Origin of the sequence: Aeromonas sp. FDAARGOS 1406 (genome assembly GCF_019048565.1) — a bacterium.
Lineage (GTDB): Bacteria > Pseudomonadota > Gammaproteobacteria > Enterobacterales > Aeromonadaceae > Aeromonas > Aeromonas caviae.
The window spans coordinates 1764787-1878143 of sequence record NZ_CP077378.1 but is presented as its reverse complement, the minus strand read 5'-3'; the positions used below and the strand labels follow the sequence as shown (position 1 = coordinate 1878143).

94 protein-coding genes, 14 tRNA genes, 3 pseudogenes and 1 riboswitch (1 of these 112 running past the window's edge) are annotated in these 113357 nt (G+C 62.5%); of the genes and pseudogenes, 67 read left to right on the top strand and 44 right to left on the bottom strand.

The annotated features are described in order from the left end of the window. Nucleotides 1–86: 86 nt before the first annotated feature. The 3 genes from I6L36_RS08795 to I6L36_RS08785 all read right to left on the bottom strand — a co-directional run bounded on the left by I6L36_RS08795 (nucleotide 87) and on the right by I6L36_RS08785 (nucleotide 1968). A complete protein-coding gene (locus I6L36_RS08795) occupies nucleotides 87–515 on the bottom strand; it encodes a VOC family protein (RefSeq protein ID WP_109113172.1) in 429 nt (142 codons plus the stop codon). A gap of 380 nt (nucleotides 516–895) precedes the next feature. Beyond that, nucleotides 896–1489 carry an MliC family protein gene (locus I6L36_RS08790; protein WP_109113173.1) on the bottom strand — a complete coding sequence of 198 codons (594 nt, stop codon included), beginning with the start codon at nucleotides 1487–1489 and terminating at the stop codon, nucleotides 896–898. Between the two features lie 110 nt (nucleotides 1490–1599). Continuing rightward, nucleotides 1600–1968, bottom strand: a complete 369-nt coding sequence (locus tag I6L36_RS08785; RefSeq protein WP_048206987.1) for a DUF2061 domain-containing protein — start codon at nucleotides 1966–1968, stop codon at nucleotides 1600–1602. Nucleotides 1969–2148: 180 nt separating this feature from the next. Between I6L36_RS08785 and I6L36_RS08780 the strand changes: the two genes are divergently transcribed. Then, a complete protein-coding gene (locus I6L36_RS08780) occupies nucleotides 2149–2370 on the top strand; it encodes a hypothetical protein (protein ID WP_109113174.1) in 222 nt (73 codons plus the stop codon). Nucleotides 2371–2483: 113 nt separating this feature from the next. On the opposite strand, the gene I6L36_RS08775 is transcribed toward I6L36_RS08780, so the two are convergent. Next, nucleotides 2484–3083 carry an FMN-dependent NADH-azoreductase gene (locus I6L36_RS08775; RefSeq protein ID WP_109113175.1) on the bottom strand — a complete coding sequence of 200 codons (600 nt, stop codon included), beginning with the start codon at nucleotides 3081–3083 and terminating at the stop codon, nucleotides 2484–2486. 109 nt (nucleotides 3084–3192) lie between these two features. On the opposite strand from I6L36_RS08775, the gene I6L36_RS08770 reads away from it, so the two are divergent. Further along, on the top strand, nucleotides 3193–4122 hold the full coding sequence (locus I6L36_RS08770) for a LysR family transcriptional regulator (RefSeq protein WP_109113176.1): 930 nt from the start codon (nucleotides 3193–3195) through the stop codon (nucleotides 4120–4122). Nucleotides 4123–4390: 268 nt separating this feature from the next. Here I6L36_RS08770 and I6L36_RS08765 read toward each other — a convergent pair whose 3' ends face one another. The 3 genes from I6L36_RS08765 to I6L36_RS08755 are packed head-to-tail and all read right to left on the bottom strand — an operon-like array spanning nucleotide 4391 to nucleotide 7603. Continuing rightward, on the bottom strand, nucleotides 4391–5245 hold the full coding sequence (locus tag I6L36_RS08765; RefSeq protein ID WP_109113305.1) for a 23S rRNA (adenine(2030)-N(6))-methyltransferase RlmJ: 855 nt from the start codon (nucleotides 5243–5245) through the stop codon (nucleotides 4391–4393). Beyond that, nucleotides 5239–5700 (bottom strand): DUF2390 domain-containing protein, encoded by a 462-nt coding sequence (locus I6L36_RS08760; RefSeq protein ID WP_039040190.1) that lies wholly within the window; start codon nucleotides 5698–5700, stop codon nucleotides 5239–5241. Before I6L36_RS08760 ends, I6L36_RS08765 begins: the two co-directional genes overlap by 7 nt. Continuing rightward, complete coding sequence (locus tag I6L36_RS08755; protein WP_109113227.1) at nucleotides 5693–7603, bottom strand: ABC transporter ATP-binding protein; 1911 nt, start codon at nucleotides 7601–7603, stop codon at nucleotides 5693–5695. The genes I6L36_RS08760 and I6L36_RS08755 overlap by 8 nt, the downstream gene beginning before the upstream one ends. A 147-nt stretch (nucleotides 7604–7750) precedes the next feature. Here I6L36_RS08755 and I6L36_RS08750 point away from each other — a divergent pair, with 147 nt between their 5' ends. Continuing rightward, on the top strand, nucleotides 7751–8161 hold the full coding sequence (locus I6L36_RS08750; RefSeq protein WP_010675511.1) for a CBS domain-containing protein: 411 nt from the start codon (nucleotides 7751–7753) through the stop codon (nucleotides 8159–8161). A gap of 288 nt (nucleotides 8162–8449) precedes the next feature. Here I6L36_RS08750 and tnpA read toward each other — a convergent pair whose 3' ends face one another. Beyond that, nucleotides 8450–8854, bottom strand: a complete 405-nt coding sequence (gene tnpA / locus I6L36_RS08745) for an IS200/IS605-like element ISAs26 family transposase (RefSeq protein WP_216987103.1) — start codon at nucleotides 8852–8854, stop codon at nucleotides 8450–8452. A 57-nt stretch (nucleotides 8855–8911) separates the two neighbouring features. On the opposite strand from tnpA, the gene I6L36_RS08740 reads away from it, so the two are divergent. The 3 genes from I6L36_RS08740 (at nucleotide 8912) to I6L36_RS08730 (ending at nucleotide 12668) form a co-directional block, all read left to right on the top strand. Continuing rightward, nucleotides 8912–10138 carry an RNA-guided endonuclease TnpB family protein gene (locus I6L36_RS08740; RefSeq protein ID WP_119196962.1) on the top strand — a complete coding sequence of 409 codons (1227 nt, stop codon included), beginning with the start codon at nucleotides 8912–8914 and terminating at the stop codon, nucleotides 10136–10138. Nucleotides 10139–10287: 149 nt separating this feature from the next. Next, on the top strand, nucleotides 10288–11388 hold the full coding sequence (locus I6L36_RS08735) for a porin (RefSeq protein WP_039040188.1): 1101 nt from the start codon (nucleotides 10288–10290) through the stop codon (nucleotides 11386–11388). 335 nt (nucleotides 11389–11723) lie between these two features. Then, the gene (locus I6L36_RS08730) at nucleotides 11724–12668 is read left to right on the top strand and encodes a chemotaxis protein CheV (protein WP_103858195.1); all 945 of its coding nucleotides are present in this window, start codon (nucleotides 11724–11726) and stop codon (nucleotides 12666–12668) included. Nucleotides 12669–13628: 960 nt separating this feature from the next. Here the strand turns inward: I6L36_RS08730 and I6L36_RS08725 are convergent. Continuing rightward, the gene (locus I6L36_RS08725) at nucleotides 13629–14237 is read right to left on the bottom strand and encodes an arylesterase (protein ID WP_103858194.1); all 609 of its coding nucleotides are present in this window, start codon (nucleotides 14235–14237) and stop codon (nucleotides 13629–13631) included. Between the two features lie 57 nt (nucleotides 14238–14294). On the opposite strand from I6L36_RS08725, the gene I6L36_RS08720 reads away from it, so the two are divergent. Continuing rightward, nucleotides 14295–15005, top strand: a complete 711-nt coding sequence (locus I6L36_RS08720) for an ABC transporter ATP-binding protein (RefSeq protein WP_042016058.1) — start codon at nucleotides 14295–14297, stop codon at nucleotides 15003–15005. A 64-nt stretch (nucleotides 15006–15069) separates the two neighbouring features. Next, on the top strand, nucleotides 15070–17511 hold the full coding sequence (locus tag I6L36_RS08715) for an ABC transporter permease (RefSeq protein WP_103858202.1): 2442 nt from the start codon (nucleotides 15070–15072) through the stop codon (nucleotides 17509–17511). Nucleotides 17512–17553: 42 nt separating this feature from the next. Here I6L36_RS08715 and I6L36_RS08710 read toward each other — a convergent pair whose 3' ends face one another. After that, on the bottom strand, nucleotides 17554–18459 hold the full coding sequence (locus tag I6L36_RS08710) for a TIGR01777 family oxidoreductase (RefSeq protein WP_052815202.1): 906 nt from the start codon (nucleotides 18457–18459) through the stop codon (nucleotides 17554–17556). 246 nt (nucleotides 18460–18705) lie between these two features. Here I6L36_RS08710 and I6L36_RS08705 point away from each other — a divergent pair, with 246 nt between their 5' ends. Beyond that, complete coding sequence (locus I6L36_RS08705) at nucleotides 18706–20247, top strand: cyclic diguanylate phosphodiesterase (RefSeq protein WP_052815203.1); 1542 nt, start codon at nucleotides 18706–18708, stop codon at nucleotides 20245–20247. A 63-nt stretch (nucleotides 20248–20310) separates the two neighbouring features. Here I6L36_RS08705 and I6L36_RS08700 read toward each other — a convergent pair whose 3' ends face one another. Together I6L36_RS08700 and I6L36_RS08695 are read right to left on the bottom strand one after the other, a co-directional pair. Beyond that, a complete protein-coding gene (locus tag I6L36_RS08700; RefSeq protein ID WP_052815204.1) occupies nucleotides 20311–21492 on the bottom strand; it encodes a PLP-dependent aminotransferase family protein in 1182 nt (393 codons plus the stop codon). 199 nt (nucleotides 21493–21691) lie between these two features. Then, a complete protein-coding gene (locus I6L36_RS08695; protein WP_010675502.1) occupies nucleotides 21692–22759 on the bottom strand; it encodes a M28 family metallopeptidase in 1068 nt (355 codons plus the stop codon). 260 nt (nucleotides 22760–23019) lie between these two features. Between I6L36_RS08695 and trmB the strand changes: the two genes are divergently transcribed. From trmB to I6L36_RS22170, 5 genes and pseudogenes are all read left to right on the top strand, one after another. Beyond that, complete coding sequence (gene trmB, locus I6L36_RS08690; RefSeq protein WP_010675501.1) at nucleotides 23020–23733, top strand: tRNA (guanosine(46)-N7)-methyltransferase TrmB; 714 nt, start codon at nucleotides 23020–23022, stop codon at nucleotides 23731–23733. A gap of 26 nt (nucleotides 23734–23759) precedes the next feature. Continuing rightward, nucleotides 23760–24092: a YggL family protein gene (locus tag I6L36_RS08685; protein WP_010675500.1), complete on the top strand. Its 333-nt coding sequence runs from the start codon at nucleotides 23760–23762 to the stop codon at nucleotides 24090–24092. A gap of 96 nt (nucleotides 24093–24188) precedes the next feature. Beyond that, a complete protein-coding gene (gene glsB, locus I6L36_RS08680) occupies nucleotides 24189–25109 on the top strand; it encodes a glutaminase B (RefSeq protein ID WP_109112767.1) in 921 nt (306 codons plus the stop codon). A gap of 29 nt (nucleotides 25110–25138) precedes the next feature. Next, complete coding sequence (locus I6L36_RS08675) at nucleotides 25139–26431, top strand: sulfurtransferase (RefSeq protein WP_042879867.1); 1293 nt, start codon at nucleotides 25139–25141, stop codon at nucleotides 26429–26431. Between the two features lie 183 nt (nucleotides 26432–26614). Then, a pseudogene (locus I6L36_RS22170) lies at nucleotides 26615–26722 on the top strand (YgdI/YgdR family lipoprotein); the annotation flags it as partial. A 153-nt stretch (nucleotides 26723–26875) separates the two neighbouring features. Here I6L36_RS22170 and I6L36_RS08665 read toward each other — a convergent pair. Continuing rightward, the gene (locus I6L36_RS08665) at nucleotides 26876–30436 is read right to left on the bottom strand and encodes an ATP-binding cassette domain-containing protein (protein ID WP_052815206.1); all 3561 of its coding nucleotides are present in this window, start codon (nucleotides 30434–30436) and stop codon (nucleotides 26876–26878) included. A gap of 97 nt (nucleotides 30437–30533) precedes the next feature. Then, the gene (locus tag I6L36_RS08660; protein ID WP_052815207.1) at nucleotides 30534–31811 is read right to left on the bottom strand and encodes an alpha/beta hydrolase; all 1278 of its coding nucleotides are present in this window, start codon (nucleotides 31809–31811) and stop codon (nucleotides 30534–30536) included. Nucleotides 31812–32047: 236 nt separating this feature from the next. Between I6L36_RS08660 and I6L36_RS22165 the strand changes: the two genes are divergently transcribed. Then, on the top strand, nucleotides 32048–32182 hold the full coding sequence (locus I6L36_RS22165; RefSeq protein WP_080989908.1) for a hypothetical protein: 135 nt from the start codon (nucleotides 32048–32050) through the stop codon (nucleotides 32180–32182). Nucleotides 32183–32337: 155 nt separating this feature from the next. Continuing rightward, nucleotides 32338–32559, top strand: a complete 222-nt coding sequence (locus tag I6L36_RS08655; RefSeq protein ID WP_010675494.1) for a hypothetical protein — start codon at nucleotides 32338–32340, stop codon at nucleotides 32557–32559. A 284-nt stretch (nucleotides 32560–32843) separates the two neighbouring features. Here the strand turns inward: I6L36_RS08655 and I6L36_RS08650 are convergent. Next, a tRNA-Asn gene (locus I6L36_RS08650) sits at nucleotides 32844–32919 on the bottom strand. A 5-nt stretch (nucleotides 32920–32924) separates the two neighbouring features. Beyond that, nucleotides 32925–33000, bottom strand: a tRNA-Phe gene (locus I6L36_RS08645). Between the two features lie 381 nt (nucleotides 33001–33381). On the opposite strand from I6L36_RS08645, the gene rraB reads away from it, so the two are divergent. Next, nucleotides 33382–33717: a ribonuclease E inhibitor RraB gene (gene rraB, locus I6L36_RS08640; protein ID WP_010675493.1), complete on the top strand. Its 336-nt coding sequence runs from the start codon at nucleotides 33382–33384 to the stop codon at nucleotides 33715–33717. Between the two features lie 68 nt (nucleotides 33718–33785). Here rraB and I6L36_RS08635 read toward each other — a convergent pair whose 3' ends face one another. After that, entirely contained in the window at nucleotides 33786–35759 is a 1974-nt protein-coding gene (locus tag I6L36_RS08635) for an EAL domain-containing protein (RefSeq protein ID WP_010675492.1), read from the bottom strand. A 166-nt stretch (nucleotides 35760–35925) separates the two neighbouring features. Between I6L36_RS08635 and I6L36_RS08630 the strand changes: the two genes are divergently transcribed. Then, nucleotides 35926–36420, top strand: a complete 495-nt coding sequence (locus tag I6L36_RS08630; protein WP_029314787.1) for a hypothetical protein — start codon at nucleotides 35926–35928, stop codon at nucleotides 36418–36420. Between the two features lie 96 nt (nucleotides 36421–36516). On the opposite strand, the gene I6L36_RS08625 is transcribed toward I6L36_RS08630, so the two are convergent. The 5 genes from I6L36_RS08625 to rsgA are packed head-to-tail and all read right to left on the bottom strand — an operon-like array spanning nucleotide 36517 to nucleotide 39358. Continuing rightward, nucleotides 36517–36918 carry a hypothetical protein gene (locus I6L36_RS08625; protein WP_042014295.1) on the bottom strand — a complete coding sequence of 134 codons (402 nt, stop codon included), beginning with the start codon at nucleotides 36916–36918 and terminating at the stop codon, nucleotides 36517–36519. A 2-nt stretch (nucleotides 36919–36920) separates the two neighbouring features. Beyond that, nucleotides 36921–37172 (bottom strand): DUF2960 domain-containing protein, encoded by a 252-nt coding sequence (locus I6L36_RS08620; protein WP_010675489.1) that lies wholly within the window; start codon nucleotides 37170–37172, stop codon nucleotides 36921–36923. A 4-nt stretch (nucleotides 37173–37176) separates the two neighbouring features. Next, the gene (locus I6L36_RS08615; RefSeq protein ID WP_010675488.1) at nucleotides 37177–37425 is read right to left on the bottom strand and encodes a VF530 family DNA-binding protein; all 249 of its coding nucleotides are present in this window, start codon (nucleotides 37423–37425) and stop codon (nucleotides 37177–37179) included. Then, nucleotides 37422–38294, bottom strand: a complete 873-nt coding sequence (gene asd / locus I6L36_RS08610) for an archaetidylserine decarboxylase (RefSeq protein ID WP_052816309.1) — start codon at nucleotides 38292–38294, stop codon at nucleotides 37422–37424. Before asd ends, I6L36_RS08615 begins: the two co-directional genes overlap by 4 nt. A gap of 29 nt (nucleotides 38295–38323) precedes the next feature. Then, nucleotides 38324–39358, bottom strand: coding sequence for a small ribosomal subunit biogenesis GTPase RsgA (gene rsgA, locus I6L36_RS08605; protein ID WP_039040203.1), 1035 nt, complete (start codon nucleotides 39356–39358; stop codon nucleotides 38324–38326). A 91-nt stretch (nucleotides 39359–39449) separates the two neighbouring features. On the opposite strand from rsgA, the gene orn reads away from it, so the two are divergent. The 8 genes from orn to I6L36_RS08565 all read left to right on the top strand — a co-directional run bounded on the left by orn (nucleotide 39450) and on the right by I6L36_RS08565 (nucleotide 40961). After that, nucleotides 39450–39995: an oligoribonuclease gene (gene orn / locus I6L36_RS08600; protein WP_042014296.1), complete on the top strand. Its 546-nt coding sequence runs from the start codon at nucleotides 39450–39452 to the stop codon at nucleotides 39993–39995. A 177-nt stretch (nucleotides 39996–40172) separates the two neighbouring features. Beyond that, nucleotides 40173–40248 (top strand) — tRNA-Gly (locus I6L36_RS08595). A gap of 25 nt (nucleotides 40249–40273) precedes the next feature. Beyond that, nucleotides 40274–40349: transfer RNA gene (locus I6L36_RS08590), tRNA-Gly, on the top strand. A 32-nt stretch (nucleotides 40350–40381) separates the two neighbouring features. Then, a tRNA-Gly gene (locus I6L36_RS08585) sits at nucleotides 40382–40457 on the top strand. Nucleotides 40458–40571: 114 nt separating this feature from the next. Beyond that, a tRNA-Gly gene (locus I6L36_RS08580) sits at nucleotides 40572–40647 on the top strand. 24 nt (nucleotides 40648–40671) lie between these two features. After that, a tRNA-Gly gene (locus I6L36_RS08575) sits at nucleotides 40672–40747 on the top strand. A 38-nt stretch (nucleotides 40748–40785) separates the two neighbouring features. Next, nucleotides 40786–40861, top strand: a tRNA-Gly gene (locus tag I6L36_RS08570). Between the two features lie 24 nt (nucleotides 40862–40885). Further along, nucleotides 40886–40961: transfer RNA gene (locus I6L36_RS08565), tRNA-Gly, on the top strand. 702 nt (nucleotides 40962–41663) lie between these two features. Here I6L36_RS08565 and I6L36_RS08560 read toward each other — a convergent pair. The 3 genes from I6L36_RS08560 to I6L36_RS08550 form a co-directional block, all read right to left on the bottom strand. After that, nucleotides 41664–41873, bottom strand: a complete 210-nt coding sequence (locus I6L36_RS08560) for a cold-shock protein (protein ID WP_005297820.1) — start codon at nucleotides 41871–41873, stop codon at nucleotides 41664–41666. 293 nt (nucleotides 41874–42166) lie between these two features. After that, entirely contained in the window at nucleotides 42167–42826 is a 660-nt protein-coding gene (locus I6L36_RS08555; protein WP_010675484.1) for a LysM-like peptidoglycan-binding domain-containing protein, read from the bottom strand. Nucleotides 42827–42922: 96 nt separating this feature from the next. Next, entirely contained in the window at nucleotides 42923–45028 is a 2106-nt protein-coding gene (locus tag I6L36_RS08550; protein WP_109112528.1) for a methyl-accepting chemotaxis protein, read from the bottom strand. Between the two features lie 263 nt (nucleotides 45029–45291). On the opposite strand from I6L36_RS08550, the gene gltX reads away from it, so the two are divergent. The 6 genes from gltX (at nucleotide 45292) to I6L36_RS08520 (ending at nucleotide 47860) form a co-directional block, all read left to right on the top strand. Then, nucleotides 45292–46707 (top strand): glutamate--tRNA ligase, encoded by a 1416-nt coding sequence (gene gltX, locus I6L36_RS08545; protein ID WP_109112527.1) that lies wholly within the window; start codon nucleotides 45292–45294, stop codon nucleotides 46705–46707. Nucleotides 46708–47307: 600 nt separating this feature from the next. Then, nucleotides 47308–47383, top strand: a tRNA-Ala gene (locus tag I6L36_RS08540). A gap of 28 nt (nucleotides 47384–47411) precedes the next feature. Further along, nucleotides 47412–47487, top strand: a tRNA-Ala gene (locus I6L36_RS08535). 63 nt (nucleotides 47488–47550) lie between these two features. Then, nucleotides 47551–47626: transfer RNA gene (locus tag I6L36_RS08530), tRNA-Ala, on the top strand. Between the two features lie 48 nt (nucleotides 47627–47674). Then, nucleotides 47675–47750: transfer RNA gene (locus I6L36_RS08525), tRNA-Ala, on the top strand. 34 nt (nucleotides 47751–47784) lie between these two features. Continuing rightward, nucleotides 47785–47860 (top strand) — tRNA-Ala (locus I6L36_RS08520). Nucleotides 47861–48694: 834 nt separating this feature from the next. Here I6L36_RS08520 and I6L36_RS08515 read toward each other — a convergent pair. Then, entirely contained in the window at nucleotides 48695–50836 is a 2142-nt protein-coding gene (locus tag I6L36_RS08515; RefSeq protein WP_109112971.1) for an ExeM/NucH family extracellular endonuclease, read from the bottom strand. Nucleotides 50837–51129: 293 nt separating this feature from the next. After that, a riboswitch (cyclic di-GMP riboswitch) is annotated at nucleotides 51130–51213 on the top strand. Between the two features lie 145 nt (nucleotides 51214–51358). Between I6L36_RS08515 and I6L36_RS08510 the strand changes: the two genes are divergently transcribed. Beyond that, nucleotides 51359–54364: a glycosyl hydrolase family 18 protein gene (locus I6L36_RS08510; RefSeq protein WP_216987136.1), complete on the top strand. Its 3006-nt coding sequence runs from the start codon at nucleotides 51359–51361 to the stop codon at nucleotides 54362–54364. Nucleotides 54365–54758: 394 nt separating this feature from the next. Here the strand turns inward: I6L36_RS08510 and I6L36_RS08505 are convergent, their stop codons facing one another. From I6L36_RS08505 to I6L36_RS08475, 7 genes are all read right to left on the bottom strand, one after another. After that, nucleotides 54759–55994, bottom strand: a complete 1236-nt coding sequence (locus tag I6L36_RS08505; protein ID WP_042014300.1) for a lipopolysaccharide assembly protein LapB — start codon at nucleotides 55992–55994, stop codon at nucleotides 54759–54761. Between the two features lie 11 nt (nucleotides 55995–56005). Then, entirely contained in the window at nucleotides 56006–56641 is a 636-nt protein-coding gene (locus tag I6L36_RS08500; RefSeq protein ID WP_010675477.1) for an energy transducer TonB, read from the bottom strand. A gap of 16 nt (nucleotides 56642–56657) precedes the next feature. After that, nucleotides 56658–57065: a biopolymer transporter ExbD gene (locus tag I6L36_RS08495; protein ID WP_010675476.1), complete on the bottom strand. Its 408-nt coding sequence runs from the start codon at nucleotides 57063–57065 to the stop codon at nucleotides 56658–56660. A 67-nt stretch (nucleotides 57066–57132) separates the two neighbouring features. Next, complete coding sequence (locus I6L36_RS08490) at nucleotides 57133–57660, bottom strand: MotA/TolQ/ExbB proton channel family protein (RefSeq protein ID WP_010675475.1); 528 nt, start codon at nucleotides 57658–57660, stop codon at nucleotides 57133–57135. 10 nt (nucleotides 57661–57670) lie between these two features. Then, nucleotides 57671–59044, bottom strand: coding sequence for a MotA/TolQ/ExbB proton channel family protein (locus I6L36_RS08485; RefSeq protein WP_010675474.1), 1374 nt, complete (start codon nucleotides 59042–59044; stop codon nucleotides 57671–57673). Next, nucleotides 59041–59805: a DUF3450 domain-containing protein gene (locus I6L36_RS08480; RefSeq protein ID WP_010675473.1), complete on the bottom strand. Its 765-nt coding sequence runs from the start codon at nucleotides 59803–59805 to the stop codon at nucleotides 59041–59043. Before I6L36_RS08480 ends, I6L36_RS08485 begins: the two co-directional genes overlap by 4 nt. 102 nt (nucleotides 59806–59907) lie before the next feature. After that, entirely contained in the window at nucleotides 59908–62514 is a 2607-nt protein-coding gene (locus I6L36_RS08475) for a TonB-dependent siderophore receptor (RefSeq protein ID WP_119196947.1), read from the bottom strand. Nucleotides 62515–63253: 739 nt separating this feature from the next. Between I6L36_RS08475 and I6L36_RS08470 the strand changes: the two genes are divergently transcribed. The 5 genes from I6L36_RS08470 (at nucleotide 63254) to I6L36_RS08450 (ending at nucleotide 69384) form a co-directional block, all read left to right on the top strand. Then, complete coding sequence (locus I6L36_RS08470) at nucleotides 63254–64279, top strand: ABC transporter permease subunit (RefSeq protein WP_109112249.1); 1026 nt, start codon at nucleotides 63254–63256, stop codon at nucleotides 64277–64279. Between the two features lie 2 nt (nucleotides 64280–64281). Continuing rightward, nucleotides 64282–65325 (top strand): ABC transporter permease, encoded by a 1044-nt coding sequence (locus I6L36_RS08465; protein ID WP_041212459.1) that lies wholly within the window; start codon nucleotides 64282–64284, stop codon nucleotides 65323–65325. Between the two features lie 82 nt (nucleotides 65326–65407). Further along, a complete protein-coding gene (locus I6L36_RS08460) occupies nucleotides 65408–67225 on the top strand; it encodes an extracellular solute-binding protein (RefSeq protein WP_109112248.1) in 1818 nt (605 codons plus the stop codon). A 25-nt stretch (nucleotides 67226–67250) separates the two neighbouring features. Further along, nucleotides 67251–68288, top strand: coding sequence for an ABC transporter ATP-binding protein (locus I6L36_RS08455; protein WP_109112247.1), 1038 nt, complete (start codon nucleotides 67251–67253; stop codon nucleotides 68286–68288). A 94-nt stretch (nucleotides 68289–68382) separates the two neighbouring features. After that, nucleotides 68383–69384 (top strand): ABC transporter ATP-binding protein, encoded by a 1002-nt coding sequence (locus tag I6L36_RS08450; protein WP_039040364.1) that lies wholly within the window; start codon nucleotides 68383–68385, stop codon nucleotides 69382–69384. 629 nt (nucleotides 69385–70013) lie between these two features. Here I6L36_RS08450 and I6L36_RS08445 read toward each other — a convergent pair. Further along, nucleotides 70014–71465: an aminoacyl-histidine dipeptidase gene (locus I6L36_RS08445; RefSeq protein WP_039040348.1), complete on the bottom strand. Its 1452-nt coding sequence runs from the start codon at nucleotides 71463–71465 to the stop codon at nucleotides 70014–70016. Nucleotides 71466–72391: 926 nt separating this feature from the next. On the opposite strand from I6L36_RS08445, the gene gpt reads away from it, so the two are divergent. The 6 genes from gpt to I6L36_RS08415 all read left to right on the top strand — a co-directional run bounded on the left by gpt (nucleotide 72392) and on the right by I6L36_RS08415 (nucleotide 78087). Further along, nucleotides 72392–72859 carry a xanthine phosphoribosyltransferase gene (gene gpt, locus I6L36_RS08440; RefSeq protein WP_039040347.1) on the top strand — a complete coding sequence of 156 codons (468 nt, stop codon included), beginning with the start codon at nucleotides 72392–72394 and terminating at the stop codon, nucleotides 72857–72859. 174 nt (nucleotides 72860–73033) lie between these two features. Continuing rightward, nucleotides 73034–74302, top strand: coding sequence for an esterase FrsA (gene frsA, locus I6L36_RS08435; RefSeq protein WP_010675462.1), 1269 nt, complete (start codon nucleotides 73034–73036; stop codon nucleotides 74300–74302). 62 nt (nucleotides 74303–74364) lie between these two features. Then, nucleotides 74365–74757: a sigma factor-binding protein Crl gene (gene crl, locus I6L36_RS08430; RefSeq protein WP_109112246.1), complete on the top strand. Its 393-nt coding sequence runs from the start codon at nucleotides 74365–74367 to the stop codon at nucleotides 74755–74757. 145 nt (nucleotides 74758–74902) lie between these two features. Continuing rightward, nucleotides 74903–76006 (top strand): glutamate 5-kinase, encoded by a 1104-nt coding sequence (gene proB, locus I6L36_RS08425; RefSeq protein WP_010675460.1) that lies wholly within the window; start codon nucleotides 74903–74905, stop codon nucleotides 76004–76006. Between the two features lie 35 nt (nucleotides 76007–76041). After that, nucleotides 76042–77295, top strand: a complete 1254-nt coding sequence (locus I6L36_RS08420) for a glutamate-5-semialdehyde dehydrogenase (RefSeq protein WP_109112245.1) — start codon at nucleotides 76042–76044, stop codon at nucleotides 77293–77295. A 156-nt stretch (nucleotides 77296–77451) separates the two neighbouring features. Further along, nucleotides 77452–78087 (top strand): murein L,D-transpeptidase catalytic domain family protein, encoded by a 636-nt coding sequence (locus tag I6L36_RS08415; RefSeq protein WP_109112244.1) that lies wholly within the window; start codon nucleotides 77452–77454, stop codon nucleotides 78085–78087. 92 nt (nucleotides 78088–78179) lie between these two features. Here I6L36_RS08415 and I6L36_RS08410 read toward each other — a convergent pair whose 3' ends face one another. After that, on the bottom strand, nucleotides 78180–78611 hold the full coding sequence (locus I6L36_RS08410) for a universal stress protein (RefSeq protein WP_041212463.1): 432 nt from the start codon (nucleotides 78609–78611) through the stop codon (nucleotides 78180–78182). A gap of 194 nt (nucleotides 78612–78805) precedes the next feature. Here I6L36_RS08410 and I6L36_RS08405 point away from each other — a divergent pair, with 194 nt between their 5' ends. Next, on the top strand, nucleotides 78806–79549 hold the full coding sequence (locus tag I6L36_RS08405; protein ID WP_109112243.1) for an ABC transporter substrate-binding protein: 744 nt from the start codon (nucleotides 78806–78808) through the stop codon (nucleotides 79547–79549). 136 nt (nucleotides 79550–79685) lie between these two features. Here the strand turns inward: I6L36_RS08405 and I6L36_RS08400 are convergent, their stop codons facing one another. Then, complete coding sequence (locus I6L36_RS08400; protein ID WP_232098103.1) at nucleotides 79686–80072, bottom strand: TrmH family RNA methyltransferase; 387 nt, start codon at nucleotides 80070–80072, stop codon at nucleotides 79686–79688. A 401-nt stretch (nucleotides 80073–80473) separates the two neighbouring features. Between I6L36_RS08400 and I6L36_RS08395 the strand changes: the two genes are divergently transcribed. From I6L36_RS08395 to I6L36_RS08350, 10 genes are all read left to right on the top strand, one after another. Next, nucleotides 80474–83098 carry a nitrate reductase gene (locus I6L36_RS08395; protein ID WP_119196946.1) on the top strand — a complete coding sequence of 875 codons (2625 nt, stop codon included), beginning with the start codon at nucleotides 80474–80476 and terminating at the stop codon, nucleotides 83096–83098. Between the two features lie 28 nt (nucleotides 83099–83126). Beyond that, on the top strand, nucleotides 83127–83885 hold the full coding sequence (gene cobA, locus I6L36_RS08390) for a uroporphyrinogen-III C-methyltransferase (protein ID WP_010675453.1): 759 nt from the start codon (nucleotides 83127–83129) through the stop codon (nucleotides 83883–83885). Between the two features lie 125 nt (nucleotides 83886–84010). Next, nucleotides 84011–84595, top strand: coding sequence for an ANTAR domain-containing response regulator (locus I6L36_RS08385; RefSeq protein WP_010675452.1), 585 nt, complete (start codon nucleotides 84011–84013; stop codon nucleotides 84593–84595). Nucleotides 84596–84939: 344 nt separating this feature from the next. Beyond that, nucleotides 84940–86295, top strand: coding sequence for a CmpA/NrtA family ABC transporter substrate-binding protein (locus I6L36_RS08380; protein WP_162540650.1), 1356 nt, complete (start codon nucleotides 84940–84942; stop codon nucleotides 86293–86295). A gap of 14 nt (nucleotides 86296–86309) precedes the next feature. Next, nucleotides 86310–87269 (top strand): ABC transporter permease, encoded by a 960-nt coding sequence (locus I6L36_RS08375; protein WP_052815472.1) that lies wholly within the window; start codon nucleotides 86310–86312, stop codon nucleotides 87267–87269. A gap of 31 nt (nucleotides 87270–87300) precedes the next feature. Then, on the top strand, nucleotides 87301–88122 hold the full coding sequence (locus tag I6L36_RS08370; protein ID WP_010675449.1) for an ABC transporter ATP-binding protein: 822 nt from the start codon (nucleotides 87301–87303) through the stop codon (nucleotides 88120–88122). A 26-nt stretch (nucleotides 88123–88148) separates the two neighbouring features. After that, nucleotides 88149–90731, top strand: coding sequence for a nitrite reductase large subunit NirB (nirB, locus tag I6L36_RS08365; RefSeq protein WP_109113009.1), 2583 nt, complete (start codon nucleotides 88149–88151; stop codon nucleotides 90729–90731). Then, nucleotides 90728–91087, top strand: a complete 360-nt coding sequence (gene nirD / locus I6L36_RS08360) for a nitrite reductase small subunit NirD (RefSeq protein ID WP_103259643.1) — start codon at nucleotides 90728–90730, stop codon at nucleotides 91085–91087. The genes nirB and nirD overlap by 4 nt, the downstream gene beginning before the upstream one ends. Before the next feature lie 145 nt (nucleotides 91088–91232). Next, complete coding sequence (locus I6L36_RS08355; RefSeq protein WP_109113274.1) at nucleotides 91233–92324, top strand: PfkB family carbohydrate kinase; 1092 nt, start codon at nucleotides 91233–91235, stop codon at nucleotides 92322–92324. Further along, entirely contained in the window at nucleotides 92318–93226 is a 909-nt protein-coding gene (locus I6L36_RS08350; RefSeq protein ID WP_043154288.1) for a pseudouridine-5'-phosphate glycosidase, read from the top strand. Before I6L36_RS08355 ends, I6L36_RS08350 begins: the two co-directional genes overlap by 7 nt. A gap of 72 nt (nucleotides 93227–93298) precedes the next feature. Here the strand turns inward: I6L36_RS08350 and I6L36_RS08345 are convergent, their stop codons facing one another. After that, nucleotides 93299–94024, bottom strand: coding sequence for a carbonic anhydrase (locus I6L36_RS08345; RefSeq protein WP_109113145.1), 726 nt, complete (start codon nucleotides 94022–94024; stop codon nucleotides 93299–93301). Between the two features lie 645 nt (nucleotides 94025–94669). Here I6L36_RS08345 and I6L36_RS08340 point away from each other — a divergent pair. Then, nucleotides 94670–95425 carry a DNA/RNA non-specific endonuclease gene (locus I6L36_RS08340; protein WP_109113144.1) on the top strand — a complete coding sequence of 252 codons (756 nt, stop codon included), beginning with the start codon at nucleotides 94670–94672 and terminating at the stop codon, nucleotides 95423–95425. Nucleotides 95426–95632: 207 nt separating this feature from the next. Next, nucleotides 95633–95980, top strand: coding sequence for a DUF2541 family protein (locus I6L36_RS08335; protein ID WP_029314779.1), 348 nt, complete (start codon nucleotides 95633–95635; stop codon nucleotides 95978–95980). Between the two features lie 31 nt (nucleotides 95981–96011). Here the strand turns inward: I6L36_RS08335 and mog are convergent, their stop codons facing one another. Beyond that, entirely contained in the window at nucleotides 96012–96542 is a 531-nt protein-coding gene (gene mog / locus I6L36_RS08330) for a molybdopterin adenylyltransferase (RefSeq protein WP_039040332.1), read from the bottom strand. A 407-nt stretch (nucleotides 96543–96949) separates the two neighbouring features. Between mog and I6L36_RS08325 the strand changes: the two are divergent. Further along, nucleotides 96950–97054, top strand: a pseudogene (locus tag I6L36_RS08325) (DUF3135 domain-containing protein); the annotation flags it as partial. Between the two features lie 17 nt (nucleotides 97055–97071). On the opposite strand, the gene I6L36_RS08320 reads toward I6L36_RS08325, so the two are convergent. Further along, nucleotides 97072–98208, bottom strand: coding sequence for an ISAs1 family transposase (locus tag I6L36_RS08320; protein ID WP_114523334.1), 1137 nt, complete (start codon nucleotides 98206–98208; stop codon nucleotides 97072–97074). A 95-nt stretch (nucleotides 98209–98303) separates the two neighbouring features. Here I6L36_RS08320 and I6L36_RS08315 point away from each other — a divergent pair. The 7 genes and pseudogenes from I6L36_RS08315 to proX all read left to right on the top strand — a co-directional run. Next, a pseudogene (locus I6L36_RS08315) lies at nucleotides 98304–98552 on the top strand (DUF3135 domain-containing protein); the annotation flags it as partial. Between the two features lie 232 nt (nucleotides 98553–98784). Further along, on the top strand, nucleotides 98785–99582 hold the full coding sequence (locus tag I6L36_RS08310) for a threonine/serine exporter ThrE family protein (RefSeq protein ID WP_109112294.1): 798 nt from the start codon (nucleotides 98785–98787) through the stop codon (nucleotides 99580–99582). After that, nucleotides 99579–100046: a threonine/serine exporter family protein gene (locus tag I6L36_RS08305; RefSeq protein ID WP_010675437.1), complete on the top strand. Its 468-nt coding sequence runs from the start codon at nucleotides 99579–99581 to the stop codon at nucleotides 100044–100046. The genes I6L36_RS08310 and I6L36_RS08305 overlap by 4 nt, the downstream gene beginning before the upstream one ends. A gap of 23 nt (nucleotides 100047–100069) precedes the next feature. Continuing rightward, nucleotides 100070–100561, top strand: coding sequence for a type 3 dihydrofolate reductase (gene folA, locus I6L36_RS08300; RefSeq protein WP_048207033.1), 492 nt, complete (start codon nucleotides 100070–100072; stop codon nucleotides 100559–100561). 470 nt (nucleotides 100562–101031) lie between these two features. Then, nucleotides 101032–102228, top strand: a complete 1197-nt coding sequence (proV, locus tag I6L36_RS08295) for a glycine betaine/L-proline ABC transporter ATP-binding protein ProV (RefSeq protein WP_010675435.1) — start codon at nucleotides 101032–101034, stop codon at nucleotides 102226–102228. Beyond that, a complete protein-coding gene (gene proW / locus I6L36_RS08290; RefSeq protein ID WP_119196945.1) occupies nucleotides 102225–103373 on the top strand; it encodes a glycine betaine/L-proline ABC transporter permease ProW in 1149 nt (382 codons plus the stop codon). Before proV ends, proW begins: the two co-directional genes overlap by 4 nt. Next, nucleotides 103370–104371: a glycine betaine/L-proline ABC transporter substrate-binding protein ProX gene (proX, locus tag I6L36_RS08285; RefSeq protein ID WP_041212478.1), complete on the top strand. Its 1002-nt coding sequence runs from the start codon at nucleotides 103370–103372 to the stop codon at nucleotides 104369–104371. Before proW ends, proX begins: the two co-directional genes overlap by 4 nt. A gap of 93 nt (nucleotides 104372–104464) precedes the next feature. Here proX and I6L36_RS08280 read toward each other — a convergent pair whose 3' ends face one another. From I6L36_RS08280 to I6L36_RS08270, 3 genes are read right to left on the bottom strand one after another with little or no spacing between them, the layout of a single operon-like run. Further along, nucleotides 104465–105271: a phosphoadenylyl-sulfate reductase gene (locus I6L36_RS08280; protein WP_010675432.1), complete on the bottom strand. Its 807-nt coding sequence runs from the start codon at nucleotides 105269–105271 to the stop codon at nucleotides 104465–104467. After that, complete coding sequence (cysI, locus tag I6L36_RS08275; protein WP_109112296.1) at nucleotides 105261–106973, bottom strand: assimilatory sulfite reductase (NADPH) hemoprotein subunit; 1713 nt, start codon at nucleotides 106971–106973, stop codon at nucleotides 105261–105263. The genes I6L36_RS08280 and cysI overlap by 11 nt, the downstream gene beginning before the upstream one ends. Then, on the bottom strand, nucleotides 106973–108760 hold the full coding sequence (locus I6L36_RS08270) for an assimilatory sulfite reductase (NADPH) flavoprotein subunit (protein WP_109112297.1): 1788 nt from the start codon (nucleotides 108758–108760) through the stop codon (nucleotides 106973–106975). The genes cysI and I6L36_RS08270 overlap by 1 nt, the downstream gene beginning before the upstream one ends. A 198-nt stretch (nucleotides 108761–108958) precedes the next feature. On the opposite strand from I6L36_RS08270, the gene I6L36_RS08265 reads away from it, so the two are divergent. After that, complete coding sequence (locus I6L36_RS08265) at nucleotides 108959–109771, top strand: PhzF family phenazine biosynthesis protein (protein ID WP_109112298.1); 813 nt, start codon at nucleotides 108959–108961, stop codon at nucleotides 109769–109771. A gap of 106 nt (nucleotides 109772–109877) precedes the next feature. On the opposite strand, the gene lysS is transcribed toward I6L36_RS08265, so the two are convergent. Together lysS and prfB are read right to left on the bottom strand one after the other, a co-directional pair. Then, nucleotides 109878–111356: a lysine--tRNA ligase gene (gene lysS, locus I6L36_RS08260; protein ID WP_223302609.1), complete on the bottom strand. Its 1479-nt coding sequence runs from the start codon at nucleotides 111354–111356 to the stop codon at nucleotides 109878–109880. 77 nt (nucleotides 111357–111433) lie between these two features. Further along, a protein-coding gene (prfB, locus tag I6L36_RS08255) for a peptide chain release factor 2 (protein ID WP_102948437.1) occupies nucleotides 111434–112532 on the bottom strand; the annotation gives its coding sequence in 2 pieces (ribosomal slippage) (nucleotides 111434–112456 and nucleotides 112458–112532; 1098 coding nt in all). A gap of 252 nt (nucleotides 112533–112784) precedes the next feature. Between prfB and I6L36_RS08250 the strand changes: the two genes are divergently transcribed. Continuing rightward, nucleotides 112785–113357, top strand: the start of a protein-coding gene (locus I6L36_RS08250) for a methyl-accepting chemotaxis protein (protein ID WP_041215693.1). The gene runs 1299 nt beyond the window's last position; only the first 573 of its 1872 coding nucleotides appear in the window; it begins with the start codon at nucleotides 112785–112787; its stop codon lies off the right edge, out of view.

The following is a 113357-nucleotide window of genomic DNA, read 5'->3' as shown; positions in this document are numbered from 1 at the left end:
TTTAATCATATTTAAAATCATCCTTTGATTGAATAATTATTTAATTCATGACTTGTTGTCCTTGCCAATGATGAATTGTCATCTTTTTAGTAAGTAATGATCACCGACCCCGCACTGCGCCTTGCCTCGCCGTGATAAACCGCTTCGATATTATTGCCGTCCGGATCGAGGACAAAGGCGGCGTAATAGCCGGGGTGATAAACCCGCTCGCCGGGGGCGCCGTTATCCTGGCCGCCATGGGCCAGGGCTGCCTGATAGAAGCGATCGACTGTGGTCCGGTCCTGCGCCTGGAAGGCGAGGTGATGGCGACCGGTCAGTGCGCCGAGCGCTGCCGGGCTGTCGATGGATGTGACAAACAGCTCGTCAGCCCAGAAGTAACCCTCACCCGCGCCGCCGATTGGCACATCAAGGGTGGCCAGTATGGCCTTGTAAAAGCGCTCGCTGGCGGTCAGGTCTTTCACCACCAGTTGGAGATGGTCGATCAGCCGACCCCGATGCAGTGTGTGCGTTTCCATACATTCACTCCACTCGACATGGTTGAATCAGTTACTTACCTCTTGCCGGTTGTGCCCTTTGGCGACGCTACCGCCCTGAATGTCAGCTTCCAGCTTGCTGCGATTGACCAAAGGGGCGTGGTTGGCATGGCTCATGGGAGACTCCGACGAGGCGTGTGTTGCCAATTGGCTATATTAACGGCCCGCGAGCGAAGGGGAAGGAGGAAATGGCGAATTGCCGGGCAAGATCAACAAATGGAGGCCAGCCCGAAAGCCTGGCGTCCGGGCTGGATTGGCGAGAGGGGGCTGGGGATAGGTAAAAGGGGGCGAGTGGTCACCTGTCGGTGACCCTCTTGCTGCCTGTACGGGAGTGGTTGCCCGGCCCCTGGCCGGGCGGGGGATCAGTTGCCCGGGATCTCGCTGCAGTTGAGGGTGGGCTGACCGTAGCGCTCCAGCATGGCGTCGCTCCCCTTGGTCCAGAGGGTGAGGTTTTGCCCCTCGTACCGGGCGCCGCTGGCGCTGGGGGTCTCATAGGCGAGCACCTGCTGCTGGTCGTTCCCCTCGCTCAAATTGATCATGGCGGCGGGCCGCTTGGCCTCGTTGTAGAAGTAGGTGGAGAGGGTGACGCTCTTGCCGCAGTGGTAATCGACCGGCGTCGGCACCCTCAGCTGGCCGCCTTTTATCTGTAACTCGGTGATCCGCAACTGGTAGCTCTCTTCCACGCACTGGCGCAGGTTGCCCGCCTTCCAGCAGTCGTTGCGCCCCTTGATCCAGCCGCGCTGGATGGCGCGCTCGCTCTTCTGCTGCTCGGGGGAGAACCCGGCAATCGCCTTGGGATAGAGGGCTGACAGCTCGTTATCCAGCGCAGCCAGTCCGGCATCCTTGCAGATGAGGGTTTCGGCGGCGCCTTTCGCCTTGGCGCACTCGAAGGACGGGGTGGCCGCCGCGGCCAGCAGAGGGGAAAACAGCAGGGTTCCAAGCAAGATCTTGTTCATCGACAGGGCTCCAACAGGGGGCATGATGCCCCGTGACCAGAGCACACTTTACACCCGAAGGAGGCAGGAGCACCCCGTGTTTTTGGGTGGCGGGCGGCCCTGCATGGCAATCAGACGCCGGCCAGCGCCAAGGTCTGGCGGCTGCGCCACAGCCGCTCGTGGAAGAAGAAGACGACGGTATTGATGGCAGGCTCGATCAGTGCCATCACGCCGCCGGTGAGCAGCTCGCCACTCAGCAGGTAGGCGACACCGAAGGCCACCGAGAAGTGGACCAGGGCGAAGCTGCTGGTCTTGGCCTGCAGGCTGTGTTCAGGCTTGAGCTTGTGCCAGCCAAGGTCGTGGAAGTAGAAGGCGACCGTGTTCACGGCGGGCTCGATGAGGGCGATCAGGCTGGCGGTGAGCAGTTCGCCGGTCAGCAGGTAAGCCACGGTGAAGGCGACACTGAAGTGCAGGATGGCGAAGCTGATGGTCTTTTTCATGGTGGTGTCTCCTCTGGCGATGAAGGCAGTATCACCCAGAACCCCATCAAGTGAAAATCATTCTCATCTATCGGCGAAATAGAAAATGCCTATCGACCGGGGGAGGCCCCACCAGATTGGGAGTTGCCTGGGACCGCAACGGCGCTAGAGTGTGCCTTTTGCCATGAAAAAGGAGCTTTCATGACCATCAACTCCAACCTGTTTGTTCTCTTCATGCTGCTGCTGATGATCGTCGTCGGCGTGGTGGCCTGGCGACTGGCCCGGCGCAAGAGCCGCCACCCGGGGCTTGTCACCTTCCTGTGCGTGTTGCTCTGCCTGGTGCCGCCCCTTGCCCTGCTGGCGCTGCTCATTCTGGCGCTCTGGCGGGACATGCCCGCAGGCGCCGATGCCAGGCAAGCCTAGTCTCTTCAGCCGCCACTGCCGCAGTCATAGAAAAGCCCCTTGGGGGGCTTTTTTACTTGGAATGTCCCGCGCAGCAGGCGGCCGGTTGGAAGGGGCAAGATCGGGTGATGGCCCTACCTGCCGAGGCCAGCGATCCGAGCATGGGCTTCGCGCATTCCCTGTTCCGCCCCGTGGGGGCGCAGATCCATTCCCTCTGCGTAGACGAATTCCACCTCCGTGATGCCCATCAGGCCGAGCACGGATTGGAGGTAGGGGGTGACCGCATCTGTCGTCTGTCTCTGATGCACGCCGCCGCGGCTGCTGAACACCAGGGCGTTGACCCCTTCCACCAGCCCCATGGGGTAGGTGTCGGTGTAACGGAAAGTCACCCCGGCCCGTGCCACCAGATCGAACCAGTTCTTGAGGGGGGTCGGTACATTGAGGTTGTACATGGGGGCGCCGATCAGCAGCAGGTCGGCGGCCTTGAGTTCGGCAATCAGCCGATCCGACAGCGCCACCGCCTGCCGGATGGCCTCATTGGCCGGTTCAGCCCCCCGCAGGGCGTGAAACAACGGGCTGTCGAGGGCGGGCAAGTCGAGGGCGGTCAGATCACGCACCACCACCTGGTCCTGATGGCCCTGCTCCCGGCGTGTTTGCAGGAAGCGCTCCATCAACTGGTTGGTGCGGGATGCGGGGCCGTTGAGGCTGGATTGCAGCAGCAGGATCTGGCTCATGAGGGAAACTCCATCTGAAACGTGTGAAGAATGAAGGGAGCTTACCAGTCATTTTTTTCCGCAGTGCTGATAGAATTTCGCCATATTGGTTCCAAAAGGTATGCAATAGATGGCAAACACGCTCAACGGCATCGATCTCTTCGCCACCGTGGTGGAGGCGGGGAGTTTCGCCCAGGCGGCGGAGCGGCTTCACCTCACCCGCTCGGCGGTGGGCAAGGGGGTGGCGCGGCTGGAGCTGCGTCTCGGCGTGCAACTGTTTCATCGCACTACCCGCAGCCAGAGCCTGACCGAGGAGGGTGCGCTCTTCTATCGCCACTGCCTGCGGGCGCTGGAGGAGGTGCGTCTTGGGGAAACGGCGCTGGCCAGCAACAAGCTCATCCTCAACGGCAGATTGAAGGTCTCCATGCCGGTGCTGTTCGGCCAGCAGTGCGTGGCCCCCATTTTGCTGGCGCTGGCGAAGGCGCATCCCGGGCTGGCCCTGGAGCTGTCGTTCAGCGATCGCAAGGTGGATCTGGTGGAGGAGGGGATGGATCTGGTGATCCGCAACGCAGAGCCGCCGGACAGCCTGGATCTGGCGGCGCGCAGGCTCGGGGAGCACGGCATGACGCTTTGCGCCTCGCCCGCCTATCTGGCCGAGCGGGGGGAACCTGTGACCCTGGCCGAGTTACCGGAGCACGAGTGCATTGCCTATCTGCGCCAGGGGCGGGTGCTGTCGTGGTGGTGGCAGGAGGCCGAGGCATGGCGCGAGGTCCAGCCCAGAGGGCGGTTGCAGATGGACGATCTCAACGCCATCACCCAGGCAGCCATCGCGGGCTTTGGTCTCGCCTGGCTGCCGACCTGGCTGGCACGCCCGCACCTTGAACGGGGCGAGCTGCGCGAAGTGCTGGGTGCGCTCAAGGGCAGGAGCTATCCCATCAACGCCCTCTGGCCCCACAGCCCGCACTTGCCGCTCAAGACCAGAATGGCCATCGACTGGTTGGCGAGCCGCCTGCCCGAGCAGCTGGCCAGCGTGAACGTGCCGGGTCATCAGCCCCAATGAAAAAGGGCCTGCTGTGACAGCAATGCTGTTCACTTAAGAGAATTTGAGTTCCAGTCCACGTAGTATCAGGGCTAAAAAATGAGGGAGGCATGATGCCTCCCTCTTTCTATTGCAAGCCACGCTGGATAAAGGCTGAAGGAACATCGACTGGAAACAGCCTTGCTCCCCCAACTCAAGTCGCATTTATGAATAATTAGTCAAAAATGTGCTTATCTGAACAGCATTGCTGCTGTGACAGGCCCTTTTTCATTTTCTGTGGTTCCGAGGGTCAGGCCTCGGCCTTGTTCAGCCACTCCACCCTGTACTGGGCGCCGGCGCCCTGGGCCAGCTTGGCGCACAAGGGTTTCAAGAAGGCCTCGATCTGCTCGTCCAGCATCCAGGGGGGGCTGACGATGAGCATGCCGGAGCCGTTCATGCCCCAATCGCTGGTCTGGCCGGCCACTTCCAGCTCGGCCACCAGGACGTTGCCGAAGTTCTCCCGCTTGATCGCTTTGAGCATGTCGCGGGACTTGTCCGCCTCTTGCCCGAGGATGGGATACCAGAGGGCGTAGATGCCGGTGGCCCAGCGCTTTTGCGCTTTTTTAAGGGTATCGACCACGGCGAAGTAATCTTCCTTCAGCTCATAGGGGGGGTCGATGAGCACCAGGCCGCGGCGCGGGGTGGGGGGCAGCAGGGCCACCAGCCCCTCGAAGCCGTCGCGATGGTGGACGGCGACGCGGGGGTCGTACCCCATGTTGGCGCGAAGATCCTCCACCTCGTTGTTGTGCAGCTCCATCAGCGCCAGCTTGTCCTGATCGCGGATAAGGCGGCGGGACAGCTCCGGCGAGCCGGGGTAGTAGTGCAGCTGGCCATCGCTGTTCATTTCCTCGATGACACCCAGATAGGGGGCCATGGCAGACCACTGGGCCCGCTCATCCCACAGGCGTTTGATCCCGTCGGCGTATTCCGCTTTCTTCTGGGACCAGTCGCCGCGCAGGTCGTAGAGACCGCCACCGGCATGGGTGTCCAGCACGATGAAGGGTTTCTCCTTCTTCTTGAGGGACTCGATGATCAGGGCCTGGACGGCGTGTTTGAGCACATCGGCGTGGTTGCCGGCGTGAAAGGCGTGGCGGTAGCTCAGCATATGAGATCTCTGAGGGGGCCCTGCTGGGCACCCAGTAACGATAGATAGTGAAACAGGTTGCGGCTGTCGCCGCGAAACAGGGCGAGGGTGCGCAGGGTCTGCAACAAGACCCCCTGTTGCAGCCGCTCCAGCTCCAGTTCGTGGGCCAGCATGGTCTGGTACTCCTCGGCCCCCACCCGTGACTTGGCCTGCTGGCGCAGGGTGCGCCAGGGGAGTAGCACCGCCTCGGTCTGTACCAGGGCCGGTTGCAAGTCAGTGAGGTCGACCGGGATCCGGAGCAGGTCGAGGTGGTGCAGCAGGAGCGCCAGGTTGACGTTGCCCCCCATGCTTTGCACGTGGAGCCAGTCCTGGCTGCGCTGGCCATAGGCGCCTGTGCTCCATGTCCAGAACTCGGAAGGGGTGGGCAGGGCGTCGGGGCTGACCCGCTCGCTGGCCATCAAGGCTTCATCACGCAAAGAAGGCCTGCTCCATGGTTTCCAGCTCTTCAGAGAGGCTCATCCACTCCAGCTCGACGTGCTCCAGCTCCTCCTTGAGGGGGACCTGGGACTTGAGCAGCTCGGAGAGCTTGCCCTTGGCGCTCTCTTCATAGATGGCGGGATCGGCGAGCTGCTCTTCCACCGCGGCCAGCTTGGCCTGCAGCTTCTCCATGCTGGTTTCGAGCTTCTCCAGCTTCTGGCGCAGCGGCCGGGTCGCTTGCCGGAACTGGGCTTCGAGGCGCTTCTGATCCTTGCGCGCCACCGCCGAGTTGGCGGAGACAGTGCCATCTGCCGGCTTGGCATTGGCCTCTTTCTCCTGCTCGCCGAGCCACTTGTGGTAGTCGTCGAGATCCCCATCGAAGGGCTCGACCCGGCCGCCGTGGACCAGATAGAAGTCATCCGTGGTGGTGCGCAGCAGGTGACGGTCGTGAGAAACCACCACCATGGCCCCCTCGAACCCTTGCAGGGCCATGGTCAGGGCGTGGCGCATCTCCAGATCCAGGTGGTTGGTCGGTTCATCCAGGAGCAGCAGGTTGGGCTTTTGCCAGGTGATGAGAGCCAGCACCAGACGCGCTTTCTCACCGCCGGAGAAGGGGGCCACCTTGTCGAGTACCTTGTCGCCGTGAAAACCGAAGCTGCCGAGGTAGTTGCGAAGCTCCTGCTCGGTCTTGTCCGGGGCCAGGCGCACCAGGTGATCGAGTGGGCTGTCATCAAGGCGCAGAGTCTCGAGCTGATGCTGGGCGAAGTAGCCGATGCTCACCCCGGCGCTCACCTCCAGCTTGCCGGAGAGGGGCGGGTTGGAGCCCGACAGCATCTTGATGAAGGTGGACTTGCCCGCGCCGTTGCGACCGAGCAGGCCGATGCGCGACCCCGGCACCAGGTTGAGCTTGATCTTCTCCAGGATCACCTTGTCGCCGTAACCGGCGCTGAGGTTCTCCATGGCGATGAGCGGGGTCGGCAGAGCGGAGGGCTCGCGAAACTCGAAGCTGAACTCGGAGTCGGCGTGGGCGGGCAGGATCTTCTCCATCCGCTCCATGGCTTTGAGCCGGCTTTGGGCCTGACGGGCCTTGGAGGCCTTGTAGCGGAAGCGGTCCACATAGGATTGCATGTGGGCCATCTCCCGTTGCTGCTTCTCGTACATGGACTGCTGCTGGGCCAGGTGCTCGGCCCGTTGCAGTTCGAAGTCGGAGTAGCCGCCGCTGTATTCGTTGAGCTTGCCGTTCTCGATATGGATGATGCGATTCACCACGGAATCGAGGAAGTCGCGGTCGTGAGAAATGAGCACCAGCGTGCCCTGATAGCCCTTGAGCCACTTCTCCAGCCAGATGACGGCGTCGAGATCCAGGTGGTTGGTCGGTTCATCCAGCAGCAGCAGATCGGAGCGGCAGAGCAGCGCCTGGGCCAGGTTCAGGCGCATACGCCAGCCACCGGAGAAGCTTCTGACCGGCGAGTCGAGCTGATCGCCGCCAAAACCCAGACCGTGCAGCAGCTCGGCGGCACGGGCGCGAATGCTGTAGGCACCTATGGTATCGAGCTTGCCGTGCAGCTCGGCCACCAGCAGACCGTTGTCATCCGCCTCGGCCCGGGCGAGCTCGCCCTCCAGGGCGCGGAACTCCTTGTCGCCGTCGATCACGTACTCCAGGGCGGAGCAGTCCAGCGCCGGGGTCTCCTGGGCCACGCCGGCAATCTGCCAGCCGGCGGGCAGGCTGAAGCTGCCGTTGTCGATGGCCAGCTCGCCCCGCACCAGCGCAAAGAAGGTGGACTTGCCACAGCCGTTCTTGCCCACCAGGCCCACCTTGTGGCCGGGGTGTATGGTGGCGGACGCGTTGTCCAGCAGCGTGCGGCCGCCGCGGATCAGTTCGATTTGACTGGCAACTATCATGGATGGGTCTGCTTGGCTCGATTGAAGGAGAGAAACTGGCGCGGATCTTACGTGAAATGACACAAATTTGCACTTGAGGGCGGGGGGGATGGCTGCCGCCGGAAAAACGTGTCATAACAGAGACATCTGGGGGGCAGGAGGCTGACCATGTTGATTAAAGAGATCATGACGACCCGGGTCGCGACCGTTTCCATGGATGACAGGCTGAGCGTCATCAAGGAGATCTTCGAGCAGGCCCATTTCCGCCACCTTCTGGTGGTGGAAGAAGAGGAGCTGGTGGGGGTCATCTCGGACCGGGATCTGCTGCGTGCCATCAGCCCCTATCTGGACACGGATGCCGAGATGAACCGGGACACCGAGACCCTCAACCGGCGCGCCCACCAGATCATGAGCCGTGAACCCATCACCGTCTCCCCCGAACGCTCCCTGAAAGAGGCCGCCGGCCTCATGCTGGAGCACCAGATCTCCTGCCTGCCTGTGCTGGAAAACGGCGCCCTGGTGGGCATAGTGAGCTGGAAGGACCTGCTGAGGGTCATGCGCGGCTGGCAGCCGGTCTGACGGGGCGGGGAAGGTGTGCGGGGAGCCCGTGTCGCCCGGCAGGGCTTCCCTGCTTCTCGCCTTGTCGAAGTATTAAACTGCATTAATCAAATATTTCAGTTCACTTATGTTGTAAAAGTGATTTTTGTGGTCATAAATTCTATCGATGTCATTTCATGTGACACTATATGTCGCGGCGTCAGCTCGAATTGACGCTTTTATAATTAATCGTTCGCCGCTTCAGTTCCCATCTTAAATACGAAAGGGGACTCCCTCCGACGTAGGTGGGAGGGGAATTTCGCCGGGGCGTCAGCCCCGCTGGTTTTGAATGTATTGCTTGATCACCTCCAACGGTGCTCCGCCGCAAGAGCCCGCAAAGTAAGAGCGTGACCAGAGTACGGGTTTGCTGTAAGCACCTCTCAAGTCCAGAAATTCATTACGCAGTCGCCTTGATGTGACCGCCTTTAACGAGTTCACCAGTACCGATAGCTGTACCGTTGGCGCGTACTCTATCAGCATGTGAACATGATCAGCCTCTCCGTCACACTCTTTCAGTTCCGCACCAAAATCTCTGCAAACCTCTGCCGCACACTGACCGAAGGAAGCGTGATGCAGATCCCCCAATATCGGCTTTCGATACTTGGTGATAAACTCCAAATGTACGTGCAAAGCGTAGGCCGCATGGCGTGATTTATTAATTTTAGTGAATTGCATTCTGTCACTCAATCGGGCTTAATAGATATGGCAATAATGCTACACACTGAGCGCTAAATGCAAATTCTGAAAGCCTACAAATTCCGACTCGAACCGACCGAACAACAAGCGCAACGCCTGCGCCAGTTGGGCGGTTGTGCTCGTTATGTCTGGAATCACGGGCTGGCAGAAACCAAACGCATTCTGGATGCTGGCGAAAAACTGCCTTCTGCCTTTGAGCTGAACAGGATGCTCACCAGTTGGAAGAAAGACCCAGAAATGGCCTTTCTGGCCGAGGCATATACCGACAACCTCCAGCAGAAGCTCAAGGATTTGCATGGCGCGTGGATGCGCTGCTTTGATAAGAAACTCGCCGCCAAGGCACCCGTATTCAAGAAAAAAAGCGACAACCGCGACGCTATCCGGTTCGTCAACTTCGACAAGTATTGCCGCCTTGAAAAGGGTCGAGTGAAGCTGCCTGCCGGGCTGGCGTGGGTCAAGTTCCGTCAGTCCCAGCCAGTTGAAGGGAAAATTAAAAACGCGACCGTCAGCCAAACAGCCGGGCACTGGTATATCTCCTTTCAGGTCGAGCAGGAGACGCTTGAGCCAATTCACCCCTCCGGCTCAATGGTCGGGCTAGATGCGGGGATCGCCAAGCTCGCAACCCTGTCAGATGGCACGGTGTTTGAGCCCGTCAACAGCTTCAAAACCAATCAGACCAAGCTGGCAAGGCTCCAACGCCAGTTGAGCAAAAAGGTAAAGTTCAGCAGCAACTGGAAGAAACAAAAAGCCAAGATCCAGCGGCTGCATTCACATATCGCCAATACCCGCCGCGATTACCTTCACAAGGTCACAACGACTATCAGCAAAAACCACGCGATGATCGTCATTGAGGATTTGAAGGTTGCCAGCATGTCAAAATCAGCAGCGGGCACGACCAGCCAGCCGGGGCGCAACGTCCGGGCAAAATCAGGGCTGAATCGTTCGATATTAGATCAGGGCTGGTTTGAGCTGCGCCGCCAGCTCGAATATAAGCAGGCATGGCGAGGCGGTCAGGTGTTGGCGATAAACCCGGCCTACACGAGCCAGCAGTGCGCCTGTTGTGGGCATACTGCGAAGGATAACCGCCAGACGCAAAGCCAGTTTAAATGCGCTGCGTGTGGTTATGAGGCGAACGCCGATGTGAACGGCGCTCGCAATATTTTAGCGGCGGGACACGCCGTTTTAGCCTGTGGAGGCGTGGTGCAATCAGGCCGCCCGATGAAGCAGGAACCCGGTACTGCGCGAGCAGCTATCACCCAGTAATGGGAATCCCCCTCCTGTGACGCGAAGCGCTAAGGTGGGGGAGGATGTCAACAAGGTTTCCGGATCTACCTTAGGCCATCGGCACATCAACCGATCATCACGACCGAACTCTGGTCTGACAGAGAGTGCTTACACCTGAGGAAAGAACAATGAAAAAGACAGCATTGACGATGGCCATCTCCAGCCTGCTGCTGGCCGGTGGTGCACAGGCCGCCAACGTTTACGATCAGAATGGTACCAAACTGGACATCGGCGGCCGCGTCAACGGCATGTACTACGGCACCGATGACAACGCCACCGAAGGCGATGCCAGCTACCTGCGTCTGCACATCGCAGGTGAAACCAAGGTTGACGAGGATCTGACCGCGTTCGGCTTCGCCGAGTACAACCTGCCGGTCTCCGGTTCTGACAACGACGAGCTGCGTTACGCCTATGCGGGCATCAAGCACGATCGCTTCGGTGCCTTCAGCTACGGCCGCCAGGACGGTCTGTTCACCAAGGCGGTGAACAACTACACCGACGTGCTGCCGGAGTGGGGTGGTGATGGTCTGGGCAAGGACACCGAGGTGTTCGGCACCGGTCGTACCAACGGCCTGGCCCAGTACATGTACAACTGGCAGGGGCTGACCCTGGGTGCCCAGTTCACCGGCAACAACGACCCGCAGAACGCGAGCCGCAGCGAGCGCGTCGGCCCGAACAGCACCTGGAGCCCGAAAGGTTCTTCCGAGGGGTATGCCCTCTCTGCCAACTATGACTTCAACATGGGCCTGAGCCTGGGTGCCGCCTACAACCAGGCTGGCAAGACCGACGAGCAGGCCGAGAACGTGAGCTTCGGCGGCGACAACGACGCCAAGCTGTTCGGGGTGGGCGCCAAGTATGCCGTCGGCAACCTCTACATGGCCGCCACCTACTCCCACGGTGAAGATCACCTCTTCGTGGACACCGGCTCCATGCGCGGTTACGCCGAGAAGATGGATGGCTACGAAGCGGTCGTGCAGTACAACATCACGCCGAAGTTCAAGCCCTCTCTGGCCTACCTGCGTACCGACGTGAAGGACAGCGCTCACGGCATCGATGACACCGCGACCGAATACGTCTCCGTGGGTGCCTGGTACAACTTCACCGACAACTTCAATGCCTACGTGGACTACAAGATCAACCTGCTGGACGAAGTGGGTTCCACCGGCAAGAACAGCCTGAACAAGTCCACCGACGACATCGTCGCCGTGGCCCTGCAGTACAACTTCTAAGTCGTCCCAGACGCACTGCACATCCCAGGACCGGCCCATGTGGCCGGTCTTTTCGTTGCTGGCGGACCGCGCTGGATGACAAGAGCGGCACGCCGGGGTTCAGCAATGGCCCCGTGTGGTCGATACCCTTGTTGTCGGGGCCGGTGCGTGGCTGTGCTTGCCATGAGGCAGTGATGGGGCGATGATCACGCCCCGTGGTCAAGATCCTATCTTTCCTCGACGCTTTTCATTATTTCTATATAGGCTTGCGGTGTCCCGACAGGGAAAGCGGGGCTGGTTGGCATGTCGCAGCTCCGGTGCGGGGCAATTTCGGGAAATGGACGTAAGGGCGTTATATGGCGAGCATATTGGATTCAGTGGATCAACGTACCCAGCTTGTAGGGGAGAATCGCCTGGAACTGCTGATGTTCCGTTTGGGTGCCCAGCAACTGTTTGCGATCAACGTCTTCAAGGTGCGGGAAGTGGTCAAGCTGCCCCATCTGAACAAGATGCCGGGGTCCCACCACAACATCAGCGGCGTCGCCAACATTCGCGGCGTCTCCATCCCCGTCATCAACCTGCGCGGTGCCATCGGGATGCGTCCCATGGTCATCGATCAGGAGTCCAACCTCATCATCACCGAGTACAACCGCACCATTCAGGGATTCCTGGTGGGGCAGGTGGCCCACATCGTCAACATGACCTGGAAGGACATACTGCCGCCGCCCCGTTCGGCGGGTCGTGCCAACTACCTCACCGCCATTACCCGCATCCCGGAAGGGGGGGTCGACCAGATTGTCGAGATCATCGACGTGGAGAAGGTGCTGGCGGAGATCATCACCTATGACGTGCGCATCTCGTCCGAGGTGCTGGACGAGGAGATCCTGCCCCAGATGCAGGGACGCCGGGTGCTCATCGTCGATGACTCCAGCACGGCCCGCAACCAGGTGCGCGAGACCCTCGCCCAGCTCGGGCTCGAGGTCATCGAGTGCCAGGACGGCTTGCAGGCCCTCAAGTTGCTCAAGGGGTGGTGCGATGCGGGCAAGAAGGTGACCGACGAGATCATGCTGATGATCACGGACGCCGAGATGCCGGAGATGGATGGTTATCGCCTGACTCACGAGGTGCGCAGCGATCCGCGCATGTCCGATCTCTTCATCACCCTCAATACCTCCCTGAGCGGCAACTTCAACGAGGCCATGGTCAAGAAGGTGGGGTGTGATCGCTTCATCTCCAAATTCCAGCCCGACTTGCTGGTGGACGTGGCACAGCAGCGGATGCGGCAGATCCTGGGCCGTTGAACCCGGCACGCCGAACCATGAAAAAGCCCCCGCCATGCGCAATGCTGTTCACTTAAGAGAATTTGAGTTCCAGTCCACGTAGTATCAGGGCTAAAAAAATGAGGGAGGCATGATGCCTCCCTCTTTCTATTGCAAGCCACGCTGGATAAAGGCTGAAGGAACATCGACTGGAAACAGCCTTGCTCCCCCAACTCAAGTCGCATTTATGAATAATTAGTCAAAAATGTGCTTATCTGAACAGCATTGCCCGCCATGCGGGCAATGCTGTTCACTTAAGAGAATTTGAGTTCCAGTCCACGTAGTATCAGGACAAAAAAGCGAGGGAGGCATGATGCCTCCCTCTTTCTATTGCAAGCCCCGCTGGATAAAGGCTGAAGGAACATCGACTGGAAACAGCCTTGCTCCCCCAACTCAAGTCGCATTTATGAATAATTAGTCAAAAATGTGCTTATCTGAACAGCATTGCCCGCCATGCGGGCAATGCTGTTCACTTAAGAGAATTTGAGTTCCAGTCCACGTAGTATCAGGACAAAAAAGCGAGGGAGGCATGATGCCTCCCTCTTTCTATTGCAAGCCCCGCTGGATAAAGGCTGGAGGAAGATCGACTGGACACAGCCTTGCCCCCTCAACTCAAATCCAATTTATGAATAATCAGTCAAAAAAGTGCTTATCTGAACAGCATTGCCCGCCATGCGGGCAATGCTGTTCACTTAAGAGAATTTGAGTTCCAGTCCACGTAGTATCAGGACAAAAAAGCGAGGGAGGCATGATGCCTCCCTCTTTCTATTGCAAGCCCCGCTGGATAAAGGCTGGAGGAAGATCGACTGGACACAGCCTTGCCCCCTCAACTCAAATCCAATTTATGAATAATCAGTCAAAAAAGTGCTTATCTGAACAGCATTGCGCCATGCGGGGGCTTTTTGCTGGGCAAGGGGAAGGGCCAGGGGCCCGGCCACCGGGCTACTGAGTCAGCAGAGGCTCGACAAAGCGGGCGACCTTGTCGCGGATCCGGGGCTGGGCGGTGGCCGTCGGGTGCAGTCCATCGTTCATCATGAGTTCAGGGCGCAGCACAATATCATCCAGAAAGAAGGGCATCAGCGGTAGGTCGTTGGCCTTCGCAAGATCCGGGAAGATCTGCTCGAACTGTTGCAGATAGCGCGCCCCATAGTTGCGGGGCAGCAGGATCTGGGTCAGCACCGTCTTCGCCTGGTGCGCCCGGGCGAGCTCGATCATCTTGGTCAGGTTGGCCCGGGTGATGGCGGGAGCAAAGCCCCGCAGCCCGTCGTTGGCGCCGAGTTCGATCAACACCCAGTCCGGTTTGTGGGTTTCGAGCAGAGCGGGCAGGCGGGCCAGGCCGCCCTGGGTCGTTTCACCGCTGATGCTGGCATTGATGAGGGTGTGTTCTCCCCCCTGCTGCTGCCACTTTTCATTGAGCAGGGCAGGCCAGCTCTGTTCGGCCTGCATCTGGTAGCCGGCACTCAGGCTGTCGCCCAGTACCAGCAGGGTCTGGGCCTGGACGGACGCTGCCCAGCAGCACAGGCAACTCACGGCAAACAAGAGACGCATCATGCAGTCAACTCCCACGTTCTATTGTCATTACAGGTTCAGGCAAACAGGATACCCAAGATGAGTTCAACGCCCATTATCGCCGTCAGGGGGCTCGGTAAAACCGTTCGCCTCGGTCAGGAAAGCCTCACCATCCTTGAAGGGATCGATCTGCAAGTCAATACCGGCGAGACGCTGGCGCTGGTCGGTGCGTCCGGTTCCGGCAAGTCCACCCTGCTCGGTTTGCTGGCCGGTCTCGATCTGCCGAGCAGCGGCGAGATAGAGATCCTCGGCCACTCCCTCACCCGGCTGGACGAGGAGGGACGCGCCAGGCTGCGGGCCGAGCAGGTGGGGTTCGTGTTCCAGTCGTTCCTGCTGCTGCCCACCCTGAGCGCCCTGGAAAACGTCATGTTGCCGGCCGAGCTGCGGGGGGAGACCGACAGCGAGCCCCGTGCCCGGGAGCTGCTGGCCCAGGTCGGTCTGGGAGAGCGGTTGCACCACCTACCGCCGCGCCTCTCCGGCGGCGAGCAGCAGCGGGTCGCCATTGCCCGTGCCTTCATGACCCGCCCCAGCCTGCTGCTGGCGGACGAGCCCACCGGCAACCTCGACAGCAAGACAGGGGAGACGGTGATCGAACTGCTGTTTCGTCTCAACCGCGAGCACAACACCACCCTGGTGGTGGTGACCCATGACCATGAGCTGGCCCAGCGCTGCCAGCGGCAGCTGGTGATGTCAGCCGGGCGGCTGGAGGCACAGGCTGTCATGGCGGCCAGGGTGGGAGAGCTGTCATGAGTCAGTGGAGACAGAGCTGCACCAGGGGATCGTTGGCAGCAGCATGGACGGTGAGGGAGGCGTCATGAGTCAGTGGCGACTGGGATTGAAGCTGCTGCGCCGGGAAGGGTTCAGCGGCGAGCTGCGCTGGTTTGTGCTGGCGCTGGCGCTGAGCGTCGCCTGCGTGCTCAGCGTGGCTCTGGTGGCGGATCGGCTGGACGTGGGGCTCAAGGCCTCCGGGCGGGATTTCATCGGAGGGGACAGGGTGCTGCGCTCCGCGACGCCGGCACCGGCAGAGTGGCTGGCGCAGGCGCATCAGGAGGGGCTGGCCGTGCAGACCACGGTCAGCTTCAACAGCATGCTGTTTCACGGTGATACCCTGCAACTGGCCTCCATCCGCGCCGTGCCCGGGGATTTTCCCTTCTACGGCAAGCTGGAGCTCACTCCCCAGCGCGCCCCGGCGCCCGGCGAGATCTGGCTCTCCGCCAGGGTGATGCAACTGCTCGGCGCCAAGGTGGGGGAGGCACTCGAGGTCGGCAACACCCGGCTGACGGTGGCAGGGGAGCTGGGCCAGGAGCCGGATCAGGGGTTCAGCCCCTTCCAGATGGCGCCAAGGGCCTTGATCCACAGCGCCGATATCGAGGCGACCGGGGCCCTGCTGCCGGGCAGTCGCCAGCAGTGGCGCTATCTCGTCAAGGGGCCCCGTGACGCCATCGCCCGCTATGAGGCCTGGCTCAACACCAGGCTGAGCGCCGGGCAGAAGCTCGTCAAACCCGACGATCAGGGTACCCAGGTGGGGAAATCCCTGGGCAATGCCGAGCGCTTCTTCCGTCTGGCATCCCTTGCCGGCGTGCTGCTCGGCGCCCTGGCCATGGGGATAGCGGTGCGCCATTTCGCCGAGCGCCAGACCAACATGGTGGCCCTGCTCAAGACCCTGGGGGCCTCGCGGCGCACCCTGTGGCAACTGATGGGCACCCTGCTGTTCTCCCTGACCCTGGTGGGGGCCCTGATGGGGCTGGTGGCGGGCAGCGCCATGCAGTGGCTGACCCTGAACCTGCTGGGGGATCTGCTGCCTGCGGATCTGCCGCCCCCCTCCTGGCGACCCTTCGCCCTGGGCCTTGCGGTCGCCTTCTTCATCACCCTGATGCTGGCGTTCGTCCCCTTCCTGAGGCTGCTCAAGGTACCGCCGCTGCGGGTGCTGCGCCGGGAGCTGGAGGCGGGGATCCCTCCCTGGCTGACGGTGCCCGTGGGGCTCATCGGGCTGTTTGCCCTGGTGTGGGGCTTTACCGCCGACATCAGGCTGGCCTGCGGGCTCATCGGCGGCATGGGGGTGTTGATGGCGCTGCTGGCCCTGCTCGCCTCCGTGCTGCTGCGTCTTGGCAGTCGGCTCAAGGGGCCCCATGCCCTGCGCCTGGCCATCAATCACCTCTCCCGTGAGCGGGGCAGTGGTCTGTTCCAGCTGGCGGGTTTCGCCCTGGCCCTGATGCTGTTCGGGCTGCTGTGGGCGGCGCGGGTCGATCTGCTGGAGGATTTTTCCACCCGGTTGCCTGCCGACGCCCCGAACCGCTTCCTGGTCAATGTGGCGGACAGCGAGCGGGAAGGGATCCTGGCCGATCTGCACCGGGCCGGGGCCATCACCTCGGACTTCTACCCCATGGTGCGCGGGCGCCTGACCCGTATCGCTGGTGAGGCGGTGGGGGAGGATGCGGCGCGGGAGGGGGTGGACAGAGAGCTCAACTTCACCACCACATCGGCCCTGCCCGCCGACAACAAGGTCACTGCCGGTCAATGGCTGGCCGGCAAGGGGGAGGTCTCCGTCGATGAGGCGCTGGCGGGACGGCTCGGCATCGCGCTCGGAGACGTGCTCGGCTTCACCATAGAGGGGCGGGCGTTCGAGGCCAGGGTGACCAGCCTGAGGTCCATCAAGTGGGACAACATGAGGCCGAACTTCTACATGATCTTCTCGCCGGACGTGCTGGCCCCCTTCTCCCAGACCTGGCTCGGCAGCTATCGTCTGCCGCCTGAGGGGCGAGGGGCAGAGGTGGAACTCATCCGCCGCCACCCCACGGTGAGCCTCATCGATGTGGAGGATCTGATAGGCCGCCTCACCCTGGTCTCCGATCAGGTGAGCCGCGCCCTGGGGTTGATGCTCGGGCTGGTGACGGTAGCCGCCCTGCTGGTGCTGCTGACCCAGACCCAGGCCGGCATGGCCCATCGGCGCCGGGAGCTGCTGCTGATGCGCACCTTGGGGGCGGGCAGCGCCCTGCTCGAGAAGATGCTGCGCTGGGAGCTGGTGGCGAGCGGTGCCCTGGCAGGGCTCTGCGCCGCCATGGTGGTGGAGCTCTGCTCCTTCGGTCTGCAGTGGTGGTGGGAGGGAGCGCAGTGGCAGTTCCACTGGGCCATCTGGGCTGCACTCCCCCTGCTTGGGGCCGTGCTGGTGACCCTGGCTGGACAGGGCATGCGCCGCCAACTGCTGGCGGGTACCCTGAGCGACCGGCTCAGGGGACTGGGGCAGGGGCTGCTCTGATGGCTCGACACATCCCGACCTCGGTCGGGATGTGTCATTGGGTCAACGGGGTGAGTGCAGCAGATTGTCCAGAGCGCCGGGCAGGGCCGAGAAGCTGAAGTGAAAACCGGCCTGCTGCAAGCGGGCGGGCAGCACGTGCTGTCCGGTGAGCAGCAGATCCGCCGCCTCTCCCATCAGGAGTCGCAGGAGGGGTGCCGGTACGAAGAAGAGGTGCGGTCGATGGAGCGTGGCGGCCAGGGTCTCGCTGAACCGGCGATTGCTGACCGGTTGCGGGGCCGTGCCGTTGAAGATGCCGTCACACTCGCCGTGCTCGATGAGAAACAGCATGGCCCGCACCAGATCCTGCACGTGGATCCAGCTCATCATCTGGGTGCCGCTGCCCATGGGGCCGCCGAGGCCGAGGCGGTAAGGGGGCAGCATCCTGGGCAAGGCGCCCCCCTCCATGCCGAGTACCAGGCCGATGCGCAGGATGCAGACCCGGGTCTGGGCCGAGCGGGCCTGCTGGGCAAGCTGCTCCCACTGCTGACAGAGACGGTGGGTGAATTCGTCGTGAGGGCTCTGGCATGTTTCATCCAGAGGAGCGTCATCCTGGCGGCCATACCAGCCGATGGCGGAGGCATTGAGCAGCAATCTGGGGGGCGTGCTGGATAGTTTGACGAGATCCACCAGCTGTTCGGTCAGCAGCCAGCGGCTGTTGCAGAGCAACTGCTTGCGGGACTCGCTCCAGCGTCCGGCGGCGATGGGTTCGCCGGCCAGGTTGATGACGATGTCCACGTCATTGAGGTGATCCAGCCTGTCCAGGCTGTCCAGCAGGGTGACATCGTGGCCGAGCAGCTCGTAGGCCCGGCTGCCCTGGCGGGTCAGCACGACTACTTCGTGCGCCACCTTGAGGTGTGCCACCAGACGGCGGCCGATAAACCCCGTGCCCCCCGTGATCAGTATCTTCATGTCCTGCCTCCCTGACGCTCTAGGGTCTACTCTAGAGCCTGGGTGCCCGATGGACAAGCTCCTGTTTTTATGAGCATTATGATTTTTGTCTCCCAAGACGCCGCCCCCTTTGTCCACGGGGTTGCCGGGTGTTGCGACCACGGGGGGGCGCCGTGGCGCGGCGGTATCAGGGGCTCATTCCGGCTTGCCAAACGGGCGCCAGCGGGTAAACTCGAGCGCTTTTTCGCCATGTTCATGAGGGCCGTTATGCCATTTCGACGTTTGAAGGTGCGTCAATTCTATGTCCGGCTGCTCTGTGCCTTGCTGGCCGGTCTGTTGCCCATGCTCCTTGGGCTCGTCATCGTCATCTGGCAGACCGCCACCGGCGTGAAACAGGATGCGGTGGCGCGCCTGGAACATGCCAGGGTCATGTTCGACCGCACTCTGGACAATGCCCAGTTGGCGGCGTCGGCCCTCACCGGCAGCCTGGGCAGGCCCTGTCTCGAGGTGGTGCAGGGGCTCAGGGATCAGGTGGCCACGGTGCCGGATGTGCGCAGCGTCAACCTGGCCAGGGGGGATCGGATCTACTGCTCTTCCCTCTATGGCCCGGTCGATGGCGGCATCAAGCTGGATGACTATGTCGGGGGCAGGCTCGACCTGATGAAGGGCAACCCGGTCACCCCGAATCGCCCCCTCATCGCCTACCGGGAAGAGGTGGGCGAGTTCAGCGTGCTGGTGGGGGTCGACGGCTACTACCTGCTCAACATCCTGGACATGCTGAGCCGCAACTCCCCACTGGGGCTGGTGGTCGGCAACGAGATGCTGCTGCGAAACAGCGAACTCACCGACAAGCTGATCCCCAAGGATCGCAATGGCTATCTCGAACAGGTCTCGACCAGGTACCCGTTCAAGGTAGTGACCACGGTGTCGGTGGATGAGTACCGTGCCCACATCTGGGACTACTCCAAGGTGGGCGTCATTATTTATCCTCTGCTGAGCCTGCTGCTCGGGGTGGCGGTCTTCTGGCTGATGGGCCGTTCGACTTCGCCGGCCCAGGAGCTGAAACGGGCACTGTCCCAGCAGGAGTTCATCCCCTATCTGCAACCCGTGGTGAACGGGGAGGACGGCCAATGGAGCGGTTGCGAGGTGCTGATGCGCTGGCAACACCCCCGTCAGGGGATGATCTCGCCGGATCGCTTCATTCCCCTGGCAGAGGACAGTGGCCTCATCGTGCCCATGACCCGGCTGTTGATGGCGCAGGTGCGCGAACAGTTTGCGGGCAAGGCGCACCATCTGCCGCGAGGGTTCCACTTCGGCTTCAACATCAGCGCCAGCCACTGCAAGGATCTGAGCCTGGTGGAAGATTGCCGGGATTTCATCAACGCCTTCAAGGGGAATCCCATCAAGCTGGTGCTGGAGCTGACCGAGCGCGAGCTCATCGTGGCGGACGAGACGACGGACCGGCTCTTTGCCGAGCTCCATGCCCTCGGGGTCTTCATCGCCATCGACGATTTCGGCACCGGCCACTCCAGCCTGACCTACCTGCAGACCTTCCAGGTCGACTTCCTCAAGATCGATCAGAGCTTCGTCGGCATGATTGGGTCGGACGCGCTCTCCAGCCACATCGTGGAGAACGTCATCGATCTGGCGACCCGGCTCGGTCTGCAACTGGTGGCGGAAGGGGTGGAGAATCAGGTGCAGGCCGACTATCTGAAGGCCCGCGAGGTGACCTTCCTGCAGGGCTACCTGTTTGGCAGGCCCATGCCCATGAAGGAGTTTGTCAGCCAACTGGCAGCACAGGGGCGCTGAGGGGCAAGCGCGAGGTAAAAAAAACCAGCGACCGGGTCGCTGGTTTTTTTATGGCCGGATGGCTCAGAGCATGCGGGCCAGGGCGCGGCACAGACGCTGAACACCCTCTTCCGTGGTCGCCTCATCCACACAGGAGAAGCTCAGGCGCAGGGTATTCTGGATCTCGGGGCGCACATAGAAGGGGGCGCCGGGCACGAAGGCCACCTTCTCCTTGATGGCCTCGTCGAACAGGGCCATGGCACTGACGCTGGACGGCAGGGTCAGCCAGAGGAACATGCCCCCTTCGGGACGGGTGTAGCTGACGCCGGGCGGACAGTGGCGGGCGAGGGCGGCTTCCATGGCGGCACGCTGGCGACCATAGACCTCCTTGATCTTCTCCAGGTGAGCGTCGAGGGAGTTGTCGGTCAGGAAGCGGTGCAGCACCTGCTGGCTGAAGGCGTTGCTGTGCAGGTCGGTGGCCTGCTTGGCGATGGTGACCTTCTTGCGCAGCCAGTCCGGCACCACCATCCAGCCCAGGCGGAAGGCGGGCACCACCGTCTTGGAGAAGGACCCGAGCAGCACGGTGTTGTGGGGGGCCAGCTTGGCGATGGGAGGGAGGTGTTCCCCCTCGAAGCGCAGCTCGCCGTAGGGGTCGTCTTCCACCATCAGCAGATCGTGGCGCACCAGGCGCTCGGCCAGGGCTTCCCGGTTGGCGCGGCTGTAGGATACACCGCTCGGGTTCTGGAAGTTGGGCACGCCGTAGAGCAGCCTGGCGCTGGAGCCCTGCTCCAGCAGCGCATCCAGCGCGGCCAGATCCAGCCCCTCTTCACCCAGGGTGATGGGCTTGAAGTTCGGTTGATAGACGGAGAACGCCTGGATGGCGCCAAGGTAGCCCGGCTCTTCGATGATGAGATCCTGCCCCTCGTTCACCAGCACCTTGCCCAGCAGATCCAGCGCCTGCTGGGAGCCGCTGGTGATGAGGATGTTGTCAGGATTGACGGCCATGCCGTGGCGGCTCAGGTAGCGGTCGGCGATGAACTGGCGCAGCGGGGCAAAGCCCTCGGTGGTGGCGTATTGCAGCGCGGCGGCTCCCTGCTCGCGCAGCACGTCCTGGCACGCTTGCTCGATGGCCTTGACCGGGAACAGATGGGGGTTGGGCAGGCCGCCGGCGAAGGAGATGATCTCCGGATTGGCGGCAACTTTGAGGATTTCGCGGATAAAGGAAGGCTCGACCTTCTCGAAGCGCTGGGCAAAAAACGGCTGCATAGGGTTCTCTCTGACTAGGTGGCGGTCGCTCCATTCAACCGCCAGGTTATCCGTTTGTATCAGATTTCAGAAATGAGGCAATGGCTGTCACAAAAATCCATAAAAAAGGGCAGGTTTGGCACCTGCCCGAATTTTATCGTCCCGACCCCGGTCAGGGGCGCAAAAACCCCTGTCAGGGGGGCATCGGGCGGGATGGGGGTCAGAGCCCCGGCGCCTTGAGGAAGCGGATCATCAGGTCGGTATTGGCCCCGAGCTGCTGCTCGATCCGGCCCGGGAAGAGCTCGGCCATCTTGTCGAGGCGATCATGCTCCGTGTGCCAGATCTTGCCCCACTGGGTCTCGCTGTCCCGGTCGCAGGCGCTCTTGGTGGCGTCGTCGTAGCAGTCCCACAGCGCCGGATTGGTGCTCTGGGAGTAGCCGTCATAGCCATCTTCCCCGTTGATGGTGAAGTTGGTGGCCTCCACGTAGGCGATGGGCACCCCCAGGCAGGCAAAGGGAGCATGATCGGACCAGCTGCCGGTCTCCCCTTCCGGGTAGCCGCTGTAGCTGGGGTGGATGGCGAACGGGGTGGCGGTCTGCTGGGAGATGGCCAGCAGGCGATCGCGCACCTTGGGATCGAAGCTGTAGCGGCTCGGGTCGGCGCAGTTGTACTCGGCCACGTCGGAGTGGGCCGAGTGGACATAGACGATGTCACCCCCGGCGATGGTGTCGTAGTTCACCATGGCCAGCAGCTTGGCGACGGCATTGGTGTCGAGACTGGCGGCATAGGCTTTGGAGCCGTTGAGGCCGTTTTCCTCGGCGCCGAAGAAGGCGAAGCGCACCGTGTAGGGCAGGGTCTCTCCCTTGAGTGCCTCGGCAACCGCCAGCAGGGCGGCGACGCCGGCCCCGTTGTCGGTGGCGCCTTCGGATCCTTTCTTCTCGCCGGTGCTGTCATAGTGGGCACCGATGAGGATCACCTTGTCGCTCTGACCCTTGAGCTCGGCGACGATGTTCTGGGAGGTTCGGTCTGTGCCGCCCCGGGTGTAGGTGAACGGCTGGTTCTGCACCTCGTAACCCCAGCCGGCCAGGTGATCCTGGATCCAGGCGGCGGCGCGGGTTTCGGCCTCGGTGCCAGTGGGGCGAGCGCCTATCCCTTCTGCGCCAGAGCTCAGTTGCACCAGAAATTCATGGGCCTGAGCGGCGGGGGCAGGGGGTTGGGAGTCGTTGTCAGAGGGGTTGCAACCGGCCAGCAGGGCAGGCAGGACGAGGGCCAACAGGGTTTTCTTCATACTGCAATCCTTTGTTGTATATGGTTTTATTTTTCCGCATCAGGATGAACCCGACGTCCGACAGATTCTGTGAAGGGGGTGGCATTTGTCAACCTTGCTGGTGGAAGTGGGCAGTCCCGGGGGATTTGTTGTGGGAAACACTTGCGCCTTGTGCCTATCTTGGGATAATTCGCTCCCCTGTTTTTGCGAACTGATGCAATAACGAGCGATCCATTTATGTCGGCTCTGTTCCAGAGCGATGCAATAACGAGCAATTTACTATGTCTGTGACCCAAGATGTGTTTAACGAAGACGGCAAGTTCATGCGCAAGATCCGCAGCTTCGTCCGTCGCGAAGGCCGCCTGACCAAAGGGCAGGAGAAGGCCCTGGAAGAGCTCTGGCCGGTCATGGGCATCGATTTCGCACCAGAGCCGCTCGACATGGTGGCCCTGTTTGGCCGCGAGGCACCCGTGGTGCTGGAGATCGGGTTCGGCATGGGCGCCTCCCTGGTGGAGATGGCCAAGAACGCCCCCGAGAAGAACTTTATCGGCATCGAGGTGCACTCTCCGGGTGTGGGCGCCTGCCTTGGCACCGCCCAGGAGGCGGGCGTCACCAACCTGCGCGTCATCTGCCACGATGCGGTGGAAGTGCTGGAGCACATGATCCCGAACGGTTCTCTCTCCTGCCTGCAGCTCTTCTTCCCTGACCCCTGGCACAAGAGCCGCCACCACAAGCGCCGCATCGTGCAGCCTGCCTTTGCCCAGGATATCCGCCAGAAGCTTGCCATCGGTGGCGTCTTCCACATGGCCACCGACTGGGAGAACTACGCCGAGCACATGCTGGAGGTGATGAGTGCCGCCGAGGGGTACGAGAACACCTCCGCCACCGGCAACTGGGTGCCCCGTCCCGACTGGCGCCCCCTGACCAAATTCGAGCAGCGTGGCCATCGTCTGGGCCACGGTGTCTGGGATCTGATTTTCAAACGAGTCAACTGAGTCAACGTATCAACTAAGGAGCTATCATGGCCAACCGTAGCCGCCGTCTGCGTAAGAAACTGCGCGTCGATGAATTCCAGGAAATGGGGTTCGACATCAGTTTCAACTTCCCGGTCGGCACCGCCGAAGAGACCATTGATGCCGTGGTCGATGCGCTGATCGACGAGGTGATCGAACCTCGCAAGCTGGCCTTCGCCGGCTCGGGTCACCTGGCCTGGGAAGGGATGGTCTGCACCCAGCAGCTCGGCAAGTGCACCGACGAAGACCGTTCCGCCGTTCAGACCTGGCTGCAAGGCAAAGGGCTGGAGGCCGTGGTGGTCACCGAGCTGTTCGATCTCTGGTACGGCGAGCCGGCCTGATATCTGACTGCCTCCCGGGTAGATAGAAAATCCCGCCGCCGGCGGGATTTTTGTCGGTGGGCTGGCCCCGCCTCGTTTCACGTCATGGAATAGCCAATGGTGTTGTCATCCGAATTACTGGCCGGCATCCTGGAAGAGGTGCGTCCGCTGCTCGGGCAGGGGAAGGTGGCCGATTACATTCCCGCCCTGGCCCAGGTGCCTGCCGACCGGCTGGGGATCGCGGTCTGTACCGTTGAAGGGGAACTGTTCACCGCAGGTGACGCTTTCGAGCCCTTCTCCATCCAGAGTATCTCCAAGGCCTTGAGCCTCACGCTGGCCTTGACCCTCTATCAGGAGGAGGAGATCTGGGCCCGGGTGGGCAAGGAGCCCTCCGGCCAGCCGTTCAACTCCCTCGTCCAGCTGGAGTTCGAGCAGGGCATTCCCCGCAATCCCTTCATCAACGCCGGTGCCCTGGTGGTGAGCGATCTGCTGGAAACCCGGCTCACCGCTCCTCGCCAACGCACTCTGGAGCTGGTGCGCCGCCTGTGCGGCAACCCGGCCATCATGGCGGATCAGGTGGTGGCGCGCTCCGAGTACCAGCACTCCGCCCACAATGCCGCCATCGCCTATCTGATGAAGGCCTATGGCAACTTCGAGAACGAGGTGGACAAGGTATTGCAGAGCTACTTCAATGCCTGCGCCATCCGCATGAGCTGCGTCGATCTGGCACGAGCCTTCGTCTATCTGGCCAACCGGGGCGTCCCTCTTGGCGAGAGCACGCCCCTGCTGCCAGCCCGGACCACCAAGCAGGTCAATGCCCTGCTCGCCACCTGCGGCCTCTATGACGAGGCGGGCGACTTCGCCTACCGGGTCGGCATGCCGGGGAAATCCGGGGTGGGGGGCGGCATCATGGCGCTGATCCCGGGAGAGCTTTCCATCTGCGTCTGGTCACCCGAGCTCAACAAGGCGGGCAACTCCCTGGCCGGGACGGCGGCGCTGGAGCTGCTGGCCGAGCGCCTGGGCCGCTCCATTTTTTAACTCTCTTCACTATGCATCGAGACGACATCATGAAACGAATGACTGGACTGTGGCGAAGCTGCCTGACCGCCTTGCTGCTCTGGTGTGCCTGGCCCGCGCTGGCCGCCGAGCTGCCCCCGCTCTCCCTGGCGGATGCCAAAGGCAAGGAGGCGGTGATCCTGGATACCCGCCCGAGCTATTTCTATCAGGGCTGGCCCATGGACGGGGAGAAGCAGGGGGGCCATGTGGCCGGTGCCGAGCTGCTCTCCGCAGAGTGGAAATACAGTGACGAGGAGTGGCCTGCGGCACTCGCGAGCAAGGGGTTGAAGGCCGACAAACCCGTCGCCCTCTATGGCACCCCTCGCGAGGTGGCCGAGGTGGCCCGTCTGCTGCGCCAGCAGGGCATCAAGCAGCTGTTCGAGCTGCAGGGATGGAAAGAGGCGCCCCGGGAGCACCTGGCACGCTGGCAGCAGCTGGTCCATCCGCTCTGGCTGGCAGACTTGCAGGCAGGCAAGCCGGTCATCGCCGCCCCCAAGGGGGAGTGGAAGGTGTTCGAGGTGGACTGGGGATCCCCCAAGGCCTATCTGCTGAGCCACATTCCGGGTGCCGGCTACATCGACACCAACCGGCTGGAAGGGGAGCCGCTGTGGAACAAGGTCTCTGACGAGGCGCTCAAGGCGCTGCTGCTGGAGAACGGCATTCGTCATGACACCACCGTCATCCTCTATGGCCGCAACACCATGGCGGCGGCCCGTGCGGCCCATCTGATGATGTATGCGGGGGTCGAGGATGTGCGGCTGCTGGACGGCGGGCTGGAGGCCTGGTTCGTGCAGCATCTGCGCACCGAGACCGGGCTGGCCAACAAGTTCACCCCGGCCAAGGAGTTTGGCGTGGCCATCCCGGCCCATCCCGAGTACTACACCACCCTTGACCAGGCCAAGGCCCTGCTCAAGCAGCCGGACGGCGCCCTGGTCAGCGTGCGCACCTGGGACGAGTTCGTGGGCAATACCTCGGGCTACAGCTACATCAAGCCCAAGGGGGACATTCCCGGGGCCAGATGGGGTCATGGCGGGGTGGATGCCAACAGCATGAGCGACTTCCACAACCCGGACGGCACCATGAAGCCCGCCCGCGAGATCCTCGCCATGTGGGATGAGTGGAATATCGAGCCGACCCAGCAGGCCGCTTTCTACTGCGGCACCGGCTGGCGCGCCTCCGAGGCGTTCTTCTACGCCTGGTTGATGGACTGGAAGCGGATCAGCGTCTACGACGGCGGATGGTTCGAGTGGAGCATGGATCCGGCCAACCCCACCGTCACCGGCGAGCGCAAGCCGGGCAAGTAACTAATAATCCAGAGCAGGCCGGACAGATGTCCGGTCTTTCTTTTCTTGATAGATCATTTTCAATGGCTATAGCAGGTGGATTCTTTCTGTGAATCCTGTTGCTGCAATCAAGGTAAACGGGCCATCCGGTTGAGCTAGGCTTCACCTATCACCGCCAGGGTGAGCGTGAAGAAGGGGAGAGTGATGAAAGCTGTGATGATGCTGATTTGTCTGTTGGGATTGGCGGGGTGCAGCTCCCAATACATCATGAGCACCAAGGATGGCAAGATGATTGCCACCGACAGCAAACCCAGGTTGGACGAGACCACAGGCATGTATCGCTATTACGATGAAGAGGGCGGGAGGTGCATATCAACAAGGACGACATCACCCAGATCATGGAGCGTTGAGGCTCTCCTCAAGCAACAAGGGCTGCCCGCGGGCAGCCCTTGTTATTTTTGGCGCTCATGCCGTCTGGGGCACTTGACGGTTGACCTGGCCGGCAAACAGCTGGTGGAAGCGGGAGTGGGAGTTGGCCAGCAGGCTCACCGGCGAACCCTGCTCCACCACGGTGCCGGCCTCCATCACCACCACCTTGTCCACCGACAAGAGCGGCTCCAGATGGTGGGCGATCACCAGATAGCTGGCCTCCGGCCGGTAGCGGTAGAGCAGCTCCGTCATCTTGCGCATGCCGCCGTGATCGAGGTCCGAGGTGGCTTCGTCCAGCACGATGAGCGGTCGGCGTGACAGCAGGATGCGGGCGATCACCAACAACTGGGTCTCGCCGGCGGAGAGTTGCAGCCTGTCGAGATCCTCGTCCAGCCGCCCGGCGCAGCGCTCGGCGAGGCCCACCCGGGCCAGCGCCTGCTCCAGTGCCGCGTCGTCATGCTCGGTCAGGGGCGCCAGATTGGCCCGCAAGGAGCCAAAGAAGATGAGCGGGATCTGGGAGACGGTGTCGTAGAGATCGCGCACCGCCTCCGGTGCCAGCCGGGACAGTGGCTGCTCGCCGTAGAAGATCTCTCCCTGGGAGGCGGGATACATGGCCTGCAATACCCCCAGCAGGGAGCTTTTGCCTGCCCCGGTACGCCCGCACACACCCACCTTTTCACCTGGGGCCAGCTCGAAGTTCACCTTGTGCAGCGCCCACTGGCTGGTCTGGGGGTAGCGCAGCCCCAGGTTGTCGAAGTGCACTGCGGGATGAGGGGTGGCGAGGGCCTCTCCCTCCTGGCGTTCGCTCTCTATTTCGCTGTATTCGCGCACCCGCTCCACCGCGTTCATCACCTGTTCCACCTCGGCAAAGGTGCGGATGAGGGAGTTGAGCATGGCGGAAGCGGTAAAGGCATAGGTGATGGCAACCGCTCCAAGCAGCGGGCTGTTGCCAAAGGCCACCATGAGTGCCACGGCCCCCACCAGGGTGGCGGAGAGCAGGGTCTGGTGCATGCCGAGCCAGCGGTTGATGGAGGTGGTGGTGTACCAGCTGCGCAGGTTGTTGTCATAGTGGTGCAGCACCTGGTCCAGCGCGAAACGCTCGGCCCCGGCCAGGCGCAGGGCGGGGGCGCCGCGGATGGTCTCGCTGATGCTGATGTAGAGCGGGGAGCGCAGCACCGAGGACTGGCGCCGCAGCTTGAGTTGCACCGCCCGGTAGCGGCGCTGCAACACATAGAGCGCCCATCCCACCAGGGGGGCGATGAGCAGCAGCAGGGGAATATTGATGCCGATCACCACCACCTGCAAGGCCACGGACACCAGCATGCCGAACAGTCCCACCAGCATGGAGAGCAGCATCTCTTGCGCCTCCCCCAGATCCCGGTCGAAGCGGTTGAGGATGCGCCCCTGGGGCACCTTGTCGAAGAAGGCCATGGGGGCGCGGCTGATGCGCCCCAGCATGCCGTCAAACAGGGTCCAGGCCAGCTTGAGGCCGAGTTTGTAGTTGATGACTCGCACCGCCATGATGCAGGCGAGGGAGCCCGCCCCCAGCAGCACATAGATGCCGAGCAGGGTCGTGACGTCGCTCACCTCGGCCTTGCCGCCGAGCCAGAGATCCGAGGCGATGCGCAGCCCCTCCTGGCCCAGGGTGAGCAGCAGGACGAGCAGGATGGCTCCGGGGGCGGCGAGGCGCTGCCACATGAAGCCAAACAGCCCCCAGTCCACCTTGCCCTCCACCACTTTCTCCTCGCTGAACTGCTCCGCCTCCTGAGGGGGCACCGGCGGGGCGGGCTGGGGATGCTGGACAAGATCCGCCAACTGGTGGGCATCGAGCTCCGCCAGGCGCCCCTGCTCGATGCGGATCACCCGATCGCACCTGGCCAGCACATCCGGGTCGTGGCTCACCAGCAGCCGGGTCGGCCCCGGCTTGAAGGCGAGCCCCTGCTCCAGTACCTGGGCCGCGACCATGGGGTCGAGCGCAGACAAGGGGTTGTCCAGCAGCAGGATATCGGCCCGGGCGTAGAGGGCGCGAGCCAGGGCGACCCGCTGTTGCTGGCCGCCGGAGAGGCGGGTGCCGAGCTCCCCCACCAGGGTTTGATCCCCGTGGCTGAGCAGCGCGAGATCGGCCGTGAGGGCGCAGGCGCCGAGCACCCAACGATAGCGCTCGGCGTGCCAGGGCTGGCCGAACAGGATGTTGTTGCGGATGGTGTCGTTCATCAGCCAGGGTTTATGGCCCAGATGGGCAACCCGGCCGTGGCGACGGATGCTGCCGGCAAACTCGCTGTCAAAGCCGGCAACCAGATGCAGCAGGCAGCTCTTGCCCGCCCCGGTGGCCCCGGTGATCCCCACGAGCTCCCCCGGTGCGATGGCGAGGTTGGCTCCCTCGAGCACCGGTTTTTGCTGGTGCAGGGCGGTGACGTTGTCGAGCCGCAGGCTGCCCACCGGCAAGCTGGGATCATCGAGTTCCCGATGCTGCTCCGGGCTGTTCAGGAACTCGCACAGCCGGTTGAAGCCGGTGTTGAAGTTGATCAGGGTGCGGATGAGGTAGGGCAGTCGCATCATGGGGATGCGCAGCACGGTAAACAGGGCGATGGTGGTGAACACCTGGGGCAGGGTGAGGGTGTTGCCCGACGCCAGGTAGGTGGTGAAGGTGGCCAGGGTCACCAGCAGGGGAGTGCTCAGCATCAGCCCTTCGTTGATGGCATCGAGCCTGAGCACCCGGCCCAGCACCCCCAATTCCTGCTGGCGCTTGGTGTTGGCCGCCCGGGTGAAGAAGGGGCCAAGCCCGTTCTGGCGCACCAGCCGCAGCTTCTTGATGTATTCCGCCAGGATGCCGTTGCGCTCGTCCTGTTGACGCTTGAGCTGCTGCTCCTGCTGGTTCATTCGCCGTACCACCCGGGTGGAAATGAGCAGCAGCAGGGCCAGCACCGCGAAGCCCACCAGACCGGCACTGCCCACCTGCCACACCAGCAGGGCGATGGTGCCGATGAGTTGCAGCGCCATGGTGACCGGCATGGCGGGGTCCGCAAGAATCCAAGTGATGTCCCACACGTCCCGGTTGATGAGGTTCTGAACCCGGCCGCCGGCCCTGTCGTCGAAGCTCTTGCCACCCTGCTTCATCACCTTGGCGAGCAGGGATTCGGCCAGCAGACGGCGGATGGGCACGTGCATCTTGAGGGCCAGTTGCAGGGAGTGCTCCGCCAGCATGCCGGCGGCGAGCACGGAGGCGAACAGGGCCAGGGCCAGCAGCAGCTTGTGGCCGGTGGTGGCATCGGTGCCGAGCTGGGTCATGCTGTGGTTGAGCAGCCAGGGGCTGGTCAGGGTGGCGAGCATGCCGAGCAGTTGCAGCAGGGTGAGCAGGCCAATTCGTCCCTTGTAATGGCGCCAGATAAAGGCGGTCAGGGGCCAGGGGCGCACCGGCTGGCGGGCGGTGAGCGCGAGGAAGGCGTCGGCGCGGCCGTCGCGCCTGTCTTCCGGCAGCAGGGGATAGAGATCGTCGAGACTGACCTGGGGCTGGGTGAGCCCCTTGTGCAGCAGCGGGCCGGTCCAGCGATAGAAGAGGCGACTCAGCCAGCCGGCCGAGATTTCCGGATGATCCAATGGGTGTCCTTGTTGTTTTGTGTTGCTTCCATGGGCGGGGCGGCTCATGGGCCGCCCTCGAACTTGTTGTCTTGCTGCGGGCGTGCGCCCGGCGGGATCAGCGATCCCGGTTCATGCGGATGAGCCGATCCAGGATCCGCTCGCCATCGACCCGCAGGCCGTTGTGTTCGTACTCGTTGGTGATCCAGGCGCGGCTGTTGCCAAGCCCCTTCAGGGTGTCGCGGCTGTAGTCAAACTCCACGTACATGTCCTCGGCATAGACGGCGCAGGCCACCGGCACAGTGTTGCGGGCCAGCTGCGCCGGGTCGTAGAGGGGACCCCAGTCCGCTTTCTGGGCAAGCAGGTGGGCGGCCTCCTTCAGGGGTATGAGCTCGCGGAACTGCTCGAACATCCAGGGGAAGATCATCTCACCGGTGAAGGCGAAATCTTTGCCTGGCGCCCAGGCCAGGGAAGGGAACTCCCTTCTCACCCGCTCGGCCGCCCAGTTGCTGGCACTCCCTTCGCAATAGATGAGCTCGTGCAGGATGGCGAACACCGGGTTGGTGTTGAACGGCTGCATGGCCTGCACCTGATAGAGGAAGGCGGGGTTGAGGCGTTCGCCGATGAAGGCGTCTTCCAGCAGGTAGTAAAGTGCCTCGAAGGCGCCGCTGGCCCCCAGATCCAGCCCCTGCTGCTGCAACTGCTCCACCGTCAGGCGCTGGCCGTTGGGCAGGCGCACGTCGTGGTGGTGCAGGTGATTGGCCAGCCGGTTGGCCAGGGCCTGTGCATGGGGGAAGCGGGTGAAGAAGGCGCGGTTCTTGTCCGCCACCCGCTGGTAGGTGGCGCGGTAGACCTCATCCGCACTGCGCCCGATGGGTGCCACGCCGCCGGTGAGGTAGACCTCGTGCAGGCTCCGCGGGAACAACGAGAGATAGGTAAGGCTGCAAAAGCCGCCGAAACTCTGGCCGAGCAGGCTCCAGGGGCGCCCCGGGCTCAGCACCTCGCGAATGCATTCGGCGTCGCGCACTATGCTGTCGGCGCGAAAATGGCCGAGGTAATCCGCCTGCTCACTTGGGGTCATCCCCGCCAGGGCGTCAGCACTGATGGGGGTGGAGTGGCCGGTGCCGCGCTGATCGAGCAGCAGCACCCGAAACTCCTGCAGGGCCCGCTTGATCCAGCCGCCATCGGCGGTCGGGCGAGGAGCGCCGAAGCCCGGGCCCCCTTGCAAATAGAGCAGCCAGGGCAGGTCATCATCCAGCTTGTCCTTGCGGCAGAGGGTGCGGCCAAACAGGGTGAGGGTCGCCTCCTCGTCGGGATGCTGGTGGTCGAGGGGCACGGTAAAAAAGTGTGGCTCGCAATGGATGCCATCCAGCACATAGTGCAAGGGGCTGCTCATCTGGGGTCTCCCTGAGGGTAGGAAAATCGTCGGCCTCATCATAGCCCTGGCGCAGGAGCGGGTCACGCCGGTTTTCCAGATTGTTAACAGAGATGGAGCCTGAGGTCGGTGCCGTACAAGGTGTGGTTTCGCCGCAGTTGACGGCGGGCTGCAACTGGACAAAGATGAGCCGCCTGCCGGGATGGGCAGGGATAGGTCAGCACCCCGGGTGCAGGAAACTGGATGGAGTTGGCTCGATGAAGCCGAGATGGATACGTGTTCGCAAGAGACGCACACAGAGGGATCCGGAGGGGGTGCTGCAGGTGGGTTTGCTGGTGTTCAGCGCCACCTGGGGTGCCACTCTGTTGCTGGCGGCCTGCAACGGCGGTTAGCTGAGTGAAACAGACCCGCTTGTCATGAGCGGGTTTTTTCATGCCGGAGCAGAAGGGCGGGACCTGCCTGTAGCCCTTTGTTGGCGCGGGTTTGCGGTATGCAGAGTACGGCTGCTATGGTCAATTTACGACCGGATCCACACAGGGAGGCGATCATGAACAGTCGTGAAAAAGTCCTGGCTCATTTGGCCACAGATCACCGGGTTGCAGGATTGACCGCCGGCGAGGCACTGGCTGGCATGAGCCACTCGATGAGTTCGCTCCTGCTGCAACAGGATCAGCACTTCTTCCGCCGCCATGCGGACGACCCCTGCCACGAAGTCGCCCGGGCCTGCTCGGCCGGACACGTATGGCATGGGGACGAAAACCACTACTAGCCCCGGCATGTGAGTAAATGACAGATGCAAAAAGGCCCGCTCATCTGAGCGCAATGCTGTTCACTTAAGAGAATTTGAGTTCCAGTCCACGTAGTATCAGGGCTAAAAAATGAGGGAGGCATGATGCCTCCCTCTTTCTATTGCAAGCCACGCTGGATAAAGGCTGAAGGAACATCGACTGGAAACAGCCTTGCTCCCCCAACTCAAGTCGCATTTATGAATAATTAGTCAAAAATGTGCTTATCTGAACAGCATTGCGCTCATCTGAGCGGGCCTTTCGAATTTGGCTCCTCCTACTGGACTTGAACCAGTGACATACGGATTAACAGTCCGCCGTTCTACCGACTGAACTAAGGAGGAATAGTTGGTGCCCAGAGACGGAATCGAACCGCCGACACGGGGATTTTCAATCCCCTGCTCTACCGACTGAGCTATCTGGGCAACGGCGCGCATTAAACCCTTTCTGGACTGAGGTGTCAACCACAGGCCGCAGATTGATGTACCGTTCGCTCGATATCCGAGCAATCTTCCCGTGATTGGACCGGTTTCCCGGTTTTAACCATGAAAAGAGGGGCGCCTGTGGGGCAGGGCGGGCCGGCGGCCAGCAGAACATCATGAAGGATGGCGGGCTGCCTGACGTGCCGAGGGCTGCCCGCTGGCGCCAAGCCGGGAGAGGCGCCAGTTATCTTGGCCCATCGATTGAGCCTGCCGCGCTCTGCGGGTATGCTTTGCCGCACTCATCCCCTGGCCATGGTCCGGGCCGACGCGGCTGGCAGGGGTGACATCCATCCAACACCGCCTGGGGTTTATATGAATACCAATATGCAAGAGTGGCGCGAAGAGACCGCCGCCATCGTCAACGAGCTGCTGGCCGATGGCAGCAACCCGGATCTGGATTACGAGATTGAGCACCACTTTGCCTGCCAGAAGTTCGATCTGCTGGAGAAGGCGGCGGTCGATCTGTTCAAGGCCGGTTTCGAAGTGACCGACGCCGAGGAGATGGAGCTGGACGACGGCGCCACCATCTTCTGTTTCGACGCCATGGTGGAGTGCAAGCTGGACATCGACACCATCGTCGCCGACATCGAGAAGATGCTGCCCATCCTCGAGAAATACGGGGTGGACTACGACGGCTGGGGCACCTATTTCCAGGAGTAAGTGCGCCAGATCATGCACGCTTTGCAAAAACAACAAGGCCACCCTCGGGTGGCCTTGTTGTTGCTGGCTTACTGCTCCGGCAGCTGATAGCTGCGGGCAAAGTCGGCCGGTGGGAGGGGGCGGCTGAACAGATAGCCTTGCAGCCGATCGCAACCGACCTGCACCAGCCAGGCCTGCTGCTCCGGCGTCTCCACCCCTTCGGCGGTGATCTTGATGCCAAGTTCATGGCCCAACCCGATGACGGAACGCACGATGGCGGTGGTGGCCTGGTTGGTGGCCAGCCCCTGGGTGAAGCTCTTGTCGAGCTTGAGGGTCGCCACCTGCAGCCTGGGAAGGTAGGCGAGGGAGCAGTAGCCGGTGCCGAAGTCGTCGATGGCGAGCTGGAAGCCCGCCTCGATGAGGCTGGCCAGGTTGCTCTCAATCTCGTCGGCATTCTCCATCAGCACCCCTTCGGTGATCTCCAGCTCCAGTTGCCAGGGGGCGAGCCCGTGGCGCGCGATGCAGTCGAAGATCTGAGGGCAGAGCTCGGGATCGCGGAACTGCAGGGGCGAGAGGTTGATGGAGAGCACCAGGTCCGGGGCCGCCACCTGCCAGCGGGCAAGCTGGGCACAGCCGAGCTCCAGCATCAGCTGGCCGAGCTGGCCGATGAGCCCCAGCTCCTCCGCCAGCGGGATGAACTCGTCGGGGGAGACCATGCCGAATTCGGGATGGGGCCAGCGGCAGAGCAGCTCTGCCCCGTGCAGCCGGTTGCTGTGGGTACAGATGATGGGCTGGTAGACGGCGGTCAGCTCGGCGGACTTGATGGCGAGTGGCAACTGGGCGGCGATGAGCTGGCGGCGTTTGAGCTTGGCATCGAGTGCGGGGTCGAACAGGGTACAGTGCTGCTGCTGGCGCTTGCCCTGGGCCAGGGCGGCCTCGGCGTGGCTCAGCAGACGCTCGGCATCCTTGGCCTTGCCATGGGCGATGCCGAGGAACACCGGGATCTGGATCCTGTGCTCCTCGACCTGATAGGGCGTCATCAGCTCCTGCTGCAGGTTGCGGCTCCACGCATCCAGAGAGAGGGGGAGCTCGGGCAGCAGCAGGGCGAAGTCATCCGCCGCGACCCGACAGAGCAGGGACTGGGGCGGCGCCAGTCGTTGCAGGCGGCGGGCCACCTGGCTCAGCAGGCGGTCGGCGACCCGTATGCCGAAGCGATCGTTGATCTCGCGAAAATGTTGCAGATCCACCAGCAGCAGGCTGGCCTTGCGGGCCCCCAGATGACGGCTGGTCTGCAGGAAGTGGGAGAGCTTGAGCAGGCCGGTCAGGCTGTCGTAGTGCTGCTCTTGCTGCAACTGGGCCTGGGTGGTGCGCAGCCCGGTGATGTCGCGGCTAAGGGTCAGGATGCCGAGGGAGTTGCCCTCGTCATCCGGCACCTCGACCCGGGTGACCTCCAGATGGCGGCCTCTGCCCTGGGCATCCACCACGCAATACTCCCCCTGACCCAGGGTTTGTTCGACGGGCAGCCGGGGCGGGACGCGCCGACCCAGAGCCTCGCTTGCCACCAGCCCCATGAAGTCGAGAAAGGCCTGGTTGCAGTCGATGAGCACGCCCTGATGATCCTCGAGACGGATGAGGTCGGGAATGGCATCCAGCAGGCGGCGTTGCAGCAACTGCTGCTGGCGGAAGGTTTGCTCCAGCTCCTTGCGCTGATCGATGGCGCTGACCATGGCAAACAGGGCGATGGGGTCGCCGTGCTCGTCATACAGGGGAACCTTGTTGATCTCCATCCAGCTGGCGCCTTCGCCGCTGTGGCAATGGAGCTGCTGGTGCAGCAGGGGTTTGCCGTCGGCCAGCAGGCGGTCATCTTCCTCCCGGAATACATCCCCCCAGGGCATCTCGGCATCGCTCTTGCCAATGAGTTCGCTCGGGTCTTGCAGGCCGGCTTCCCTGGCGAATGCCTTGTTGGCAAACAGGTACCGTCCGTGCTTGTCCCGGCAGAAGATATTCATGGGTAACTGGTCGATGATCTGCTGCAGCAGCGCCAGGGAGAGCGAAGAAGTCACGAGAGCACTCACGGGGGAGACTTCGAGCAAATCTATGATAACAGGTGGGTTTTGTAAAGCCTGGGTTAAGAGTACGCCATTTGTGCGGATCCCTGCTGACAGCCTGTGTCGCGATCGCCATAATAGCCGCCGGTCGGCCTATGGCCTTATGGATGAGAGAAGCAGCATGAAGAAGATAATGGGGGGCGCCCTGGCCCTGTTGATGGTGGGTTGTGCGAGCGACAACAACGGCGGCGAGCAGTATCGCTATACCCCGCCGGTTGCCAAGGCAACCAACAACACCCAGGAGATGGCGATCCCGGTGGATCTGGTGTGGGCCCGTGCCGAGAAGTGGTTCGGCGATCACGGTCTGAACATCGAGAACAGCCAGCGTGGTGCCGGTCTGATGACCGCCAACGTGGAAAACTCGGCCGATGGTCTGGAGTGGCTGGATTGCGGCACCATGGGGTCCAAGGTGGCGCTGGGCAACCCCAACCTGCAGATCAACCTGATCATCACCCAGAGCGGCAACAACAGCGTCGCCACCGTGAATGTCAAGGGCAATACCCAGCTCTACTTCGTCGAGTCCTCCGGCGAGCGAGTACTGGCTCCCTCCATCACCCCGGTGTGCGTCTCCCGCGGCAGCCTGGAACAGAGCCTGTTCTCCACCCTCGGCAACTGATCCTGCCGGGTATCATGAAAAACCCCGTTGCGTGCAACGGGGTTTTTTTATGCCTGCTCTGCGCCCATCAGGGCGTGAGGGGAGGGATGACGAGGATCAGGGGGTCAGATCGCCGTGATAGAGCACATGGTCGCCGGACTTGAGCACATACCCCTTCCAGGGGAAGAGCTGATAGCCGCCGCCCTGCCAGGACCAGTTGCCCTCTTCGCCCTGGCGGATCAGCCGGATCGGCTCGCCCTCTGGCAGGGTCAGCTCGGCCTGACTCTGATCGGCATTGAACAGCACGAAAGCGCTGACGGTCTGACCGGCATCGGTCGGGTTGAGGCGAATGCCCTGCTCGAACAGACGCACGCACTGGCCTGCCAGCGCCGACCATTGATAGCCCGCGCTGCCGATGCAGCCATGTTCGTCGCGATCCGCGCCGACCAGGGGCTCCTTCGGTGTCGTGTTGCAGGCGGCCAGCAGCAGGGTGGCCGCCATCAGGGTCAGGGTGCGCATGGTTACTCCTTGGCGTCCCGTTCAATGACGATGTTGGAGAAGCCCAGTTCCTTGAAGTAGTTCTCCCGGTAATCCTTCACGCTCTTCTTGTCGCGGCGGCACACCTGGGCCAACTGCTCTTCCATGGCGTGGAAGCGGGTCAGATCGATCCCCTCGGCGGCGGCAACGGCATCATAGATGCTGTTGAACTTGTCGTTGGCATAGCCAATCTCCCTGGCCTGCTTCTTGTAGGTGTAGGTAATCTTGAACGCCATGGCGTCACTCCTTCTCTTTGGCCTGCTTGCGCTGGACGTACAGATAGAGGCTTTCGACCTTCTCTCTGGCCCAGGGGGTCTTGCGCAAGAACTTCAGGCTGGACTTGATGCTGGGATTATCGGTGAAGCAGCGGATATTGATCTGCTGCCCCAGCGCTTCCCAGCCATAGTGCGCGACCAGGGCGGTGACGATGGCCTCCAGGGTCAGCCCGTGCAGCGGGTTGTTCTTCTGGGAAGTGGGTTGATCGCTCATACCTGCGCCGCCAGGGTGGCAAAGGGCTGACCCATGCGGGTGGTGACCCCGTTGGCCAGGTGCGGCTCGAAACCGGCCAGCATGCCCGGGCCAAACAGGCAGACGACTGTGCTGCCCAGCTTGAACAGGCCCATCTCGGCCCCCTTTTGCAGGGTGATGGCTTCATCGCCGGTGTAGTCCCAGCGCACCACCTTCTTCTCTTTGGTCGGCGCTATGTTGCCGGCCCAGATGGTTTCGATGCTGGCCACGATAGTGGCACCGACCAGCACCAGGGCCATGGGGCCGTGGGGGGTTCGGAAGGTGGCCACCACCCGCTCGTTGCGGGCAAACAGGTTGGGCACGTTCTCGGCGGTGAGGGGGTTGACGGAGAAGAGATCCCCCGGCACGAACACCATGCTCTCCAGCACGCCGTCCAGCGGCATGTGGATGCGGTGGTAATCCTTGGGTGCCAGATAGATGGTAGCGAAGTCGCCATCCTTGAACGGGGCCACCAGATCCTCATAGCCCCCCAGCAGCTCGCGGGCGCTGTAGTCGTGGCCCTTGGCCTGGATGATGCGACCTTGGCTGATGGGCCCGAGCTGGCTGACGGTGCCATCCACCGGCAGGGCCAGGGTCATGGCGTCTTCCACCACGGGGCGGATGCCGGGCTTGAGCTCGCGGGTGAAGAATTCGTTGAAGCTCTTGTAGTGGGCAGGGCTCTCGTGCAGCGCCTCGCTCATGTCGACCTGGTACTGCTTGATAAAGGCCTCGATCACCCTGGTGGTGAGGTTGCCCGCTTCGGCGGCGGCAAGTTTGCCCACCAGGCGGGAGAGGGCGTGTTTGGGCAGGCAGTATTGACCGGCAATTTTCAGGTTGTCAGTGATGCTCATGATCTTCATCTGGGAATTAGTTGAACGGGTCACAGCCGCGCCTGTTGGCGACCGTGGCGGGCTTCCTGCATGGTTTCCAGGATGCGGTGGTAGTTGTGGAAGCGATCGGCGCTGATGGCGCCCGCTTCGACCGCGGCGCGCAGGGCGCAGCCGGGATCGTCCTTGTGGGTGCAGTCGCGGAACTTGCAGCCACCCAGGTAGTCGCGAAACTCGACGAAGCACCAGGTGATGCGGTCGGCTTCCAGGTGCCAGAGGGCGAACTCGCGGATCCCGGGGGAGTCGATGAGATCGCCGCCGCTCGGGAAGTGGTAGAGCCGCGCCGTGGTGGTGGTGTGCTGGCCGAGCCCCGAGTTCTCGGAGATCTCGCCGGTGAGCACGTCCAGCCCCGGCATCAGGGCGTTGGTGAGGGACGACTTGCCCACCCCGGACTGGCCCACGAAGATGCTGATCTTGTCGGTGAGCGCCGCCTTTAAGGCGTCGATGCCCTCACCGCTCTCGCAGCTCACCAGCAGCACCTCGTAACCGAGCTTGCGGTAGGTCTCGAGCTGGTGCTCGATACGGGCGCGGGCCGCGTCATCGAGCATGTCGACCTTGTTCAGCACGATGAGGGGCGCTATCTCCACATCTTCTGCCGCCACCAGGTAGCGGTCGACGATGTTGGTGGAGAACTCGGGCATCACCGCCGAGACGATGATGATCTGGTCGATGTTGGCGGCGATGGGTTTGACCCCGTCGTAGAAGTCCGGCCGGGTCAGCACCGAGTGGCGCGGATGCACCGCCTCGATGACGCCGGCAGTCGCGGCATTGAGGCCGGGGCGCCACACCACCTTGTCGCCGCACACCAGGCTGCTGATGCTGCTGCGCCGCAGGTTGCTGCGGTGGATGGCACCATCGCTTGCCTCGACATCCGCGTGCTGGCCGAAACGGCTGATCACCACCCCTTCGATGGCGGGGCCGAACAGGGTGTCATCCACCACTGTGGTGTGCTCTTTTTGCAGCCGCCGCTCGCGGTTGGCCTGGACGCGCCTTTGTTGACCCAGATTGAGTTTTGCTTTCTTTGCCACGGGGTTTGCCAGTTTATGAACAGATTCAAAGCCAGTATGATACATGCAAATTGGCAAAATTCCGCCATTCCTCCCAATAGAGAGAGCAATCATGACAGTCAGCGCGCAGAACCTGGTATGGATCGACATGGAGATGACGGGTCTGGACCCCGAAGAGAACGTGGTACTGGAGATCGCCACCATCGTCACCGACAAGGACCTGAACGTGCTGGCCGAAGGGCCGGTCATCGCCATCCACCAGAGCGAGGAAGAGCTGGGCAAGATGGATGACTGGAACGTCAACACCCACACCAAGAGCGGGCTGGTGGCCCGGGTCAAGGCGAGTGAATACGACGAGGCCAAGGCCGTTGCCGAGACCCTCGCCTTCATTCGCCAGTGGGTGCCGGAGCGCACCAGCCCCCTGTGCGGCAACAGCATCGGCCAGGATCGCCGCTTCATGGTCAAGCACATGAGCGATCTGGAAGCCTTCTTTCATTACCGCAACGTGGACGTCAGCACCATCAAGGAGCTGGTCCGTCGTTGGCAGCCTGAACTGCTGGATCAGTTCAAGAAGAGCGGTTCCCACCAGGCGCTGGACGACATCCGCGAATCCATTGCCGAACTGCAGTTCTACCGCGCCCACGTCTTCAAAATCTGAGTGGCTGGCAAGGGTTTGCCGTCGTTCGGTTGCTAAAATCAGCAGTTCGGCCAGCTTTTGAGCGAACGGCTGCAACCAGACAAAAAAGCCCTTGCAATTGGAATGTCTGCTCTTATAATTCGGCTCCCGTACAGTAGCGCAAGCAACCAAATGCTGTACGGTCTGTTTTCAGGTTTTGCGGGAATAGCTCAGTTGGTAGAGCACGACCTTGCCAAGGTCGGGGTCGCGAGTTCGAGTCTCGTTTCCCGCTCCAAAATGTTTGCTGATGACGTTCCGATGCGGGAATAGCTCAGTTGGTAGAGCACGACCTTGCCAAGGTCGGGGTCGCGAGTTCGAGTCTCGTTTCCCGCTCCAATCATCAGCACAGCCTCAAGACAATCCATGTTGCGGGAATAGCTCAGTTGGTAGAGCACGACCTTGCCAAGGTCGGGGTCGCGAGTTCGAGTCTCGTTTCCCGCTCCAATATGCAGTGCCGGAGTCACCGCGTTGGTAGAGCATGTTCAGTGCTTGCCAAGGTCGGGGTAGCGAGCGCGATTCTCGTTGCTGGCTCCAAAAATATGTAAGTGATATTCCGATGCGGGAATAGCTCAGTTGGTAGAGCACGACCTTGCCAAGGTCGGGGTCGCGAGTTCGAGTCTCGTTTCCCGCTCCAATCACTTGCAGATGACATTCTGTTGCGGGAATAGCTCAGTTGGTAGAGCACGACCTTGCCAAGGTCGGGGTCGCGAGTTCGAGTCTCGTTTCCCGCTCCAAACAGTGTCCAGTAGATATGTGTAAGTGATATTCCGTTGCGGGAATAGCTCAGTTGGTAGAGCACGACCTTGCCAAGGTCGGGGTCGCGAGTTCGAGTCTCGTTTCCCGCTCCAATCACTTGCAGATGACATCCTGTTGCGGGAATAGCTCAGTTGGTAGAGCACGACCTTGCCAAGGTCGGGGTCGCGAGTTCGAGTCTCGTTTCCCGCTCCAATCTCTCTTCGAACCCTTCGAATTCAATCTCTCCCCCAAGTACACGAATCCAGTTTCTCAGTACCATCACTGCTGCGTCCTGTTGGTAGAGCATGATCCGCGCTTGCCAAGGTCGGGGTCGCGAGTTCGAGTCTCGTTTCCCGCTCCAATCTCTCTTCGAACCCTTCGAATTCAATCTCTCCCCCAAGTACACGAATCCAGTTTCTCAGTACCATCACTGCCGCGTCCTGTTGGTAGAGCATGATCCGCGCTTGCCAAGGCTGGGGTCGCGAGTTCGAGTCTCGTTTCCCGCTCCAATTTCTCTTCGACGTCCTCATAATCCCTTTGAATTGCCCATCACATAGCGCCGCGATGATTTGTCGTATCCGGCGTTTGCCTGCTTTCTCTCTTCCCCGCACATCCCAAGTCATAAGACCAAGATGTATTGCTTGCTAATAGCCTCCCGGAGATCGGGCACAACCCTTTGCGGTCGGCTAACAGGCTTGGCAGGGCCTGAATGACAGACAGTGGCTCGCTATAAGTTAAAACCGGGGCATTTAACCAAAACTCATAATTTTGATTTATAGCGGCTGGTGGCGGCCATAAGCGGCTTGCAGGTGGGGATGGCAAGCCCGGCAAGAGCTCTGCCGGTCGGGAAGGAAAGATCGCGGGCAAAAAAATAGGAGGGGCGATGGCTCCTCCTACGGGTTCACTGGCGCTGGCTCAGATAACGGTGACGTTCTCGGCCTGAGGGCCTTTTTTGCCCTGGGTCACAGTGAACTGGACTTTTTGACCTTCAGCCAGGGTCTTGAAACCTGCGCTCTGGATGGAGGAGAAGTGAACGAAAACGTCCGGTCCCTGGGATTGCTCGATGAAGCCAAAACCCTTGGTTTCGTTGAACCATTTTACTTGGCCGGTGCGAATGTCAGACATGTGGTAAGTCCTATCTATAACAAAATGAAACTAAGCCTGGTTGGGCAGCATTTGCCTGGAAGTCAGGGGTTGAAGCATGACTGACCACGTCTCTTTGTCCCAGTAGCATGTAGCACAATCCCTGTCTAAAGCCTGACCGATTGTACTGGAGCCCGATCCCTTGTCAATTTGGCACTTTTCATTTTTTGAGCGAGCTAAAAGTATTGTGAAGTCAGCAGCTTGTTTCATGCTTCACATCAAAAAAAACGGGAAGCCATGGCCTCCCGTCTACATAAGGGGGGTGGTCGAGCCCCTTATTCCTTGAGGGCGAACCCTTCCCCCTGGCGGTCGTAGCGGTAGCTGACCTGACCGAGAGAGCGGACCTCGACCCGCTGGATGCGGCGGCTGGTGTCCACCAGGATGAACACCGACTTGCCCGACTGCAGCCGGGTCAGCGGCCTGTCCGGCCCTTCGATGGCGATGAGCCGGCTGAGCTCGGCCCCCGGCAGCTCGAACTTGCGGAAGATGGAGTAGAGGGTTTCACCGGCCTGCACGTCGTGCTGCAACCAGGTGCCATCCACTTTCTCCTCGACGGGCTTGGCGGCCTGGGGCTCACCGGCGTTGCCGACGGTCAGGGCCTGGGCCGGCACGGCCAGGGGGACCGCCAGGGAGCCTGACGGCGCCGTGGTCGGGGCGGCGGGAGCGGGCTCCCAGGCTAGCACCAGCAGCCAGAGCGGGATCAGCACCAGCAACCCTATGGTGTGTTTGCGGGGCAGGGGACTTGCCAGCTTGAACGAGGCCGCCTTCGGCTCCTTGTTGCGCTGACCCAGGCCACTCATGCCCTGGCCGAGACGCTGACGCAGGGGCAGGGTAGCCGCGTTGATACGTTGGAGCAGGGTTCCTTGTGATTCGTCTTGGCGACGCTGCTGGGCTCGTCTGTTATGGCCACGTGGGCGACGGTCCGGGGTGGGCACGGCATTTACCTCTCACTACATTGCCTGCCATCAGGCAAATATGCCGCCTATGGTAAACGGACTCGTCCCCGAGGGGGAGAGTCCGGAGCATGAAAATTATCTGCTGAGACGAAACTGACCCAACAATTGCTGCAAACGTTCCGCCGCCTGACGCAAGGCCTGACTGGCGTTGGCCGTGCTGGTGGCGTCCCTGGCGATGTCGTTGGCCAGTGCGCTGGTTTTTGACAGATTGCCGGAGACGGTCTCGGAAACCGAGCTCTGCTCCTCGGCGGCGGAGGCGATCTGGTAGGTCATGTCGTTGATGGTGGCGATGGCCTGGAAGATGCTGCCGAGGGCCGCCTCCGCCTGATCCGCTTCCCCCACCGCCTGATGGGTCAGCTGCTGGCTCTGCTGGATGGCGTTGACCGCGTTGGTGGAGCTGTGGCGGATCTTGTCGATCAGCTCCTGGGTATTCTGCACCGCCTGCTGGGTGTTGCCCGCCAGCTTGCGCACCTCGTCGGCCACCACCGCAAAACCGCGCCCCTGCTCGCCGGCCCGGGCCGCCTCGATGGCGGCGTTGAGCGCCAGCAGGTTGGTCTGATCGGCGATCCCCTGGATGACGGTGAGGATGCTGGTGATCTGCTCGCTGTCGTGAGCCAACCCTTCCACCACCTCGGCGCCCTTGCCCGCCTCGGCAGCCACCTTGTGCATGGAGTGGATCACCCGCTGGAAGCGTACCTTGCCCTCGTCCGCCGCGCTCTGGGCCTGCTTGGCGGAGTCGGCGGTGTTGTTGGCGTGGGTGGCCACCTCCTGGCTGACATAGGACATCTCCTGCACCGCGGTCAGCATCTGCTCCATCTCCGCCTGGTGATGCTGCAGGTTGCTGTCGGTCTGGCCGGCGATGCGATCGGTGTCCCCGGCGTGGCGATGGACCTCGCTCGCGGTCTTCTGCACATCCCCGAGCAGGGCCTGCAGCTTGTCGATGAAGCGGTTGATGCCCCGGGCCAGGGCCCCCAGCTCGTCCCTTGAGCGGCTCTCCAGACGCTTGGTGAGATCCCCGTCGCCGTCGGCGATGTCATCCACCAGGCTGACCATCTGGCGGATGGGGCCCGTGATGCTGCGGGCAATGACCAGCATGGTGCCAAGGGCCAGCGCCAGTACGATGAGGGCACCGATGAGCTGCTGGGTCATGGCGGCGCGGTTCATGTCGGTGAGCTGGCGTGCCAGCTCGTCCGCTCCCGCCAGCACCACCTTGTAGGGCAGGGTGACGATGATGGCCCAGTTGCGGGCCATGCCGGGCACCGCGATGGGCACCGAGATGCGAAACGCGTCGGTGAGCTCCTGGCGCTGCACGTCCGGTTTGAGGTACTGCTGCCAGCCGTTGCCGAGCACCTTGTCGGCGCGGCTGCCGAGCAGGCTGGCGTCGCCGCTGGTACCGGTGATGACACCGGCGGCGCTGACGATCAGGGTTTCCCCCTTGCCGTCATAGATGTTGCTGTTGAGGGACTGGGCCTGGCGGCTGATGGAGTCCACCGCCAGATCCAGCGCGGCGATGCCCTTGAACCGGCCATCCACCAGGATGGGGGTAGTGATGGTGCTCACCAGCACCTGCTGGCCGTTGATGTCCACCTTGAAGGGATCGATGAGGCAGGGGCGCCCCTCCCGTTTCGGGCAGGCGTAGTAATCGTTGGCCGGGTTGCCGAACTCGTCCGGATCGCTCTTTTCGATGGAGAGCAGCAGATCGCTGCCGATCTGCTCCTTGTCGCGGTAGAAGTAGGGAACGAAGCGCCCCTTGTCGTCACTGCCGAGCGCGCTCTGGCCGGCGAAGCTTTCGTCCTGGCCGTCGAAGCCGTTGGGTTCGAAGCCCGCGAAGGCGCCATAGAGCTGGGGCTCCAAAGCAAGCTGGGCCTTGAGCAGGTCGGTGGCTTGCTGGCGATCCAGCGGCAGCTTGCCCTCCTGCTGGCGGGCGAAGACGCTGGCCATCTGCTGGGTGTAGGAGAGCCCCTTTTGCAGCAGCTGGGTGATGGTGGCGGCCTCGGCACGGGCGTTGGCGCTCACCTTCTGCCACGCCTCCTGTTGCAGGGCGGCGCGGCTGGAGTCGATGGTGAGCTGCTGGGTCTGCCGACCTGAATACTGGTTGAGCAGGATCAGGATGACCAGGGCCGTGGTCATGGCGACACCGGCCAGTACCAGGATACGATTCTGGATAGAACGAAACTGCATCGCGCGTTCCTTGTATCGTTGAGGGTTCGTTGACGGGGTGACTGAAGTATCGGCTGTGCGGGAGATCTCTCCAGCGACCTCGCCTAGCTAAGCGGGAAAAAAGGGAAAATTCTGAGACATCACTCTAAAACAGCGGTTTTTGCGGGAATAGACCCTATTTTCCCCTCTGCCTCGCCATGGTTTTCCCATCCGTCATTGTCGGTGCTAAAATGCGACGGTTTTTTTAACGAATTGGCCCAAGGCCCTCTACACAAGGCTTAAAGATGAAAGTCAAAACCCGTTTTGCTCCCAGCCCGACCGGCTTTTTGCATGTCGGCGGTGCCCGTACCGCACTCTATTCCTGGTTGTTTGCAAAGAACCAGGGCGGTGAGTTTGTGCTGCGTATCGAGGATACCGATCTGGAACGTTCCACTCAGGAGGCCATCGACGCCATCATTGAGGGCATGGAATGGCTGGAGCTGAACTGGGATGAGGGCCCCTACTACCAGACCAAACGCTTCGATCGCTACAACGGCCTCATCGACGAGATGCTGGCCGACGGCCGCGCCTACAAGTGCTACTGCTCCAAAGAGCGTCTGGAAGCGCTGCGTGAAGGCCAGATGGCCAACGGCGAGAAGCCCCGCTATGACGGCAAGTGCCGGAATGGCGCCCACGATCACCCGGCCGATGCGCCGCACGTGATCCGCTTCCGCAACCCGACCGAAGGGTCCGTGGTGTTCGATGACCACGTCCGTGGCCGCATCGAGTTCGCCAACACCGAGCTGGACGATCTCATCATCCGCCGTACCGATGGCGCGCCGACCTACAACTTCTGTGTTGTAGTCGATGATTGGGACATGGAGATCACCCACGTGGTGCGTGGGGAAGACCACATCAACAACACCCCGCGCCAGATCAACATCTACAAGGCGCTGAACGCGCCGGTACCGGAATTTGCCCACGTCTCCATGATCCTGGGTGACGACGGCGCCAAGCTCTCCAAGCGCCACGGCGCCGTCTCCGTCATGCAGTACCGCGACGACGGTTACCTGCCGGAAGCGCTGCTGAACTATCTGGTGCGTCTGGGCTGGTCCCACGGCGATCAGGAGATCTTCACCCTGGACGAGATGATCAAGCTGTTCAGCCTGGATGCCATCTCCAAGTCCGCCTCCGCCTTCAACACCGACAAGCTCTTGTGGCTGAACAACCACTACATGCGTAGCCTGGATCCGGCCTATGTGGCCAAGCACCTGGCCTGGCACATGGAACACCAGCAGATCGATACCAGCAATGGCCCGGCGCTGGCTGACGTGGTCACCCTGCTGGCCGAGCGCTGCAACACCCTGGTCGAGATGGCCGCCCAGAGCCGCTACCTGTTCGAAGAGTACGAAGCCATTGACGAAGCCGCTGCCAAGAAGCACCTGCGCGGCGTGGCTGCCGAGCCGCTGGCGCTGGCCAAGACCAAGCTGGCGGCCCTGGAGACCTGGACCACCGAGGCGCTGCACGAGCTGATTGAAGCGACCGCCGCCGAATTGGGTCAGGGCATGGGCAAGGTCGGCATGCCGCTGCGTGTGGCCGTCACCGGTTTGGGCCAGTCTCCTGCCATCGATGCCGTGATGGCGCTGGTGGGCAAGGAGCGGGTCCTCGCCCGCATCGACCGCGCCCTGGCGTATATCGAAGCGCGCATGGCCGCCGAGTAAGCTTGCCGCCGCACATTGCCGTCACCGGTCTGGGGTAATCTTTCCCCTGCCATCGACGCCGTGATGGCGCTGGTGGGCAAGGAGTGGGTCCTCGCCCGTATAGATCGCGCTTTGGCGTATATCGAAGCGCGCATGGCCGCTGAATAAACATCGGCCATGGCATGAAAAGGGCTCCCTGACGGGGCAATGCTGTTCAGATAAGCACATTTTTGACTAATTATTCATAAATGCGACTTGAGTTGGGGGAGCAAGGCTGTTTCCAGTCGATGTTCCTTCAGCCTTTATCCAGCGTGGCTTGCAATAGAAAGAGGGAGGCATCATGCCTCCCTCATTTTTTAGCCCTGATACTACGTGGACTGGAACTCAAATTCTCTTAAGTGAACAGCATTGCCCTGACGGGGGCCCTTCGTATTTTGGCCTCAAGCGGATTTGCGACGTAAAACAGCGACATAGAGACGAGGTTGGCGGTAAAAACAGCTAACTGCCTGAATTTTGACTAAACGCTCCAGTGGGCGAGAATTTTGGGTTGACAGCAAAGCGGGTGATGCCTATCATGCGCCTCCGTTGCCAGAGATAACTTTGGTAGCGCCGAGGTGAGTTGGGGTTATAGCTCAGCTGGGAGAGCGCTTGCATGGCATGCAAGAGGTCCGCGGTTCGATCCCGCGTAGCTCCACCAAATTCTCCTCGAACAATCTGGAATCCAAGGGGTTATAGCTCAGCTGGGAGAGCGCTTGCATGGCATGCAAGAGGTCCGCGGTTCGATCCCGCGTAGCTCCACCAGGTTCCCGATTGACATGAAGTACCCAGGGCAGTGCGGTGTGTATCACCCAGGCCGACCTTTGTGGGGTTATAGCTCAGCTGGGAGAGCGCTTGCATGGCATGCAAGAGGTCCGCGGTTCGATCCCGCGTAGCTCCACCATTATTGAGGATGAATGGCCGCCAGAACCATTCATTCAGTACCGAATTTGGGGTTATAGCTCAGCTGGGAGAGCGCTTGCATGGCATGCAAGAGGTCCGCGGTTCGATCCCGCGTAGCTCCACCAAATTCAGAGTGATTCAGTGTCACTCACACACATCGGGGTTATAGCTCAGCTGGGAGAGCGCTTGCATGGCATGCAAGAGGTCCGCGGTTCGATCCCGCGTAGCTCCACCATATTTCGCAAGAAAGCACCAAGGCCACCGCATCGCGGTGGCCTTTTTGTTTGCCTGTCATTTGGATCTCCCATGATCTCGCCCTTTGCATTTGTCTGGCAAATGGCGTTTCACCCTGTCCGCGAGGACGTCAGCGGCCCTGGCCGCCGCTGACGGGGGGGAGGGTGGGGATTGGCGCCGATGCCGCTATGGCCACGGCGCGGGCTGCACGATGCCATCCTCTGCCGCGTGGCGGTTGGCTCGTTCGGCAGCCTGCGATGGCGCTTCACCCTGTCCGCGAGGGCATCAGCGGCCCTGGCCGCCGCTGACGGGGGTGAGGGTGGGGATTGGCGCCGATGCCGCCATGGCCATGGCGCGGGCTGCGCGATGCCATCCTCTGCCGCGTGGCGGTTGGCTCGTTCGGCAGCCCGCGGGATACGCCATCCGGCCCCTGGTGTCAGTACCGGGTTTCCCCGTCGGCAGGATGCCAGTCCCCGGGAAAGGGGCGAGGCGGGGGCAACAGGGTATTTATTCATCCCATGATGTGGCCCTTTGCATTTGTTTTTCAAATGGCCCTGGCACAAAAAAAGCCCGCGATCATCGCGCAATGCTGTTCACTTAAGAGAATTTGAGTTCCAGTCCACGTAGTATCAGGGCTAAAAAATGAGGGAGGCATGATGCCTCCCTCTTTCTATTGCAAGCCACGCTGGATAAAGGCTGAAGGAACATCGACTGGAAACAGCCTTGCTCCCCCAACTCAAGTCGCATTTATGAATAATTAGTCAAAAATGTGCTTATCTGAACAGCATTGCGCGATCATCGCGGGCTTTGCACCTGGCATCGAGGATGCCGCGTCTTAGCGACGGCGCCGCCAGGCGAGCGGCAACAGGGCCAGCAGCAGGGCGCCCATGGCGCCGCCACCCCCCTTGCTCGCTTCCTTGAGCTTGAGGTCAACGATGACGGGGTCGTGGTCCGAGGCGCTGAAGGGGTTGTCCGACTTGATGAGATCGCCGGTGTAGGCGCTGCCATATTCGAACAGGTTGCTCTCGAAGGAGTTGATGTGCCAGTCGGCCACCGCCACCACCTTGTCAGCCAGCGCCGGGTTGGCGAGGGCGTAGTCCAGGGTGCCGAGCTCGGCCTCGTAGCTGTAGGAGATGGCCTTCTCCTGGTTGAACTTGACGTTCAGATCCACCAGGCCGTAACCCTTGGCCACCGTCTGGCCCATCTGCTCATAGGGCTTGTCGCCGATGTAGGTGTGGGAGGCGGAGCGGATCTGGCGCTCCCCCGCGACCGGCGCATAGTCGGTCAGCACTCGGATGGGATCCTCCTTGGCGTAGGAGTTGAAGTCCCCCACCAGCAGCACCTGGCCCGGCATCTTGCTCACCGCCTCCCCCAACACCTTGGCGGCGCTCACCCGAAACTCGGTGCACTTGCCCTGCAGGTCCGCAGGCTCCGTCTTGCCATCTCCGTTTTCATAGCAGCCCGACCCCTTGGACTTGAGGTGGTTGACCACCAGGGTCAGGGGGGCGTCGCTGCCCGCCACGGTGAAGCGCTGGACCAGGGAGTCCCGCTGACCGGCGCTCTTGGTGACGCCGCCCGTGGTGTAGCGCTGCTGGGGCAGGGGGATAACGTCGGCATCCCCGCTCGGGGTGAGCAGGGCGGGGCGGTAGATCATGGCCACCATGATGGCGTCGCCGCCAAAGAAGCGATCCTCCGTGAGCAGGGCCTTGGGCAGGGTGACGAAGGCGTAGTGCTTGCTCGCCTCCTTCTGCCTGGCGTTGAGGCTCTCCACCAGATCGTGGAGGGCGGCGTGCTCGTCAAAGCCGTTGTTCTCCATCTCCATCAGGCCGAGCAGGTCGGCGTCCATTTCGGTGATGGCGTTGACGATCTTGGCGCGCTGCAACTGGAACTCCTCCAGGCTCTTGGCGCCGCGGTTGCAGCCCTTGGCGCTGTCCGCATCCGCCTGATCCGCGCAGAGCACGTTGAGGGCGCCCCCCACGCTGGAGTGGCTGGTGAAGTAGTTGAGCACGTTGAAGCTGCCGATGCGCAGGTCGGTGCCATCCAGGCGGGCCGGGGCGCTCTGGCGGTCGTTGTCGCCGGTGCGCAGCAGATCCCCCGCGGTGATGGTCTGATCCCGGGGCACGATCAGGCGGTACTCGTTGTAGCTGTAGCCGACCATGGCCTCCAGGTTGACCGGGGCATCGCCGATGCGCAGGTAACCCTGCTCCGGCTCCCAGGCGGGCAGCCAGGGGAGCTTGCCGTCCCCCGCCTTGACGTCCGACTCGAGGAAGACGCGGTTGCTGGCGTTGGCCTCGGCCAGCGCCACGGCCTCGGGGCTGCTCGCTACATGGAGCTGGGTCGGCTTCATCAGCGGGGCGCCGTGAGCGAGCACCAGGTTGTTGCGCCGGGCGGCATAGTCGTAGCTGAAGTTGCGGCTGATCTTGAGGGCGCTGTCGGCGTCGAGGCGCACCCGCATCCCTTCGTGACGTTCCAGGGCTCGGGCCAGGGTTTCCCCCTCCAGTACCCGCAGCGCCGTGGCGGCCGGGGCGGCGCCCTGGGCCAGGGTCGTCAGGCGCGGCGTGCTGCCGTCAAACAGGGGCTTGAGCTGGGTGTGGCCGTAATACTCCTCGACCTTGGCCTCCAGACAGACCAGGGCACCCGGCTGGATATCCGGGTACTTGCTGGCGAAGTTCTTGTCGTTGAGGTAGACGAAAATGCCGTCCGACGTCTCGGGGTTGCCGTCCCCCTGCACATCCAGCAGGTAGAAGCCCTTGTTGAGGCTTTCGCCCAGACCCGAGACCACCGCCTTGACCGAGACGCTCTGGGTGCTTTCGAACTGATCGTCCGGGACGAGGGGGCTCTTGTCGCCACTGCCCTGGATGGCGGGGATGGGGGTGAGGGCACTGTCGGCCGGGCAACTGAAGCCGGCGGCGTAGAGAGACGGGGACGCGAGCGCGAGCCCCACGGCCAGCGACAGCAGGGTAGGTGTTCCTTTCATGGGTATTCCTTTTTTTATTTTTGCCAGTGTTTCCATAGCCTTGGCATCGTGGCCAAGGGCGCGCATTGTCACATTTCTGGCAGCTCTGACCAGTGAACCAACGCACATTATGAGGAGACAAAGGAGCCCATTTGCCATTTTTTGACGTGGCTAACAGTTTGATATTGATGATCTATTTGTCATCAGGTAGGAGCGAAAAGTGTGAGGCGGCCAGCATTCACATATTTTCCTTCGAGAATAAAGATTGAGCAGTGGTCACTTGCTTCCTATACTCGAGCCGTTCCTCACGGAACCCAGGCAAAGGGCAAACCGGCAGTGATGCCGGGACGCAAAGCCTCCGATCTGTCCCATCCGGGCCAGACAGCGGGGTTACCCAGGGTGACTTGAGGGTTTGTGGCCCGTCCATGGCCTGTTGTCGCTCCCTTGTTCCCTGTTGCGATTGCGCTTTTCCCGGCATTGAAGCCAAGACAAAACAAGGAAGATAACAATATGCAACAGATCTTGAGGCCCAGCAGGCTTGCCATGCTGGTCGCCCTTGCGGCCGTCCCTGCCTGGGCGCAGGCCGCTTACCCCGCCTATCAGGCCGGCACAGCCTACAAGGCTGGCGACATCGTCAGCAACGCAGGCGCCCTCTATGAATGCAAGGAATTCCCTTACTCCGGTTGGTGCGGCGCGTCCCCCTATCACTATGCCCCCGGGGTGGGTGTGGTCTGGGCCGATGCCTGGAAGCTGTATGGTGGCGAGGTGCCGCCACCGTCCCTGGTCGTCGCCATCGGCTCCCCCGCCGTGGGTGCCAGCGTCAGTGAGGGGGCCAGTGTGGCCCTGGCGGTGACGCTGAGCGGCCCGGTCACGGCGCTCGCCCGGGTGGAATACCTCATCGACGGCACCCTGGTCGCCACCGCCACGGCTTCTCCCTGGAGTGCCAGCTGGTCTGCCGCCGGTGCGGGCAATCACGCCCTCAAGGCCCGGGCGCTGGATAAAGACGGCAAGGTGCTGAGCGAGGCGGATTCGAGCTTCAAGGTCGCCGCCGTGGTGGCGCCAGAGGCGCCCAGGGTGAGCATCGCAAGCCCCGCCGCCGGTGCCAGGGTGACCCTGGGCCGCGCCCTCACCGTGAGCGGCAATGTCACCGACGCCAATGACGACGTCGCCAAGGTCGAGCTCTTCGTGAATGGCCAGAAGGTTGGCGAGGACACCAGCGCCCCCTGGCAACTGAGCTGGACGCCCCAGAACAAGGGGCTGACCGGCCTCAAGCTGGTGGCGACCGACAAGACCAACCTCTCTGGCGAGTCGGCCCAGGTGGACGTGCAGGTGGAAGAGGCGGCCCTGCCCCCCACCGGCGGCAACCTCTCCTGCGACGTGCGCCAGATCTACCGCGCCGACGGCAGCGAGTGCATGGGGGATGACCACGGCCGCCGCGTCATCGGGTATTTCACCTCCTGGCGCACCGGCAAAAACGGCCTGCCCGCCTACCTGGTGAGCGACATTCCCTGGGACAAGATCACCCACATCAACTACGCCTTCGCGGCGGTGGACGAGCAGAGTCACACCATCAAGGTGGATGACGCCGCCACCAAGCTGACCTGGAACGGAGTGCCGGGCGCCGAGATGGATCCGGAGTTTGCCTATCAGGGTCACTTCAACCTGCTGTCCAAGTACAAGAAGCAGTACCCGGACGTGAAGACCCTCATCTCCGTCGGAGGCTGGGCCGATACCCGCGGCTTCTACGCCGCCACCACCAAGGGCGACTGCTCGGTCAACACCGCCGGCATCAACGCCTTTGCCGACTCGGCCGTGGGCTTCATCCGCCAGTACGGCTTCGATGGGGTGGATATCGACTACGAGTACCCCACCTCCATGAAGGATGCGGGCAACCCCAACGATTTCCCGCTCTCCAACCAGTGTCGCGGCAAGCTCTTTGCGAACTATGAAGTGCTGATGAAGACCCTGCGCAACAAGCTCGACAGCGCCGGCACCGAGGACGGTCGCAAGTACATGCTGACCATCGCCTCGCCGGCCTCGGCCTACCTGCTGCGCGGCATGGAGAACTTCCAGGTCATCCAGTACCTCGACTACATCAACCTGATGACCTATGACTTCCACGGTGCCTGGAACCACTTCGTCGGTCACAACGCCGCCCTGTTCGACAACAAGGCGGATCCCGAGTTGTCCCAGTGGGGTGTCTACACCCAGGCCCAGTTTGGCGGCATCGGCTATCTCAACTCCGCCTGGGCGGCCCACTACTTCCGTGGTGCCCTGGCGGCGGGCAAGATCAACATAGGGGTGCCCTATTACACCCGTGGCTGGCAGGGGGTCACCGGTGGCACCCACGGTCTGGGTGGCAAGGCGGCGCTGCCGAGCCAGAGCGATTGCCAGCCGGGCACCGGTGGCAGCACCATTCCGTGCGGCAACGGGGCGGTGGGCATCGACAACATCTGGCATGACCTTGACAAGAACGGCAAGGAGATTGGCGGTGGCGCCGTGCCCATGTGGCATGCCAAGAACCTGGAGCACGCCGCCAGCCTCGGCATCACCACCTTGCCGAGCTACGGCCAGGCCTGGGGTCTGGATCCCAACAACCCGGCCCACGTGGTGCAAGGCCAGTATGTGCGTTACTACGACGACAAGGCCCATGCGCCCTGGCTCTGGAACGAGCAGAAGAAGGTGTTCCTCTCCACCGAAGATGAAGAGTCCATGGGTCACAAGCTCGACTACATCGTCAAGCGGGGCCTGGGGGGCGTCATGTTCTGGGAGATGGCGGGGGACTATGACTTTGACGCCGCGAAGAACGAGTACGTGATGGGCAGCACCCTCACCAGCCTCGCCTACGAGAAGTTCAGCAAGGCCGACAAGGCGGCCCTGAAGCAGAACGATCTGCCGGCTCCGGCCGCCCAGCTCGACATCGGCGTGAGCCTCTCCGGCTTCAAGGAAGGGGACTCCAACTACCCGATCAACCCGACCCTCAAGCTCACCAACAAATCGACCCAGACCATTCCGGGCGGCACCCGCATCGAGTTCCTGGTCCCCACCTCCACCTCAGACACCATCACCGACCAGAGCGGCATGGGGCTGAAAGTGGTGGAGAGCGGTGGCAACCAGAACTCGGACGGCATCGCCAATGAGAAGGACTTCCACAAGGTGGCTCTGACGCTGCCGGCCTGGAAAGCCTGGACGCCGGGCACCGACGTGGAAGTGGCCATGACCTACTACCTGCCGGCCGCCGGCGTGCCGAGTGGCATGCGCCTGATTGCCGGAAGCCAGACCATAGGTCTGAAGTCCGACTTCCCGGCCCTGGCCGAGGCGGTGCTGGGCAGCAGTGGTGGTGGTGACGGCGGCAGCGGTGGCACCACCTGTGCCAGCCAGAACGTCAACCCGGCGGACTACAATGCCTATCCGACCTGGCCGCGCGGGGATCACGCCAATGGCAACGACCGCATGACCAACGGCAAGGCGGTGTGGCAGGCCAACTGGTGGACCAGCAGCGAGCCCAAGGCGGGCGATGGCAGCTGGAAGCTGGTATGCAACTACTGAGTTGTCCCGGCTGCTGTGCCAGCAGCGAACTCAGAGCGGGCGACGGCAGCTGGAAGCTAGTGTGCAACTACTGAGTTGTCACGGCTGCTGTGCCAGCAGCGAACTCAGAGCGGGCGATGGTAGCTGGACGCTGGTATGCAGTGACTGATGACCTGTTGAAGGGGTTGCCCCCTCCCAACGCAACGACCCAATCCGGAGCCCAGGCTCCGGATTTTTTTGTGCCTTGTATCAGGAGAAGGGGGGGAAAGGGCAGGGGCGGTGCCATAAAAAAGACCGCTCCGAAGAGCGGCCAATTGCCACCAAGGCAATCTGCGGGGTGACCCCCTTGTCGATGTGTCGCGGCCCGGATGCCGAGTCGGGGAGATCCCCGCCCCGCCAGCCGGGCCGCGCAGCTTTATTGGGTGACGGCGCCGCCCTGCTGCTCTTTCAAGAAGCTGATCCAGGGGGAAGCACGACCACTGACGTTGCCGTTCTGGGCGGCCTGAGTGAAGGCGGAGAGCGCCTCCTTGGGCTTTTGCTGCTCAAAATAGGCGACCCCGGTCAGGAACTTCAGATCCGCCCGCTGCTCGCCGCTGGCGTTGGCGGCAGGCTTGGCGGCGAAGGCCACCAGATCCTGGTAGCGTTTGCTCTGGATCATCATGCGCGCCATCTTGAGCTGCAGCTCGGCATTGGGGGCCAGCTTGTAGGACTTGGCCAGGGTGTCGATGGCCGGGTCCAGCTCCTTGGCCTGATGCCAGTAGTTGGCCAGCGTCTTGTAGTTGGCTGCGGTGCTCTCGATCTGCCCCTCCTTCATGGCCTTCTCCATCACGCGGGCGGCGCGGTGGGGAATGCCGGCGAAGGCGAGGTAGTTGGCAAGCCGCTGCAACTCGTTGGCTTCGGTCAGCATGCCGAGGTTGTAGGCCCCTTCCAGTGCCGCCAGGGCCTTGGCATCGTTGCCCGCCTGCATGTGCATGGCCGAGAGCTGGGTCCAGTACTTCTTCTTCTCCGGGTAGCGGTCCACCAGGGCGGTCAGCACCTCGGTAGCCGGCTTGTACTGTTTCAGCTCGTAGTGGGCCGCCATCTTCAGCAGGTACCAGGACTCCGGCGCCTTGCCCGCGGAGAGCTTGATCGCGTTGTCCACTGCCGGAATGGCTTCCCTGTACTGCTTGAGCTGCACATGGGCGTTGGCCAGGGTGATGTAGGCGTGCGGGGTCGGCTTCTCGTCCTTGCCGAGGTTTGCGAACCACTCCTTCATGGTGTTGATGGAACCCTTGAAGTTCCCCTCCGCCATGTAGAGCTGGGCCAGGTTGTAGCGCACCTGCTGGGCCACCGGGGGCGGCAGGCCGCCGGTGGCGATGGCGTCGGCGAAGTACTTGGTCGCCTGACCGTACTTCTCCTGCTGCGCCGCCACGAAGCCCAGGGTCTGCAAAATGACCCCCTTGTCGTAGACCCGCTCGCCAGCGCCGGACAGCGCCTCCTGCAGCTTGGCATTGGCCTCGCCGTATTTCTTCTCGGTGATCAACGCCTGGGCCTTGTTGACCGCGCGGTAGGCGCGGTCAGACAGGGCGGGTTGTTCGGCGGCCCAGGTGGCGGTGCTGAGCAGCACCGCCATGGCCACCGGGGCGAGGATCAGGGTATGTAACTTTTTCATCGCCACCCTCCTTAGTTGGTCGCAAACTCGATCTCTTGCTGCATGCGACTGGCCTGCGGCTTGCCGTCCACCATGGCCGGCTTGAAGGTCCACTTGGCGATGGTCTGGCGCGCCGCCTTGCCGAGGTCATAGCTGCGGGGCTCTTCCTTGACGATGCGGATGTTGCTCACGGTACCGCGCTCGGTGACGGTGAACTCCACCAGCACCTTGCCGGACGCAAGACCGGCCAGGGCCGCCTTGCGGGGCATCATGGGCTCGAAGGTCGCCATCGGGATGGCGCCGTTGTTGCCACCCATGCCGCCGCCACCGCCGCCGGTGCTGTAGGCACCCAGGGCGTTGCCGCCACCGATGTTGACCGGGATGTCGAGTTTGGGCATGTCCATGGGGGAGCTGTCCATCTTCGGCCTGTCCGTGCTCGCCACCTCCATCTCGGGCGGGGGCGGCGGGCGTTTCGGGGGCGGCGGTTTGGGCAGTTCCCGTTGTTTCTCTTGCAAGGTCTCCTGAGGCTTGAGGCGGATGAAGTCGGTCATGGTGACGTCCTCCCGCTCCGTCAGCTCCCGGTGATCCGGCGTGATGAGCTTGTTCATTCCCAGGAACAGGAAGAACACCACCACGCAGGAGACCGCTAACGATATCAGGTATCTCATGGCATTCGCTCCGGCATCAGCTGCTCTTGTCGGCGGCGATGGAGATGTTCTGGACACCGGCCATGCGGATCTGGTCCATGACCTGCACCACCAGACCGGAACGGGATTCGCTGTCGGCCTGGATCACCACGGCGCTTTCCGGGTTCTCCGCCCGCAGCCGCTCGATGTTGGCACGCACGGCACCCACTTCGACGATGCGCTTGTCGACCCAGACCTGGCCGTTCTCGCGGACCGCGACCATGATGTTCCCCTTCTTCACCGTCTCGGCCGTGCTGGCGCTCGGGCGGTTGATCTCCACGCCGGACTCCTTGACGAACGAGGTGGTGACGATGAAGAAGATCAGCATGATGAACACGATGTCCAGCATGGGGGTCAAATCGATGGCCGCCTCGTCAGCACCGCTGTCGCTGTGACGTTTTCTCATGGCAAAAAACTCCTTGCTTGTTCTGTGCCCCGGCGGGCATGGCCCGGCCGGGGATGTGCATCCTGCATCAGCCGTGTTTCAGGTTGTCTTCCAGCTTCTGCACCGCCAACTTGGCCTTGTGATCGAGCCGGCTGACAAAAAACAGGCCGGAAAGGGCGGCAATCATGCCCGCCATGGTCGGTACCGTCGCCTTGGAGATCCCCGAGGCCATCGCCCTGGGGGAGCCGGTGCCGGTAATGGCCAGGGTATCGAACACCTGCACCATGCCGACCACGGTCCCAAGCAGCCCCATCAGCGGGCAGAGGGCGATCAGCACCTTGATGACCGGCATCCCCTTGTCCACCGCCATGGCGACCCGGGAGACCAGCTCGCGGCGGATCTGCCTGGCAGACCAGGAGAGGTGATCGGTGCGGGCCAGCCAGGCCGTCTTGGTCTGCTTCACCTGCTGGGGATAGACCGCCATGAAGTAGAACCAGCGCTCCAGCAGCAGGGCCCACATCATCAGGGTCAGGAAGAACAGGGCGACCAGCACGTCGCCCCCCAATCCCAGAAACCGGCGGACCGACTCGACTTCTTCAATCAACCAGAACCACATGGGTGACTCCTTAGGCTGCGGCTTTGGCGGCGTGCAGACGTTCCTGATAACGGGCAACGAAACCGGCGCTCTGCTCTTCCAGTACCTGGATCAGACGGCGGCTCTGGGTCTGCACGATGGTGTAGAGGAACAGCATGGGCACGGCCACGACCAGACCCTGCATGGTGGTCACCAGGGCCTCGGAGATACCGCCCGCCATCAGCTTGGGATCGCCGGTACCGAACAGGGTGATGGCCTGGAAGGTGGCAATCATCCCGACCACGGTACCCAGCAGGCCCAGCAGCGGGGCGACGGAGGCGATCAGCTTGATGAGGCTGATGCCCTTCTCCAGCTTGGGCACGTTGCGCAGGATGATCTCGTCGAGCTTGGATTCCAGATCCTCGATGTTGTCACCCCGGTGATCCTGGTAGGCACCCAGCATCTCGCCGATGGGGTTGCCCTTGATGATCTGCTCGGATTTCAGCTGCTTGCGCATGGCACCGCCGATGAGGGAGAGACGAGCGCCGCAGAACAGGGCCAGCAGGGTACCGATGACACCCAGCGCCAGGATCACGTAGCCCACGGAGCCACCCTGATCGATGCGCTCCTTGAGGGTTGGCGATTGCACCAGCAGGGAGAGGATCACGCCGCGGGACGGGTCGATGAAGATGGGTTCGACGCTGCCGCCACCCTGTTCAAACTTGGCGACCGGTTCCAGCACCGCGTTCTCGGGCTGGCGGGAGAGTTGTTCGAACTTGCCGGTCTCCGGCACGAAGGTGAGGTACTTGCCTTCGGAGACGGTGTTGAACTCGCCGATCTGGGTCACGGTCTTCTGGGCCTGGTTGCCCTCGCCGTAGACCACGGTGGCCGGGATCTGGCTCACCTTGCCACCGTCGACCATGCGGCTGAGGGTGGTGGTCCAGAAGGCGGTCAGGTCATCGCTGGAGGGCAGCTCCTTGCTCTCGGCCAGGCGAGTTAGCAGGGCAGTCTGCTCGGGATGTTCGACCCGGCGGGCGGAGGCGTTGAAGATCCCCTTGAATTCACCGGCGAACTGGCGCAGCACGCCAAACATCTCGCCCATGTTGCCGGAGCGCTGGCGCAGGGTTTCGGTCAGCTCGGTGAGCTGCTTGTCGTTGGCATCGAAGGTGGCCTTGAGCTTTTCGCCCCTGGCGACTTCGGCGGCGAGATCCGCCTTGGCCTTGGCGAGCAGGGCCCCTTGTTCGTTCTTGTCAGCCAGGAAACGGGCTTCCCGCTCCTTGTTGAGCTGGGATTCGCTGGTGCTGGCGGCCTTGACCTGATTGAGCAGGGCGTTGAGATCCACCGGCTTCTCGGCGGCGGTCACCGGCAGGGTGACCAGGGTAGCGCCCGCGATCAGCGAGGCGATGGCAAGTTTGATTCCTTTCATGATGCTTTCTCCGCAGTTTGAACCGGCAGCTTGATGAGGGCGGGGGGCGCCTGCTTCTTCGCGATGCGAAGGCCTTGTTCAACCGCACTGCGATACTCCTGGGGCAGTACTTCCCACTGGCGGGTCTTCTTGTTCCACATGCCGGTCTCGTTGCCATCCGGGGACTGGTAGAGCAGGGCGATGCGCCCGACCCGCAGGAACTCGTAGGTCTTCTCGTCCCCATCCTTGTCCAGGCTCGCCTTGTAGGCTTCGATGGTGCGGCTGAAGCCCTCCTCGATCTGGTAGGCCTCGAGGATCTTGCGGTACTTCTCGGAGATGGTGACGTCGGCCCGGTTCATGAGATCGGTCAGGGCCGCCACGCGGTCCTCACGCTCCACCTTCTGGAACGGCAGGTCCAGGGAGACGAACTGCTCGAGGGAGTCGATCATCTTGAGCATCAGGGGCACCACTTCGGTGCTGGTCTGGTCGATCTGGGCGATCTGCTTTTGCATGGAGGCGAGTTCGGCGCTCTGGGAGTCAACCATCTTGCCCACTTGCTCGTTGTAGGCGCGCAGGCTGTCCACCTGGCGCAGGGCGGCCTTGTACTGGGCCAGGGCAGACTCGGCAGACTCGGCGTAGCTGTCGATCTTCTGCTGGGAAACTTTGGATGCATTGTCGGTGGCGGCTTGAGCGTCCACGGCCTGACCGGCGGTGGCGGCACTCAGATTGAAGCTGGTCAGCAAGGCAGCCGAAATCAGGCTGCCGAGGAGCGCTTTCTTCATTGTAATTGTCCTTGTCTTCATAGGATTACCCTATCTCCGTAACTTCCTTGGGACCTTGGGCAAAGCCGGCCCGAACGGGCCGGCTTGTGGTTTGCTGGTGGATTAGAACTTCTGGCTGTAGTCGAGGTAGTAGATGCGACCGTCGATGCTGTAGAGCTCGTCGTCATAGGTGAAGCCATCGCTCTCGAGGGACGGGCCCACGTTGAACATGTTCTTCACGCCGACCTGGATCTTGCCGTTCCAGGGCGCTTCCACACCGACGTTCAGGTTCCAGGTGGTCTGGGACGCGATGTGGCCCACTTCCTCACCGGTATTGGCGATGTAGTCCTGGCTCTGGGAGTCGATGTAATTCGCACTCAGGTAGGTATCCATGTTCCACCATTGGGGAACGTTGATACCCACACCGGAGCTGAAGCGCATCTGGGGCAGACCGTTCTGGCCGATCTTGTCGATGACGGGACCACCGGCGTACAGACCTTCCTTGTATTTCAGGATGTAGGTACCGCCCAGGTCATAACGCACGGTGGCGTAGTTCAGGTCGTAGGTGTAATCCACCTTCAGGTCGAGGCCGGAGGTCTCGAGGGTCCCCAGGTTGACCATGGGAGCGATGGCGCTACCGATCTTGCCCTGGCTGTTGCGGGTGATGCTGCTGGAGCTGCCGCTGTTCAGTTCGTCATAGATGAGAGACTGCAGGGAGTTCAGCTGGATCACGTCCTCGATCTTGATGGTGTAGTAGTCCAGGGAGAGGTTCAGGTCATCCACCGGGCTGTAGGCCACCCCGAAGTTCCAGGTGTCCGCGGTCTCTTCCTTCAGATCCTCGTTGGAGGTACGGGTGGTGGTGTACTGGCGGTTCGGGCAGTCTGCCGCGGAGATGCCGTTGGCCTCGCAGTAGACGTAATCCTTCGCCCAGTCGGCGGACTCGGAATCAGCCGAGTAGAGATCGCTCAGGCTGGGGGCGCGGAACGAACGGGACCAGGAGGTGCGCAGCATCAGGTTGTCCAGCGGCTGGTAACGCAGGCTCGCCTTGGGGGAGAAGGCGCTGCCGAAGTCGCTGTACTTGTCGAAGCGACCGGCCACGTTCAGCTCGATCTGCTCGGTGATGGGCACCAGGGACTCGATGTAGGCGGCAGTCACGTCGCGCACGCCACCGGAGGAGTTGCCTGCGGAGCCGATGATGTTGCCGGCTTCGGACTGGGCGTCGTACTTGTCGGCATAGACCCAGTCGTTGTACTCGGCACCGGCGTACCAGCTGACCGGACCGGCGGGCAGTTCACCCATGTCCCACTGCACCCCGGCGTACCACTGGTAGAAGTCCATGGTGGAGCGGCGGCTGGTGTCGGCCGTCATCGCCTTGGTGCTTTCTGCATCGAACTCACCACCGACGAACTTGCCGTCGGCGATCGCCTGCTTGGCGGCGGACTTCAGCACGTAACCGGTGCCGTTCTCCTTGTTGTCGGTCTTGGAGTACATGTAGCCGGCGTTCCACTGCATGTCGCCGACGCTTTCGGTGGCGATGGTGCCTTCGAAGCCGAGGTTCATGCTGCCGGTGGTGTCGGTGACATAGTTGTCACGGGGACCGATGTTGCTGAAGCGGTAGTAGGCGTAGGCAGCCTCACCCAGACCCTGGGTGGCGGCGGCATCCAGGCCGTTGTCGGCGAAGAACTGGGCGTTCTTCGGGTTGGCCGGGTCAATGGTGAAGGCACCGGCGGCCGGGGCGAAGCGGCCGAAACTCTCGACCCGGGAGCCGATGATCTGCGGCACGAAGTCCACGTTGTCGTTGATGTGGTAGCGACCGTTTACGTACAGGGTGTCACGGCTGCGGGAGGCCGTGGTGGCCGCGACCTGGCCGTAGTTGAAGTTACAGCCGCCCTCGAAGCCGACGAAGGGCTCCTTGCATGAGCCGTCGGCATTGGTGGCGCCGGCCAGGGGGCCGTATTTCCAGATGGGGTCGCCGTTGGCGTCAAGACCCGTGATCCCCTCCACGTTGCGGCCGTAGGCGCTGGGGGAGTCGTTGCCCTGCTTGGCAAGATAGTCCCGATCGCGACTGTAGATGACGTCCTTCTTGTCGTGCTCGTAGACCGCCATCAGGGAGCCCTTCTCGCCGGCCACCCCTGCCACGATGGAGCCGCTCTTCTCGTCGCCGCCCTCTTCGCTCGGGGAGCCAATGCGGCCCTGGAAGTCCAGCCCTTCGTAGCCCTCTTTGAGCACCACGTTGATCACGCCACCAATGGCGTCGGAACCGTAGATGGCGGAGCCGCCGTCCAGGTTGACCTCGACCCGCTCAACGGCGGCCATGGGGATGGTGTTGAGGTTGATGGAGGTGCCGCCCATGGTGGGGGAACCCGCTACCCGCTTGCCGTTCAGCAGAACCAGGGTACGCTCGGAACCCAGGCCGCGCAGGCCGACGGTGGATTGGGACTGGAAGGAGCTGCCGGAGGCAGGGGAGACGCCGCCAAAGGAGTTGTAGGAGGCTTGCTTGAGGTAATCGGCGACGGTCTGCTGACCGGATTGCTCAATTTTCGCCTTGGTCACGGAGACGACCGGGGTGGCGCCTTCCACATCGACCCGGGAGATCCGGGAGCCGGTGACCTTGATTTTTTGCAGTTTTTCTACGTTCTGGCCCTCTTCGGCCAGGACAGGGGTGGCCACAACTGCCGCGCTCGCCAAGGCAAACGCTACGGCAGCAGAGAGTCTGCTTTTCCTAAGCATCGCTAGTATCCTTCCTGATTGTTTATTGTTTGCTTCCATTACCGCCCTCGTTGGAGCGGTGCGTAAGGCTTATCAAGGTTTGGTGATGGACGTCAAATGGAGCGGCGGGGATGGGGGCAGTAGAGGGAATTAGATGGGAATGTGCACTTGATGGAATATTTTTGGCGTTTTATTCCGTAAATGCCGCGTCAACTTATGTAAAGATGTTGTTAAGTTCGATTTTTACAATTTTATTGATTATTTTTGAACTTATCGATAAGTCGCTTGTCACTCCAGTGTCGATATCGAGAAAACGGTTTTTTGCAGTATTTTCATCTGCTTTTGTGGCGAGAGCCTTTTCCGGGGAACAGAGGGTGGGGGCGGCTATCCCTCTTCTTTTATAGGTAAATGAGAAAATAACCCGACTTATCCTTAACTTGTTGATTTTGTTCTGCTTGGTATGGATTAAAACACCTGTGTAATTAATTTTTTAATAATTAAAATCGAGTTGGACGGGTAGGCGTAGCAGTTTTTTATATTGAAGTTGGGTTTTTTGGAAAAAATCATCCGCGGGATATGCTGCGGGGGGACATTCCTGGTCGCAGACAGGGTTCTACTTGATTTTTGTTGCAGAGCTTTTACAGTGACCGAGCTGGATTGTCTGTCAATGCCAGTCAATTCAGTGAGTAATGCCAGGTAAGGATAGGCCCGTCACCGGATGTGACTGGCCATAAAAGAACAACAAGGACGAGGTTCCACCATGCTGTCGTATTTCCTACGTCGGATGCTTTTGATCATCCCGACGTTTCTCGGTATCACCCTGCTCGTCTTCACCATCACCCGCTTCGTGCCGGGCGGCCCGGTCGAGCGCATGTTGCTGCAGGCGCAGGTCTCGCAAAACGAGTCAGGCCGCTCCAGTGGCAGCAAGGGGGCGCAGGCACTCTCCGACGAACAAATTGAAGAGCTCAAGGCGTTCTACGGCCTCGACAAGCCCATGCTGGTCGCCTACTGGGACTGGTTGCAGAAGCTGGCGGTGCTGGATCTCGGGGAGTCGACCCGTTATTACGAGCCGGTGTGGGATCTCATCAAGGAGAGGTTGCCGGTGACCGCCTTCTTCGGGCTCGCCACCTTTCTGCTGAGTTATGCCGTCTCCATCCCGCTCGGGGTGGCCAAGGCGCTCAGGCACAACAGCCGCTTCGATTCCCTGAGCTCGATGCTCATCTACATGGCCTATGCGCTGCCCGCCTACGTGGTGGGGATCTTCCTCATCACCGTCTTTGCGTTCCATCTGGAGTGGTTGCCCATGGGGGGCTTCCCGGGGGACGAGTTTGACGGGATGGAGAGCAGCTGGGATCAGATCCGCACCGTCTTCTCCCACGCGCTGCTGCCGCTCATCGCCTACGCCATCGGGGATTTCGCCATCCTCACCATGACCATGAAGAACAGCCTGATGGAGAACCTGTCGGCGGATTATGTGCGCACCGCCGTGGCCAAGGGGCTGCCGTTTCGCAAGGCGGTGACCGATCACGCCATGCGCAACAGCCTGATCCCCATCGCGAGTCACTTAGGATCGGTGCTCACCGTCTTCTTCGGGGGCTCCTTCCTCATCGAGACCATCTTCAACATCGACGGCATCGGCCTGCTCGGTTACGAGGCCATTGTCGAGCGGGATTACCCCACCGTCATGGGCATTCTGGCCATCACCTCCATGCTGATGCTGGTGGGCAACATTGTCTCCGACATCTGCGTTGCCCTGGTCGATCCCCGCGTGCGGTTTGGAGAGTGAGCATGAACCTGAATCCGGTAACTCTGAAAAAACTCAAGCGCTTCAAGTCGATAAAGCGCGGCTACTACTCCTTTGTCATCTTTTCGGTCCTGGTGGTCATCTCTCTGCTGGCGGAACTGCTGGTCAACAGCCGGGCCCTGGCGGTGAGCTATCAGGGGGAGCTCTATTTCCCCACCTATGGGGACGTGATCCCGGGCCAGCACTTCGGGCTCGACTACGAGTACGAGACCAACTACCGCCAGCTCAAGAGCCAATTTGCGAAGGAAGATAAGGGGGATTGGGTGTTGCTGCCCCTGGTCCCCTGGAACCCCTATGAGCAGGACTTCAAGGAGGAGGCCTATCCGCCCTATGCCCCGAGCCTGGCGGAGCGCCACTTCCTCGGCACCGACACCAGCGGTCGCGACGTATTGGCACGGCTGGTCTACGGCTTTCGCATTGCCATCGGCTTTGCCTTCATCGCGCTGGTGGCGAGCTATGTCATCGGGGTCAGCATCGGCTGCATGATGGGGTTCCTCGGCGGTCGGTTCGATCTCCTGATGCAGCGTTTCATCGAGATCTGGTCCCAGGTGCCCTTCCTCTACGTCATCATGATCCTGGTCTCCCTGGCCAAGCCGAACTTCGGCCTGTTCGTCGGCATCAACGTGCTGTTCGGCTGGATGGGGATCACCTGGTACATGCGCACCCTCACCTACAAGGAGCGGGCGCGGGACTACGTGATGGCGGCGCGGGCCCAGGGGGCGAGCACCCGGCGCATCATCTTCAACCACATTCTGCCCAATACCCTGATGATGATCGTCACCCTGGCCCCGTTTGCCGTGGTGGGCAACATCTCCACCCTGACGGCGCTGGACTACCTGGGCTTTGGCCTGGCGCCGCCGACCCCGAGCTGGGGGGAGCTGCTCTCCCAGGGGATCAACAACCTCGACGCCATCTGGATCGTGAGTTCGGTGGTGGCGGCGGTGAGCCTGGTGCTCATCATGGTCTCCTTCATCGGGGAGGCCATCCGGGAGGCGTTCGATCCGCGCAAATTTACCCGTTATCAGTGAGCGGTGGCGCCTTGCCAGGGCACATCGACAGGACCCTTAATGAAGAAGCCCCCAGTGCAGGGGCATGACCAGGAAGTCAAACATGAACAATAAAATCAAATGGACAGGTGCTCTCTTTCTGCTGTTGAACGGATCCTGGGTGTGGGCGGCTAGCCTGCCCGCGGATCTGACGTGGGAGACCAACGACACCGACCCCGTGTTCGCCTCTCCCAAGGCGCTGCCCGGCGGCAACCTCAATCTCTTCGTCGACAGCTTCCCGCTGACGTTTCGCACCGTGGGGCCGGATTCCAACGGCTCGTTCCGCTCCTTCATCCTCGACAACCAGATGAGGCTCATCAGCTTCCATCCCAACACGGGCAACCCCATTCCGGCCCTGGCGAATGCCTGGGCCATCGCGCCGGACAGCCAGACCGTCTATTTCAAGCTCGACCCGCGCGCCAAGTGGTCCGACGGCAAGCCGGTCACCGCCGATGACTACACCTTCGGCTACGAGATGATGCGCTCCAAGGACATCAAGGGCCCCTGGTTCAACAACTACTACACCACCGAGGTGGTGGCGGTGGAGAAGATTGACGACCACACCATCCTGGTCAAGGCGGGCAGCCGCAAGGCCAAGCTCGATCTCCTCAACACCACCGAACTGTGGCCCCAGCCCAAGCACTACTACAAGATGGGCCCGAACTGGGTGAAGCAGTACAACTGGGCCGTGGTACCCACCACGGGCCCCTACGTGATGAGCGACGTAAAAAAGGGCAAATCCGTCACCTTCAGCAAGCAGAAGGAGTGGTGGGCAAAAGACGATCGCTACAACCAGCACAGGTTCAACCTCGACACCATCAAGGTGCAGGTGATCCGCGACCACAACATCGCGTTCCGCCACTTCCTCAAGGGGGAGCTGGACACCTTCGAGATGATCCTGCCCAACTGGTGGCATGAGAAGGCGGTCACACCGGAGTACAAGCAGGGATACGTGCAGAAGGTGATGGCCATGACCGACACCAAGCAGGGGGGGCAGGGGGTTCACCTCAACGTGGCCAATCCCAAGCTGGCGGATCTCAACGTGCGGCTCGGCATCCAGCACGCCTTCAACATTGACAAGATGATAGAGACGGTGCTGCACGGCGACTATGACCGCGCTACCACCTTCGGCTCTGGCTTCGGGGCCTTCACCGACATCGCGCTCCCTGAGCGGGCCTACGACATCGCCAAGGCACGGGAGTTCTTCGCCAAGGGCGGTTACGGCAAGCAGGGACCGGACGGCATCCTGCAAAACGACAAGGGAGAGCGGCTCACCCTTGCTCTCACCTACACCAGCCAGGAGCACTCCAAGCGGCTGACCGTGCTCAAGGAAGAGGCCAAGAAGGCGGGCCTGGATCTGGAGCTCAATCTGGTGGATGGCGCCACCGGCTTCAAGGTGATGCTGGAGAAGAAACACGAGGCGGCCTGGCTTGGCTGGGGGGGCGGCGGTCTCTATCCGCAATACTGGGAGTCCTTCCACTCCGACAACGCCAACAAGCCCCAGACCAACAACCTGTTCAACGTGGCTGACAAAGAGCTCGACAGCCTGATCGACGCCTACAACGTCGAGTTCGACATGGACAAGCGGGCCGCGCTTTCCCACCAGATCCAGCAGCGGATCTATGATCTCGCCATCTTCGTGCCCGGCGTTCAGCTCAACTACGTGCGAGCCAGCAGCTGGCGCTATGTGATGCTGCCGGAGGTGCCCGCCACCCGCAACACCCCGGATCTGCTCTACTGGCCCATGGATGGCTACCCCCACAGCAGTGGCGGCCTGCTCTGGATCGATCCCAAAGTGAAGGAGGAGACCCAGAAGGCCAAGTCTGACGGCAAGGGGCTTGCCCCCATCACCCTGATCGACAAGACCTATGCACATCATTGATGTGGCCCAGAAGGGAGCAGCAGTCATGCCCAACACACAGGCCACCGCCCCCGGCACCAGAGATCATGAGGGGCAGTCTCTGTCCCCCATCCTCGAGGTGCGGGATCTCGAGGTGGAGTTCGCCGTCGACGACGGCAAGATCAAGGTGCTCGACGGGGTCAGCTTCCAGGTCGCCCCGGGCAAAACCCTGGGGATAGTCGGCGAGTCCGGCTGCGGCAAGAGCGTCACCTCGCTGGCCATCATGGGGTTGCTGCCAAGGCCCCACGGTCAGGTGGTAGGGGGCTCCATCCGCTTTCAGGGGGAGGAGCTGCTCAATCTGCCGCCGGAGCAGATGTACAAGGTGCGTGGCAACCGTATCTCCATGATCTTTCAGGAGCCCATGACGGCCCTCAACCCGGTGCAGACGGTCGGCGATCAGCTGATGGAGGTGTTTCGCCTCCACCGCCCCGATTACAGCAAGGCCCAGCGCCGTGACGCCGCCATCGCCATGTTGCAGAAGGTGGGGATCCCCGAGCCTGCCCAGCGTTTCGCGGCCTATCCCCACAATCTTTCCGGCGGCATGCGTCAGCGGGTGATGATCGCCATGGCGCTGGCCTGCGAACCGGCCCTGCTCATCTGCGACGAGCCGACCACGGCGCTCGATGTGACCATCCAGGCCCAGATCCTGGATCTGATGAAGGAGCTGCAAGCCCAGACCGGCATGGCCATCATCTTCATCACCCACGATCTCGGGGTGGTGGCGGAGCTGTGCGACGAGGTGGTGGTGATGTATGCCGGGCGTGCGGTGGAGCGGGCCGATATCTATGAACTGTTTGACCACCCGCGCCATCCCTATACTCATGGTCTGATGGCCTCGATCCCGCGTCTGGAAGATGTGCCAAAGAGCCTGCTCAAGACCATCAAGGGTCAGGTGCCCGCCCTGCACGAGATGCCGGCGGGGTGCCGTTTCTCCAATCGCTGCCCCCATGCCACGCCCCTTTGCGTGGAGACCATACCGGTGACCGAGCAGTTGAGCGAACGCCACGGGGTGGCCTGCCACCACTGGAAGGAGGTGAGCCTATGAACGGTATGGTGTGGGGACGGGGTGTCGCAGGGCAGCCAGGCGGCGGGAAGGCTACCAGGTCGTCTGCTGCCATGAATCGTCGGGGATGGAAGTCATGACCAGCTTGTTGTCGGTAAGCAATTTAAAGCAGCATTTCAAGATGGGTGGCGGTTTCTTGCGCAAGCAATACACCGTCTACGCGGTGGATGGCATCAGCTTTGATCTCAAGCAGGGGGAGACCCTTGGCCTGGTGGGAGAGTCGGGATGCGGCAAGTCCACCCTGGGGCGTTCGTTGCTCAAGCTGTTCGAGCCGAGCGCCGGTTCCATCACCTTCGAGGGGCGTGACATCACCCACCTCTCGCCCAAGGAGATGCGATCCCTGCGTCAGGAGATGCAGATCGTGTTCCAGGATCCCGCAGAATCCCTCAACAGCCGCCACACGGTGGGGCAGATCCTGGAGGAGCCTTTCATCATCCACGGCAAGGGCAACGCCGAACAGCGCCGGACATGGGTGCAGGAGCTGCTGGAGAAAGTCGGCTTGCCCGGCAGCGCGGTGGATCGCTACCCCCATGAGTTCTCTGGCGGCCAGCGCCAGCGCATCGGCATCGCTCGCGCCATCGCCCTCAAGCCCAAGCTGCTGGTGTGTGACGAGGCGGTGTCGGCGCTAGACGTGTCGGTGCAGTCCCAGATCGTGAACCTGCTGCTCAATCTGCAGCGGGAGATGAACCTCGCCATCATCTTCATCGCCCATGACCTGTCGGTGGTCAAGCACATCTCGGACAGGATTGCGGTGATGTATCTGGGCCGGATCGTCGAGCTGGCCGAGGCCCAGGCTCTCTACCTGGCACCGCGCCATCCCTATACCCAGGCGCTCATCTCCGCCATTCCGGTGCCGGATCCGCGGCGGCGCAGCCAGCGCATCCTGCTGACGGGGGATGTACCGTCCCCCATCTCGCCGCCGAGTGGCTGCCACTTTCACCAGCGCTGTCCCCATGCAACGGATCTGTGCCGCACCCGCTCGCCCGCCCTTGAGGCGTGCGGCGGGCAGGGGCATCAGGTGGCCTGCCATTTCCCCTTGCCCGTGCAGGAGGCGGTGCCGTTGGGAAAGGCGATATGATGCCGGCGCCCGCCGCGTCGCGACCGGCATCGCTGCAAGGTGGCACCGAGGAGGCGCAATAAAGGCGGAAACGGGATAAAAAAATGGGGCCTGCGGGCCCCATCTTCATGGTTGGAGTTCAGGTTTGGCCGTGGAAATTCTGGCCCGGGCAGGACAGCGCCCCGATGGGGGTGGCTGCTGTGTGGATTGCTGAGTTGTTTTGTAGTTTTATTACGTTGCTAATTTCAACTTCCGGACAGGCGATATCAGGCGCCATAACGGAAGTAGTAATTGCGGGTTGCAGGCGCATAAGTGTCTTTCTCTTCAGCACCTTTCTTGCTGGTTGCACCCTTCAGGTGGAACAGCACTGCCAGATTCTCGAACATATGATGACCTCGTTTCTCTGTGGTTCATGGGTTGTGTGACCTTGGTCACGTTCTGATCCTAGGGGCATATGTGAGCTGGATCAACTTTTTGTGTTGTAAATTTACATAAATCATGGAAAGGGTTTTCAAATGCAGACCTGTTCATGGATACGATTTCAAGCCAGGGCCGCGCGTGGAATCGGGGATATGAGAGAGGTGGCCGAGGAGGAAGCACAAAAAAGATGCCCCGCACGGGGCGGGGCATCGGTATGGTCGTGAGTTGGCTTACTTGGCCGGGATATGTTCCAGCACGTGAACCAGCAGTTGCCAGAAACGCTCGACCGCCGGGATGTGTACCTTCTCCCCCGGTGCGTGGGCGCCACGGATGGTCGGGCCGAAGGAGACCATGTCCCAGTCCGGGTAGGCGCTCTTGAACAGACCGCACTCGAGGCCTGCGTGGATCACCATGACGTTCGGCATCTCGCCAAACAGGGTCTGGTAGCTGCTTCGCACCAGCGCCATGACCGGTGAGTCGACGTTCGGGGCCCAACCCGGGTAGGCGCCGGTGAACTCGCAGCTGGCGCCGGCCAGGGTGAACAGGGAGCGGGTCATCTGCTCGATGTTCTCGCGACCGGAATCGATGAGGGAGCGGATCAGGCACTGCACATAGACTTCCCCCTCGAGTGTCTTGATGACACCCAGGTTGGTGGAGGTCTCGGTCACGCCCGGGATGGCGTCGCTCATGCGCATCACCCCGTTCGGGCAGGCCATCAGGGCATCCAGCAGGCGGCTTTGCAGGGACTCGCTCATGAGCTGGGCCGGTTTCTCCCGGGCGGTGAGCAGCACGGTGAGGTTGGCCTCGGTGGCGGCCAGCTCGCTCTGATAGATGCCGGCGTAGCGGTCCACCAGGGCCTTGAAGTCAGCCACGCTGGCGGCGGGCACCAGCAGGCTGGCACGGGCCTCGCGGGGGATGGCGTTGCGCAGGGTGCCGCCACTGAGATCGCCAAGGCGCACCCCCAGCGGTTCGGCGGCCTTGAGCAGACGCACCAGCAGCTTGTTGGCGTTGCCGCGGCCGCGATGGATGTCGACCCCGGAGTGGCCGCCGCGCAGGCCCTTGACCTGCAGCTCGAAACCTTCACCCTCGGTGGCAGCAACCCGCTCCAGGGGGAAGCGGATATTGGCATCCACCCCGCCGGCGCAGCCCATGTAGACCTCGCCATCCTCTTCGGAGTCGGTGTTGAGCAGGATCTCGCCCTCAAGCCAGCCCGCTTCCAGACCGAAGGCGCCGGTCATGCCGGTCTCTTCGTCGGTGGTCAGCAGCACTTCCAGCGGACCGTGCTTGATGGTCTTGTCGGCCAGCACGGCCAGGCAACCCGCCATGCCCATGCCGTTGTCGGCACCCAGGGTGGTACCGCGGGCGGTGACCCATTCGCCATCGATGTAGGCATCGATGGGATCGGTGGTGAAGTCGTGCTGGGTGTCGGCGTTGGCCTGGGGCACCATGTCGATGTGGGCTTGCAGCACCACGGCCTTGCGGTTTTCCATCCCCGGTGTGGCCGGTTTCTTGATGATGATGTTGCCGACGGCATCTTGCTTGACCGCCAGGCCTTCTCCCTGGGCCCATGCGACGATCCAGGCGCTCAGTTGGGCTTCGTGCTTGGAGGGGTGGGGGATGGAGCAGATCTGCTCGAAGAATTGCCAAATCAACTTGGGAGACAGAGAACTGAGCTGTGCCACGTCGGGACTCCTTACCAGCATGGAAAATGTCGGGCCCCACTCTGCGGGCCGGGGAAGAGGATAACGATAATACAGTCAATCACGCAAAAATGTGAGCGATCAGCGCAAATGACGCTCTGCTTGTGCTGGGAAATGGAGCATGGATGGCGAACTTCACTGCCTGCCTTATTCGTGTCAGCACAACATAAATTATGTGATGTTGGTCACAAAAATATTGTCTTTTTGGCGGCGGGTGGTAAATTAGCCGCCGTGGCCAGCCCACTTGTCAGGATGACAATCAATGCCTCCAGGGAACCGAAGCAAAGCAAGTGCGCCTCCATGGAACCGAGTGTCAGTTCAAGGATGTGAACCCGCATTAAGGTACGTAACTTGTTAAGCAATCAGGAGTTTATGATGTCAGGCAGCAATTCAACCTATTGGTTTGCCCAATCTCTCTATACCCAGGGCTTCAACTACCCGAATCCCTACGCCACCCGCCGTTAAGGCTCGCAGGCGTCACAGGTAACAGCAGCAGGTGCGTGAGGATCCTCTCCTCCCCCTGCTATTTTTTTGCCCGAATGTCATGGAATGTGTGTCAAACGGCTAACCTGTCGGTGTCGCCGGAGCCCTCCCAAAAGGGCGACAGAGCGGGAGATGGCGGACATTTCCTGTTTTTCGCATACGTTTGCCGCTCAATTTATCCATAAAGAGTGCTATCATACCGGCCCAACAGCCGGCCCGAGATCGGGAGTCCACCCGACATGGCCGCCAGCTACACCCCATCCCTGTTCGCATTGCATCCGTTTTTGCCGCCGAGGCGTCAGCCCCGAGGCCGAAAAAGTGCAAGCAAAATTCGGGAAACGGGGTGCCAGAATTGACCTGAACCCGTCTCTTTGCCGGGTTTCGCCTCATAAGTGATTGCTTTATAACTCGTTGAGATCGATAGCATGCCAAAAAAGTTTTATGTATCGTGGGATAACCTGCAACGCGAAGCGCGCCGTCTGGCCCGTCGTCAACTGCCTGTCAGCCAGTGGAAAGGGATCATCGCCGTCAGTCGCGGTGGTCTGGTGCCTGCGGCCCTGATGGCCCGCGAACTTGGCATTCGCAATGTCGAAACCCTCTGCATCTCCAGCTATGACCACGACAACCAGCGCGAGCTGGTGGTGGTGAAGGCTGCCACCACCGCAGGTGACGGCGAAGGCTGGCTGGTGGTGGACGATCTGGTGGACACCGGCGGCACCGCCAAGGCGATCCGCGAGCTCTACCCCAGAGCCAAGTTCATCACCATCTTCGCCAAGCCCATGGGCGAACCCCTGGTGGATGACTTCGAAGTCGCCATTCCGCAGGACACCTGGATTGAACAGCCCTGGGACATGGCGCTGGAGTTCGCCAAGCCGATCTGCGACGAAGCGTAATCGCCGCACCGGTCGCGACCAGTGACTCCCCGGCATTCGGGAGCGGACTGATCCGTCGTGATGCAAGGTTGACCACATTGAGCCCCTTTTGGGGCTCAATGCGTTTCTGGTGTGGCTGCTCGATGTGAAAAGTGGTTAAGATGGGACATTGTTTGAGACAGAAGAGCCACCATTTTGGAACCAAACGACGATACCAATCTGACGGAAAAGCTGTTTACCCGGGTCAAAAAGGTATTGGAAACTTCCGAAGTCTCCAACTCGAGCCCCGTCGACGAGCAAGACAGCGCACTGTCTGACAGCTTCATCGATGGCGCCCTGTCGCCCCGCTGGTATCGCCTGCTGCGCAGACCGACCTGGGCCTGGCAGGGGGCCGATCCCGTCGAGGTGGAGCAGACCCTGGCGCACATCGCCATGGGGCAGGGGGAGCGCAGTCACGAACGCTATCTGGACACCATCAAGGGCTATGTGCCCGGCAACTGGGTCTATGAGTGGAGTCAGCTCGCCGGCCGTTATTTCAATACGGGGCGGACGCTGCTGGGGGAAGGGGATCGCGCCGCGGCGCTGAAGAGCCTGCTCAAGGCAGTGCGCTACTACTCCATCGCAAGCTACCCCCACCTCAAGCACGACGAGCTGGCGGATCAGGCCCAGTTGCTCGGCAACATGGCCTATCGCGAGGCCGGACGCCTGTTCAAGGTGCCCCTCAAGGAGCTGCAGGTCCCGTTTCGGGGCAAGACCATCCAGGGCTACCTGCATCTGCCCACCACCGAGAAACCTGTGCCCCTGGTCATCGTCAGCGGTGGCATCGATTCGCTTCAGGTGGACTTCCTCAACTTCTATTTCAAGTGTCTCGAGCCCCACGGCATCGGGATGCTCTCCCTGGACATGCCGGGCACCGGCTATGCCGAACACTGGCCCCTGGTGCAGGACACCAGCCGCCTGCACCAGGCGGTGCTCAACTACCTCTCGGAGGTGGCCTGGGTCGATCACCAGCGCATCGCCATGGTGGGGTTCCGCCTCGCCGGCAATGTGGCGGCCCGTCTCGCCTTCGTCGAGCCGTTCAAGCTTAGGACCGTGGTCTGCATCGGTGCCGGCATCAACCAGGTGTTCACCAATCAGGAGATGTTCGCCCGCTGCCCGCGCATGATGCGCGACGGGCTGGCGAACCGGCTGGGGGCGGACGCGGCCCAGTGGGATCTGCTGCGCACCAAGTGTCAGGTCTTCTCCCTCAAGACCCAGGGATTGCTGGGGAGTCGCACTTCCGTGCCGATATTGAGTATCGGGCACAAGAAAGATTTTATTTGTCCCGAGCAGGATGTCCGGGCATTGGCCGCTGCGAGTCGCAACGGCAAGGCGGTGGTGTTTGACAAGCAGCCACTGCTCGAGGTCTATGACGAGGCACTGAAAGAGACGGTAGATTGGCTAAAAAAGCACTTATGTACATGATATAAAACTAAAAATGTAACATCACCATGTGATGGTATGGCTTGTTCAACAGGGAGGTTAGCATGTCAGAAAGAGTGACTTACAAGCGATTGCTTCGGCAGTTCGCGGCCATTGGCCCCTATTTGCGTGAAGACCTGTGCGAGGAGGGCCGTTACCGCTTTGACTGCCTGTCCGTCTGTGTCAGCGCCAAGCCTGCTCCGGACAAGCGGGAGTTCTGGGGCTGGTGGCTGGTGCTGGAGCAGGCGGATCACAGCTTCAGCTACCACTATCAGACGGGGTTCTACAACGCGGACGGGGAGTGGATCGACAAGGCGCTGCCCAAGAAGCATCAGGCGGAAGTGGAACGCACCCTGCAAGATTTCTACAAGCTCATCAGCGGCAAGTTGACCCAGCTGGAGTGCACCCTCTCCCCCGCGAAGCAGGTGACCGCCGAACTGAGCGTGACGGCAGCCTGATCCCCAAGCCCCGCATCTTCCCGGTGCGGGGTACCCCGATGCTTTGTCACCGAGCCCGCAACTGCCTGGCGAGGCTTAATTGCCTTGCAGGGCAGGGGGGCCGTGGGTATAAAGGGATTCCTTACTTTTCTAACCCTTCGTTCCCATGGAAAACAGAACCATAGTCGTCAAACTGGGCACCAGCGTGCTCACCGGGGGATCTGCCCGCCTCAACCGTGCCCACATGGTCGAGCTGGTCAGACAATGTGCCGCCTTGCATCGACACGGGCACCGTGTCGTGCTGGTCACGTCGGGGGCCATCGCCGCCGGTCGTGAGCATCTGGGCCACCCTCCGCTGGCGCCTACCCTGCCGAACAAACAGATGCTGGCGGCGGTGGGTCAGACCCAGCTCATCCGGGTATGGCAGGACCTGTTCAACCTCTACGGGCTGCACATCGGCCAGATGCTGCTGACCCGCGCCGACCTGGAAGACAGGGAGCGCTACCTCAATGCCCGCGACACCCTGCGCACTCTGCTTGATCACCGCATCATCCCCGTCATCAACGAGAACGACGCCGTGGCCACCGCCGAGATCAAGGTGGGGGACAACGACAACCTCTCCGCCCGTGCGGCCATCCTGGCGGATGCGGACTTGCTGATCCTGCTCACGGATCAGAAGGGGCTCTTCACCGCCGACCCGCGCACCAACCCGGATGCCCAGCTCATCGAAGAGGTGCAGACCATAGACGACACCCTGCGCTCCCTCGCCGGTGACAGCGTGAGCGGCCTTGGCACCGGTGGCATGGCCACCAAGTTGCAGGCCGCCGACGTGGCGCGCCGCGCCGGGGTGGACGTGGTGATCGCCACCGGCCAGATCCCGGAAGTGATCGGCCGACTCGCCGCCGGGGAGCGGGTGGGGACCCTGTTCCCGGCCCTGGCATCCCCCCTGGAAGGGCGCAAGAGCTGGATCCTGGCAGGGCCCCCTCCTCACGGCGAAGTGCAGGTGGATCAGGGGGCCGTGGCCGCCATGCAGGAGAAGGGCTCCAGCCTGCTGCCCAAGGGCATCGTCGCGGTGAAGGGAGATTTCGTGCGTGGCGACGTGGTGCGTATCCTGGATCCCAAGGGGAGCGAGCTGGCTCGCGGTATCTGCCGTTACGACCATCTGGAGCTGGATCGGCTGCGCGGTGTCCACTCGGATCAGATTGAACAGGTATTGGGTTACGGCTATGGGGCCGTGGCCATCCACCGTGATGATATGGTGCTGCTCTGAACAGGGCGGCACCGCATGAACAAAAGGGAACTGTGATGAGTCTGGAGAAAATGGGGCAGGCGGCCCGTGAAGCCGCCTATCAACTGGCCACCGTCAGTACGGCACAGAAGAACCGGGCGCTGGCGGCCATCGCCGATGAACTGGAAGCACGCAGTGCCCAGATCCTGGTGGCCAACGAGAAAGACATCGCCGCCGGGCGCGAGGCGGGGCTCACGGAAGCCATGCTGGATCGCCTGCTGCTCAACCCGGCGCGCCTTGCCGGCATCGTGGCGGATGTGCGCAAGGTGATCACTCTGGACGATCCGGTCGGGGCCGAAATCGACAGCCGGGTGCTGGAGAATGGCCTGCGCCTCTCCCGTCGCCGGGTGCCCATCGGAGTCATCGGCGTCATCTACGAGGCGCGCCCCAACGTCACCATCGACATCGCCAGCCTCTGCCTCAAGACCGGCAACGCCAGCATTCTGCGCGGCGGTCGCGAGACCTTCCACTCCAACCTGGAGCTGGTGCGGGTGATCCAGCATGCCCTGGCGGCATCCGGCCTGCCCGAGGCGGCGGTGCAGTACATCGACAACCCGGACAGGGCGCTGGTGGCCGAGTTGCTGCGCCTCGACCGCTACGTGGACATGATCATCCCCCGCGGCGGCGCGGGTCTTCACAAGATGTGCAAGGAGAACAGCTCCATCCCCGTCATCATCGGCGGGTTCGGTATCAGCCATATCTTCGTGGACGAGAGCGCCGATCTGGCGCGTTCCCTGGCGGTCATCGAGAACGCCAAGGTGCAGCGCCCCTCCGCCTGCAACGCCCTCGATACCCTGCTGGTACACGAGAAGGTGGCGGCCACCTTGCTGCCGCAACTGGTGGCTCTGATGAACGAGCGCAAGGTGACCCTGGTGGGCGCGCCCAATGCCATGGCGCTGCTGGCTGGCAGCAACAACCTGTGCGACGCGGGGCCGGAAGATTTCGACACCGAGTGGTTGGGGTTGACCCTGGGGGTCAAGGTGGTGACGGACGTCAACGAGGCGCTCGCCCATATGCGCGAGCACAACGCCGGCCACTCCGATGCCATCCTGACCAACTCCCTCGCCAATGCCGAGCGTTTCGTCAACGGGGCCGGTTCGGCGGCGGTCTATGTCAACGCCTCCACCCGCTTCACCGACGGCGGCCAGTTTGGCCTCGGGGCCGAGGTGGCGGTCTCGACCCAGATGCTTCACGCCCGTGGCCCCATGGGGCTGACCGAACTCACCAGCTACAAGTGGGTGGGGCAGGCGGATTATCTCAGCCGTGCCTGATCCTGGCACGCTCAGCAAGCAGGACAATGCCGACTCAGGTCGGCATTTTTGTGCTTTTTTATTGCTCGCAATCAATGGCTTGCATATAACTATCCAGCAGGATGCGGTGTCACCCGGGGCATCAGGCCAGCGACAGCAAGGGGAGCAACTTCAAGGATGAAGGGACAGGATAGGAGTGCGTGGTGGGGCAGCCTCTGGCTGAGCCTGCCACTGCTGCTGGGGGCGCTCGGTTTCAGCGGCGCCAGCCACGCCAGCTGGGACCAGGATCTCTATCGTCAGCTCGGGCTGGCCGGCAAGCTCGACAGCCGCGTGTTTCGCAAGGCCCTGGACGGTTACCAGAGCGTGCGTCACAAGCGAAAACCCATTCTCACCATCATCGACTACAGCAAGCCCTCGACCATGCGCCGGCTGTTCGTCATCGACGTCAAGCGCCACAAGCTGCTCTACCACACCTGGGTCAGCCACGGCCGCAATTCGGGGGAGCTGGCCGCCCGCCAGTTCTCCAATCAGATGAATTCCCGGCAAAGTTCCCTGGGGGTCTACCGCACCGCCGAGACCTATCAGGGCAAGCATGGTTACTCCCTGCGTCTCGACGGCCTCAGTCCCGGCAAGAACAGCAATGCCCGCAAGCGCGCCATCGTGGTGCACGGGGCGGATTATGCCAGCCCCAGGCATCTGCAGAAGTTTGACAAGCTGGGGCGCAGCTGGGGATGCCCGGCCCTGCCAAGGGAGCAGTCCAGGGCGATCATCGACACCATCAAGGGAGGGAGCGTCATCTATGCCCATGGCTGAGACCCTGCCGGCGAGTCTGCTGCGATGAGCATCTCATGGCAATAAACAGCAAAAAGGCCAGCATATGCTGGCCTTGGCGCATCAGGCGGGGATTATTTGCGGACCACCAGCACAGGGCAGGGGGCGTGGCGCACCACGGATTCCGCCACGCTGCCCACCAGCAGGTGGGTGATGCCGGAGCGGCCATGGCTGCCCATGACCACGAGATCCACCTTGTCTTCCTTCGCCTGGAGGACGATTTCATCGGCGGCGCGGCCAAAACGGACCTCGAACTTGGCCGGAATGGGCAGGCAGGCGACCAGCTCCTTGAGCTGACTCTTGGCCTGGCGCTCCATCTCGTGGGTGATCTCGATGGCCGTCATGTGCAGGATCTTGTAGCTGTCGAAGCCGTGCAGCTGATCCACCACGTGGACCAGTTTGAGCTCGGCCTGGTGGGTGTTGGCCATGAAGACGGCGTAGTCGAGTACCGCTCTGGACATCTCGGAGAAATCGACGGGGCAGAGCAGGGATTTGATGGTTGGCATGAGAATCTCCCCTCAAGTTGGGCTACTAATGAATCTTGTTTGCCATGATACGCTGTGGGGCGACAATAACCCTCGACCCGCTCGCAAAATGGGGAAAATGTCGGCCGGGACTCTGTTTTTCTATGCTATCTGTATGCCTGAACGGGCCGTCCGGCGGTGAGCATCTGCCGAGTGCCATATCACTGAGGATAATCATGGTTCGTCTTTTTCTGTTCTGTTGCCTGCTGATCACCTCGTTCGTGCGGGCAGACACCATACAAGTCTATTGCGACGACTGGCCCGGCTTCTGTCACCGGGACGGCAAGGGGGTCTATCTGGATGTGGTTCGAGCCATCTATGAACCCCTGGGGCACGAGGTGAAGCTTCACATGGTGCCTTACAAACGGGCACTGGCGGTGGTGTCGCAAAAGGAGGGGGACATGGCGATGGGGGTCTATCGGGGAGAGGTGCCCGGGGTCCATCAGCCCGACTACCCCTACTCGGCGGACTACGTGAGCGTGGTGATGCAAAAGCGCTGGCTGCCGCACTGGGCAGGGGAGCACAGCCTCAAGGAGCAGGAGGTGCTCTGGCTGAGGGGGTGGGCCTTTGACAAGTTCATCCCGGAGCCGATGCGCTGGTTCGAGATAGACAGCCACGAGATGGCGCTGCAATTGCTGATCAAGGGGCGTTACCGCTACTACCTGACCGACGGCGCCCTCTACCCCGAAGGCTCCCTTCCCCCCGAGCTGGTACAGGTATTCCTGCGCTGGATCCCGACCTACCCCATCTTCGCCGATACCCCGAAGGGCAGGCAGTTGCACGGGCTCTGGGATCCCGGCATGCGCACCCTGATAAGGCAGGGCAAGCTGGCGGAGATCTATCGGCAGAACAAGCTGTACGACTACTACCAGGACTTTCTCAGGGAGCAGGTGGTGCGGGCGAACAAGCCACAGCCCTAGCTGTCGGGCCTGATGCCGTCATCGGGCCCCTCTTGTCCTGCCTCAGCCCAACCGGTCATAAAGGATGACGTTGACCGAGGCGGTGAGGTGCATGCAGCCTGTCGGTCTGGCCACATAGATAACGTCTTGTCCTGCCTCAGCCTTTGGCTCTGAGCGTCTTGGCCAACCGGTCATAGAGGATGACGTTGACCGAGGCGGCCAGGTTCATGCAACCCTGAGTCGGCACATAGATGACCTCCTTCACCGCCGCGAAGCGGGCGGGTTCCAGGGTGCCATCCTCCGGGCCGAAGATGTAGAAGGCTCTCTCGGGGTGCACGTAATCCGGCAGGGGCGTGGCCCCCTCGATCAAATCCACCAGCACTGGGGTGCAGCCCTCGGGCACGAAGTCCAGCAGCTCCTCGACCCCGAGCAGGGGGATCTTCTCCACCATCTGCTTGGTGTCGGTGACAAAACGGCGTGCCAGCTCGAAGCGCTGCCCCGTGTAGTAGACCTCGTCCGCCCCGTAGCAGCCGGCGGCCCGCATCACGGCACCCACGTTCTCCGGGGATTTGGGATTGACCAGCCCGATGGCGCAATAGCGCCCTCTCTCCCGGGCATCTGCCCGGTGCTGCCCGGCAGCGCCTTCATCTGACACTTTCATCTCTCTCTCCTGTGTGGCGGCGCATTATACCCCCGGTGGGCCCCTTGCCCAGCGTGCGGGGCGGATTCCCGCAAGGCGGGCCCAACAAGGGGGCGGCTGCACCGTGGCGGCGCAGCCAGACACCCTGATGCGCAATGGCGGCGCCCCTTGCATCCTGGCGCGGGGTTTGCAGTCACTTCCCCATACAAGACGATGAGGCATCCGGACAAAGGCGTCCGTCCCCGCAGGGGGGCGGACGCTTTTTTTATGGGCCCCTCGTCAGACACATGACAAGGAGCAAGGGAATGAAGACCACCTGTGCCTATTGCGGAGTGGGGTGCGGCATCCGGCTGAGCCGGGAGGGTGACAACTGGCAGTTGCAGGGGGATGAGCAGCATCCGGCCAACGGCGGCGCCCTGTGCGTCAAGGGGGCCAGCCTGCTGGAGAGCCTGGCCTTTCCCGACCGCCTGCTCTATCCGCGCTGGATGGGGCAGCGCATCGGCTGGGAGGAGGCCCTGGACACCCTGGCGGAGCGTTTTGCCGCCATCCTGGCCGAGTCCGGGCCGGATGCCATCGGCATCTATCTGTCGGGCCAGCTCACCACCGAGGATTACTACGTCGCCAACAAGCTGATGAAGGGGTATCTGGGCAGCGCCAACGTGGACACCAACTCCCGGCTCTGCATGTCGTCGGCGGTGGTGGCCCACCAGCGCGCCTTCGGGGAGGATCTGGTGCCCGCCTGCTACGAGGATCTCGAGCTCGCCGATCTGGTGGTGCTCACCGGTGCCAACACCGCCTGGACCCATCCCGTGCTGTTTCGCCGCCTGCAGCAGGCCAGGGCGCGGCGCCCCGAGCTCAAGCTGGTGGTGCTGGATCCCCGCCGCACCATGACGGCGGAGCAGGGGGATCTGCACCTGGCGCTCAAACCCGGCAGCGACGTGACGCTCTGGAACGGCCTGTGCCGTTACCTGCTCGATGTCGATGGCTGGGACAAGGCCTATGTGGCGCAGCACGTGAGCGGCTTCGAGGCGTTGGCGGCGGCGCTGGACGATCCGGCCTGGCAGTTGGACGAGGTGGCCCGCAGCTGCGGCCTCTCCCGCAGCGATCTGATCGGTTTCTACCAGCTCTTTGCCCGTACCCCCAAGACCGTCACCCTGTTCTGCCAGGGGATCAACCAGTCCAACCAGGGGGTGGACAAGGCCAACGCCATCATCAACGCCCACCTGATGTGCGGTCGCATCGGCAAGCCGGGGGCGGCTCCCTTCTCCATGACGGGGCAACCCAACGCCATGGGCGGGCGCGAGGTGGGGGGGCTTGCAACCCAGCTCGCCGCCCACATGGGCTTTGGCGAGGCCGAGTGCGATCGGGTACAGCGCTTCTGGGGAAGTCCGACCATGGTGCGCGGGCCGGGGCACAAGGCCGTCGAGCTGTTCGAGGCGGTGCACCGGGGGGAGATCCGCGCGCTCTGGGTGCTCGGCACCAACCCGGCCGTCTCCCTGCCGGACGGCAACCGGGTGCGCGAGGCCCTGAGCCGCTGCGAGCTGCTGGTGGTCTCCGAGGTGACCGCCAACACCGACACGGCGCGCCTCGCCCACCTGCTGTTGCCTGCCGCCGCCTGGGGAGAGAAGAGCGGGACCGTCACCAACTCCGAGCGCACCATCAGCCGCCAGCGCGCCTTCCTGCCCCTGCCGGGGGAGGCCAGGCCCGACTGGTGGGCCCTGACCCGGCTCGCCCGTCGGCTCGGCTTTGGCGAGGGGTTCGCCTATGAGCACGAGCACGAGATCTTCTGCGAGCATGCCGCCCTCTCCGGGTTTGAGAACGACGGATCCCGCCAGTTCGACATCTCCGGGCTGGCGGGTCTCACCCGTGCCGAATTCGAGGCCCTTTCTCCCCTGCGCTGGCCCGTCAACGCTGACTGGCCCCAGGGGAGGGCCCGCCTGTTCGAGGATGGGCGCTTTGCCACCCCGGATGGCCGGGCCCGCCTGCTGGCCCTGGCCCAGCGCTTCCCCGAGCAGCCAGAAACGCTCCCGCTTGCAGGGGCTGTCTCCCTGCTCCTCAACAGTGGCCGCCTGCGGGATCAGTGGCACACCATGACCCGCACCGGCCACGTGCCCCGGTTGCAGGAGGCCGAGCCCTGGCCCAGGGTGCGAATGGGGGCCGCCAGCCTGCTGGCGCTTGGCGTGAAGGAGGGGGATATGGTGCGCCTTTGCAACGGGCTCGGGGAGGCGCTGCTGCTGGTGGGGCTGGATGAGGGGCTCAGGGAGGGGGAGGCCTTTCTGCCCATGCACTGGACCGACAGCCAGTGCAGCCAGGGGGCGGTCAACCGCCTCATCGCCCCCGTGGTGGATCCCCTTTCCGGCCAGCCGATGTTCAAACAGGGGCGGGTGCAGGCCAGGGCGCAGCTCACCCGCTGGCAAGGGCTCTGGTGTGGCCGGGGTGAGTGGCGCGAGCCGGTGGACTGGTGGGCCAGGCGCCCCCTGCCCGAGGGTAACTGCACCCTGCTGGCCTCCTGGTCAGAGAGCACAGAGAGCCTGTGGCAACGGCTGGGGGCCGAGGGGCACTGGCTCAGGCTGCCCATGAAGGAGGGGTGGCTGGCCGTGGCCCTGGCAGGGGATCGTATCGAGGGGATCCTGCTGGTGGGGGCTCGGCGCCCGGACATCAAGGTCGACCTGCTGGCCAGTCTGCTCGGCACGCCGCTCCAGGCGGGGGCCCTGAGCCAGACCCTGAGCCAGGCCCTGGCCGGGGAGAGCCGGCTGGTCTGCTCCTGCCTGCGGGTCTCGGAGCAGCGCATCGTCGATGCTATCACCCGGCAGGGGGTGAGCGAGTTGGCGGGGCTGCAGGCCCTGCTCGGCTGTGGCAGCAACTGCGGCACCTGTCTGCCCGAAATCGACAAGCTGTTGATCAAACATGTTTTCCTGGCATCCGCTTAGTGCGGTGCCAGGACACAAGGAGCCTGAGATGAGCCAAATCAGTCTGGTGGGAGCGGGCCCCGGGCCCCTCGAATTGTTGACCCTGCGCGCCCTGCACCGTCTGGAGGCGGCAGAGGTCGTGGTCTATGACCGCCTGGTGGGGAGCGAGATCCTGGCCCGCATTCCCCACGGGGCGGCCCGCTTCGACGTGGGCAAGCGCTGCGGTGAGCCGAGCCCGACCCAGGAGGAGATCAACGCCCTGCTGCTGGCCCTGGCCCGCACGGGCAAGCGGGTGGTGCGCCTCAAGGGAGGGGATCCCCTGGTGTTCGGGCGCGGTGGCGAGGAGGCGCTGCACCTGGCCCGGCACGGCATCGAGGCCGAGCTGGTGCCGGGGATCACGGCGGCCCTGGGCTGCGCCGCCAGCAGCTTCATTCCCCTGACCCACAGGGGGTTGGCCCGCTCCCTGACCCTGGTGACGGGGCACCTGATGGACGAGCGCGACTATCAGGGCTGGCAGGGGCTGACCCGGGCGGGCCACACCCTGGTGTTCTACATGGGGCTGGAGCGGGCGGCCCGCATTCGGGAAGGGATGTTGAGGGCGGGGGCCCCGGGCGCGCTGCCGGTGGCCCTGGTGGTGGCTGGCTGCAGCCCCCGCCAGCAGGTGCACGAGGCCACGCTCGATGGCCTGGAGCAGGCCGCCCGTGCCCTGCTGGGCCAGAGCCCGGTGCTGATCATCATGGGGGAGGTGGTGCGGCTGCGCGCCGAGCTGCAGGGGCTGCTGACGGAGGCCCTGGAACGGGTCGCCTGAGGGGCGATTGTCCCTCTACCCCCACTACCTCCTGATAGATAAAAAGGAGGTAGATTCAAAGAGTTGGCCTTCATGTTGCGGCATTTTCGCCAGACAGAACGCGATCGTCGCCGACAAGGAGCGCCATGACCACTTTTTCCACCCGGGGCCAGGACGGCCCCGCTTCCCGGCTGTTGATCCACGCCGATGACCCGGGCCAGGCGAACCGCCTGGCCCTGCTGGTCAGTCACTACGGCCATCAGCCCGGGATCCTCGATACCCGCCAGTTGCTGACGCCGACGCAGAGGGGGGATGCCCTGCTCGTCAGTTGCCGCCAGTTCAGCGCCGAGGTACGCCTTGGCCTCTCCCTTTGGCCCGACATGCCGCGCCTTTTGTTCTGCGAGCGGCTGGGGGGCGATACCCAGCTCGCCCTGTTGCAGCAGGGGGTGTTGCTGGTGCCCCACCCTTGCGGCGAGCGTGAGCCGGTGGAGCAGTGGCTGCGCCTGGCCCGCAGTCAGCTCGCCATGGTGCAGGCCCTGATGCAGACCGAGAGCGAGCTGCGCCAGAAGCTGGAGGATAGGCGGCTCATCGAGCAGGCCAAGGGACGCCTGATGCGCCATCAGGGGCTGGACGAGGACGAGGCCTATCGCCTGATGCGCAGCACCGCCATGAGCCGTCACCTGAGCCTGGGGGAGCTGGCGCGGCAACTGCTGCAGGCTTTGCCCGCCTGAGCGCTCCCGTGGCCAACCGTTTTGGTGCAACTGCGCCTAATTGAGGCAAATTTGAGGGAGGATCAGGGCACCACAGGCCGCAAAGGGCCGCCTGATGCACCCTGGACGAGCTGGCACGGAAAGTGAATAACAAAAACACGATAGCAATGAAGTAACGATGCGCAGTGAGGGGCCGGTCAGGCCACTCACCCGCAACAGGGCAAAGAAGCCCCGCCGATCCCGGATCGGCGGGGCTTTTTTTTGGTCGCGACGCACCTTGGGTCGCAGCGCTGCAACGAGGTGGCACTGCGATTCCAGGCAGCCTGGCGCCATGGCCCTGACCCGGAACCGAGGGAGGAGATGCAATGAACGGACGACAAGGATGTGCGGGACTGCTGCTGGCGGCGTTGTCGCTGCCGGTGCTGGCACTGGGAGCCCCGGAGCAGGAGGAGCTCAGGCTCGGCTTCATCAAGCTGACCGACATGGCGCCGCTGGCGGTGGCCTACGAGCGGGGCTATTTCGAGGATGAGGGACTCTACGTCACCCTCGAAGCCCAGGCGAACTGGAAGATCCTGCTGGATCGGGTGATAGACGGCGAGCTGGACGGTGCCCAGATGCTGGCGGGCCAGCCCCTGGCGGCCCACATCGGCATCGGCACCCAGGCCGAACTGGTGACGGCGTTCGCCATGGATCTCAACGGCAACGCCATCACGGTGGCCAACAGCGTCTGGGCCGCCATGGCGCCCCAGTTGCCCAGGCCGCAGGCGGGCCAGGTGCCGCCCCCGGTGAGCGCCGCCGCCCTCAAGCCCGTGGTGGCGGAGTATCGCCAGGGGGGCAAGCCCTTCAACATGGGGATGGTCTTCCCCGTCTCCCCCCACAACTACGAGCTGAGGTACTGGCTGGCGGCAGGCGGCCTGCACCCCGGTTTCTATGCGCCCAAGCTTGGGGACAACTCGGGCCAGCGCCAGGCGGACGTGCTGCTGTCGGTGACGCCGCCCCCCCAGATGCCCGCCACCCTGGAGGCGGGGACCATCGCCGGCTACAGCGTGGGGGAGCCCTGGAACCAGCAGGCGGTCGCCAGGGGCATAGGGGTGCCCGTCATCACGGATAACGAGATCTGGCGCAACAACCCGGAGAAGGTGTTCGGCGTCACCCGGCAGTGGGCCGAACGTCACCCCAACACCCATGTGCGGCTGGTGAAGGCGCTGCTGCGGGCGGCCTGGTGGCTGGATGCAGACGACAACGGCAACCGGCGCGCGGCGGCCAAGCTGCTGGCCAAACCCGAGTACGTGGGGGCGGACGAGCAGGTGATCGCCAGCTCCATGACGGGCACCTTCGAGTACGCCAGGGGGGACAAGCGCCAGGTACCGGACTTCAACGTCTTCTTCCGCCACCACGCCACCTATCCCTACTACTCCGACGCCATCTGGTATCTGACCCAGATGCGGCGCTGGGGCCAGATCCCCGAGGCCAAGCCGGACGCCTGGTTCGAGCAGGTGGCCAAGGCCGTCTATCAACCGGACGTCTATCGCCAGGCCGCCGAGGCCCTCATCGCCGAGGGCAAGCTCAAGGCCAGTGACTTCCCAGACTTTGCCAGCGAGCAGGGCTATCGCGGCCCCCAGGATGGCTTCATCGACGGCCTCATCTACGACGGCCGCCACCCCAACGCCTACCTGCAACAGTTCGCCATCGGCCTCAAGGGCGATGAGCGGGTGCAATGAGCAAGGAGATCCCGATGAAACGACACACATGGCCCCTCATCCATTTAAAAGCCATCAACTGGAAAATCATGGTGCAGCCCCTGCTCGGCGTGCTGCTCTTCCTCGGCCTCTGGCAGTGGGGGGCGAGCCAGGTGCAGACCAGTCTGGGCACCCTGCCGGGGCCGCTCGCCACCGCCAGCCAGCTCTGGTCCCTCGGGCAGGAGCATCTGCAGGAGCGGGAGAAGGCGGCGGCCTTCCTCGAACGCCAGCAGGTGCGCAATGCGGCAAGGCTGGCGGCGGATCCGGCGGCCGAGGTGAAGCTGCGTCCCTACACAGGGCGCCCCACCTTCTTCGATCAGATAGCCACCAGCCTGCTCACCGTGCTGTGCGGCTTCGCGCTGGCGACCCTGATCGCCATTCCGTGCGGGGTGCTGCTCGGCATGAACCAGGGGCTCTATCGCGCAGCCAACCCGGTGATCCAGCTGCTCAAGCCGGTGTCGCCGCTGGCCTGGCTGCCCCTCATCACCTTGGTGGTGAGCGCCCTCTACGCCAATCCCGCCCCCTGGCTTGCCAAGTCCTTCCTCACCTCGGCCCTGACGGTGACCCTCTGCTCCCTCTGGCCGACCCTGATCAACACGGCGGTGGGGGTGGCGGGGCTGGATGGGGATCTGCACAACGTCAGCCGGGTGCTGCGCCTCTCCTTTGTGACCCATGTGCGGCGCATCGTGCTGCCCGGGGCCCTGCCCATGATCTTCACCGGGCTGCGGCTCTCACTGGGGGTGGCCTGGATGGTGCTGATCGCGGCGGAGATGCTGGCCCAGAACCCGGGGCTCGGCAAGTTCGTGTGGGACGAGTTCCAGAGCGGCGGCTCTGCGTCTCTGGCCCGCATCATGGTGGCGGTGATCACCATAGGCCTCATCGGCTGCGCCCTGGACAGGGGCATGCTGGCCCTGCAGCAGTGGTTGTCCTGGGACAAGCGCCAGGTGCTGCGTTAATCACATTTCTATTCAGGCAGGAGAAGAGCCAATGAAGAGTTATCTGGAGATAAGCGACGTCGGCATCTCGTTCGAGACGGAGCAGGGCAGCTTCGAGGCCTTGAGCCGGGTCAACCTGCGCATCGAGAAGGGGGAGTTCGTCTCCCTCATCGGTCACTCGGGCTGCGGCAAGAGCACCGTCCTCAACCTGGTGGCCGGGCTGCTGGAGCCGACCCTGGGGGGCATCATTCTCGATGGTCGCGAGGTGGCGGGGCCTGGGCCCGAGCGTGCCATGGTGTTCCAGAACCACGCCCTGCTGCCCTGGCTCAGCGTCCAGCAGAACGTGGCGCTGGCGGTGGCCCAGGTGGAGTCTGACAAGCGGGCGGTGGCGGAGCGGGTGGACTACTACCTCTCCCTGGTGCAGATGGATCACGCCAGCCAGAAGATGCCCCACGAGCTGTCGGGGGGGATGAAGCAGCGGGTCGGCATCGCCCGCGCCCTCTCGCTCTCCCCCAAGGTGCTGCTGATGGACGAACCGTTCGGCGCCCTCGATGCCCTGACCCGGGCCCATCTGCAGGACGCGCTGATGGCGATCCAGGCGGAGCTTGGCAACACCGTCATCATGATCACCCACGACGTGGACGAGGCGGTGCTGCTCTCCGATCGCATCGTCATGATGACCAACGGCCCCAGCGCCACGGTCGGTGAGATCCTGACAGTCGACCTGCCAAGGCCCAGAGACAGGGTCGCCCTGGCGGACGATCCCCACTACCACAAGCTGCGCCAGCAGGTGCTGCGCTTCCTCTACGAGAAGCAACGCAAGGTGACCCCCCTCAAGGCAGCCGGGCAGGTGCGCAGCAAGCTGCGCGCCTGAGCCCGCCGGATTCAAGGAAGAGAGACATGACAGACAAAGAGCAACAGTGGGTGACAGAGGACGGCATGGGCCTGCTCGGTCGCCAGAACAGTGGTTCCGCCGAACAGACCGCAAAGCAACGGCTGCTGGTGGTGGGCAACGGCATGGTGGGTCACCACTTCGTCGAACAGCTGGTGGCGGCCGGTGGCCTGAGCCGGTTCGAGGTGACGGTATTTGGCGCCGAGCCGGACCCCGCCTACGACAGGGTGCATCTGTCCGAGGTATTCGGCGGCAAGGCGCCCCAGGCCCTGCGCATGGCCGACCCCGCCTGGTATGAAGAGAGCGGCATTGCGCTGCGGCTGGAGGCCGAGGTGGAGGTGCTCGACCGGGCCACCCGCACCCTGACGCTGGCCAACGGCGAGCAGTTCCCTTACGACCGTCTGGTGCTGGCGACCGGCTCGGTGCCCTTCGTGCCCCCCATCCCCGGTCATCAGCGGGAGGGCTGCTTCGTTTACCGTACCTTGGGAGATCTCGCCGCCATCCGCGATGCCTGCGCCCAGGCTCGCAGCGGCGTGGTCATCGGTGGCGGCCTGCTGGGGCTGGAGGCGGCCAACGCCCTGCGCCTGCTCGGCCTCAAGACCCAGGTGGTGGAGTTCGCCCCAAGGCTAATGCCGGTGCAGCTCGACGAGAGCGGCGGCGCCGTGCTGCGGGACAAGATCCAGGCCCTCGGGGTCGAGGTGCTGGTGGAGAAAGCCACCGAGTGCATTGAGCAGGGGGAGCAGGCCCGTCATCGCCTGCGTTTCAAGGACGGTTCCCACATTGAGACCGACGTGCTGCTGTTCTCCGCCGGTATTCGACCCGCCGACACCCTGGCCCGGCAATCCGGGCTGGTGGTCGGGGAGCGCGGCGGCATCTGCATCGACGACGGCTGCCACAGTTCGGATCCCGCCATCCTCGCCATCGGCGAGTGCGCGCTCTGGCAGGGGCGCATCTTCGGCCTGGTGGCCCCCGGCTACCAGATGGCCCGGGCCGCCGTGGCCAGCCTGTGTGGCGGCGAGACCCGCTTTATCGGGGCCGACATGTCCACCAAGCTCAAGCTGATGGGGGTGGACGTGGGCTCCATCGGCGATGCCCACGCCAGCACCGCCGGTGCCCAGGAGCTGCTGCTGCTGGACAGGGTCAAGGGCATCTACAAGAAGCTGGTGACCGACGGCGAGGGCAATCGGCTGCTCGGCGCCATCCTGGTGGGGGACGGGGCCGATTACGAGCGGCTGCTGCAGTACTACCAGAACGGGGTGGCGCTGCCCCAGCCGCCGCTCTCCCTGCTGGTGGGGGAGGTCGGGGCCGCCCCCGCGCCCCTGGTGCTGCCGGACAGCGCCATCCTCTGCTCCTGCCACAACGTCAGTAAGGGGGACGTGGTGGCCGCCGTTCGGGCGGGCAACCACGAGCTGTCGGCGGTGAAGAGTTGCACCAAGGCCGGCACGGGTTGCGGCGGTTGCAGCAACCTGCTCAAGCAGGTGGTGGATCAGACCCTGGCGGACCTTGGCGTCGAGGCGGACAAGGGGTTGTGCGAGCACTTCGCCTACGGCCGTCAGGAGCTCTATCACCTGGCCCGGGTCGGCGAGCTGAAGAGCTTCGAGGCGCTGCGGGACAAGCACGGCCAGGGGCTGGGGTGCGACATCTGCAAGCCGACGGTGGCCTCCATCCTGGCGTCCCTCTGGAACGAGCACGTGCTGGAGAAGCCCCACCGCGCGTTGCAGGATACCAACGACGCCTTCCTTGCGAACCTGCAAAAGGACGGCACCTATTCGGTGGTGCCGCGTATCCCGGGGGGGGAGATCACCCCGGAGGGGCTCATCACCATCGGCGAAGTGGCGCGCAAGTACGGCCTCTACACCAAGATCACCGGCGGCCAGCGCATCGATCTCTTCGGCGCCCGGGTCGACCAGCTGCCCGCCATCTGGGGCGAGCTGGTGGCGGCGGGCTTCGAGACCGGTCAGGCCTACGGCAAGTCGGTGCGCACCGTGAAGTCCTGCGTGGGCTCCACCTGGTGTCGTTACGGGGTACAGGACTCCATGACCCTGACCCAGACCCTGGAGCACCGCTACAAGGGGCTGCGGGCGCCACACAAGCTGAAGTTTGCGGTCTCAGGCTGCACCCGGGAGTGCGCCGAGGCCCAGAGCAAGGACATCGGCGTCATCGCCACCGAGCGGGGCTGGAACCTCTATGTGTGCGGCAACGGCGGGATGCGGCCGCGCCACGCCGACCTCTTTGCCACGGATCTCGACGAGCAGACCCTGATCCGCTACATCGACCGGCTGCTGATGTTCTACGTGCGCACCGGGGACAGACTGCAACGTACCTCGGTCTGGATGGAGAACATGGAAGGGGGGCTCGACTACCTCAAGTCGGTGATCATCGAGGACAGGCTCGGCATCGGTGCCGAGCTGGAGGCCATGATGGAGGGGATCGTCGGCACCTGGCAGTGCGAGTGGAAGAGCACATTGGCGGATCCGGACAAGCTCAAGCTGTTCGAGGCCTTCGTCAACCGGCCCGAGGACGAGACGCCGCCGCGCCGTGAGGAGCGGGGGCAATGGGTGCCGGATATCGCTATCAAGGAGGTGGTATGAGCGACATAAAAGAAGAGACCTTACAGTCAGAACCTGGAGCCTGGCATAGGGTATGCGAGCTGGCGGCGCTGCCGGAGCAGGCCGGGCGCAGCGCCTGGCTGGAGGGGCGGGTGCTGGCGCTGTTTCGCCTCGGGGAGCATGTCTATGCCCTGGACGGGGTGGATCCCCTGGCCGGCGTGGCGGTGCTGGGGCGTGGTCTGGTGGGGGATGCCGGTGGGGAGCCCGTGGTCGCCTCGCCCCTTTACAAGCAGCGCTACGCCCTGATGGACGGTCGCTGTCTGGACGATCCTGCCCTGAGCGTCGCCTGTTGGCCGGTGCGGTTGGAGGGAAACGAGGTCTGGGTACAGCTGGGGTGAGTGGCACCATCTGAAAACCGTTTTTCTATCACCGGGCTTGCCCGGTGATTTTTTTGTGGCTGACCCGACATTTCTTGCACGAGAGGATGGCGGGAAAACGTTTTTCGGAGATAATGGACAAACGTTTGCAACTGGATGTTTGTCTATGACGGAACGTGAGCAAGAGATCCTCGCCCTGCTGCGCCAGGATCCCATGATTGCCCAGCAGGAGCTGGCGGACAGGCTCGGCATCAGCCGCTCCGCGCTGGCGAGCCACATCTCCAGCCTGATGCGCCAGGGCTATGTGCAGGGGCGCGGCTATGTGCTGCGCGAAGGCCCCTACGCCGTGGTGATCGGCGGCGCCAACATGGATATCTGTGGCAGCAGCCACGACAACCTGCGCATCGGCGATTCCAACCCGGGCCGGGTACGCACCTCCGCCGGCGGGGTAGGGCGCAACATCGCCGAGAACCTGGCGCGCCTTGGCACCGACACCCGGCTGCTGACTGCGGTGGGCAACGATCAATACGGCCACCACCTGCTGGAGGTGAGCCAGCGCGCCGGGGTCGACGTGCGCCAGGTGCTGGTACTGGAGGGTCAATCGACCTCCTGCTATCTCAGCCTGCACGATGGCAGCGGCGAGATGAGCTGCGCCGTCAACGACATGGGGATCATCGAGCAGCTCACCCCGGCCCGGCTCACCCCCCTGAGCGGTTTTCTTGGCGCGGCCCGGCTCTGGGTGCTCGACACCAACCTCGCCACCCACACCCTGGACTGGCTGTTCGAGCGCCAGGGGGAGCACATCATCTTCGTGGACACCGTGTCGGTGGCCAAGGTGGAGAAGATCCGCCCCTGGCTGCACCGCATCCACACCCTCAAACCCAATCGCACCGAGGCGGAGCAGCTGTGCGGCTTCACCATCGGCGGGCCCGACACCTGGCCCATGGCGGCGGCCTGGTTCCACCGCGCCGGGGTGCAGCGGCTCTTCCTGAGCCTCGGCGATCAGGGGATCTTCTATAGCGACGGGGCCTGCCAGGGCCATCTGCCCGTGCTCGGCAGCCCGGTCGTCAACGTGACCGGCGGCGGCGATGCCTTCATGGCAGGGCTGGCCCACGCCTGGTTGCAGGAGCAGGGCATCATGGAGACAACCCGGTTCGCCCTCGGTTGCGCCGCCCTCACCGTCAATTGTTCCGATACCGTCTTTTCCGGCCTATCCAAGGCCGCCGTTGAACGCATGCTGGAGGAGTACCCATGTTGAACGCTTACCTCGATATCCAACCTGAAGTTGCCGCCGCGCTGGCCGCCGGCAAGCCGGTGGTGGCCCTGGAGTCCACCATCATCTCCCACGGCATGCCCTATCCCCAGAACGTGGAGACGGCGCGCCAGGTGGAGCAGGTGGTGCGGGACAACGGCGCCGTGCCGGCCACCATCGCCATCATCGATGGCCGCCTCAAGGTGGGTCTGGATGCGGGGGCCCTGGAGGCGCTGGGCCGTGCCGGGCACGCCGCCACCAAGTGCAGCCGTCGCGACATCCCCTTCGTGCTGGCCAACAAGGGGCTGGGGGCGACCACGGTAGCCTCCACCATGATAGTGGCCGCCATGGCCGGGATCCGGGTGTTCGCCACCGGCGGCATCGGCGGCGTGCATCGCGGCGCCCAGGAGACCTTCGACATCTCCGCTGACCTGCAGGAATTTGCCCAGACCCCGGTGGCCGTGGTCTGCGCCGGCGCCAAGTCGATCCTCGACATCGGTCTGACCCTGGAGTACCTGGAGACCCAGGGGGTGCCGGTGATCGGCTACCAGACCGAGGAGCTGCCCGCCTTCTACACCCGGGAGAGCGGCTTCAAGGTGGATTACCGCCTGGAGAGCCCGGCGGCCATCGCCGAGGCGCTGCGTCTGAAGTGGGAGCTGGGGCTGGCCGGGGGCGCCGTGGTGGCCAACCCGATCCCGACCCAGTTTGCCATGCCCAAGGCCGACATCGACGCCGCCATTGCCCAGGCACTGCGTGAGGCGGACGAGCAGGGGGTCAAGGGCAAGGAGTCCACCCCCTTCCTGCTGGCCCGGGTGTGCGAGCTGACCGGTGGCAACTCCCTGGCGGCCAATATCCAGTTGGTGCTGAACAACGCCGCGCTGGGGGCGCGCATCGCTGCCAGCCTGTAAACACCTTTGCGGAAGATGCAAAAGAGGGCCAACAGGCCCTCTTTTTATTGCGTGAATCGGTGAGATAACCCCTTATTCCAGCACCAGTCGCCCGTTGAGAGGTTGGACGGGGCGGTTGTTGGGGTGGTGCATCACCGCCTTGAAGGCATCGATCTGGGCCTGGCTGGCCTGGACCGGCTCCTTCATCACCAGCCAGCGTACTCCTTCCGAGCAGGGTGGGGTGGTCAGGGACCCGCTGAAGCGGTAGTAGTCGTGCTGGGCGGGCAGCAGTTGCTCTGCCGAGATGGGTTCCTTGAAGGCATGGATCTCCCCCGCCTTGGCTGGCAACACCTGCCAGGCCTGGCTCAGGGCCCCATTGGCCTGGCCCGGCTCGAACATCACGGCGACCACCGCCAGCTCCCCCTTGTCATTGGCATGGACCAGGTGACCCTCCAGGGGGTAGGACTTGCCCTCGATGAGGTTTTCGCTGGGGGCGTGGAAGTGGAACTGCTTGAGCTCGAAGTGCATGCCGTCGAGCTCAAGGGTGCTGCCGGGGGCATAGTTGACCTGCACCGTGTGGCCGTTGTTGACCAGCGTCTTGCCACCCGCCTGATAGTGGAACTGCAGGGGGGCCAGATCGGCCTTCACCAGACCTGAGAGGTTGACCGGCGACTGGTTGCTGCCGGCACACTGGCCATATTCCGGGGTCAGGCTGGCCCATTTAGCCGGGCCGGCCTCGCCGCTGTATTCCCAGTGTGTGGTGGCGGCAAAGGCGGCAGGGCAGAGCAGCAGGGCGCCAGCCAGCAGGGACTTTTTCATCATGCATCCTTATCCTGATTGAAAAGCACGACCATTCCTGGCCTTCCGGCAGGAAGGCCTCATCAATGGCATCGTTGGAAACGCAGGGTACGCGGTGCCAGACCGGATTAATTGTTATGAAAGGTCTGTCGTCATCGTTATTTGAAGCGTGGCATGAGGCGGCGCCATGATGTATTCCGGCAACGGGGCCCGCTTATTCATGGAGGAGAAATCCTGCGGGCATTTTCGCCATGAACGGCCCCCTTTCATGGCGCCCCAAATAGATGACGGGCTGATTCTAGAGGGCTTTTCATGGCTCCATTTGATCTCGAGCAAACAAGCGCGGACTAATTATCGGGCTTGAGGATCCCTTATTTCGCTGGGATTTGTTCGATATTCCCTGACCCGGTCAGGGGCGTGCGTGGCGGGAGCCGGGCGCTGTGCTGACAGAGTGCCTCGGTATTGACCCCTTATCCCTCTGATAGTGCTGGAGAAATTCCCCCCTCAGCACAGTGACGGGGGGATGGCAATCCCCCGGTTGGCGGCGCCTTGTTTGCGGTTTTGCCGTCCTCTTCACATTTTCGGATTGCTCGCTATTTGTGCGATTGCCTTACTCATCCGACCTGGTGTCAAATCACTCCGCCTAACACAAGGAGTGGCATAATAATGAATAATATCAATAAATTAGTTCTGGCTATCGGATTCACTCTCACCACTTTCCCGAGCCTGGCGGCGGGATTCCAGTGCGGGGAGCACGTCACCCTGGGGGTACCCGGTCAATCCAGTCAGCTGTTGTGCCGGGAGGGCTATGCCGCCGGGTACAACTACGACACCAAGGTCTCTGACTGGGTCTCTTACCGGATGACGTCCGCCAGCGCCCAGGGCCAGGTGCCGCGCAAGGATGCCTTCGCCGAGGACAAGGAGGTGCCGGTGCAGTTTCGCGCCACCCTGTCGGACTACAAGGGCTCGGGCTATGACCGCGGCCACCAGGCGCCGGCGGCGGACATGCGATCCACCGCCAACACCATGAAGCAGAGCTTCCTGCTCACCAACATGACCCCGCAACTGCCGGCGCTCAACCAGGGGGCCTGGCGCATCCTGGAGGAGAAGACCCGGCAGTGGGCCATCACCTACAAGAGCGTGCAGGTGATCACCGGCCCCATCTTCACCCACTCCGATGGCGCCATCGGCAACGGCGTGACCGTGCCCCACGCCTACTACCGGGTGGTGATGGATCTGGCGGGCAAGCGGGCCATCGCCTTCATCCTGCCGCAAGAGAACGTCTCGGCCAGCAAGCTGGCGGACTATGTGGTGACGGTGGATGAGGTGGAGGAGCAGACCGGGCTCGACTTCTTCACCGAGTTGCCGGATGAGCAGGAAGAGGCCATGGAGTCGCGGCTGTCGGCCATGTGGGGCGGTTAGCGCGTCCGGCAGGGGTAACGGGGGCCCAGGCCCCCGTTACCCACACGGGCCTCCGGCCATTGTCATGGCCCCTGGTACAGGGCCAGTACAGCTTGGGTCTGGCATCGGCCCTTATCATGACTCCTTTTTTCAGGAGGCATCATGTCAGCGCTGTTTTCCCTTCACTCCTCGTCCACTCTTGCCCGCGCGTTGCGCATCTGCGTACCCATGGCGCTGCTGGGGGCTGCTGTTCCCCCGGCCATGGCCGACGAGGATATCCGCTTGGGGCAGACCATTCTGCTCGGGGTCGGCGATCATCCCGCCATCATTCCCATGCTCGCCTGCCGGCCGACCAAATCCATCATGGTCAAGGCAGGGCGGGAGTTGACCCTGGAGCGGGTCAAGGTGTTCTACGGCAACGATCGCAGCAAGACCCTCTATTTCGACAAGGTGTTGAGAGAGGATCAGGAGTCGGGGTGGCAATCCCTCGGCAGCCGACTCTGCATCAAGCGCATCGAGGTGTACGGCAATTCGGAAGGGAGCAGGGCAGGGGTCAAGGTGTATGGGCGCAAATGAGCAAAGGGCGGGGAAAATCCCCGCCCAGTGCTTATTTCTTCGGGCGGAACGGCTTGATGATGGCCTCGTCGCACTCGAGATAGGGCCCTTCCATCAGGTCGATGCAGTAGGGAATGGCAGGGAAGACCGCATCCAGGCACTCGCGGATCGATTTGGGCTTGCCCGGCAGGTTGACGATGAGCGAGCTGCCGCGCAGGCCGGCGGTCTGGCGCGACAGGATGGCGGTCGGCACGAACTTGAGGGACTCGGCCCGCATCAGCTCGCCAAAGCCCGGCATCATGCGATCGCACACCGCCTCGGTGGCCTCCGGGGTCACATCCCGCCTGGCCGGCCCTGTGCCCCCCGTGGTAACGACAAGGCAGCACTGCTCCTCGTCCACCAGCCGAACCAGGGTCGCCTCAATCTGATCCTGCTCGTCGGGGATCACCTGATAGACGGGCTCCCATTCCGAGGTCAGGTAGGCGTTCAGGGTGTCGATGATGGCCTTGCCGGAGAGATCTTCGTAGATGCCTGCACTGGCGCGATCGCTGACGGTGACGATACCGATTCTTGCCTTGCTCATGGTCTGCCCTTGGTTGCCGCAATAAAGTGGTAAATAAAATAACATAATCAGTGAGATATGTTAAACCGCCGGATGGTACAAGGGGAGGGCGTCGAGCCTGGGAGAGAGTCGAATGAAAAACAATTTTGAGGAAAGTTCCTTAATAAGGCATAAGGCCGAGAAAAATGGCGCTGAAATTTTATAAAAAAACTGACGCAGGCCGGATTCGGTTAATTTCATGAATCATAAGGAATAAATGATTTTTTCCGCCAACGATGCGCAATCCGTGCCAAAAACCGGACTCCTGTGGCTCGGCGGTGAATGGCCCAAAATCGCCACCATCCTATATAACCTTCCCTAGGGACAGTGAAATAGTGATGTGCCCGGCGTCGTTCCATTCCATGGGCGAGGTCCGGCCAGGAGGGTATATGGAGCTGCCTGATTTCGATACCCTGAAGTACTGGGCGCTGGCCGAGCCGGAGCGACTCGACGCGCTGCTGCACCAGCAGATAGAGACCCTGATCGCCAGGGTGAGAGCGTGAACATCCTGTTAAATTTCAGAGAGTTTTTGCAGGCCAGCTGCGAGCACAGTGTCCAGATAGTCACTGCTCATCGCCGCTATTTTCTGCTTGCGTCTGATGCTCGCTTTGCGTGATGTTTCCGCCCTTAGCATGTTCACGGCCATGTGTCGGATACAGGCCAGATTCTCCGCCGCGTCTTCGCGATAGATGGGGCACGCATCTTCTCCCATCGTCACATCCAACACCCAGTGAAGCTCGTTTTCGATGGCCCAATGACCGCGCACGGCACGGGCAAACTCATCTCGGTCAAGCACCTTTGAGCTGATGAAATAACGTTGTTCTATAGCTATTTTTTGATTTTTTTCAATACGATAAGAGATGGCTACACCCAGGCTCTGCAACCCGTCCCAATCGGCAAACTGGGCCGCCAGTTCCCCGGCCGGGATGACGTGATATTCACGACCGTCAACGCGCCCATGAGCCTGTTCTACCGCCGCCGTCTGCGCTGACAGCGGGGTGGCCATGGCCGGAGCGAGCGCCTGTTTCACGGCCTCAAGCAGCTTGGGCTGATTCCCCTTGACGGCCAACAGATAATCCCCACCCTGCTGCCGGATAGACGTGGCAATGGCAGTCTGGCAGCCCATGGCATCGATGGAAACCAGGCATTGACGAATGTCGAGCAGTGCCAACAATTCGGGAATGGCGGTGATTTCGTTGGATTTTTCAGCGGTTTTCACCTGACCGAGCACCAGTTTGTTGGCGGCGGCGTAGGCGCTGACCATGTGGATAGTCGATGAACGATCTCCGGGTTGATAGGAGCGACGCAGGGTCTTGCCATCAACGGCAATCAATGCCCCATCCATCTGCTGCTGGATGGCCTGGGTCCAGCGAATGAATGCTGCCTGAAACTGCTCTGGCTGGATGCGGGAGATGATCCTGGCGATGGTGTCATGCACAGGAATACCATTTAGAAACAGTCCCTTATCTTGAAGCCATGCCAGATGGACCTCGCCAAAGTCTTCGATGTCCTCCCACCCCTGAGCGCCACCAATCACAGCGCAAACGGTCAGAAACAGGACATCGTAAAAGGGATAAGAGATTTTCGCGGGCTGGCGGTTATCGTGGATTTCACTGAAAAACCGGGTAAAGAGGGCATCGACTGACATCACATGGCTCCAGAAAAGAGCACATAAGATCATAGTCAGATCGTGAGGTCAAACCTGTTTATATGGTTAAAAAACATTCACGATCCCGCCCTGCCCTGATCGCCCAGGTGGGGCCAGAGCGGCAACGTCGGTTGCGAGGTCTGCAATTTCGCATCGACTGCCAGCGCCGCCTGGCAAGAAACAACCTCGACAGCTGCATCCGGATAGCCAACATGATGCATGACTCGGTCTACGCCATGCGCCAGCACATTCTGGATCTGCAGAACGAATCTTGTCAGGAAATGGCAGAGCCCCCGCTGCCGGATAATGTGATAGCGTTTTCCAGTTATCTGAAACGGAAATAATTCACGGCCCTGTTCAAGATATAAAAAAACAGGGTATTTATTAATTTGTTTCACCCCTTCTCAAACAAGTTGTTAAGCAAGTTGGGTAAATTGTTTTTTATTTGCTGCAAATATTCCCCGGGCGGCTGAATAATAGTGACCAGTGCCCGCAGTCCGATAGAGATGGATGAAGGTGTATTTATTTTGGGGTAATATCCAGACACATTTCATCTTGCTATGACTCAAAGGGATCATGAGAAGCATCACACCAGGAAGGGTGCTGTCGCGAGAGCAGCAGACGGAGATCACCCGGATCATCGTCAAGGCGGGCCAGATGCTGGCCCAGTTTGGGGCGGAGAGCCGCATCATAGAGCAGACCACGGTCCGCCTGGGGATGGCGCTCGGGCTGGAGAGCGTCGAGATGGCCATCTCTTCCAGCGCCATCGTCCTCACCAGCCTCTACCAAGGCAGTTGCGTCACCACCACCCGCCGGGTGCGGGAGCACGGCATCAACATGCAGGTGGTGTGCGAAATCCAGCGCATCTGCATCATGACGGAAAAGTCGCTTATCGGCGCGCGCGAGGTACGTCAGCGCCTCGAGGCCATCACGCCGTTCCACTATCACCCCTGGCTGGTGGTGCCCATGGTGGGGCTCTCCTGCGGTGCCTTCAGCCTGCTGTTTGGCGGTGACTGGCCCATCTTCCTGGTGACCTGCTGCTCGGCCTCGGTCGCCATGCGGGTGCGCCAGCTCATTGCCTGCCATCACCACAGCCCCCTCATCAACTTTGCCGCCACCGGGTTTATCGCCACCCTGCTCGCTTCCAGCGCCACCTTCTTCGGCTGGGGCGAACAACCCTATCTCGCCATGGCCGCCAGCGTGTTGCTGCTGGTGCCGGGGTTCCCGCTCATCAATGCGGTCTCCGACATGGTGAAGGGTTACTTCAACATGGGGCTGGCCCGCTGGGGCACGGCGACACTGCTGACCATCAGCGCAGCCATAGGGATCATTCTCGCCATGTCGGTGACCGGTATCTGGGGGTGGAAGGTATGATGGAACTGCTCTGGCTGCTGGCCAAGGATGCCTTCTGGTCGGCCATTCCGGCGGTGGGCTTTGCCATGCTGTTCAACGTGCCGCCACGGATGCTCAAATATTGCGCCATGGGGGGCGCGTTGGCCCACAGCCTGCGTACCCTGCTCATCCACTACGGCATGCCCATCGAGTGGGCCACCCTGGCAGCGGCGACCACGGTCGGCTTTGTCTGTGTCTACTGGTCGCGCCGCCTGCTGGCACCACGCCCGGTGTTCAGCGTCGCCTCCATCATCCCCATGATCCCGGGCAGCTATGCGTTCAAGACCATGATCGCCATCGTCGAGCTCAATATCTCCGGGGTGACCATGGAGCTGCTTCAGAGCGCGGTGGAGAACGGCCTCAAGGCGCTCTTTATCGTGGGGGCCCTGAGTTTCGGTTTGGCGATCCCCTCTCTGGTCGTGTACCGTAACCGCCCCATTATCTGACGACGGTGCGAGAGGTTGACCCCATGATGATTTCCATGATTGCCGCCATGGCCCAGGACAGGGTGATCGGCCTGGACAACCAGATGCCCTGGCATCTGCCGGCGGATCTGGCCCACTTCAAGCGGGTCACCCTGGGCAAGCCGGTGCTGATGGGGCGCAAGACCTTCGAGTCCATCGGACGGCCACTGCCAGGCCGTCGCAATCTGGTGATCAGCCGCAATCCCGACTACCGGGCCGACGGCGTGGAGGTCATCGACTCGGTGGAGGCGGCGCTGGCGCTGCTGGCGGGCAGCGATGTGGCCGAGCTGATGGTGATCGGGGGGGGGCATCTCTACGGCCAGCTACTGCCACGGGCCGACAGGCTCTATCTGACCCGCATCGATCTGGCGGTGGAGGGGGATACCCGCTTCCCGGCCTTTGACGAGGGCGACTGGTCCTGCATCGAGCGCGAGTCCCATCAGCCTGACGAGAAGAACCCCCATCCCTACTGTTTCGAGACCTGGCAGCGGCGCTGAGCCCTCTGATGCCATGAAGAGCCCCTTGCGACAGCCGGGGGCTTTTTTGTGCCCTGTTGCCGCAAAGAGAAGGGGACTGAACCGGCATGGCTGAAGGTGCCTGAAGCAATACCGAGTGCGCGGCATCAAAATGATTAGTAATGTAATTAAATGGCCATTCATTGCTCCGATGGGCGCCGTCGTCCCCACCCTCTCTTTTCGCCTGCTGCTAACGCCTTTTAATCATTAATGAAATGTGCTGCAAGTGCATCGATACTGTGGCGACCCTGTCTGTTATAGGCGTTTTTATCGTGATTTAATGGATTTTTATGAATGAAAATAACCAATAAAAATCAATGACTTAAATTTAATCATCTTAAGGCGGCTTCAATTGGTTCTTTTGTTTGGGTGTGAAATTGCTTAGTGTTAAAAGTAATTGGCTCACGTTCGACGGTTTGCCAGGCAAGGCGTCGGCCAAGAAAAAGGACAATATGACAGTCAAACTCGAGGTCAAATCCCTCTACAAAATCTTCGGCGATCAGCCGGATAAAGCGTTCAAATTGCTGGCGAAAGGGCATGATCGCGCCAGTATCCTGAAAAAGACCGGACAGACCCTGGGGGTCCAGGATGTCAATCTGGCCATCAACGAAGGGGAGATCTTCGTGGTGATGGGCCTCTCCGGTTCGGGCAAGTCCACCCTGGTGCGTCTTTTCAACCGGCTGATCGAGCCGACCCGCGGCCAGGTGCTGATCGATGGCGAGGATATTGCCGCCATCTCGGAGCGCGAGCTGCGCCGGGTGCGTCGCAAGAAGATCAGCATGGTATTCCAGTCCTTCGCTCTGATGCCGCACCTGAGTGTGCTGGAAAATACCGCCTTCGGGCTGGAGCTGGCCGGTGTACCGCTGGCGGAGCGCCAGCAGAGCGCCCGTCAGGCGCTCCATCAGGTGGGGCTGGGGCAGTGGATAGAGGCTTATCCGGATGCCCTCTCCGGCGGCATGAAGCAGCGGGTCGGGCTGGCCCGGGCCCTTGCCAATGACCCCGACATTCTGCTGATGGACGAAGCTTTCTCCGCGCTGGATCCCCTGATCCGCACCGAGATGCAGGACGAGCTGCTCAAGCTGCAGGCCAGCCAGCAGCGCACCATCGTCTTCATCTCCCACGATCTGGACGAGGCGATGCGCATCGGCGATCGCATCGCCATCATGCAGGATGGCCAGCTGGTGCAGGTGGGCACCCCGGACGAGATCCTGAACCAGCCCGCCAACGACTATGTGCGCGCCTTCTTTCGCGGGGTGGATCTGGCCCATGTGTTCAGCGCCCGCGACGTGGCCAGCCGCAAGCAGGTGCCCCTCATCAAGAAACACACCACCGACGGGCCGGGCAACGCCCTGCGCCAGCTCAAGGAGCTTGAGCGGGAGTTCGGGTACGTGGTGGATCGCAGCCGTCGCTTCCTCGGGGTCGTCTCGGTGGAGTCGCTCGGTCAGGCGGTCAGGGCCAAAGGCAGCCTGGAGCAGGCGCTGCTGGCGGACATCCAGCCCATTCTGGCGGACACCGCCCTCAATGAACTGATCAGCCAGGTGGCGGCCGCCCCCTGTCAGGTGCCCGTGGTCGAGGAGGATGGCACTTACCTCGGCCTCATCTCCAAGGCCAATCTGCTCAACACCCTGGACAGGAGTACCCCGGCATGAAGCTGATGAATCCCCATTTCTTGCTGAGCGGGCTGCTGGCCCTGGTGCTGCTGGCGAGCCCTTCCCTGCGGGCCGATGAGGTGGCGGCAGACCCCTGGAGCGCGCCTGCGTCCGCCGAGGTGTCCGATCCCTGGGGCAGTACCGACACCCAGGCTACCGACTGGCAGAACCAGATCGAAGCCGCCGACACCACAACCGCCATCGACTGGCTGGATCCCTTCCAGCAGGCGATGGTGCCGCTGGATACCTGGGTGGAAGGGGGCATCGGCTGGCTGGTGGAGAACATGCGGCCGCTGTTCCAGCTGATCCGCGCACCGGTGGAGCTGACCCTGAACGCCATGACCCATCTGCTGCAGACGGTGCCCTCCACCCTGATGATGGGGCTCCTGGCCCTGCTTGCCTGGCAACTGGTGAACGGCCGCATGGCGCTCGGCACGCTCGTATCTCTTGTGGGGATCGGGCTCATCGGGGCCTGGTCCGATGCCATGGTGACCCTGTCCCTGGTGTTGACCTCGCTGTTCTTCTGTGTGCTGCTGGGGTTGCCCACCGGCATCCTGCTGGCCCGCAGCGAGCGGCTCTCCACCTGGACCCGGCCGCTGCTGGATGCCATGCAGACCACCCCGGCGTTCGTCTACCTCATCCCCATCGTGATGCTGTTTGGCATCGGCAACGTGCCCGGGGTGGTGGTGACCGTCATCTTCGCCCTGCCGCCCATGATCCGGCTCACCATGCTGGGTATTCGCCAGGTGCCCACGGATCTGGTGGAGGCGGCCCACTCGTTCGGTGCCAGCCCCTCCCAGTTGCTGTTCAAGGTACAGCTGCCGCTCGCCATGCCCACCATCATGGCCGGGGTCAACCAGACCCTGATGCTGGCGCTCTCCATGGTGGTGATCGCCTCCATGATCGCGGTGGGGGGCCTCGGCCAGATGGTGCTGCGCGGCATCGGCCGGCTCGACATGGGGCTCGCCTCCATCGGCGGCCTCGGCATCGTGCTGCTGGCCATCGTGCTCGACCGCCTCACCCAGGCGATGGGGCAACCAGATCGCACCCGTACCGGCCGCTGGTATCAGCACGGCCCCGCCGCCCTGCTGCTGCGCCTGGCCGGCCGTGACAAGAAAATCGATTACAAAGGAGTAAACGCATGAGACAGACCACCAAAGGATTGACCCTGGGCACATTGCTGCTGAGTGCTCAACTGCTGAGCCCGCTCGCCATGGCCAGCGCCGAGTTGCCGGGGGAGGGGGTTCGCGTTCAGCCCCTGCAGAGCTCCTTGCCGGAAGAGGCCTTCCAGAGCCTGCTGGTGAGCAAGCTGATGGCGCGTCTGGGTTACGATGTCCAGCCCGCCCAGGAGGTGGACTACAACGTGGCTTATGCCTCGGTGGCCCAGGGAGACGGCACCTTCCTCGCGTTCAACTGGGTGCCGCTGCAGGACAACAAGTACGAGCAGGCGGGAGGCGACAAGGTGTTCTTCCGTGAGGGCACCTATGTGGCCGGTGCCGCCCAGGGGTACCTCATCGACAAGAAGACCGCGACCCAATACGGCATCACCAACCTGGGCCAGCTCAAGGATCCCGAGGTGGCGGCGCTGTTTGACGGGGATGGCGACGGCAAGGCCGACCTCATCGGCTGCAACCCCGGCTGGGGCTGCGAGGGGGCGATCAACCATCACCTCGATGCCTTTGGTCTGACCCCCACGGTGGCCCATAAGCAGGGCAACTACGCGGCGCTGATCGCCGATACCCTGGCTCGCTACCAGGCCGGCAAGCCGGTGCTCTATTACACCTGGACCCCCTACTGGCTCAGCAGCGAACTGGTGCCGGGCAAGGATGTGGTGTGGCTGGAAGTCCCCGCCGACGCCCCGGATGCGGCCAAGACCCGTTTGCCGAACGGCAAGAACTACGGCTTTGCGGTGAACACCATGCACATCGTTGCCAACAAGCGGTTTGCCGAGGCCAATCCGGCCGCCGCCAAGCTCTTCTCCATCGTCAAGCTGCCGCTCAATGACATCAACGTGCAGAACGGCCTGATGAACAAGGGGCAGAACAAGCCGGCGGACGTGGAACGTCATGCCGACGCCTGGCTCAAGGGCCACGAGGCACTGGTGAACGACTGGCTGAATCAGGCGCGCGCCGCCGCCATGTAATGAGGGGGACGTCGCCCTTTTGCGCAAAGAAAAACGCCCGGCAGTTGCCGGGCGTTTTTTTGTGGGCGCAGCACTTGGCCGGGCCGCGGGGGATCAGATGCCGGAGCCGTCGCTCTCGCCACCTTCCTCATGCAGGCCGCACTCGCGCTTGAGGCCGAAGAAGCGGGTCTGCTCCTCGCTCATGCCGGGCTCCCACTTGGCGGTGGTGTGCACGTCGCCGACCGAGAGGTAGCCCTGCTCCCACAAGGGGTGGTAGGGGAGGTCGAACTCCTTGAAGTAGTAGAAGACGTCCTTGTTGCTCCAGTCGATCACCGGCAGGAACTTGAAGCGACCGCGCTGGATGGCCAGCACCGGCAGCTTGCCCCGGCTGCCGGACTGCTCACGGCGCAGGCCCGAGAACCAGGTGCGGGCACCCAGCTCGTTCAGGGCGCGGTCCATGGGCTCCACCTTGTTGAGCTGGTTGTAACGGGTGATCCCCTCCACCCCCTGCTCCCACAGGAGGCCGAAGCGAGCCTCCTGCCAGGCCGGGCTGAGTTCGGCCCGGTAGATCTTGAGGTTGAGCGCGAGACGCTCGGTCAGTTCGTCGATGAAACGGTAGGTCTCGGGGAAGAGATAACCGGTGTCGGTCAGCACCACGGGCACGTCGGCCCGCTCGCGGCTCACCAGGTGCAGCATGAGCGCCGCCTGGATGCCGAAACTCGACGACAGCACATGCTCCCCCGGCAGGTTGGCCAGGGCCCAGCGCACCCGCTCGGGGGCGCTCATGGCGTCCAGCTCCCGGTTGAGGGGGGCCAGCGCCTCGACCTGCTCCTCCCGGCCCAGGGCCAGGAGGGCGTCGAGGTCGAGCCGGCCGTCGGCGGTGCGCGCCAGCCGGGCTGTATCAGTCTGTTCAGGCTGCATAGAAGTCCCTCGCGGAGTCGATAACCGGGGCGATGATCCCGGCGCGAATGACAAAATCGCCGAAGCACTCGTCCGGGTTGCGATCCTTGGCCCAGCGGCCGATCAGGGCGTCCAGTTCGGCCAGGATCTGCGGCTCGGTGATGTTCTCAAGATGCAGGCGCGGGATGCGGGTCCCCTCGAGGTTGCCCCCCAGGTGCAGGTTGTAGCGACCCGGCGCCTTGCCCACCAGACCCACTTCCGCCAGCATGGCGCGGCCGCAGCCGTTGGGGCAGCCGGTGACCCGGAAGATGATGGCGTCATCCGCCAGGCCGTGCTTGGCCAGCAGCCCCTCGATGTCGGTGACGAAGGCAGGCAGCATGCGCTCGGCCTCGGCCATCGCCAGGGGGCAGGTAGGCAGGGCCACACAGGCCATGGACTGCTTGCGCTGCTCGCTCACGCCGTCATCCAGCAGACCGTAGTGACGCGCCAGGGCCTCAATGCGGGCCTTCTCGCCGGCAGGCACGCCCGCGATGATGAGGTTCTGGTTGGCGGTGAGGCGGAAGTCCCCCTGATGCACCTTGGCGATCTCCAGCATGCCGGTCTTGAGGGGCTTGCCCGGGAAGTCCAGCAGGCGGCCGTTCTCGATAAACAGGGTCAGGTGGTGCTTGCCGTCGATCCCCTCCACCCAGCCGAAGCGATCGCCACGGCTGGTGAATTCATAGGGGTGAACCGGCCCGAACTGGATGCCGGCGCGGTTCTCCACCTCGGCCTTGAAGGCCTCGACCCCCACCCGTTCAAGGGTGTACTTGGTCTTGGCGTTCTTGCGGTTGACCCGGTTGCCCCAGTCGCGCTGGGTGCTGACCACGGCGGCCGCCACCTCCAGCACGTGGGAGAGCGGAATGAAGCCAAAGTCGCTCGCCTTGCGCGGGTAGGTGGTGGTGTCGCCGTGGGTCATGGCGAGACCGCCCCCCACCAGCACGTTGAAGCCCACCAGCTTGCCGTGTTCGGCAATGGCCACGAAGTTGAGATCGTTGGCGTGGATGTCCACGTCGTTGTGGGGCGGGATGACCACGGTTGTTTTGAATTTGCGCGGCAGGTAGTTGGAGCCCAGGATCGGCTCCTCGTCACCCCCCAGCTTCTCGCCATCCAGCCAGATCTCCACGTAGGCGCGGGTCTTGGGCAGCAGGTGCTCGGAGATCTTCTTGGCCCACTCGTAGGCCTCCTGGTGCAACTCGGACTCCACCGGGTTGCTGGTGCAGAGCACGTTGCGGTTCACGTCCCCCGCGGTGGCGATGGAGTCGATACCTGTGCTGTTGAGGGTCTGGTGCATCAGCTTGATGTCGCGCTTCAGTACCCCGTGGAACTGGAAGGTCTGGCGGGTGGTCAGGCGGATGCTGCCGTACATGCTGTGTTCTTCGGCGAACTTGTCGATCACCTGCCACTGGGCCGGGGTGATGATGCCGCCGGGCAGGCGGGCGCGCAGCATGACGTTGTGCAGGGGCTCCAGCTTCTGGGCGGCGCGCTCCGGGCGGATGTCGCGGTCATCCTGCTGATACATGCCGTGGAAGCGGATCAGCTGGAAGTTGTCGCCGTTGAAGCCGCCGGTGAGCGGGTCCTGCAGATCTTCGGCGATGGTGCCGCGCAGGAAGTTGCTCTCGCGCTTGAGGCGTTCGTTGTCAGCCAGCGGCCCTTCGACCGGTCCCGGAATAAGTTGTTTGCTCATCAATAGACATCCCTTTGATAACGTTTGGCACGACGCAATTCGCTCAGATACTCTTCTGCTTCCTCACGGCTCTTGTGGCCGTGTTCCGCAATCACTTCCAGCAGGGCTTCCTGCACATCCTTCGCCATGTGGTTGGCGTCGCCACACACATAGAAGTGAGCGCCTGCTTCCAGCCACTGGTAGAGCTCAAGCCCTGCCTCGCGCAGGCGGTCCTGCACATAAATCTTGTTGGCCTGATCCCGGCTGAAGGCCAGGGAGATCCTGGACAGCAGGCCCGATTTCACATAACGCTGCCACTCCACCTGATAGAGGAAGTCCTGGGTGAAGTGGGGGTTGCCGAAGAAGAGCCAGTTCTTGCCCTCTGCCCCCTGTGCTTCCCGCTCCTGCAGGAAGGCGCGGAACGGGGCAATGCCGGTGCCCGGCCCCACCATGATGACGGGGGTGTCGGGATTGGCGGGCAGGCGGAAGTTGTCGTTGTGCTCCACGAACACCCGGACCTCGGCATCTTCCGGCAGACGGTCCGCCAGATAGGAGGAGGCGCCGCCGCTTCGCACTGTGCCATCTTCTTGGCGGTAGCGCACCACGCCGACGGTCAGGTGCACCTCTTCTTCCACCTCGCTCTGGGCGGAGGCGATGGAGTAGAGGCGGGGGGTGAGGGGGCGCAGCAGTGGAATCAGTTGATCGGCACTCAAGGAAGCCGGGAAGCGTTTCAGTACATCCACCACTTGAGCAGAGGCGACCAGGGCGTTGACCTGGGCCTTGTCACCGGCCAGATCTTTGAGCGCCGCGTTGTCCGTGATCTCGGCGAGGCCAGTGATCAGGCCCCCGTGCAGCCGGGTCAGTTCGTAGTGACGGGTCAGCGCCTCGCGCAGGCTGCCATGGGGGGTAGCCTCGTCACCGGTCAGACCGGTCAGGGCCAGCACTTCCCCCACGAGATCGGCGTCGTTGTCGAACCAGATGCCGAGCGCGTCCCCCGGTTGATAGGTGATGCCGGACTCTTCCAGGTTGATCTCGATGTGACGGATGTCCTTGGTGGAGTCGCGGCCAGTGATCTTCTGGTTCACCGAGAGTCTGGCGGGGAAGGGGTTCTCCTTGTTGTACTGGCTGTGGCCGACGGCGGCCTGCACCGAGCCCGCCACGCTGGCTGTCGCGGCGCCGGCAGAGAGGGTGGCGGCGACCGCCGAAACGGCCTGCTCGCCCCAGGTCTTGGCGGCATCCTGATAATCCACATCGAGGCTAGCTAGCTCATGGATGCGCTCGGCCCCCGCTTTGGCGAGGAAACCATCGAAATCCTTGCCGGTCTGGCAGAAGAACTCATAGGAGCTGTCACCCAGCCCCAGCACGGCAAACTTGAGCCCTTCCAGCTTGCCGACCTTGCCTTTTTTAAGCTGCTCGAACAGATCGACGGCGCTCTCGGGGGGCTCCCCCTCCCCGTAAGTGCTCACTACCACCAGCAGGTGGCTCTCTTTCTTGAGCTGCTTGGGTTTGTAGTCCGCCATGGAGGTGAGGGTCACCGGCAGGCCGCGGGCCTCGGCCTGGGCCTTGATGGCGCTGGCCACGCCCTTGGCATTCCCGGTCTGGGAGCCGTAGAGAATGGTCAGGCTGCCGCCGGGAGCCGCGACTTCTGCGCCTGCGCTCGCCACGGGCTGGACGCCCGCCTGGGAGAGGCCGTAGAGATAACCGCTGACCCAGGCCAGTTGCTGGGTATTGAGGGTGGTGAGAACTTGGTTGAGCTGGCGCTGCTGTTCGTCAGAGAGCGGGCTCAGGGTGGGGGCTGTCAATGGCATCACACATGTCTTCCATGGTCTGATTTTTGGTCAGGGTAAGGGGTGTAATGAATAACAACAAAGAATAAAAATATCTTCTTTATGCGATTTATGAATTTATAAAGCCAAAATCCATCTCAGCCCCGGGGCGCCCGTGATATAAAAATGGCCTTGCCGAGCCCCCTGTCCCGGTGATCTCTCATGCCCCAAGGAGCAACCATGTCCCGTCTCTATCATGTCAACGCCTTCAGCCATCACCCCTTCGGAGGCAACCCCGCCGTGGTGGTGCTGGGGGAAGCGCGGCCCGACGCCGAGCTGCAGGCCATGGCAGCGGAGTTCAACCTCTCTGAGAGCGCTTTTCTGACCCAACTGGGGGAGGAGCATTACGGGTTGCGCTGGTTCACCCCGCAAGTGGAGGTGGACTTGTGCGGCCATGGCACCCTGGCGGCGGCCCATGTGCTGTGGCAGACGGGGGCGGTGTCGGAGGAGCTCCCCATCCGCTTCGCGACCCGCAGCGGCGAGCTGGTGGCCAGGCGCGAAGAGAGCTGGATCTGGCTCGACTTTCCGCGTATCTCTCTGGCTCCTCTTGAGCTGGATCCTGCCTATGGGGCTGCCCTCGGCTGCCAGCCGCTGCAAACCCTGGCGGCCGGGGCCAAGTTCCTGCTTGAGCTCGCCAGCGAGGAAGAGGTCCGCGCGCTCACCCCCGATTTTCACGCCCTGCGGGCGCTGCCGGGCCGGGGGATCATGGTGACGGCGCCATCGAGCCGGAAGGAGGACGACTTCGTCTCCCGCTATTTCGCCCCCTGGGTTGGGGTGGACGAGGATCCGGTGACCGGCTCCAACCACTGCGCCCTGGTGCCCTTCTGGGCAGAGCGGCTCGGCAAACGGCAATTGCGGGCCCGCCAGATCTCGGCCCGGGGCGGGGATCTCAGGCTGGAATTGCAGGAGGAGCGGGTGCTGATGGCGGGCCGGGCACTGACCCTGTGGCAGGGGGAGTGGCTGCTGCCGCCTGGCGTACCAGCGGACCGATGACCGCTCGTCACGGTGTGACTTCTGCATAAAAAAACGCCCCGTAATTGCGGGGCGTTTTGATTGCCATGGACGGCAGCGTTTTGCTGCGGCCCTGTTTCTGCGGCGCTTACTTTTGTGGACGCAGGGCCGGGAACAGGATGACGTCGCGGATGGTGTGGCTGTTGGTGAACAGCATCACCAGACGGTCGATACCGATACCCTGACCGGCGGTCGGCGGCAGACCGTGTTCCAGCGCGGTGACGAAGTCGGCGTCGTAGAACATGGCTTCGTCGTCCCCTGCGGCTTTCTGGTCAACCTGGGCCTGGAAGCGCTCGGCCTGATCTTCCGCATCGTTCAGCTCGGAGAAGCCGTTGGCCAGCTCGCGGCCGCCGATGAAGAACTCGAAGCGGTCGGTGACGTCCGGGTTCTGGTCGTTGCGACGGGCCAGCGGGGAGACGGCAGCCGGGTACTCGGTGATGAAGGTCGGTTGCAGCAGCATGTGTTCCACGGTCTCTTCGAAGATCGCGGTGATCACGTGGCCCAGCTCCCAGCTCTTCATCAGCTCGATCTTCAGACCCTTGGCGACGGCGGTGGCCTTCTCCAGGGTGGCCAGATCGTCACGGGTCACACCCGGGTTGTACTTCAGGATGGAGTCCACCATGGAGAGGCGCTGGAACGGCTGACCGAAATCGATGGTCAGGCCCTCTTCGCCCTCTTTGGCGTAACGGATCCTGGTGTCGCCCAGGATGTCCTGCGCCAGGGTGCGCAGCATCTCTTCGGTGAGATCCATCAGATCGATGTAATCGGCGTAGGCCATATAGAACTCGAGCATGGTGAACTCGGGGTTATGGCGAACGGAGATGCCTTCGTTGCGGAAGTTGCGGTTGATCTCGTAGACACGCTCGAAACCACCGACCACCAGACGCTTCAGATAGAGTTCCGGAGCGATACGCAGGTACATGTCGATGTCCAGCGCATTGTGGTGGGTGATGAAGGGACGTGCGGAGGCGCCACCCGGGATGACTTGCATCATGGGGGTTTCCACTTCCATGAAGCGCTTGTCGTTCAGGAACTTGCGAATGCCAGCCACCACCTTGGTGCGGGTCACGAAGGTCTTGCGGGACTCTTCGTTGGCGATCAGGTCCAGGTAACGCTGGCGGCAGCGGGCTTCCTGGTCGGTCAGACCCTTGTGCTTCTCGGGCAGCGGGCGCAGGGCCTTGGTCAGCAGGCGGATGGTGGAGACGTGTACGGAGAGCTCACCGGCGTTGGTGCGGAACAGGGTACCCTCGACACCGACGATGTCACCCAGATCCCACTTCTTGAACTGCTCGTTGTAGAAGCCTTCCGGCAGATCGTCACGGGTCACGTAGATCTGGATCTTGCCAGCCATGTCCTGCAGGGTCGCGAAAGACGCCTTGCCCATGATCCGGCGGGTCATGATGCGACCGGCAATCTTCACCTGTTTACCCAGGGCGACCAGCTCGTCATTGCTCTTGTCGCCGAATTCGGCGTGCAGATCGCCGGAGAGGCTGTCACGACGGAAGTCGTTGGGGAAGGGGTTGCCCTGGGCGCGCAAGGCGGCCAGCTTGGAGCGACGCTCAAGCATCTCGTTGTTCAGTTCGAGAGTCTGGTCGACTTCCGGGGTGGTGGTTTGTTCAGACATGGTGATTCCTGCTGCTCTGTTTACAGGCCTGATTTCAGGCTGGCTTCGATAAACTTGTCCAAGTCGCCGTCGAGTACCGATTGGGTATTGCGGGTTTCGACGCCGGTGCGCAGATCCTTGATACGGGAATCATCCAGTACGTAGGAGCGGATCTGGCTGCCCCAGCCGATGTCGGACTTGGTCTCTTCGAGGGCTTGCTTCTCAGCGTTCTGCTTTTGAATTTCCAGCTCGTAGAGCTTGGCCTTCAACTGCTTCATACACTGATCTTTGTTCTTGTGCTGGGAACGGTCGTTCTGGCACTGCACCACCACGCCGGTCGGCACGTGGGTGATACGCACCGCGGACTCGGTCCGGTTGACGTGCTGACCACCGGCACCGGAGGCGCGGTAGACGTCGATGCGAAGATCAGCCGGGTTGATCTCGATCTCGATGTCATCATCGATCTCGGGGTAGACGAACACGGAGCAGAACGAGGTGTGGCGACGGCCGCCGGAATCGAACGGCGACTTGCGTACCAGGCGGTGCACGCCGGTCTCGGTGCGCAGCCAGCCAAAGGCATACTCGCCGGTGAACTTGATGGTGGCGGACTTGATGCCGGCCACGTCGCCCTCGGAGCATTCGATGAGCTCGGGCTTGTAGCCGTGGGCATCGCCCCAGCGCAGGTACATGCGCAGCACCATGTTGGCCCAGTCCTGGGCCTCGGTGCCACCGGAACCGGACTGGATGTCGATGTAGCAGTCGGAACCGTCGTGCTGACCGGAGAACATGCGACGGAACTCGAGATCCACCAGCTTGGCCTCCAGCTCGTCCGCTTCGACCACGGCTTCGTTGAAGGTCTCTTCGTCTTCGCCTTCGACGGCCAGGCTGACCAGCATCTCGACGTCATCGACGCCCTGGGTCAGGGTATCGATGGTGCTGACGACGTTCTCCAGGGAGACGCGCTCCTTGCCCAGCGCCTGTGCGCGCTCGGGTTCGTTCCAGACATCCGGCTGTTCCAGCTCGGCATTGACCTCTTCTAGACGCTCTTTCTTGGCGTCATAGTCAAAGGTACCCCCTAAGCAGCTCGGTCCTCTCAGACAGCTCCTTAAGCTTGTTTAATACAGGATTGACTTCAAACATCGTGAAAACTCTCGGGGTCGATGTGATTTAAAAACGGGATATTCTAGCCAATTGCAGAAGGAATAAACAGGGTTGGCTGGCCCCGCTCTTTTTCCTGCTCCAATTTTCCGCAGCATTTTTAAAATTTCCGCGTAAAATATCGTCACTCACGCCATTCTCCGCTTCAGTTTTGCGCAGATTGGCCGCTAACAACACACAGTGCCACGCACTCCCGATTGATCCTGTTCCCGCCCCCCACAAGAAGAAAACACGATGAAAAACCTATCACTCAAGCAGAAGATACTGTTGTCTGTGGTCATCGCCTTGTCACTGGTGATCCTGCTGCTCTCCTGGCAGAGCTACACCAGCCAGAAGTCCATGCTGCTGCAAGGCAGTCAGGAACAGGTGCAGCGCCTTGGCAGCCAGCAGGCCGCCAGCGTCAGCGACTGGCTTGCCGCCCGTCGTGACGTCATCCAGGCCCTTGGCAACAAGGCCGGTGCCGAGCCCCTCAACGCCCTGCAACAGGCCCAGGTGTCCGGCCGTTTCCAGCTCACCTATTTTGGTGAGGGCAGTGGCAAGATGAACGACTCCGACCCCTCCATCAACCGCGACGGTTACGATCCCCGCTCCCGTGGCTGGTATCAGGAAGCCATGGCCAAGGGCGGCATGATCGTCACCAAACCCTACCTCGACGTGGCCTACAACATTCTGGTGGTGACCCTGGCCCAGCCTGCCCAGGGCGGCGTGGTGGGGGGGGATCTCTCCATTGCCTCCCTGGTGGATGACATCACCAAGATGAAGCTGCCTGCGGACGGCTTCGCCATCCTGATGCACAAGGATGGCACC

What these genes read in the sequence shown, in the direction of transcription:
- I6L36_RS08795 (WP_109113172.1), bottom strand. Translation starts at nt 515, where the DNA reads ATGGAAACGCACACACTGCATCGGGGTCGGCTGATCGACCATCTCCAA.
- I6L36_RS08790 (WP_109113173.1), bottom strand. Translation starts at nt 1,489, where the DNA reads ATGAACAAGATCTTGCTTGGAACCCTGCTGTTTTCCCCTCTGCTGGCC.
- I6L36_RS08785 (WP_048206987.1), bottom strand. Translation starts at nt 1,968, where the DNA reads ATGAAAAAGACCATCAGCTTCGCCATCCTGCACTTCAGTGTCGCCTTC.
- I6L36_RS08780 (WP_109113174.1), top strand. Translation starts at nt 2,149, where the DNA reads ATGACCATCAACTCCAACCTGTTTGTTCTCTTCATGCTGCTGCTGATG.
- I6L36_RS08775 (WP_109113175.1), bottom strand. Translation starts at nt 3,083, where the DNA reads ATGAGCCAGATCCTGCTGCTGCAATCCAGCCTCAACGGCCCCGCATCC.
- I6L36_RS08770 (WP_109113176.1), top strand. Translation starts at nt 3,193, where the DNA reads ATGGCAAACACGCTCAACGGCATCGATCTCTTCGCCACCGTGGTGGAG.
- I6L36_RS08765 (WP_109113305.1), bottom strand. Translation starts at nt 5,245, where the DNA reads ATGCTGAGCTACCGCCACGCCTTTCACGCCGGCAACCACGCCGATGTG.
- I6L36_RS08755 (WP_109113227.1), bottom strand. Translation starts at nt 7,603, where the DNA reads ATGATAGTTGCCAGTCAAATCGAACTGATCCGCGGCGGCCGCACGCTG.
- I6L36_RS08750 (WP_010675511.1), top strand. Translation starts at nt 7,751, where the DNA reads ATGTTGATTAAAGAGATCATGACGACCCGGGTCGCGACCGTTTCCATG.
- tnpA (WP_216987103.1), bottom strand. Translation starts at nt 8,854, where the DNA reads ATGCAATTCACTAAAATTAATAAATCACGCCATGCGGCCTACGCTTTG.
- I6L36_RS08740 (WP_119196962.1), top strand. Translation starts at nt 8,912, where the DNA reads ATGCAAATTCTGAAAGCCTACAAATTCCGACTCGAACCGACCGAACAA.
- I6L36_RS08735 (WP_039040188.1), top strand. Translation starts at nt 10,288, where the DNA reads ATGAAAAAGACAGCATTGACGATGGCCATCTCCAGCCTGCTGCTGGCC.
- I6L36_RS08730 (WP_103858195.1), top strand. Translation starts at nt 11,724, where the DNA reads ATGGCGAGCATATTGGATTCAGTGGATCAACGTACCCAGCTTGTAGGG.
- I6L36_RS08725 (WP_103858194.1), bottom strand. Translation starts at nt 14,237, where the DNA reads ATGATGCGTCTCTTGTTTGCCGTGAGTTGCCTGTGCTGCTGGGCAGCG.
- I6L36_RS08720 (WP_042016058.1), top strand. Translation starts at nt 14,295, where the DNA reads ATGAGTTCAACGCCCATTATCGCCGTCAGGGGGCTCGGTAAAACCGTT.
- I6L36_RS08715 (WP_103858202.1), top strand. Translation starts at nt 15,070, where the DNA reads ATGAGTCAGTGGCGACTGGGATTGAAGCTGCTGCGCCGGGAAGGGTTC.
- I6L36_RS08710 (WP_052815202.1), bottom strand. Translation starts at nt 18,459, where the DNA reads ATGAAGATACTGATCACGGGGGGCACGGGGTTTATCGGCCGCCGTCTG.
- I6L36_RS08705 (WP_052815203.1), top strand. Translation starts at nt 18,706, where the DNA reads ATGCCATTTCGACGTTTGAAGGTGCGTCAATTCTATGTCCGGCTGCTC.
- I6L36_RS08700 (WP_052815204.1), bottom strand. Translation starts at nt 21,492, where the DNA reads ATGCAGCCGTTTTTTGCCCAGCGCTTCGAGAAGGTCGAGCCTTCCTTT.
- I6L36_RS08695 (WP_010675502.1), bottom strand. Translation starts at nt 22,759, where the DNA reads ATGAAGAAAACCCTGTTGGCCCTCGTCCTGCCTGCCCTGCTGGCCGGT.
- trmB (WP_010675501.1), top strand. Translation starts at nt 23,020, where the DNA reads ATGTCTGTGACCCAAGATGTGTTTAACGAAGACGGCAAGTTCATGCGC.
- I6L36_RS08685 (WP_010675500.1), top strand. Translation starts at nt 23,760, where the DNA reads ATGGCCAACCGTAGCCGCCGTCTGCGTAAGAAACTGCGCGTCGATGAA.
- glsB (WP_109112767.1), top strand. Translation starts at nt 24,189, where the DNA reads ATGGTGTTGTCATCCGAATTACTGGCCGGCATCCTGGAAGAGGTGCGT.
- I6L36_RS08675 (WP_042879867.1), top strand. Translation starts at nt 25,139, where the DNA reads ATGAAACGAATGACTGGACTGTGGCGAAGCTGCCTGACCGCCTTGCTG.
- I6L36_RS08660 (WP_052815207.1), bottom strand. Translation starts at nt 31,811, where the DNA reads ATGAGCAGCCCCTTGCACTATGTGCTGGATGGCATCCATTGCGAGCCA.
- I6L36_RS22165 (WP_080989908.1), top strand. Translation starts at nt 32,048, where the DNA reads ATGAAGCCGAGATGGATACGTGTTCGCAAGAGACGCACACAGAGGGAT.
- I6L36_RS08655 (WP_010675494.1), top strand. Translation starts at nt 32,338, where the DNA reads ATGAACAGTCGTGAAAAAGTCCTGGCTCATTTGGCCACAGATCACCGG.
- rraB (WP_010675493.1), top strand. Translation starts at nt 33,382, where the DNA reads ATGCAAGAGTGGCGCGAAGAGACCGCCGCCATCGTCAACGAGCTGCTG.
- I6L36_RS08630 (WP_029314787.1), top strand. Translation starts at nt 35,926, where the DNA reads ATGAAGAAGATAATGGGGGGCGCCCTGGCCCTGTTGATGGTGGGTTGT.
- I6L36_RS08625 (WP_042014295.1), bottom strand. Translation starts at nt 36,918, where the DNA reads ATGCGCACCCTGACCCTGATGGCGGCCACCCTGCTGCTGGCCGCCTGC.
- I6L36_RS08620 (WP_010675489.1), bottom strand. Translation starts at nt 37,172, where the DNA reads ATGGCGTTCAAGATTACCTACACCTACAAGAAGCAGGCCAGGGAGATT.
- I6L36_RS08615 (WP_010675488.1), bottom strand. Translation starts at nt 37,425, where the DNA reads ATGAGCGATCAACCCACTTCCCAGAAGAACAACCCGCTGCACGGGCTG.
- asd (WP_052816309.1), bottom strand. Translation starts at nt 38,294, where the DNA reads ATGAGCATCACTGACAACCTGAAAATTGCCGGTCAATACTGCCTGCCC.
- orn (WP_042014296.1), top strand. Translation starts at nt 39,450, where the DNA reads ATGACAGTCAGCGCGCAGAACCTGGTATGGATCGACATGGAGATGACG.
- I6L36_RS08560 (WP_005297820.1), bottom strand. Translation starts at nt 41,873, where the DNA reads ATGTCTGACATTCGCACCGGCCAAGTAAAATGGTTCAACGAAACCAAG.
- I6L36_RS08550 (WP_109112528.1), bottom strand. Translation starts at nt 45,028, where the DNA reads ATGCAGTTTCGTTCTATCCAGAATCGTATCCTGGTACTGGCCGGTGTC.
- gltX (WP_109112527.1), top strand. Translation starts at nt 45,292, where the DNA reads ATGAAAGTCAAAACCCGTTTTGCTCCCAGCCCGACCGGCTTTTTGCAT.
- I6L36_RS08515 (WP_109112971.1), bottom strand. Translation starts at nt 50,836, where the DNA reads ATGAAAGGAACACCTACCCTGCTGTCGCTGGCCGTGGGGCTCGCGCTC.
- I6L36_RS08510 (WP_216987136.1), top strand. Translation starts at nt 51,359, where the DNA reads ATGCTGGTCGCCCTTGCGGCCGTCCCTGCCTGGGCGCAGGCCGCTTAC.
- I6L36_RS08505 (WP_042014300.1), bottom strand. Translation starts at nt 55,994, where the DNA reads ATGAAAAAGTTACATACCCTGATCCTCGCCCCGGTGGCCATGGCGGTG.
- I6L36_RS08500 (WP_010675477.1), bottom strand. Translation starts at nt 56,641, where the DNA reads ATGAGATACCTGATATCGTTAGCGGTCTCCTGCGTGGTGGTGTTCTTC.
- I6L36_RS08495 (WP_010675476.1), bottom strand. Translation starts at nt 57,065, where the DNA reads ATGAGAAAACGTCACAGCGACAGCGGTGCTGACGAGGCGGCCATCGAT.
- I6L36_RS08490 (WP_010675475.1), bottom strand. Translation starts at nt 57,660, where the DNA reads ATGTGGTTCTGGTTGATTGAAGAAGTCGAGTCGGTCCGCCGGTTTCTG.
- I6L36_RS08485 (WP_010675474.1), bottom strand. Translation starts at nt 59,044, where the DNA reads ATGAAAGGAATCAAACTTGCCATCGCCTCGCTGATCGCGGGCGCTACC.
- I6L36_RS08480 (WP_010675473.1), bottom strand. Translation starts at nt 59,805, where the DNA reads ATGAAGAAAGCGCTCCTCGGCAGCCTGATTTCGGCTGCCTTGCTGACC.
- I6L36_RS08475 (WP_119196947.1), bottom strand. Translation starts at nt 62,514, where the DNA reads ATGCTTAGGAAAAGCAGACTCTCTGCTGCCGTAGCGTTTGCCTTGGCG.
- I6L36_RS08470 (WP_109112249.1), top strand. Translation starts at nt 63,254, where the DNA reads ATGCTGTCGTATTTCCTACGTCGGATGCTTTTGATCATCCCGACGTTT.
- I6L36_RS08465 (WP_041212459.1), top strand. Translation starts at nt 64,282, where the DNA reads ATGAACCTGAATCCGGTAACTCTGAAAAAACTCAAGCGCTTCAAGTCG.
- I6L36_RS08460 (WP_109112248.1), top strand. Translation starts at nt 65,408, where the DNA reads ATGAACAATAAAATCAAATGGACAGGTGCTCTCTTTCTGCTGTTGAAC.
- I6L36_RS08455 (WP_109112247.1), top strand. Translation starts at nt 67,251, where the DNA reads ATGCCCAACACACAGGCCACCGCCCCCGGCACCAGAGATCATGAGGGG.
- I6L36_RS08450 (WP_039040364.1), top strand. Translation starts at nt 68,383, where the DNA reads ATGACCAGCTTGTTGTCGGTAAGCAATTTAAAGCAGCATTTCAAGATG.
- gpt (WP_039040347.1), top strand. Translation starts at nt 72,392, where the DNA reads ATGCCAAAAAAGTTTTATGTATCGTGGGATAACCTGCAACGCGAAGCG.
- crl (WP_109112246.1), top strand. Translation starts at nt 74,365, where the DNA reads ATGTCAGAAAGAGTGACTTACAAGCGATTGCTTCGGCAGTTCGCGGCC.
- proB (WP_010675460.1), top strand. Translation starts at nt 74,903, where the DNA reads ATGGAAAACAGAACCATAGTCGTCAAACTGGGCACCAGCGTGCTCACC.
- I6L36_RS08420 (WP_109112245.1), top strand. Translation starts at nt 76,042, where the DNA reads ATGAGTCTGGAGAAAATGGGGCAGGCGGCCCGTGAAGCCGCCTATCAA.
- I6L36_RS08415 (WP_109112244.1), top strand. Translation starts at nt 77,452, where the DNA reads ATGAAGGGACAGGATAGGAGTGCGTGGTGGGGCAGCCTCTGGCTGAGC.
- I6L36_RS08410 (WP_041212463.1), bottom strand. Translation starts at nt 78,611, where the DNA reads ATGCCAACCATCAAATCCCTGCTCTGCCCCGTCGATTTCTCCGAGATG.
- I6L36_RS08405 (WP_109112243.1), top strand. Translation starts at nt 78,806, where the DNA reads ATGGTTCGTCTTTTTCTGTTCTGTTGCCTGCTGATCACCTCGTTCGTG.
- I6L36_RS08400 (WP_232098103.1), bottom strand. Translation starts at nt 80,072, where the DNA reads ATGCGGGCCGCCGGCTGCTACGGGGCGGACGAGGTCTACTACACGGGG.
- I6L36_RS08395 (WP_119196946.1), top strand. Translation starts at nt 80,474, where the DNA reads ATGAAGACCACCTGTGCCTATTGCGGAGTGGGGTGCGGCATCCGGCTG.
- cobA (WP_010675453.1), top strand. Translation starts at nt 83,127, where the DNA reads ATGAGCCAAATCAGTCTGGTGGGAGCGGGCCCCGGGCCCCTCGAATTG.
- I6L36_RS08385 (WP_010675452.1), top strand. Translation starts at nt 84,011, where the DNA reads ATGACCACTTTTTCCACCCGGGGCCAGGACGGCCCCGCTTCCCGGCTG.
- I6L36_RS08380 (WP_162540650.1), top strand. Translation starts at nt 84,940, where the DNA reads ATGAACGGACGACAAGGATGTGCGGGACTGCTGCTGGCGGCGTTGTCG.
- I6L36_RS08375 (WP_052815472.1), top strand. Translation starts at nt 86,310, where the DNA reads ATGAAACGACACACATGGCCCCTCATCCATTTAAAAGCCATCAACTGG.
- I6L36_RS08370 (WP_010675449.1), top strand. Translation starts at nt 87,301, where the DNA reads ATGAAGAGTTATCTGGAGATAAGCGACGTCGGCATCTCGTTCGAGACG.
- nirB (WP_109113009.1), top strand. Translation starts at nt 88,149, where the DNA reads ATGACAGACAAAGAGCAACAGTGGGTGACAGAGGACGGCATGGGCCTG.
- nirD (WP_103259643.1), top strand. Translation starts at nt 90,728, where the DNA reads ATGAGCGACATAAAAGAAGAGACCTTACAGTCAGAACCTGGAGCCTGG.
- I6L36_RS08355 (WP_109113274.1), top strand. Translation starts at nt 91,233, where the DNA reads ATGACGGAACGTGAGCAAGAGATCCTCGCCCTGCTGCGCCAGGATCCC.
- I6L36_RS08350 (WP_043154288.1), top strand. Translation starts at nt 92,318, where the DNA reads ATGTTGAACGCTTACCTCGATATCCAACCTGAAGTTGCCGCCGCGCTG.
- I6L36_RS08345 (WP_109113145.1), bottom strand. Translation starts at nt 94,024, where the DNA reads ATGAAAAAGTCCCTGCTGGCTGGCGCCCTGCTGCTCTGCCCTGCCGCC.
- I6L36_RS08340 (WP_109113144.1), top strand. Translation starts at nt 94,670, where the DNA reads ATGAATAATATCAATAAATTAGTTCTGGCTATCGGATTCACTCTCACC.
- I6L36_RS08335 (WP_029314779.1), top strand. Translation starts at nt 95,633, where the DNA reads ATGGCGCTGCTGGGGGCTGCTGTTCCCCCGGCCATGGCCGACGAGGAT.
- mog (WP_039040332.1), bottom strand. Translation starts at nt 96,542, where the DNA reads ATGAGCAAGGCAAGAATCGGTATCGTCACCGTCAGCGATCGCGCCAGT.
- I6L36_RS08320 (WP_114523334.1), bottom strand. Translation starts at nt 98,208, where the DNA reads ATGTCAGTCGATGCCCTCTTTACCCGGTTTTTCAGTGAAATCCACGAT.
- I6L36_RS08310 (WP_109112294.1), top strand. Translation starts at nt 98,785, where the DNA reads ATGAGAAGCATCACACCAGGAAGGGTGCTGTCGCGAGAGCAGCAGACG.
- I6L36_RS08305 (WP_010675437.1), top strand. Translation starts at nt 99,579, where the DNA reads ATGATGGAACTGCTCTGGCTGCTGGCCAAGGATGCCTTCTGGTCGGCC.
- folA (WP_048207033.1), top strand. Translation starts at nt 100,070, where the DNA reads ATGATGATTTCCATGATTGCCGCCATGGCCCAGGACAGGGTGATCGGC.
- proV (WP_010675435.1), top strand. Translation starts at nt 101,032, where the DNA reads ATGACAGTCAAACTCGAGGTCAAATCCCTCTACAAAATCTTCGGCGAT.
- proW (WP_119196945.1), top strand. Translation starts at nt 102,225, where the DNA reads ATGAAGCTGATGAATCCCCATTTCTTGCTGAGCGGGCTGCTGGCCCTG.
- proX (WP_041212478.1), top strand. Translation starts at nt 103,370, where the DNA reads ATGAGACAGACCACCAAAGGATTGACCCTGGGCACATTGCTGCTGAGT.
- I6L36_RS08280 (WP_010675432.1), bottom strand. Translation starts at nt 105,271, where the DNA reads ATGCAGCCTGAACAGACTGATACAGCCCGGCTGGCGCGCACCGCCGAC.
- cysI (WP_109112296.1), bottom strand. Translation starts at nt 106,973, where the DNA reads ATGAGCAAACAACTTATTCCGGGACCGGTCGAAGGGCCGCTGGCTGAC.
- I6L36_RS08270 (WP_109112297.1), bottom strand. Translation starts at nt 108,760, where the DNA reads ATGCCATTGACAGCCCCCACCCTGAGCCCGCTCTCTGACGAACAGCAG.
- I6L36_RS08265 (WP_109112298.1), top strand. Translation starts at nt 108,959, where the DNA reads ATGTCCCGTCTCTATCATGTCAACGCCTTCAGCCATCACCCCTTCGGA.
- lysS (WP_223302609.1), bottom strand. Translation starts at nt 111,356, where the DNA reads ATGCTTGAGCGTCGCTCCAAGCTGGCCGCCTTGCGCGCCCAGGGCAAC.